Source organism: Enterobacter sp. B79-1 (assembly GCF_057444735.1).
The window spans coordinates 57,672-173,014 of sequence record NZ_JBYAZJ010000003.1 but is presented as its reverse complement, the minus strand read 5'-3'; the positions used below and the strand labels follow the sequence as shown (position 1 = coordinate 173,014).

Sequence of the window (115,343 nt, the reverse complement as noted above, 5' to 3'; positions counted from 1 at the left end):
GCGTTGTGACGCCGGTCGTTAACTGGTTAGCGGACGCTATACGGTCGAGACCGCCATAGGTACGGTCGCGGAACAGGCCGCTGTAGTCAGACTGCAGGAAAGAGGAGTCGTAGTTCTGAATTTTGCTCTGATCGCGATAAGGGACGTAGAGATACTGCATACGCGGTTCAAGCGTCTGGGTATACCCATCAGACAGCAGGCCCATATCACGTTCGAAAATCAGCTTCCCGTCCATCTTGAACTGAGGAAGCGTTCGGTTTACCGATTCGTCAAGATCGGTGCCATAGCGATTGTTGTACCAGTCGACATTTTTCTGCTGGTAATGCGTCGCCATCAGTTTGGCTTCGGTGTTCAGGCTTGCCCAGTCGTTCGACAAAGGTAAGTTAATGGTTGGTTCGAGGTGAAGACGCGTAGCCTCTGGCATATCCGAGTTGGTGTTGACGAAGTGCACCGCCTGGGCGTAGACGCGGGTGTCGAAAGGCCCGACATCGTTCTGATACCAGTTGACGTCCAGCTGCGGTTCAGCACCATAGGTACTGGCCGTTTGGGTGTTAAAGACCTGGAACTGCTTGGTCGACACCGTGGCGTTAAAGTTCTCAATGGCGTAGCCCACGCTGAATTTCTGCGTGGCGTAGCCGTCCGTACTGGAACCGTATTTTGAGTCAAAGTCGTTGAAATAATACGGATCGCTAACTTTGGTATAGTCGACGTTGAAGCGCCAGACCTGATCCATCACCCCGGCATGCTGCCAGTAATACATCCAACGGTGTTTATCACCTTCGCTTGGGTGCTCGTCCTGGAAGACTTTGTCCGATGGCAGATAATCAAACTCCATCAAACCGGCACCCGCTTTGGTCAGATAGCGGAACTCGTTTTCCCACATGATGTTACCGCGCTTATGGATATAGTGCGGCGTGATCGTCGCATCCATGTTTGGCGCGATATTCCAGTAATACGGCAGGTAGAACTCAAAGTAGTTCGAGGTGCTGTATTTGGCATTCGGGATCAGGAAACCGGAACGTCGTTTGTCGCCTACGGGAAGCTGCAGGTAAGGGCTGTAGAAAACAGGGACCGGGCCGAGCTTAAAGCGGGCGTTCCAGATCTCCGCGACCTGTTCTTCACGATCGTGAATAACTTCACTGCCCACCACGCTCCAGGTATTCGAGCCCGGCAGACAGGAGGTGAAGGAACCGTTTTCCAGAATCGTATAACGGTTTTCACCGCGCTGTTTCATCAGGTCAGCTTTACCGCGCCCCTGACGACCCACCATCTGGTAATCACCTTCCCAGACGTTGGTATCTTTTGTATTCAGATTTGACCAGGCTTTCGGACCTTTCAGGATGACCTGGTTGTCGTCATAGTGCACATTACCCAGCGCATCCACCGTACGTACTGGCGCAGCCGCACCTTCTGGTTGCTTCTGATGCAATTGCACTTCATCTGCCTGCAGACGGCTATTGCCCTGGTTAATATCGACATTGCCCGTAAAGGTGGCATTGTCAGGATAATTACCTTTTGCATTGTCGGCATTGATGGTAACCGGCAAGTCATTCGTATCGCCCTCAACCAGTGGACGATCGTAACTTGGGACGCCAAGCATACATTGCGAGGCGAGATCGGCTGCCAGCCCCTGTTGGCTGTACAGAGCGGCGCCAATCATTGTGGCCAGGAGGGTGGGGATACGTTTTTTCATACGTTGTATTTTATTGTTCCGTCATCAGTGGCTACGGCTTACAAACGCTCAGAGACTATCTTACTCATCAGCGCAGTACCAGCGTTAATCCTGCCCGTTTGCGTGCCAGAGTGTTAGGCTCGCTATCGAATGACGAGTATGATAATGCAAATTATAGGCGATGTCCCTCAATTGACCGTGGCGCGACCACTGTAATGATGGCGTTGCGTCGAACCAGGAACATGACTATTCGGGGAGTATATGCAGTATTGGGGTAAAATCATCGGCGTTGCGTTCGCATTAATCATGGGCGCTGGCTTTTGGGGCGTGGTACTGGGCCTTATTATCGGCCATATGTTTGATAAGGCACGCAGCCGCAAAATGGCCTGGTTCGCCAACCAGCGCGAGCGTCAGTCGCTCTTTTTCTCCACCACCTTTGAGGTGATGGGGCATTTAACCAAATCAAAAGGGCGCGTCACCGAAGCCGATATTCAGATTGCCAGCGTATTCATGGATCGCATGAATCTGCACGGTGAATCTCGCGTGGCGGCGCAAAATGCGTTTCGTATCGGTAAAGCGGATAACTATCCGCTGCGTGAAAAAATGCGTCAGTTCCGCAGCATCTGCTTCGGACGTTTTGATTTAATTCGGATGTTTCTGGAGATCCAAATTCAGGCGGCCTTCGCCGATGGCTCCCTTCATCCCAACGAGCGGGACGTTTTATACGTCATTGCTGAAGAACTGGGGATCTCCCGCATGCAGTTCGACCAGTTCCTGCGCATGATGCAGGGTGGCGCGCAGTTTGGCGGGGGTTACCAGCAGCAATCTTCCGGCGGCGGCTGGCAGCAGACGCAGCGTGGCCCGACGCTGGAAGATGCCTGCAACGTGCTTGGCGTAAAGCCTTCTGACGATCAGACCACGATCAAGCGTGCCTATCGTAAGCTCATGAGCGAGCATCATCCGGACAAGCTGGTCGCGAAAGGTTTACCGCCAGAGATGATGGAGATGGCGAAGCAGAAAGCGCAGGAAATTCAGAAAGCCTACGAGCTGATAAAAGAGCAAAAAGGTTTTAAATAAAAAATGGCCCGATGATATCGGGCCATTTTTTTTAGAAGTCCACGGGAGCCTTAAAGGTCATCGCATTGCCAAAAACCGGATGGGTAATGGTGAGGGTCTGCGCATGCAGCAGCAGGCGCGGAGCCAGCGCCAGCGCTTCTGGCGGCGCGTAAAACCGGTCTCCCAGAATCGGGTGGCCCAGGGCGAGCATATGCACGCGCAGCTGGTGAGAGCGCCCGGTAATCGGCTTAAGCAGGACGCGCGCGGTGTTATCTGGCGCGTACTCCAGCACTTCATACTCGGTTTGCGCCGCCTTGCCGGTTTCATAGCACACCTTCTGCTTTGGCCGGTTCGGCCAGTCGCAGATCAGCGGTAGATCCACCAGACCTTCCGCCGTCGCCGGATGGCCCCAGACGCGCGCGACGTACTGCTTTTTCGGTTCGCGCTCGCGGAACTGGCGTTTCAGCTCGCGTTCCGCTTCTTTATGCAGAGCCACCACAATCACGCCGCTGGTGGCCATGTCGAGGCGATGGACGGACTCCGCCTGCGGATAATCGCGCTGAATACGCGTCATCACGCTGTCTTTGTGCTCGTCCAGACGCCCCGGCACGGACAACAGGCCGCTTGGCTTGTTGACCACCATAATGTGCTCATCCTGATAAAGGATGACCAGCCAGGGATCCTGAGGGGGATTGTAGGGCTCCATCACCATCTTGCGCTCCGTTTACTGATGCGTCACAACGATGAGACGCAGGGCGTCAAGGCGCCAGCTTGCCTGATCCAGGCTCTCCAGCACCTGCTGACGATTGCTTTCAATCGCCGCCAGTTCATCGTCACGAATGTTCGGGTTAACCGCTTTTAACGCTTCCAGTCGAGAAAGCTCTGCTGAGAGCTTCTCGTCGGCTTCGCTGCGTGCCGCATCAATCAATTCACGAGCCGCTTTTTCAACCTGGGTTTCACCCAGTTGCAGAATGGCGTGCACGTCCTGCTGAACGGCGTTGACCAGCTTGCTGCCGGTGTGACGGTTAGCCGCGCTCAGCTGACGGTTGAAGCTCTCGAATTCGACCTGCGCGGCCAGGTTAGTACCGTTTTTATCCAGCAGCAGACGCACCGGCGTCGGCGGCAGGAAGCGGGTGAGCTGCAGCTGTTTTGGCGCCTGCGCTTCCACAACGTAGATCAGTTCAACCAGCAGGGTGCCCACTGGCAGCGCCTTGTTTTTCAACAGGGAGATGGTGCTGCTGCCGGTATCGCCGGAGAGGATCAGATCCAGGCCGTTGCGGATCAGCGGGTGCTCCCAGGTAATGAACTGGGCGTCTTCGCGAGACAGCGCCACATCACGTTCGAAGGTGATCGTGCAGCCATCCTCCGGCAGACCCGGGAAATCCGGAACCAGCATATGATCCGACGGCGTGAGGACGATCATGTTCTCGCCGCGATCGTCCTGGTTGATCCCGACGATGTCGAACAGGTTCATGGAGAAGCTGATTAAACTGGTGTCGTCATCCTGCTCTTCGATGCTTTCCGCCAGCGCCTGCGCTTTTTCGCCGCCGTTGGAATGGATCTCCAGCAGGCGGTCGCGGCCTTGCTCCAGCTGCGCTTTCAGCGCATCGTGCTTCTCACGACAGGACTTGATCAGCTCATCAAACCCTTCCGCGTTTTCCGGCGCGGCCAGGTAGCCGATCAGATCGCCATGTACCTGATCGTAAATCGTGCGGCCCGTCGGGCAGGTATGTTCAAACGCATCCAGACCTTCGTGGAACCAGCGTACCAGCACGGACTGCGCGGTTTTTTCCAGGTAAGGAACGTGGATCTGAATATCATGTGCCTGACCGATACGATCCAGACGCCCGATACGCTGCTCCAGCAGATCCGGGTTAAACGGCAGATCGAACATCACTAGGTTGCTGGCGAACTGGAAGTTACGGCCTTCAGAGCCGATCTCCGAGCACAGCAGCACCTGCGCACCGCTGTCCTCTTCCCCGAACCACGCTGCCGCACGGTCGCGCTCGACGATGGACATGCCTTCGTGGAACACGGCAGCGCGAATACCTTCACGCTCGCGCAGGACCTGCTCCAGCTGCAGCGCGGTGGCCGCTTTGGCGCAGATCACCAGCACCTTCTGGGAGCGGTGGGCGGTCAGATAGCCCATCAGCCACTCCACGCGCGGGTCAAAGTTCCACCAGGTGCCGGTATCACCTTCAAATTCCTGGTAGATTTGTTCCGGATAAAGCATGTCGCGGGCGCGCTCTTCCTGGGTTTTGCGGGCGCCCATAATGCCGGAGACTTTAATTGCCGTCTGATACTGCGTCGGCAGCGGCAGTTTAATCGTATGCAGTTCGCGTTTCGGGAAACCTTTGACGCCGTTGCGGGTGTTGCGGAACAGCACGCGGCTGGTGCCGTGGCGATCCATCAGCATGTCGATCAGCTCTTTGCGTGCGGATTCCGCGTTGTCGCTGTCACTGTTGGCAGCCTGCAGAAGCGGCTCGATATCCTGCTCGCCAATCAGATCGCTCAGGGTGTTCAGCTCATCGTTAGAGAGGCGATTGCCCGCCAGCAGCAGGGCGACGGCATCGGCAACTGGGCGGTAGTTCTTCTGCTCTTCGACAAACTGCTCGAAATCGTGAAAACGGTTTGGATCGAGCAGGCGCAGACGGGCGAAGTGACTCTCAAGACCCAGCTGCTCCGGCGTTGCGGTCAGCAGCAGAACGCCAGGCACGCGCTCGGCAAGCTGCTCGATAGCCATATATTCGCGGCTCGGCGCATCTTCGCTCCAGACCAGGTGGTGCGCTTCGTCGACCACCATAATGTCCCACTCGGCGTCGCACAGGTGCTCCAGGCGCTGCTTGCTGCGGCGCACGAAGTCCAGCGAACAGATGACCAGCTGTTCGGTTTCAAACGGGTTGTCGGCGTCGTGCTGCGCTTCGGCATAACGTTCGTCGTCGAACAGGGAGAAGCGCAGGTTGAAGCGGCGCAGCATCTCAACCAGCCACTGGTGCTGCAGGGTTTCTGGCACCACAATCAGCACGCGCTCGGCAGCGCCGGAAAGCAGCTGTTGGTGCAGGATCATGCCCGCTTCGATGGTTTTACCCAGGCCCACTTCGTCGGCCAGCAGCACGCGAGGCGCGTGGCGACGGCCCACGTCATGGGCGATGTTCAGCTGGTGAGGGATCAGGCTGGTGCGCTGGCCGCGCAGGCCGCTCCACGGCATGCGGTACTGTTCGCTCTGGAACTTACGCGCGCGATAGCGCAGAGAGAAGCGATCCATACGGTCAATTTGCCCGGCAAACAGGCGGTCCTGCGGCTTACTGAACACCAGTTTGCTGTCGAGCAGCACTTCACGCAGGATGACATTGGCCTCATCCGTATCAAGACGGGTACCAATGTAGGCGAGCAGTCCATTCTCTTCTTTTACGTCTTCAATCTTGAGCTGCCAGCCGTCATGGCTGGTCACGGTGTCGCCCGGATTGAACATCACGCGGGTAACAGGGGAGTCATTGCGAGCGTACAGACGGTTTTCACCGGTGGCAGGGAAGAGGAGGGTAACCATGCGCGCATCGACGGCAACGACGGTTCCCAATCCAAGTTCGCTTTCTGTATCGCTGATCCAGCGTTGACCAAGTGTAAAAGGCATAGTTGTTCGGCTCTAATCTTTAATTGCAGGCAATAGTTCAACCACCGTCAAAAAGACGGTCATCGAAAAATGGGTCCGGGAATGGAAAGGGCGCTATGGTACTGGATGGCAGCCATTTCGTCACGCGTCAAAATAGGCCAAGTTGCCCTGTCACTAGTGTAGCAAAATCATCGTTGATGAAGGGCAAAATTCCCTCCGCGACCGGCTGAAGCTGGCGCGTCAGATAATGATCGTAATCGAGCGGCGATTGCTGGTAATCAACCGGTTCCGGGCCGCTGGTGGTCCAGACATATTTGATTGTGCCACGGTTTTGATACTGCGGCGCGCGGCCCCGCCGCACGTTCTCTTCATCCGCCAGTCGCGCGGCGCGCACATGGGGCGGCACATTACGCTGGTACTCCGCCAGCGGGCGGCGCAGGCGCTTGCGATACACCAGCTGCGCGTCAAGTTCGCCCGCCATCAGGCTGGCGATGGTTTCGCGGATGTAGTCCTGATACGGCTCATTGCGGAACACCCGCAGGTAGAGCGTCTGCTGGAACTGCTGCGCCAGCGGCGTCCAGTCGGTGCGCACCGTCTCCAGCCCTTTAAAGACCATCCGCTGCGCGTCGCCCTCCTGAATCAGCCCGGCGTAGCGCTTCTTGCTGCCCTGATCGGTGCCGCGAATGGTGGGCATTAAAAAGCGGGCAAAATGGGTTTCAAACTCCAGCTCCAGCGCGCTGGTTAACCGCTCTTTTTGCAAATGTTTCTGCCACCAGTCGTTCACGAAGGCCACAAGCGCTTTACCGATGCGGGCGGCGTCGTCTTCTGAATGCGTGCCCTTAAGCCACACAAAGGTGGAGTCCGTGTCGCCGTAAATAACGTCATAGCCCCGGGACTCAATCAGCGCTTTGGTCTGGCGCATAATCTCGTGTCCGCGCATTGTGATGGAGGAGGCCAGCCGCGGGTCGAAGAAGCGGCAGGCGCTGGTGCCCAGCACGCCGTAAAAGGCGTTCATGATGATTTTCAGCGCCTGAGAAAGGGGCTTATTGCCGTGGCGCTTGGCCTCATCGCGGCCGTGCCAGATGTTGCCCACGATTTCAGGCAGACAGTGTTTTTCCCGCGAGAAGCGTGCGCCGAGGAAGCCTTCGGTGCTGCGTTCATCGTCCGGCTGCGCCATGCCCTCAACCAGCCCGACGGGATCGATCAGGAAGGTGCGGATAATCGACGGGTAGAGGCTTTTGTAATCCAGCACCAGCACCGAGTCATACAATCCTGGCCGGGAGTCCATCACGTACCCGCCGGGACTGGCCTGCGGCGGCACGTCCCCGAGGTTGGGGGCAACGTACCCTGCCCGGTGCATTCGCGGAAAATAGAGGTGGCTAAAGGCGGCCACGGAGCCGCCGTGTCTGTCCGCCGCGAGTCCGTTCACCGTCGCGCGCTCCAGCAGGAACGGCATGATCTCGGTTTTGTGGAAAATCTGCGTCACCAGTTCGCAGTCTTTCAGGTTATAGGTGGCGAGCGCCGGTTTATCTTCGTTAAAGCGCCGGTCGATCTCGTCCATTCGGTCCCAGGGGTTGTCGATGGATTTGCCTTCGCCAAGCAACTCCTGCGCGACCGCTTCAAGGGAGAATGAAGAGAAGTTCCAGAAGGCGGACTTAAGCGCCTCGATGCCGTCAATAATCAGGCGACCGTTAGCCTGTGCAAAGAAAACACCGTTCTTAAAACCGTGCTCGCGCCATTCCAGCTCGCTGTTTCCGCGCCCCAGCATCAGCGGGATGCGGTAGCGCTCGGCGTGTTTTTGCAGCACGCGCAGGTCAAACTGCACCACGTTCCAGCCGATCAGAACATCGGGATCATAGTCGGCAAACCACTGGTTAAGCTTCTCCAGCAGCTGCGGGCGGCTGTTGACGTACTCAAGCCGGAAATCCAGCGCGGACGCATCGCCATTCGGAGGCCCGAGCATATAGACAACCCGATCGCCGCAGCCTTCCAGGCCAATGCAGTAAAGCTCGCCGTGACGGGTGGTTTCGATATCCAGGGAGACCCACCTCAGCGGCGGGCGATAATGTGGGTTAGGTTTCAGGCGAGCATTCACGACGCTGCCGTTTTGTTCGATGCCATCAACCCAGACGGGGGCGGTAATAAACCGCTCCATCAGAAAGCGTTCCGGTGGGCGAATATCCGCTTCGTAGAGCGTCACGCCCGCTTCGCGGAGCAGCTTTTCGTAGCGCATTAATTGACGATGGGCGCGGCAGTAAAGGCCGTAAACCGGCTGGCGGTGGAAATCCTTCAACTCAAGCGGAGTGATGCGCCAGCCGTTTTCACCGCGCAGCAGCTGCTTTACCTTCTCGACGTGGGCTTCAGGAATAAAGGCCACGGATTCCTGCGGCGGCAGCGTAACGTGCAGCGGACCGTTGTCGGTTGCCAGCCAGAACGCGACCTCGGTGCCCTGAGGGGTATCCCGCCAGTGTCGGGTCAGTAAAAAGCCTTCTTGCGCCTGCGCCACGCCGTTATCCCAGAAAACAAAACCAGGCCTGATTATAGCCTGGTTGAGGTGGGTTTGCTGGGGTTTTATACAGTGTCTGTTTTGCCGGATGGCGCTGCGCTTATCCGGCCTACAAGCTACTGCCCGTAATACGCTTTCGCGCCGTGCTTGCGCATATAATGCTTGTCCAGAAGGGTTTGCTGCATATCCGGGAGCTGCGGTGCCAGCTGGCGACAGAAGATCCCCATATAGGCGACCTCTTCGAGCACGATGGCGTTATGCACCGCGTCTTCCGCGTTTTTACCCCAGGCAAACGGGCCGTGGGAGTGCACCAGCACGCCGGGCATTTGCGCCGCGTCGATCCCCTGTTTTTCGAAGGTTTCAACAATCACGTTCCCCGTTTCCCACTCGTACTCACCGTTAATCTCCGCATCGGTCATCAGACGCGTGCAGGGAATGGTGCCGTAGAAGTAGTCCGCGTGGGTGGTGCCGGTCGCCGGGATGGACTGGCCCGCCTGCGCCCAGATGGTTGCATGGCGCGAATGGGTATGCACAATGCCGCCGATGGTCGGGAATGCCTGATACAGCAGGCGGTGGGTGGGCGTGTCGGAGGAGGGCTTTTTGCTGCCTTCCACCACTTCACCCGTTTCGATGCTGACCACCACCATGTCTTCTGCGGTCATTACCGCGTAATCCACGCCGGAAGGCTTGATCACGAACACGCCTTTTTCCCGGTCAACGGCGCTAACGTTGCCCCAGGTCAGGGTCACCAGGTTATGTTTCGGCAGCGCCAGGTTGGCTTCGAGCACCTGACGTTTGAGATCGTCTAACATTATTGTCTCCTGCCGGATGGCGCTTCGCTTATCCGGCCTACGGAACCGTAGGCCCGGTAAACTCAGTGCCACCGGGCATTCAGGGCTTAGCGTTTTGAACCGTAATAGACTTCGTTCCAGCGCAGCGCGTCCTTGAAGGCGGGCAGGCGGGTATCGTTATCAATGACGGTCAGTTCGATATCGTGCAGTTCCGCGAACTGACGCATATCGTTCAGATCCAGCGCGTGGCTGAACACCGTATGGTGCGCGCCGCCGGCCAGGATCCAGGCCTCTGAGGCGGTTGGCAGGTCAGGCTGTGCTTTCCACAGGGCGTTGGCGACCGGCAGTTTCGGCAGAGAATGTGGGGTTTCAACCGCATCGACGCAGTTCACCAGCAGGCGGAAACGATCGCCGAGGTCGATCAGGCTGGCGTTGATGGCCGGGCCGGTGCGGGTGTTGAAGATCAGACGCGCCGGATCGGCTTTACCACCGATGCCGAGATACTGTACGTCGAGGATCGGTTTCTCTTCGACGGCGATTGTCGGACACACTTCCAGCATGTGGGAGCCGAGCACCAGGTCGTTGCCGTTCTCGAAGTGATAGGTGTAGTCCTCCATAAAGGAGGTGCCGCCCTGCAGACCGGTCGACATCACCTTCATGATGCGAAGCAGAGCGGCAGTTTTCCAGTCGCCTTCGCCCGCAAAGCCGTAGCCCTGCTGCATCAGACGTTGTACCGCCAGACCCGGCAGCTGTTTCAGACCGTGGAGGTCTTCAAAGGTGGTGGTAAAAGCGTGGAAGCCGCCCTGTTCCAGGAAGCGCTTCATGCCCAGCTCGATGCGCGCCGCGTCCAGCACGTTCTGGCGCTTGTCGCCGTTGATTTGTGCCGCAGGTGTCAGGCGGTAGCTGCTTTCGTACTCGTCCACCAGCGCGCTTACGTCGCCATCGCTGATTTCATTCACCACCTGCACCAGGTCGCCCACGGCCCAGGTATTCACGGAGAAGCCGAACTTGATCTGCGCGGCGACTTTATCGCCGTCGGTGACCGCAACTTCACGCATGTTGTCACCAAAACGCACCACTTTCAGGTGGCGGGTGTCCTGCTTTGAGACCGCCTGACGCATCCAGGAGCCGATACGTTGTTGCGCCTTGCCATCCTGCCAGTGGCCGGTGACCACCGCGTGCTGCTGACGCATACGCGCGCCGATGAAGCCAAACTCGCGGCCGCCGTGCGCGGTCTGGTTCAGGTTCATAAAGTCCATGTCGATGCTGTCCCACGGCAGGGAGGCGTTGAACTGGGTATGGAACTGCAGCAGCGGTTTATTGAGGATAGACAGACCGTTGATCCACATTTTTGCTGGCGAGAAGGTGTGCAGCCACACCACCAGACCGGCGCATTTATCGTCGTAGTTGGCGTCGCGGCAGATGTGAGTGATTTCGTCCGGCGTGGTGCCCAGCGGTTTCAGCACCAGTTTGCACGGCAGTTTAGCTTCCGCGTTCAGCGCGTTAACCACGTGCTCCGCGTGTTTCGTCACCTGCTGCAGCGCTTCCGGTCCGTACAGATGCTGGCTGCCAATCACAAACCACACTTCATAGTTATTAAAAATGGTCATCATCGTGTCCTTAATGTGTCAGGGTTACCGTAGTGTCCGCGGTGCTTTTAGCCGGGGCGGCGACAGGGAGATAGTGAAGTTCGGCGCTTTTTGCCCATTGCTGGTAGCGCTGATAAAGCTGTTCGAAGCGTTGCGCCTGCTGGGCACGCGGCTGAAGGGTGTTTTCGACGGCACTCGCCATATGCTGCTGCGCGGTCGGGATGTCGGCATGGACGCCTGCGGCCACGGCGGCAAAAATCGCCGCGCCCAGGGCACAGCACTGATCGGAGGCTACAATCTGCAGCGGACGGTTCAGCACGTCGCAGCAGGCCTGCATGATCACCGGGTTTTTACGGGCGATGCCGCCCAGCGCCATCACGTTGTTCACGTCGATGCCCTGCTCGGTGAAGCACTCCATAATGGCGCGGGCACCGAAGGCCGTTGCGGCAATCAGGCCGCCGAACAGCGCAGGCGCGTCGGTTGCCAGGTTGAGATCGGTTATCACCCCTTTCAGACGCTGGTTGGCGAACGGCGTGCGACGACCGTTAAACCAGTCCAGCACCACCGGGAGGTGATCGAGCGAGGGATTTTTCGCCCAGGCTTCGGTGAGCTGCGGCAGAAGCTGCTTTTTGCTGTCGGCTATCTGGGTTTTCAGTTCAGGATGCGCCGCCGCCAGCTGGTCCAGCGGCCAGCCCAGCACGCGGCCAAACCAGGCGTAGATATCGCCAAACGCGGACTGACCGGCTTCGAGGCCGATAAAGTCCGGCACCACGCTGCCGTCAACCTGGCCGCAGATGCCCTTCACCGCGCGGTCGCCGACGGTGGCTTTATCCGCCGTCAGAATGTCGCAGGTGGACGTGCCGATGACTTTCACCAGCGTATTGGGCTGTGCACCTGCGCCTACGGCGCCCATATGGCAGTCAAAGGCGCCGCCGGAGATCGCCACGTTCTGCGGCAGGCCCAGACGTTTCGCCCACTCTTCGCAGAGCGTGCCGACCGGAATATCGGCGGTAAAGGTGTCGGTAAACAGCGGATATGTCAGGCTCTTGTTGATAATCGGGTCAAGCTCATCGAAGAACGCGGCTGGAGGCAGGCCGCCCCAGCTTTCATGCCATAACGATTTATGCCCGGCGCTGCAGCGGCCGCGGCGGATATCCTGTGGACGCGTGGTGCCGGAGAGCAGGGCAGGCACCCAGTCGCACAGCTCAATCCACGAGGCGGCTGCCTGCGCAACGGAGGCGTCGGCGCGGGTAACGTGGAGGATCTTGGCCCAGAACCATTCACTGGAATAAATCCCGCCGATGTAGCGCGAGTAGTCGGTTTTGCCTGGCTGATGGCACAGACGGGTGATGGCTTCAGCCTCCTCCACGGCGGTGTGGTCTTTCCACAGCACGAACATGGCGTTCGGGTTGTCGGCGAACTCCGGGCGCAGCGCCAGCACGCGGCCTTCGGCATCCACCGGGGCAGGCGTTGAGCCGGTGCTATCGACGCCAATCCCGACAATCTCCGCCCGCTGGGCGTCCGTCAGTTCAGCCAGGACGGTTTTGATCGCCGCTTCCATCGACTCGATATAGTCACGCGGGTGGTGGCGGAACTGGTTGTTTGGCGCATCGCAGTAGCGCCCCTCTTGCCAGCGCGGGTACCACTCAACGCTGGTTGCTATCTCCTGGCCGGACGTACAGTCCACTGCCAGCGCGCGAACCGAATCGCTGCCAAAATCGAGGCCAATCGCAATTGCCATGGTGTTGCTCCATCAAAAAACAGGTATGGAAGAACATTAGAGACTGGGGGCGAAAATCGTCAGGCAGGATCCGCTAATCTTATGGACTAAATTGCTGTTACGATTGAAAGTGTGACGCCGTGCAAATATTCAATGTGGACATTTCTGCCGCGCTTATAGACACTTTTGTTACTGCTTATCTGCTCATACTGGCGGAGAAATCAGAGAGAAAGGCTGAAACATGGCGGACGTAAAAGAGACATAATGCTTTTTGGATCTTTTTGCGGGCCATTTTTATACTGCTTTTAACGATATGGACAATTGGTTTCCTTCAGGACCGTTGGGAGTATTGAAATTATGGCTGAACCGCAAAATGATCCCCTGCTGCCGGGCTACTCGTTTAATGCTCACCTGGTGGCAGGGTTGACGCCCATTGAGGCTGAGGGCTATCTCGATTTCTATGTCGACCGACCGCTCGGAATGAAAGGGTATATTTTGAACCTCACCGTGCGCGGTGAAGGGGTCATCAAAAACGGCGATCAGCAGTTTATCTGCCGCCCCGGCGATATGCTGCTGTTCCCGCCTGGGGAGATCCACCACTACGGCCGCCACCCGGATGCCAAAGAGTGGTATCACCAGTGGGTCTACTTCCGCCCGCGCGCCTACTGGCAGGAGTGGCTTTCGTGGCCCGCCATTTTTGCGCATACCGGCTTTTATCGCCCGGATGAGGCGCATCTGTCGCAGTTTCGCGAGCTGTTTGCCCAGATTATTGAGGCGGGACAGGCGGGCGGACGCTACGCCGAACTGCTGGCGATTAACCTGCTTGAACAGGTGCTGCTGCGCCGGATGGAAGCGATCAATGAATCGCTTAACCCGCCGCTGGATAACCGCGTCCGCGACGCCTGCCAGTACATCAGCGATCATCTGGCCGACAGCCAGTTTGATATTGCCAGCGTCGCCCAGCACGTTTGCCTGTCGCCTTCGCGCCTGTCGCATCTGTTCCGCCAGCAGCTTGGCGTGAGCGTGCTGAGCTGGCGCGAAGATCAGCGCATCAGCCAGGCGAAGCTGCTACTCAGCACCACCCGAATGCCTATTGCCACCGTGGGGCGCAACGTGGGCTTCGAAGATCAGCTCTATTTCTCTCGCGTATTTAAAAAATGCACCGGGGCCAGCCCGAGCGAATTCCGTGCGGGATGTGAATAAACGGTAAACATTCAGGTGAACTTCAGGAGCATCTTGTAAACTATTCAGACAATTGATGCCTTGACGCGGTGCGGGGCGCTAAGCAGAATCGCTGATTCGTTTTCTGACCGGAATAGTTATGCAGGCATTGCTGGAACACTTTATTACCCAGTCCGTTATGTACTCGCTCATCGCCGTGGCGCTGGTGGCGTTTCTGGAATCGCTGGCGCTGGTTGGGCTGATCCTGCCCGGCACCGTGATGATGGCGGGGCTTGGCGCACTTATCGGCAGCGGTGAGGTTAATTTCTGGCAGGCATGGATGGCCGGTATCGTCGGCTGTTTGCTGGGCGACTGGATCTCCTTCTGGCTGGGCTGGCGCTTTAAAAAGCCGCTGCACCGTTGGTCATTTATGAAAAAGAACAAGGCGCTGCTGGATAAAACCGAGCACGCGCTGCATCAGCACAGCATGTTCACCATCCTCGTCGGCCGCTTTGTCGGGCCAACGCGTCCGCTGGTGCCAATGGTGGCGGGGATGCTGGATCTGCCCGTTGCGAAATTCGTGGTGCCGAACATTATCGGCTGTGTCTTCTGGCCGCCGTTTTACTTCCTGCCCGGCATCCTGGCCGGAGCGGCAATTGATATTCCTGACGGAATGCAAAGCGGCGAGTTTAAGTGGCTGCTGCTGGGCACGGCGGTACTGCTGTGGCTGGCGGTCTGGCTCTGCTGGCGGCTATGGCGCAGCGCGAAAGCCAACGTCGATCGCCTGACGCGTTATCTCCCGCGCACTCGCCTGCTCTGGCTGGCCCCGCTGACGCTGGGTGTGGCTGTCGTGGCGCTGGTGGCGCTGATCCGCCACCCGCTGATGCCGGTGTATGGCGAGATTTTATTAAAAGTGGTGAGCCGTTAAGGTGTTTTCCCTCTCCCGGTGGGAGAGGGCCAGGGTGAGGGCATCAGACCGCACGAATACCCAAAAGTGAAGACGCCCCCGCTTTACCACTCAGCAGTTCTTCTGTTTTCCCATCCCACAAAATACGCCCTTCGGCAATGACCACCGATCGCGGCGCAATCCGCGCGGCATCCTCAATACTGTGCGACACCATCAGCATCGTCAGCTGCTGGCGCTGGCAGACGTCCTGCACCAGGGCGAGCATCTCCTGACGCAGCGCAGGATCGAGCGCAGAGAAGGGTTCATCCAGCAGCAGCACCGGCTGCGCGCGCACCAGACAGCGTGCCAGCGCCACGCGCTGACGCTGGCCGCCGGAAAGCTCACCCGGCAGCCTGTCGATGAACTCGGTGATCCCCATTTGCGCGGCAATACTCTCCAGCTTTTGGCGCTGGGCGTCGGTCAGCTTGAGTCCCGGATGCATCCCCAGCGCGATGTTTTGTCGCACCGTCAGATGGTTAAAGAGATTGTTTTCCTGAAACAGCATTGAGACCGGACGCTTTGCCGGCGGGGTTCGGGTATGGTCCCGGTTTTCAATCACTATCGATCCGCTCGCCGGTTGCAGAAAACCGGCAATCAAATTAAGCAGCGTACTTTTCCCCGCGCCGCTTGGGCCAAGTACGGCGATCATCTCCCCCTGACGCACGGAGAGCGTGAAGCGCATCGGCAGATGCTGATAAAGCCAGGTTACATCAGTCAGTTCTAACATCGCGCCCCGGAAGTTTTTCGATAACGGTGAATAACGCAAAGCACAGCAGCAGCAGTAAGAGTGCCGTGACGGCCCCATCCTGGCTGCGGTAGGAGCCAATTTGCTGGTAAAGCCAGAACGGCAGGGTGCGGAAGTCTTCATTACCGAAGAGCGCCACCACGCCAAAATCCCCAATCGACAGTACGCAGGCAAAGGCCAGCGCCTGGGCGAGCGGACGTTTCAGGGCGCGGAGTTCCACCACTTTCAGCCGCTGCCAGCCCTGCATGCCCAGCGACTGACACAGCAAACCGTAGCGGCTGTTCACGTCGCGCATCGGGTTTTCCAGCACTTTGAGCGCGTAAGGAATAGCCATCAGTGCGTTGGTGAAAATCACAATGCCGTCGGCGCTTTCCGGCAGGCCGATGGTGCTGTTGAACAGCAGGAAGAAGCCCGTCGCGAGCACGATGCCCGGCATCGCCAGAATCAACATACCCGTCAGCTCCAGCATTTGCCCGGCCTTACGGGCCTGACGCGCGTAGAGTTCGCGGCTGCTCCACAGCAGCATCATGGTCAGTATGACGCACAACAGCCCGGCAGCCAGCGCTATGCGTACCGAGGTCCAGGTTGCCTGCCAGAGCACGGGCTGTTGCAACACGGACACAAGATTGAGGTTCAGTCCGTCAACGATAACGGCCAGAAGCGGCGGCAGCAATAGCAGGAGCGCCAACGCAATCAGGATAAAATCGATGACGCGGCTGTGCAGGCTATCCTGCGGATCGCGCCAGCCTGCTATCTGATTACTGCCGGGAGGAAGGGCTTTACTCAGCCGCTGGCTGAGCAGCACCAGCGCGAGGCAGCAAATCATCTGCACCATCGCCAGCAGCGCGGCGCGGCCCGGATCGTAGTCGTAACTCAGCGCCTGGTAGATCGCCAGCTCGATGGTGGTGGCCTGCGGCCCGCCGCCGAGTGACAGCACGGTGGCAAAGCTGGCGAAGCAGAGCATGAAGATTAATGCCGCCACGGGTGGGATCTGGCGGCGCAGCCACGGCCATTCCACGAAGCGGAAGAAAGACGCGCCGCGCATACCTAGCTGGGCGGCAATCTGGCGCTGTTCGCCGGGTATGTTTTCCAGCGCCTGTAAAAAGAGGCGCGTCGCCATCGGCATATTGAAAAAGACGTGCGCGAGCAGAATACCCTTCAGCCCGTAGGGGGAGAAGGTCCACTCTAGCCCTGACAACGCAAAGAGCGAGGCCAGCCAGCCCTGGCGGCCGTACACGCTCAGGATGCCAAATACGGCTACCAGCACCGGCAGGATCAGCGTCATGGCGCATAGGCGCAGCAGCGCCTGCCTGCCGGGAAAACGCCGCCGATACAGTGCTCGCGCAAGAAAAATGGCCGGGATCACCGAGAGCAGGGCAGAAAGAAACGCCTGCCAGAAGGAGAACCGGATCACGTGCCAGAGGTAGCTGTCGTGCCAGAGGGCGAGCAGGTCACTCTCCGGCGCGTTAAACCACAGTGCAAGGAATGCCCCCAGGCTGACCGCCACCATCAGCAGGGCGGCGAGCAGACCGGGGATTAACCAGCCGGGAATCAACGGCTGACGGCGCGTTGCCATTCACTTACCCATGCGGCACGCTGCGCGGCGACCTGCTGCGGCGTAAATTCCAGCGAGGTTGTTGGTTTGGTCAACCGATCGAAACCTGCTGGCAGCGCAACGTTAGTGACCGGATACATCCAGTTGCCTGCGGGAATCGCATTCTGGAACGCCGGTGAAACCATGAACTTCAGGAACTTCTCTGCCAGCTCCGGCTGCTTGCTGGCGGCGGTACGCGCGGCGACTTCCACCTGCAGATAGTGCCCTTCAGCAAAATCAGCGGCAGCATAGTTATCTTTCTTCTCGGCGATAATGTGGTAGGCCGGAGAGGTGGTGTAGCTCAGCACCAGATCGCTTTCGCCTTTCAGGAACAGGCCATAGGCTTCGCTCCAGCCTTTGGTCACGGTGACGGTTTTGGCGGCCAGTTTCTGCCACGCTTCCGGCGCGTTATCCCCGTAGACTTTTTGCATCCACAGCAGCAGGCCCAGGCCCGGCGTGCTGGTGCGCGGATCTTCATAAATCACGCGCCATTTCTGGTCACTTTCCACCAGCTCTTTCAGGCTCGTCGGCGGGTTTTTCAGCTTATTTTTGTCGTAAACAAAAGCAAAGTAGCCGTAATCGAACGGCACAAAGGTGTCGTTTTTCCAGCCGCCCGGCACGTTAACGGCATCTGCCGCGACGCCGCTTTTGGCAAACAGTTTGGTTTGCGAGGCGGCGTCCAGCAGGTTGTTATCCAGCCCGAGCACCACGTCGGCCTTACTGTTTTTCCCTTCCATGCGCAGACGGTTGAGCAGCGACACGCCATCTTCCAGCGCCACGAACTTCAGCTCGCAGTTGCAGTCGGCTTCAAAGGCTTTTTTGACTACCGGGCCAGGGCCCCAGTCGGCAGAGAAGGAGTCATAGGTGTAGACCGTCAGGACGGGCTTCGCAAAAGCAGGCAGCGCAAACAGCGCCAGCAGGGGGAGAACTTTTTTTAACACTTTGCACCTCAAAGTTGAGTGGCAAAGGATTTTGAGCGACAGCCTCAAATCCCTTCGCCGGCGTTATCCGGATCAGGTTCGACGGGTATTATCTCAGCGCACATCAGTGATGCAGCACCCCGTTGAGAACGGCGCTATTGTAATGATTTGGTGAATATTACGAAAGCGTTATGGCTCCGGCGGTGCAAACCAGGCGGATTTAAAATCAAACCAGCCCAGGGTATTCATCCGCAGGCCGCGCATGCTGCGCTGTCCCTGGATCATCAGCCAGTGGTGGATCAGCGGCACGATCGCCTGTTCGGCAAGTAACGCCTGGCACCACGTGGCTAAATTCATCTCGCCCGCGCGCCACAAGGCGGCGTCCTGCTGCCAGTCTCGATCGATGCAGTGCTGGATCAGCGGGACTTCATACAGGTGCGAGAAGAGCGAGAAATCGAGCGGCAGGGTGAAGTTGGCGCTGTTCAGCCAGATATCACTGGTGATATCTCCCTGGTGCCATTCGTCATAGTCAACTTCTTTGACCTCCAGCGTTACCCCTTCGGCCGCCAGCAGTCGGGCCATGATTCTTGCGATAAAACGATGCTCCACATGCTCGCGGTAGTAGGTCAGGGTGATGGACTCCAGCCCTGCAGGCTTTTCGCTACGCGCTGGACGAGCGTGGTGCCAGCGTGGAAGCAGGCCGTAGGCCGGGAACCACCAGGCCTGATACTGAACGTCGGCATGATAAATCAGATTCGCGGGGGCCAGAATGTGGCTGATCCACTCACGCACCTGAGGATTTGCGCCGCGATGGGTGCGGCGGTCAAACAGCAGATAATAACAGCCCTCTTCAAGGCGGCTCTCGACGGCCTTTTCGCCTGTCGTCGGCCCTTCCAGCGTTAGCCCGCAGCTCAGGTCTTCGTTGAGATCCGGTAATACCCACACGTTCACTTCGTCGATCAGCGCCCGATAGCCAAAATAGTCATCAAAGGCGCGGATCTTCAGCTGGTTGCTGTTGTTTCGGGAGACGGCATAAGGGCCGGTACCAATTGGCTGGCTGGCGAAATTATTCAGCGATTCCCACTCGCCGGGCAAAATCATCGACGGCACATAGCCCAGCAGCCAGGGGAGCCACTTATCCTGCTGCGACAGTTCAATATCCAGCGTCCACGCCGTAGGGGAGTGGACGCGCGAAATATGTGAGTAGAGGGGGAGCTTGCGGGCGCGTTCCAGAGAAGAGATGACGTCGCTCATTTCCAGCTCGCGGCCATGATGAAAATGGATGCCGGGGCGTAAAAAGAAGCGCCAGTGGAGTGAAGAGAGTTGCTGCCAGTGGTGCGCGATATCGGCTTCCAGTTCCCCGTTTTCCTCATTTATCCGCGTCAGCCCGCTGAAGATTTGCCGGGCCATATGGGTTTCAGATCGCCGTAACGCCGTGCCGGGCAATAGATTTTTCATTGGACGGTAGTAAAGCACCCGCAGAATATGGCGGCCCTGACGAAAGCTGCGCCCCAGATGGGAAACCAGCATCTGGCGCACGGCGGCTTTGTCGCCCACCAGCTGTACCAGCTGCTCGATGCGGTCCTGCTCCAGAAGATCTTCCGCCCGCTGCTGCTGCAGCGCCAGGCCGGTATAGAGGAACGTCAGGCGCGAGCGCTTGCCGCGTCCCGCTTCGGCTTCCCAGTTTAGCCAGCCCTGCTGCTGCATGGTGTTGAGCAGCGTGCGCATGTGTCGGCGCGAACAGTTGAGCAGGTCAGCCAGCTCGTTCAGCGTGGTCTCCTGCGATTGCCCCTCGCAGCATTGCCAGAGGCGGATAAATTGTTGTTGCAGACGACCAGAAGGCATAAAAGGGGAACTCCTGACAAAAAACCAGCAATTTATTAATCCCTATATTAGGACAATAATCCTTCCCGATGAAGTGAGGAGGTAAATTATGAAGAGGTCTACCGCACGTCAGTTTTATCAGCAGTACTTTTCAGCGACAAAAGGATTGTCCTGGCTGGCCCGCCAGTGCGCAGAGCAACGGCTGAAAACGTTAGAAGAATTGATGCAGTGGGACGTTACGAAACCGACCTCTTCTCGCTAACTCGCCTCGATCATGTGTGACTGAGTATTGGTGCTAATCACCCGCCAGCAAAATGTTTTTGCTGGCTTTTTTCGTTTACTATTTCACCCAATTTCGATTTGCTTTCACAAGGACTTGCGCATGCTGTGGTTGATGACGATGGGGCGACGCCTGAACGGCGTGTATGCCGCTTTTATGCTGGTCGCCTTTATGATGGGCGTGGCGGGGGCACTTCAGGCACCGACGCTGAGCCTGTTTCTCAGCCGCGAGGTGGGGGCGCAGCCGTTTTGGGTGGGGCTGTTTTATACCGTCAACGCCATTGCCGGGATCCTGGTCAGCCTGTGGCTGGCAAAACGATCCGACAGTCAGGGTGACAGGCGCAAGCTGATCCTCTTTTGCTGTGTGATGGCCGTAGGCAACGCGCTGCTGTTTGCCTTTAACCGTCATTATTTGACCCTCATTACCTGCGGCGTGCTGCTGGCGTCACTGGCGAACACTGCCATGCCGCAGCTGTTCGCGCTGGCCCGCGAATACGCCGATAGCTCGGCGCGGGAAGTGGTGATGTTCAGCTCGGTGATGCGCGCGCAGCTCTCGCTGGCGTGGGTCATCGGACCGCCGCTGGCCTTCATGCTGGCATTGAACTACGGCTTCACCACCATGTTCTCCATTGCCGCCGGGATTTTTGTCATCAGTCTGGCATTGATTGCCTTCGCGCTTCCGTCTGTGGCGCGTGTCGAACAGACGACGGATACACCTGTCACCCAGGTGAGCGGCTGGCAGGACAAAAACGTCCGCATGCTGTTTATTGCCTCCACGCTGATGTGGACCTGCAACACCATGTATATCATTGATATGCCGCTGTGGATCAGCAGCGATTTGGGTTTACCGGACAAGCTCGCGGGGATCCTCATGGGGACCGCCGCCGGGCTGGAGATTCCGGCAATGATTCTGGCGGGATACTACGTTAAGCGCTTCGGAAAGCGTCGGATGATGATTGTCGCCGTGGCGGCCGGGGTGCTGTTCTACGCGGGGCTGATTCTTTTCCATTCACGTGAAGCGTTGCTGGCGCTGCAGCTGTTTAACGCCGTGTTTATTGGGATTGTTGCCGGGATCGGCATGCTCTGGTTCCAGGATTTAATGCCGGGCCGCGCCGGGTCGGCGACCACGCTTTTTACCAACAGTATTTCGACCGGAGTGATCCTGGCGGGGGTGATTCAGGGGGCGCTGGCGCAAAGTTACGGGCATGGCTCAGTTTACTGGATGATTGCCGCGATTTCGGTGGTTACGCTTGGGCTGACCTGCCGGGTTAAGGATGTCTGATTCTGGAAGGCGGCTTCACGAAATGAAACGACTTTCTGACAGGTACCTGGAAGGAGAATAGAGTGCGTGGCGGGTGCTTGAGGCTGTTTGCCTCAGGCTTTCGCAAGAGGCAAACAGTGGAGAGTCCCACATCAAAAAAACTGATGGGGAGACAAACTTCACAACCATCATTGCGAGGTTAGTCTCTTCATTGCCGAAAAGCAATAAGGAGGCTGGAATGCCAAAACGTACTCTGCTGTTAGGTTTGTTTCTGATCTGTACGACGCTGTTGATCTTCACCTGGATGGTGCGCGACTCACTGTGCGAGCTGCACTTCAGACAGGAGAAAACAGAGCTGGCGGCAGTGTTGGCTTACGAAGCAAAACGTTAGCGGTATTGGCGGGGAAGTTTCCCCGCCTCTCCAGAGTGGTTGAGCCTCAACGCACCCTTATCAATGGCCCGCGCCCTGCGGGCCATTGCCTTTAGCCCATAAACGCAGGCTGTTTTTTCTCGTACGCTGAGATAGCGTCTTCGTGCTGGAGAGTTAAACCAATGCTGTCGAGACCGTTCAGCATGCAGTGACGGCGGAACGCATCAATGCTGAAGCTGTAGGTCTTATCCCCGGCTTTCACCACTTCCGCTTCCAGATCCACTTCAAACGATATGCCCGGATTTGCCTGCACCAGCGCAAACAGCTCATCGACCTGTTCATCGCTCAGCGTGACCGGCAGCAGCTGGTTGTTGAAGCTGTTGCCGTAGAAGATATCCGCGAAGCTCGGGGCGATAACCACCTTAAAGCCGTAGTCGGTCAATGCCCATGGCGCGTGTTCGCGCGACGATCCGCAGCCAAAGTTTTCCCGCGCCAGCAAAATGGAGGCGCCTTTGTATTCCGGAAAGTTCAGGACGAATTCCGGGTTAGACACTTCACCTTTGTCGTCCAGAAAACGCCAGTCGTTAAACAGGTGCGCACCAAAACCGGTACGCGTTACTTTCTGTAAAAACTGCTTAGGAATGATCGCATCAGTATCGACGTTAGCGGCGTCCAGCGGGACAACCCGGCCCGTATGTTGGGTAAATTTCTCTGCCATGATTGTCTCCTTATTTGAGGCTGCGAATATCGGCGAAATGACCGGTAACTGCTGCAGCGGCGGCCATTGCCGGGCTGACCAGATGGGTGCGCCCACCTCGGCCCTGTCGGCCTTCAAAGTTACGGTTGCTGGTGGATGCGCAGCGCTCGCCCGGATTCAGGCGGTCGTTGTTCATCGCCAGACACATGGAGCAGCCAGGCAGACGCCATTCGAAGCCTGCTTCAATGAAGATCTTATCCAGACCTTCTGCTTCCGCCTGTGCCTTCACCGGACCGGAGCCTGGAACCACCAGCGCCTGCACGCCTGGTGCCACTTTGCGGCCTTTGGCAATCTCGGCGGCGGCACGCAAATCTTCGATACGGGAGTTGGTGCAGGAACCGATAAAGACTTTATCAATGGTTACGTCGGTCAACGGAACGCCAGGTTTCAGCCCCATATAGGCCAGCGCTTTTTCCGCACTGGCGCGCTCGACCGGATCGGCGAAAGACGCCGGATCGGGGATGCTGTCGTTGACGGAAATCACCTGACCCGGGTTGGTGCCCCAGGTCACCTGCGGCGCAATCTCTTCTGCCTGCAGCGTGACAACGGTATCAAAGCTCGCACCGTCGTCGGTTTTCAGGGTTTTCCAGTATTCGACGGCATCGACATAATTCTGCTCTTTTGGCGCATGCAGACGGCCCTTGACGTAGTTGAATGTGGTTTCGTCCGGCGCAACCAGACCGGCTTTGGCGCCCATTTCAATGGCCATATTGCACAGGGTCATACGCCCTTCCATGCTCAGCGCCTGAATGGCTTCTCCGCAGAACTCAACAACGTGGCCGGTACCGCCCGCGCTGCCGGTTTTGCCGATGATCGCCAGCACGATGTCTTTCGCGGTGATGCCCGGCGCGGCTTTACCTTTTACCTCAATCTTCATGGTTTTGGCGCGACCCTGCTTCAGGGTCTGCGTTGCCAGAACATGTTCCACCTCGGAAGTACCAATCCCGAACGCCAGCGCGCCAAACGCGCCGTGGGTCGCGGTATGGGAGTCGCCGCACACAATGGTCATGCCTGGCAGGGTGATACCCTGCTCTGGCCCCATCACGTGGACGATGCCCTGATAGGGATGGTTCAGGTCGTACAGCTCAACGCCAAACTCGTTGCAGTTCTTAATGAGCTCCTGCATCTGAATGCGGGCCATCTCACCCGAGGCATTAATGTCTTTGGTCTGGGTGGACACGTTGTGATCCATCGTCGCGAAGGTTTTACCCGGCTGACGTACCGGGCGCTTGTGCGCGCGCAGGCCGTCAAATGCCTGAGGTGAGGTCACTTCGTGCACCAGGTGGCGGTCAATGTACAGCAGCGGGGTTTCGTTTGGCGCCTCGTAGACAACGTGCGCATCAAACAACTTTTCATATAACGTCTTAGCCATGATTACACCCCTTCAGCGACATAGCGGGCAATAATGTCGCCCATTTCATCGGTACTGACTGCTGCCGTACCGCGTGCCAAATCACCGGTACGGACGCCTTCTTCTAACGCCCGGTTAATGGCGTTTTCAATTGCGGTTGCTGCATCGCCTGCATCCAGACTGTAGCGCAACAGCAGGGCCAGGGAGAGGATCTGCGCAATCGGGTTGGCAATGTTTTTGCCTGCGATATCCGGTGCGGAGCCGCCCGCAGGCTCGTACAGGCCAAAGCCTTCTTCATTCAGGCTTGCGGATGGCAGCATCCCCATGGAGCCGGTGATCATCGCGCACTCGTCAGAGAGGATATCGCCGAACAGGTTGGAGCACAGCAGCACGTCAAACTGGGACGGATCCTTAATCAGCTGCATGGTCGCGTTGTCGATGTACATGTGCGACAGCGCGACGTCCGGGTACTGCTTAGCGACTTCGCTGACGATCTCGCGCCACAAAATGGAAGACTGCAGCACGTTCGCTTTGTCAATGGAGGTCACTTTATGGCGGCGTTTGCGCGCCGACTCAAACGCGATATGGGCGATACGTTCGATTTCGAAACGGTGATACACCTCGGTGTCGAACGCTTTCTCGTGTTGTCCGCTGCCTTCGCGTCCTTTAGGCTGACCGAAATAGATCCCGCCGGTCAGTTCACGCACGCACAGAATGTCGAAACCGTTGGCGGCGATATCCGCGCGCAGCGGGCAGAACTCTTCCAGACCCTGATACAGCTTCGCCGGACGCAGGTTGCTGAACAGCTTGAAATGTTTACGCAGCGGCAGCAGCGCGCCGCGCTCTGGCTGCTCTGCGGGCGGCAGGTGTTCCCATTTCGGGCCACCGACGGAACCAAACAGCACGGCATCGGCATTTTCGCAGCCTTCCACGGTCGCTTTCGGCAGTGGCGTACCGTGGTTATCAATCGCAATACCGCCCACGTCGTAGTGGCTGGTGGTAATTTTCATCGCAAAACGCGCGCGAACGGCTTCCAGTACTTTCAGCGCCTGTGCCATCACTTCCGGACCAATACCGTCGCCCGGTAACACAGCAATATGGTAATTCTTCGACATTACACGGTTTCCTTGTTGTTCTCTTTATTCTGAGCTTTGCGTTGCAACTCTTTTTCGACTTCGGCGGCGCGCCAGATGTTGTTCAGAACATGCACCATCGCTTTCGCGGAGGATTCAACGATATCGGTCGCCAGGCCCACGCCGTGGAAGCGTCGGCCGTTGTAATTCACCACGATGTCCACCTGACCCAGCGCGTCTTTACCGTGCCCTTTAGCCGTCAGGTCATATTTCACCAGCTCAACGTCGTACTCGGTGACGCGGTTAATCGCTTGGTAGATGGCATCGACGGGGCCGTTACCGTTAGCGGCCTCGGCTTTAATTTCATCACCGCAGGCCAGTTTGACCGAGGCGGTGGCGATGTCGCTGGAGCCGGACTGCACGTTGAAGTAATCCAGACGGAAGTGCTCAGGCTCTTCCTGCTGCTTGTTAATAAAAGCCAGCGCTTCCAGGTCATAGTCGAACACCTGACCTTTTTTGTCGGCCAGCTTCAGGAATGCGTCGTACAGCTGATCCATGTTGTAATCGCTGTCCTGATAACCCATCTCTTCCATGCGATGCTTAACCGCTGCACGGCCAGAGCGAGAGGTCAGGTTCAGCTGCACCTGGTTCAGGCCGATGGATTCCGGGGTCATGATTTCGTAGTTTTCACGGTTCTTCAGCACGCCATCCTGGTGAATACCAGAGGAGTGCGCGAAGGCTCCGGTGCCGACAATCGCTTTGTTGGCCGGAATCGGCATGTTGCAGATCTGGCTGACGGTCTGGCTGGTGCGCCAGATTTCATTGTGATTAATGCGCGTATTCACATTCATAATGTCTTTGCGCACCTTGATCGCCATGATCACTTCTTCCAGCGAACAGTTACCTGCACGTTCACCGATACCGTTCATCGCGCCTTCTACCTGACGCGCACCGGCGTGAACGGCCGCGATGGCATTCCCCACGGCCAGGCCCAAATCATCATGGGTGTGAACTGAGATAATCGCTTTATCAATATTTGGTACGCGGTCATACAGGCCGGTGATGATGTTGGAGAACTCAAACGGCATGGTGTAGCCGACGGTGTCCGGGATGTTGATGGTTTTTGCGCCCGCATCGATCGCGGCTTCGACGACGCGCGCCAAATCCTCAATTGGCGTACGGCCCGCATCTTCACAGGAGAATTCAACGTCATCCGTATAGTTACGTGCGCGCTTGACCATATACACCGCACGTTCGATAACCTCATCCAGCGTGCTGCGCAATTTGGTTGCGATGTGCATCGGCGAGGTCGCAATAAAGGTGTGGATACGGAAGGCTTCAGCCACTTTCAGCGACTCGGCAGCAACGTCAATGTCTTTCTCTACGCAGCGTGCCAGGCCACATACGCGGCTGTTTTTAATGGTGCGCGCAATGGTTTGTACAGATTCAAAATCACCCGGTGAAGAGACGGGGAAACCCACTTCCATCACGTCGACGCCCATACGTTCGAGAGCCAGCGCAATCTGCAGTTTCTCTTTAACACTCAGGCTCGCCTGTAATGCCTGTTCACCGTCACGTAAAGTGGTATCGAAAATAATGACTTGCTGGCTCATGGGTTAGGTCCTTGTCAGTCTTAGGGCGCCTTGCTACGAGCATAAAAAAACCCGCGCAGTGGCGCGGGTTTTTAGTCTTACTGGTGACGATTCAACGCTGAATTTCGCCCGCCAGTCTACCGCGCACAGTGGATGCGTTTAGTAGTAGTAGACCGGTGAAACGAATGATGCGTGTCATGAATCGTGCTCCGTTAAATTCAATATGCTTTTAGTGGTACTGGATACGACTGTTCATGTCAACCCTTGGTGACAAATTTACCCCTGCTGGCACGATCGCACTGATTATTGCATTTAGCTAATTGTGCTGGCTTTCTCGTTTGTGACCTCTTTAATTGTCTATTTTTGGACTTGAAATTTGTCACCGGAATGATTTCAATATATTTAGTATCAATTAAACATACTTTGTTTGTCATCGCTCCAGGGATTGAAATATGTGTTATTTCATTAATTTATGTGCGTGGTGAATGATTCGGACGCGAATGCGTTGGGCGTATTGATAAAAGTTTGTTAACTAACTTATCGATGCTGGCGTTAATAGTTTAATGAAACTTAAGTTATTATTAACCTGAGGGGTGATTGTTTATTCATATGAACTATGGTTTCATGCCAATCCTAATGTAATTGATATCAATTCACGTTGATTTTTATCCCTGCGTCAATGAGATGCATCTGCCCTCTATTGATGAGTTTGCCTTTATATTTTCCGAATTTTTAATAATTCTCTTTCGCTGGTCGTATATGCATGGTAAATCATATTTTTCGAACTTATTACAATGCTCTGGCAGAGGGAATTTAGCGTGACAGTGGAGTCAGGAATGCCATTAAATAATATTAATCAACCTCAGGTTTATGACGGGGTTAAACCTCAGTTACGCACTGTGGATCTCAATCTGTTAACCGTTTTTGACGCGGTAATGCAGGAGCAGAATATCACGCGAGCAGCTCAATCCCTTGGCATGTCTCAACCAGCGGTAAGTAATGCGGTGGCCAGACTTAAGTTGATGTTTAACGACGAATTATTTGTACGTTACGGGAGAGGGATCCAACCCACTTCCCGCGCATTTCAACTGTTTGGCTCTATTCGTCAGGCGCTGCAACTGGTACAAAATGAACTGCCTGGTTCAGGCTTTGAACCCTTAAGCAGCGAGCGAGTATTCCATTTATGCGTTTGCAGCCCGCTAGACAATTATTTGACCTCAATCATATATAATAAAGTTGAAACAATTGCGCCAAATATTCATCTGGTTTTTAAGTCTTCATTAAATCAGAACACTGAGCACCAGCTTCGTTATCAGGAAACGGAGTTTGTCTTAGGATACGAAGAGTTCCGTCGCCCGGAGTTTTCCTGCGTACCGTTATTTAAAGATGAAATGGTCCTGGTCGCCAGTAAAAAACACCCGAGAATGAATTCTCCGCTGCGTGAAAACGATGTCTATAATGAGCAACATGCCGTTGTCGCCCTCGACAGGTATGCTTCATTTAGCCTGCCGTGGTATGACACTGCGGATAAACAAGCGAGCGTTGCTTATCAGGGCATGGCAATGGTCAGCGTATTAAACGTCGTATCCCAGACGCACCTGGTCGCTATTGCCCCGCGTTGGCTGGCGGAAGAGTTCTCTGAACAGCTTAATCTGCAAATTTTGCCATTACCGCTCAAGCTTAATAGCCGTACTTGTTACCTTTCATGGCATGAAGCAGCTGGCCGGGATAAAGGACATCAGTGGATGGAAGAGTTGCTTATCAGCGTCTGCCGTCGATAAGCGCGTCAGGATAAATCGCATTAATGCATGCGGTTTATCCTGATATTTTTAATGTTAATGATATTTTGTTCTGAATGATTTTTTTCTGGCTGTTCTCATACCGTCAAAAATAGATGATTTCCTGAATCATCTCACTTTTAAGCGATGATTCATTATCCCAACCTCTGATTACAGATGAATTCACCATAACCTTCCTGACGGGCTCTCTTTTCTGCTCCGGAAGGCCTTTCCCCCGCCTTGTTTGCCAATTGCCTGCCTTATAACGAGCGGTTAAGGTAACGATCACTCTGCATTATATAAGATAGGTTAATCCCTATCGTAAGACGGGGCGGAAATGAATTCTGCTTTCTGTCTATAACAAAAAGCCTGGAGGCAAAGCATGGAAATGTTGTCTGGCGCGGAAATGGTCGTTCGATCGCTGATCGATCAGGGCGTGAAGCAAGTGTTTGGCTACCCGGGAGGCGCAGTCCTCGATATTTATGATGCGCTTCATACGGTAGGCGGCATTGACCATGTTCTGGTTCGTCACGAGCAGGCGGCAGTACATATGGCTGACGGGCTGGCCCGTGCGACGGGTGAAGTGGGTGTGGTATTAGTCACGTCTGGGCCTGGTGCGACCAACGCCATTACCGGTATCGCGACAGCGTATATGGACTCCATACCGCTGGTCATTCTTTCCGGTCAGGTTGCGACCTCCTTGATTGGCTACGATGCTTTTCAGGAATGCGACATGGTGGGGATTTCACGCCCCGTGGTGAAGCACAGCTTCCTGGTGAAGCAAACCGAAGACATTCCCGGCGTGCTGAAAAAAGCCTTCTGGCTGGCAGCAAGCGGGCGTCCAGGCCCGGTAGTGGTCGATCTGCCAAAAGATATTCTGAACCCGGCGAATAAGCTGCCTTATGTCTGGCCGGAATCGGTGAGCATGCGCTCCTACAACCCAACGACGCAAGGGCACAAAGGCCAAATTAAGCGCGCGCTGCAGACGCTTGTGGCAGCGAAAAAACCGGTGGTCTATGTGGGTGGGGGGGCCGTTAACTCCGCCTGTGAAACGCAGCTGCGTGAGTTGATTGAAAAGCTGAATCTTCCTGTCGCATCGTCGCTGATGGGGCTGGGGGCATTCCCGGCAACGCACCGTCAGGCGTTGGGGATGCTGGGTATGCATGGTACCTATGAAGCCAACATGACGATGCATAACTCGGATGTGATCTTTGCTGTTGGCGTTCGGTTTGACGATCGCACCACCAATAACCTGGCGAAATACTGTCCGAATGCGACCGTGTTGCACATTGATATCGATCCCACCTCTATTTCGAAAACGGTCCCGGCAGATGTGCCGATCGTCGGGGATGCGCGTCAGGTTCTGGAGCAAATGCTGGATCTGTTGGCGCAGGAAACGGTCTCGCAGCCGTTGGATGAGATCCGCGACTGGTGGCAGAAGATCGAACAATGGCGTGGGCGTCAGTGTCTGAAGTACGACACGCAAAGTGAGCAAATTAAGCCGCAGGCGGTGATCGAAACGATCTGGCGTCTGACCAAAGGCGAGGCGTATGTGACGTCTGACGTCGGCCAGCATCAGATGTTTGCTGCACTCTATTATCCGTTTGATAAGCCGCGCCACTGGATCAACTCCGGGGGCTTAGGCACGATGGGCTTCGGTTTGCCAGCCGCGCTGGGAGTGAAGCTGGCACTGCCAGATGAAACCGTGGTCTGTGTGACCGGTGATGGCAGCATTCAGATGAATATTCAGGAGCTGTCGACTGCGCTGCAATATGAGTTGCCGGTTCTGGTGCTGAACCTGAACAACGGCTATCTCGGGATGGTGAAGCAGTGGCAGGATATGATCTATTCCGGCCGCCACTCTCAATCCTATATGAAATCGCTTCCGGACTTTGTCCGTCTGGCGGAAGCCTATGGGCATATTGGCATGCGAGTGACCGATCCGGCAGAGCTGGAAACGAAACTCGGTGAAGCGCTTGAGCACGTGAAAAACAACCGCCTCGTGTTCATGGATGTCATTGTGGATGGCACCGAACACGTTTACCCGATGCATATTCGCGGTGGTGGTATGGACGAAATGTGGTTAAGTAAAACGGAGAGAACCTGATATGCGCCGGATATTATCTGTATTACTGGAAAACGAGTCTGGCGCACTGTCACGCGTCATCGGGCTATTCGCTCAGCGCGGTTACAACATCGAAAGTTTGACCGTTGCGCCGACGGACGATCCCACGCTGTCGCGCATGACGATCCAGACCGTCGGCGACGCCAAGGTGCTTGAGCAGATTGAGAAACAGCTACATAAGCTGGTTGATGTGCTGCGCGTGAGCGAGCTGGGGCAGGGCGCTTATGTTGAGCGTGAGGTGATGCTGGTAAAAATTCAGGCCAGCGGCTACGGACGTGAAGAGGTCAAACGCAATACGGATATTTTCCGTGGGCAGATTATTGACGTCACGCCTTCTATTTATACGGTTCAGCTGGCGGGGACGAGTGATAAGCTGGATGCTTTCCTGGCCTCCGTGCGGGATGTGGCAAAAATTGTAGAAGTTGCGCGCTCTGGCGTGGTTGGCCTTTCGCGCGGCGATAAAATCATGCGTTAGCTGTCAAAAAGGTTCGCCTCTTTCTGCCCGGTCACCAAAGCCGGGCTTTTTTTTGTGTAATCAGCCGACAACGCAGATAAAAGCGGTTGCCGCGAAGGCTTTTCTGCGTTTAGATGTTAAAAGATTTAACCATAACCTTGACAGGGCCATGGACTCTTTTCTTTTTTTAAGGGGCAATTGTGAAACTGGATGAAATCGCCCGGTTAGCCGGCGTGTCACGAACTACGGCCAGCTATGTGATTAACGGTAAGGCAAAGCAGTATCGTGTCAGCGATAAGACCGTTGAAAAAGTCATGGCGGTGGTTCGTGAGCATAACTACCATCCGAATGCTGTCGCAGCCGGTCTCCGCGCTGGACGCACCCGCTCGATTGGTCTGGTGATCCCAGACCTGGAAAATACCAGCTACACCCGTATCGCCAACTATCTCGAACGTCAGGCACGCCAGCGTGGCTATCAATTACTGATTGCCTGTTCTGAAGACCAGCCCGACAACGAGATGCGCTGTATTGAGCATCTGCTCCAGCGCCAGGTGGATGCCATCATCGTTTCAACCTCATTACCGCCAGAGCATCCTTTTTACCAGCGCTGGGCAAACGATCCGTTCCCGATTGTCGCACTCGACCGTGCCCTTGACCGGGAGCATTTCACCAGCGTCGTCGGCGCCGATCAGGATGATGCGGAAATGCTGGCGGCCGAGCTAAGAACCTTCCCGGCCGAAACCGTGCTGTATCTTGGCGCGTTGCCAGAGCTTTCGGTGAGCTTCTTGCGTGAGCAAGGTTTCAGGACCGCCTGGAAAGAGGATCCGCGCGAGGTTCACTATCTCTATGCCAACAGCTATGAACGCGAAGCCGCCGCACAATTGTTCGAAAAATGGCTCGAAACGCATCCGATGCCTCAGGCGTTGTTCACGACCTCATTTGCGCTGCTGCAGGGGGTGATGGATGTGACGCTGCGTCGTGACGGGAAGTTGCCATCGGATCTGGCCATCGCAACGTTTGGTGATAACGAACTGCTCGATTTCCTGCAGTGCCCGGTACTGGCCGTGGCTCAGCGCCACCGCGACGTGGCTGAACGCGTGCTGGAGATTGTGCTGGCGAGCCTGGATGAGCCCCGCAAACCGAAGCCTGGCCTTACCCGCATCAAACGTAATCTTTATCGTCGTGGCATTTTAAGCCGTCATTAATCATTTCCTGGGGGCGTGAAAACAGCCCCCCCTTTTACAGAATTAATGGTTACCTTAATTCCCGCATTAAAATTAGGATAATTCCTTAGGAATCATAGCCTGCTATTTTTCTTAATTCGTTTGAGCGTTTAAATTGCCTTTAAAAGAATACTGATACGTTTTTAAAAGGCTAATTTTGTATTGTTTTGTTACAAACCTGCTTCGGGTGATGAATATTCAAACGTTTTTTCTCTCTCCCTTCTGGCTAGCCTGCCCGGCGTTGAACGCTCAGGATGCCGCGATGAATCTGGCGCTGTTATCCCCTGGCAATATGTCTTAAAATGCTGCCCGCGTCGCAAACTGACACTTTATATTTCCTTGCGATGATATTGAGTGAGCTTTAACGCTAGTGTGCATATTCGGTTTTTTTCTTACAAATATTCATAACGTTAATTTTGCCTCGCCAGTTGTGCAGTTATTAACCAGGTCTGTTTATCTCTGTAAATAGAGGGCTTTCGGGTCCGTATAGAGAGAGTCCTGGCTTGACAAGCTTTTCCATCGCTCCGTAAACTCCTTTAGGTGGGAATTTGTGGGTTAAAGTGGTGAGGAGGGGTGAGGCTGGCATGTTCCGTGGAGCTACGTTAGTCAATCTCGACAGCAAAGGGCGCTTATCGGTACCAACCCGATACCGCGACCAGCTGATTGAGAACGCTTCAGGTCAAATGGTTTGCACCATTGACATCAACTCCCCCTGCCTGCTGCTTTACCCTTTACCCGAATGGGAAATTATTGAGCAAAAGCTGTCGCGACTGTCGAGCATGAATCCGCAAGAGCGCCGCGTACAGCGGTTGTTATTGGGACATGCCAGTGAGTGTCAGATGGACAACGCAGGACGACTACTGATTGCGCCTGTGTTGCGGCAACATGCGGGTCTGACAAAAGAAGTGATGCTGGTCGGGCAGTTCAATAAGTTTGAACTGTGGGACGAAACGACCTGGTATCAACAGGTCAAGGAAGATATCGACGCTGAGCAGTCCGATTCCGCAACATTGTCGGAACGGCTGCAGGACTTGTCTCTATAAATATGATGGAAAATTATAAACATACAACGGTGTTGCTGGATGAGGCCGTTAACGGTCTGAATATTCGTCCAGACGGCATCTACATTGATGGCACTTTTGGTCGCGGTGGCCACTCGCGTCTGATCCTCTCCCAGCTAGGAGCGGAAGGACGTCTGCTGGCAATCGATCGCGATCCGCAGGCGATTGCCGTTGCGCAAACCATCGATGACCCACGCTTTTCCATCGTGCATGGACCTTTTTCTGCGCTGGCGGATTACGTAGCTGAGCGCGGCCTGACGGGCAAGATCGACGGAATTCTTCTCGATCTTGGCGTCTCTTCACCTCAGCTTGATGATGCAGAGCGCGGATTCTCCTTCATGCGCGACGGTCCACTGGACATGCGCATGGATCCGACGCGTGGCCAGTCTGCCTCAGAGTGGTTACAAACTGCTGACGAAGCGGATATCGCCTGGGTCATCAAAACCTTCGGCGAAGAGCGTTTTGGTAAACGTATCGCGCGCGCCATCGTTGAACGAAACCGCATTGAGCCGATGACGCGTACCAAAGAGTTGGCCGAGGTGATTGCAGCTGCAACACCGGTGAAGGATAAGCACAAACATCCCGCGACCCGTACCTTCCAGGCGGTTCGTATCTGGGTAAACAGTGAACTGGAGGAAATAGAGCTGGCGCTAAAAAGCTCGCTCGACGTGCTGGCCCCGGGTGGGCGGTTATCCATCATCAGCTTCCATTCGCTGGAAGACCGCATTGTGAAGCGCTTTATGCGTGAACAGAGCCGCGGTCCTCAGGTGCCAGCGGGGCTGCCGATGACGGAAGAACAACTCAGGAAGCTGGGTGGCCGTCAGTTGCGAGCATTAGGCAAGTTGATGCCGGGCGAAGAAGAGGTGGCAGAGAATCCACGTGCCCGTAGTTCAGTGCTGCGAGTTGCAGAGAGGACGAACGCATGATCGGCAGAGTGACAGAGACCCTAAGCAAAGTTAAGGGATCGTTAGGAAGCAACGAGCGCCATGCCTTGCCTGGCGTGATCGGCGACGATCTTTTGCGGTTTGGGAAGCTGCCACTCTGCTTGTTCATTTGCATCATTGTGACGGCCGTAACGGTGGTGACAACAGCCCACCATACACGTTTATTGACTGCGCAACGCGAGCAGCTGGTGCTGGAACGCGATGCGCTGGATATTGAATGGCGAAATCTGATCCTTGAAGAAAACGCGCTCGGCGATCACAGCCGGGTTGAACGGATCGCAACGGAAAAGCTGCAGCTGCAGCATGTTGATCCATCGCAGGAAAATATCGTAGTACAAAAATAAGGGAAAACGCGACGCATGAAAGCAGCGGCAAAAACGCTAAAACCAAAACGTCAGGAAGAACAGGCCAACTTTGTCAGTTGGCGTTTTGCGTTGCTTTGCGGCTGCATTTTACTGGCGCTGGGTTTCCTGCTGGGACGCGTGGCGTGGTTGCAAATCATCGCCCCTGACATGCTGGTGCGTCAGGGTGATATGCGCTCTCTTCGCGTGCAGGAAGTGTCGACGTCTCGCGGGATGATCACCGATCGCTCCGGTCGCCCTCTGGCGGTGAGCGTCCCGGTGAAGGCAATCTGGGCCGATCCGAAAGAGCTGCATGATGCAGGTGGGATCACGCTTGATAACCGCTGGAAGGCCCTTGCGGACGCGCTGAAGATGCCGCTGGACCAGTTAGCTTCACGTGTGAATACGAACCCGAGAGGGCGCTTTATCTATCTGGCGCGTCAGGTGAACCCTGACATGGCGGATTACATCAAAAAATTGAAGCTGCCGGGGATCCATCTGCGTGAAGAATCCCGCCGGTACTATCCATCCGGCGAAGTGACTGCTCACCTCATTGGCTTTACTAACGTTGATAGCCAGGGGATTGAAGGCGTTGAAAAAAGCTTTGATAAATGGCTCACCGGTCAGCCCGGCGAGCGCATTGTGCGCAAAGACCGCTATGGTCGCGTGATCGAGGATATTTCTTCAACCGACAGCCAGGCCGCACACAACCTTGCACTTAGTATCGATGAGCGGCTACAGGCGCTGGTTTACCGCGAGCTGAACAATGCCGTGGCCTTTAACAAAGCGGAATCGGGCAGTGCCGTGTTAGTTGATGTCAGCACGGGTGAAGTGCTGGCGATGGCCAATAGCCCGTCCTACAACCCTAACAATCTTACCGGTACGCAGAAGGATGTTATGCGTAACCGTACCATCACCGACGTGTTCGAACCGGGTTCAACCGTCAAGCCGATGGTGGTCATGACGGCACTTCAGCGCGGCATCGTCAATGAAAACACCGTACTGAATACTATTCCTTACCGCATTAACGGTCACGAAATCAAAGACGTGGCGCGCTACAGCGAATTGACCCTGACCGGGGTATTACAGAAGTCGAGTAACGTCGGTGTTTCAAAGCTGGCGTTAGCGATGCCGTCCTCAGCGTTAGTAGAGACTTACTCACGTTTTGGGCTTGGAAAGGCGACCAATTTGGGGTTGGTCGGAGAACGCAGTGGCTTATATCCTCAAAAACAACGGTGGTCTGACATAGAGAGGGCCACCTTCTCTTTCGGCTACGGGCTAATGGTGACACCGTTACAGTTAGCGCGAGTCTACGCAACGATCGGCAGCTATGGTGTTTATCGCCCGCTGTCGATTACCAAAGTTGATCCACCGGTTCCCGGTGAGCGTATTTTCCCGGAATCGACCGTCCGTACTGTTGTTCATATGATGGAAAGCGTGGCGCTGCCCGGCGGCGGTGGTGTGAAGGCGGCGATTAAAGGCTATCGCATCGCCATTAAAACCGGTACAGCGAAAAAAGTGGGGCCAGACGGCCGCTACATCAACAAATACATTGCCTATACCGCAGGCGTAGCGCCTGCAAGCAATCCGCGTTTTGCGCTGGTGGTCGTCATTAACGATCCACAGGCGGGTAAATACTACGGCGGCGCCGTCTCCGCGCCTGTGTTCGGGGCCATCATGGGCGGCGTATTGCGCACCATGAACATTGAACCGGATGCGCTGGCGACGGGCGACAAAAGTGAATTTGTAATTAATCAAGGCGAGGGTACAGGTGGCAGATCGTAATTTGCGCGACCTTCTCGCTCCGTGGGTGCCAAATGCACCGGAGCGAGCACTGCGAGAGATGGTACTGGACAGCCGTGTGGCTGCTTCCGGCGATCTTTTTGTGGCGGTGGTCGGTCATCAGGCGGACGGGCGTCGTTATATCCCGCAGGCGATTGCGCAAGGTGTTGCTGCCATTATTGCTGAGGCCAAAGATGAGGCAACCGACGGTGAAATCCGTGAAATGCACGGTGTGCCGGTTATCTATCTCAGCCAGTTAAATGAGCGTCTTTCTGCGCTGGCAGGGCGTTTCTATCACGAACCTTCCGACCAGTTACGTCTGGTTGGCGTGACGGGCACCAACGGTAAAACCACCACCACGCAGCTGATGGCGCAATGGGCGCAACTGCTGGGTGAAACCGGTGCCGTCATGGGGACCGTGGGTAATGGCCTGCTGGGTAAAGTGAGCCCGACGGAAAATACCACCGGCTCGGCAGTTGATGTACAGCATGTGCTTGCCGGGCTGGCAGAGCAGGGTGCAACCTTTGCTGCGATGGAAGTCTCTTCACACGGTTTGGTACAGCACCGCGTGGCCGCGCTGAAATTTGCGGCTTCGGTGTTTACCAACCTGAGCCGCGATCATCTTGATTACCACGGTGATATGGAGCACTACGAAGCCGCGAAATGGCTGCTCTATTCCACCCACCATCACGGTCAGGCCATCATCAATGCCGACGATGAAGTCGGTCGCCGCTGGCTGGCGAAGCTGCCGGATGCGGTTGCGGTGTCGATGGAAGACCATATCAATCCGAACTGCCACGGCCGCTGGCTGAAGGCCGTTGAGGTGAATTACCACGACAGCGGGGCGACAATCCGCTTTGCCTCTTCCTGGGGTGAAGGCGAAATTGAAAGCCGCCTGATGGGCGCATTTAACGTCAGCAACCTGCTGCTGGCGCTAGCCACACTGCTGGCGCTCGGCTATCCAATGGCTGACCTGCTGAAAACCGCTGAGCGGCTGCAGCCTGTTTGCGGCCGTATGGAAGTGTTCAGCGCGCCGGGTAAACCGACGGTTGTGGTCGACTACGCCCATACGCCGGATGCGTTGGGAAAAGCGCTGGAAGCGGCTCGCCTGCACTGTGCCGGTAAGCTCTGGTGCGTGTTTGGCTGCGGTGGCGATCGCGACAAGGGCAAACGCCCGCTGATGGGCGCTATTGCCGAGCAGTTTGCGGATATTGCGGTAGTGACCGATGACAACCCGCGTACCGAAGAGCCGCGCGCCATCATTAACGACATTCTGGCGGGCATGCTGGATGCGGGTCGTGCTCGCGTGGTGGAAGGCCGCGCGGAAGCGGTGACCAACGCCATCATGCAGGCTAAGGAAAACGACGTGGTTCTGCTGGCCGGGAAAGGCCATGAAGATTATCAGATTGTCGGCAATCGTCGTCTGGATTACTCGGACCGTGTAACGGCAGCTCGTCTGCTGGGAGTCGTGGCATGATTAGCCTCACGCTAAGCCAGGCCGCTGCGGTACTGCACGGCGAATTGCTGGGTCAGGATCTGACCATTGACGCTGTGACCACGGATACCCGCAAAGTGACCGCGGGTTGTCTGTTTGTGGCGCTGAAAGGCGAGCGTTTTGATGCGCATGATTTTGCACAGCAGGCCAAAGAGCACGGCGCAGGTGCGCTGCTGGTCAGCCGCAGGCTGGATATCGATTTGCCGCAGCTAGTGGTGAACGATACCCGTCTGGCATTCGGTGAACTGGCGGCATGGGTCCGTCAGCAGGTTCCGGCTCGCGTTGTTGCGCTGACGGGGTCGTCCGGAAAAACGTCCGTAAAAGAGATGACGGCGGCGATTCTCGGCCAGTGCGGAAACACACTTTATACTGCGGGCAACCTAAATAATGACATCGGCGTGCCGATGACATTACTCCGCCTGACCAAAGAACATGAATTTGCGGTGATCGAGTTAGGGGCAAACCACCAGGGCGAAATCGCCTGGACTGTGAGCCTGACTCGTCCGGAGGCGGCGCTGGTGAATAACCTGGCAGCCGCGCATCTGGAAGGTTTCGGGTCGCTGGAAGGCGTGGCGAAAGCCAAAGGCGAGATCTACACCGGCCTGCCGGTTGACGGTATTGCCATTATGAATGCCGACAACAATGACTGGCTGAACTGGCAAAGCATTATTGGTTCCCGTAAGACCTGGCGCTTCTCACCGAATGCCGCCAACAGTGACTTTACGGCGACCAATATCCATGTAACGTCCCATGGCACGGAGTTCACCCTCAACACCCCAACGGGTGGCGTGGATGTGCTGCTGCCTCTGCCGGGTCGTCATAACATCGCCAATGCGCTTGCGGCGGCGGCGTTGTCCATGGCGGTTGGCGCGTCGCATGATGCGATCAAAGCTGGGCTGGCGAATCTGAAAGCCGTGCCGGGGCGTCTGTTCCCGATTCAGCTTTCGGAAAACAAACTGTTGCTGGATGACTCCTACAACGCGAACGTTGGCTCGATGACGGCGGCGGTGCAGGTGTTGTCAGAAATGCCGGGCTACCGCGTGATGGTGGTTGGCGATATGGCCGAGCTGGGTGATGAAAGCGAAGCCTGTCATACCCAGGTCGGTGACGCGGCGAAAGCGGCGGGCATTGATTGCGTGCTGAGCGCAGGAAAACTGAGCCAGGCAATTAGCCATGCCAGCGGTGTAGGTGAACACTTTGCCGAAAAAGCGGCGTTGATTGAGCGCCTTAAAGCATTAATTACAGAAAAACAAATTGTGACAGTGTTAGTGAAAGGTTCACGTAGTGCCGCCATGGAAGAGGTTGTGCACGCATTACAGGAGAACGGGACATGTTAGTTTGGCTGGCCGAACATTTGGTCAAATATTACTCAGGCTTTAACGTCTTTTCCTATCTGACGTTTCGCGCCATTGTCAGCCTGCTGACTGCGCTGTTCATCTCGTTGTGGATGGGCCCGCGCATGATTGCCCGTCTGCAAAAGCTCTCTTTCGGCCAGGTTGTGCGTAACGACGGTCCGGAATCTCACTTCAGCAAACGCGGCACCCCAACGATGGGCGGGATCATGATCCTGACCGCGATCGTTGTTTCCGTGCTGCTGTGGGCGTATCCGTCCAACCCGTATGTGTGGTGTGTACTGACGGTTCTGGTGGGTTACGGGATCATTGGCTTCGTCGATGACTATCGCAAAGTGGTACGCAAAGACACCAAGGGCCTGATCGCCCGCTGGAAGTATTTCTGGATGTCGGTCATCGCGCTGGGCGTGGCCTTTGCGCTGTATCTGGCAGGCAAAGACACGCCAGCTACCGAGCTGGTCGTGCCGTTCTTTAAAGACGTGATGCCGCAGTTGGGGCTGTTCTATATCCTGCTTGCGTACTTCGTGATTGTCGGCACCGGTAACGCGGTGAACCTGACTGATGGTCTGGATGGCCTGGCGATTATGCCGACCGTCTTCGTGGCGGGCGGTTTTGCGCTGGTGGCCTGGGCGACCGGTAACATGAACTTTGCCAACTATCTGCATATCCCTTACCTGCGCCACGCGGGTGAACTGGTGATCGTCTGTACGGCGATTGTCGGCGCGGGGCTGGGCTTCCTGTGGTTCAACACCTATCCGGCGCAGGTCTTTATGGGTGACGTTGGTTCTCTGGCTTTGGGCGGTGCGCTCGGCATTATCGCCGTACTGCTGCGCCAGGAGTTTCTGCTGGTGATCATGGGCGGTGTGTTTGTGGTTGAAACCCTGTCGGTGATTTTGCAGGTCGGTTCCTTCAAGCTGCGCGGTCAGCGTATCTTCCGTATGGCGCCGATTCACCACCACTATGAACTGAAAGGCTGGCCGGAACCGCGCGTGATTGTGCGCTTCTGGATTATTTCGCTGATGCTGGTGCTGATTGGCCTGGCAACGCTGAAGGTACGTTAATCATGGCAGATTACCAGGGTAAAAAAGTCGTTATCATCGGGTTGGGCCTCACGGGCCTTTCCTGCGTGGACTTTTTCCTTGCGCGCGGCGTCACGCCACGCGTGATGGATACGCGTGTCTCTCCGCCGGGTCTGGACAAGCTGCCGGAACAGGTTGAACGCCACCTTGGTGGTCTGAATGATGACTGGCTGCTGGCCGCCGATCTGATTGTTGCCAGTCCGGGTATGGCGCTGGCGCACCCATCACTCAGCGCCGCATCCGATGCGGGCGTAGAGATTGTCGGGGACATCGAACTGTTCTGTCGAGAAGCGCAGGCTCCGATTATCGCCATTACCGGCTCAAATGGTAAAAGCACGGTCACTACGCTTGTCGGCGAGATGGCAAAAGCGGCGGGTAAGAACGTCGGTGTTGGCGGCAATATTGGCCTGCCAGCCCTGATGCTGCTGGATAAAGGCTGTGAGCTGTACGTGCTGGAACTTTCCAGCTTCCAGCTTGAAACCACCTCCAGCCTGCACGCGGCTGCCGCGACGATCCTCAACGTGACTGAAGATCATATGGACCGGTATCCCTTTGGTTTGCAGCAGTACCGCGCGGCTAAGCTGCGCGTTTATGAAAATGCGAAAGTCTGCGTGGTTAATGCCGACGACGCGTTGACCATGCCGGTGCGCGGTGCAGATGACCGCTGCATCAGCTTTGGGATCACCATGGGTGATTACCACCTGAACCGTCAGCAGGGTGAAACCTGGCTGCGCGTGAAGGGCGAAAAAGTGCTGAACGTGAAAGAGATGACGCTTTGCGGTCAGCATAACTACACCAACGCGCTGGCAGCACTGGCGCTGGCGGATGCCGTTGGCCTGCCTCGTTCTTCCAGCCTGAAAGCGTTGACCACATTTACCGGTCTGGCGCACCGCTTCCAGTTAGCACTGGAACATAACGGCGTGCGCTGGATTAACGACTCCAAAGCCACCAACGTGGGAAGCACGGAGGCCGCGCTGAACGGTCTTCACGTTGAGGGTACGCTGCATTTGCTGCTGGGTGGTGATGGAAAATCTGCAGATTTCTCCTCTCTGAAACAGTATCTCTCCGGAGATAACATCCGCCTGTACTGCTTTGGTCGTGACGGCAGCGAGCTGGCTGAACTGCGCCCGGAGATCGCCGAGCAAACTGAGACCATGGAACAGGCGCTGCGCCTGATCGCGCCGCGCGTGAAGCCAGGCGACATGGTGCTGCTCTCTCCGGCTTGCGCCAGCCTCGATCAATTCAAGAATTTCGAACAGCGTGGTGATGTCTTTACCCGCCTGGCGAAGGAGTTAGGCTGATGCGTTTATCTCTCCCTCGCCTGAAAATGCCGCGCCTGCCAGGATTTGGAATTCTGGTGTGGCTGTTTGCGGCACTGAAAGGCTGGGTGATGGCTTCCCGGGATAAGGATTCCGATAGCCTGATCATGTATGACCGCATGCTCTTCTGGCTTACGCTGGGGCTGGCGGCGATCGGCTTTATCATGGTGACCTCGGCCTCTATGCCGGTCGGGCAGCGTCTGGCTAACGATCCCTTCCTGTTTGCCAAGCGTGACGGGCTGTACATCATTCTGGCGTTCTGCCTGGCGCTGGTGACCTTACGTCTGCCGATGTCGTTCTGGCAGCGGCACAGTACAGCCATGCTGATTGCGTCCATTATCATGCTGCTGATCGTACTTGTTGTCGGGAGCTCCGTTAACGGGGCATCGCGCTGGATCGCCTTTGGTCCACTGCGTATTCAGCCTGCGGAATTTACCAAGCTGTCCCTGTTCTGCTACCTGGCGAACTACCTGGTGCGTAAGGTTGATGAAGTTCGTAATAACCTTCGCGGCTTCTTAAAGCCGATGGGCGTAATTCTGGTGCTAGCGATCCTGCTGCTGGCGCAGCCTGACCTTGGTACCGTGGTGGTACTGTTTGTCACCACGCTGGCGATGCTGTTCCTGGCGGGTGCAAAGCTGTGGCAGTTCATCGCCATCATCGGGATGGGGATTTCGGCGGTTGTGCTGCTGATCCTCGCCGAGCCTTACCGTATCCGCCGCGTGACCTCGTTCTGGAACCCGTGGGAAGACCCGTTCGGCAGCGGTTATCAGCTGACGCAGTCGCTGATGGCGTTTGGCCGCGGTGAAGTCTGGGGGCAAGGCCTGGGCAACTCGGTGCAAAAACTGGAGTATTTGCCGGAGGCACACACCGACTTCATCTTCTCCATTATTGGGGAAGAACTGGGTTATATCGGTGTGGTATTAGCGCTATTAATGGTATTCTTCGTCGCTTTCCGCGCCATGTCGATTGGCCGAAAAGCGCTGGAGATCGATCACCGCTTCTCAGGTTTCTTAGCCTGTTCAATTGGTATCTGGTTTAGCTTCCAGGCATTGGTTAACGTCGGGGCCGCAGCGGGTATGCTGCCGACTAAGGGCCTGACGTTGCCGCTGATCAGTTATGGTGGTTCGAGTCTGTTGATCATGTCGACGGCCATCATGTTTTTGTTGCGCATAGATTATGAGACGCGTCTGGAGAAAGCCCAGGCGTTTACACGAGGTTCACGATGAATCAACCGAAGCGGTTAATGGTGATGGCAGGCGGTACCGGCGGACACGTGTTTCCGGGGCTGGCGGTTGCGCACCATTTAATGGATCAGGGCTGGCAGGTACGCTGGCTGGGAACCGCAGACCGCATGGAGGCCGATCTGGTACCGAAACACGGTATTGAGATCGACTTTATACGTATTTCTGGCCTGCGAGGCAAAGGTCTCAAGGCAATGCTGCTGGCACCGGTGCGTATTTTTAACGCCTGGCGTCAGGCCCGCACCATCATGAAGCAGTTTAAGCCTGATGTGGTGCTGGGAATGGGCGGGTACGTGTCTGGTCCTGGTGGGCTGGCGGCGTGGTCCCTGGGCATCCCGGTTGTGCTGCATGAGCAGAACGGTATCGCCGGTCTGACCAACAAGTGGCTGGCGAAAATTGCCACCAAAGTGATGCAGGCATTCCCCGGCGCATTCCCGAAAGCAGACGTCGTCGGAAACCCGGTGCGCGTCGATGTGCTGGCGCTGCCGCTGCCTGACGCTCGCCTCAATGGTCGTGAAGGTCCGGTACGCGTGCTGGTCGTCGGTGGTTCTCAGGGGGCACGCATCCTGAACCAGACGATGCCGCAGGTGGCCGCAAAGCTGGGCGATGCCGTGACCATCTGGCATCAGAGCGGTAAAGGTGCTCAGCAGACCGTTGAGCAGGCTTACGCCGAAGCGGGGCAACCGCAGCACAACGTAACGGAATTTATTGACGATATGGCCGCAGCTTATGCCTGGGCCGATGTCGTGGTCTGTCGTTCTGGCGCATTAACGGTGAGCGAAATCGCTGCCGCGGGTCTGCCAGCGCTGTTTGTGCCGTTCCAGCACAAAGACCGACAGCAGTACTGGAATGCGCTGCCGCTAGAGAAAGCCGGTGCCGCGAAGATTTTTGAGCAGCCACAATTTACCGCCGATGCGGTCGCCACCACTCTGGCGGGCTGGAACAGAGACGCATTGCTGGAAATGGCACAGCGCGCGCGCGCGGCGGCTATCCCGGATGCAACGGAACGAGTGGCAAAAGAAGTGAGCCTGGCAGCCCAGGCTTAACCCTCGCAGCGCGTGAAGCGCGGCACGAATTTTTAAGTAGTCGATGGCGTTTAGAGAATGAATACACAACAACTGGCAAAACTGCGTTCTATCGTGCCCGAGATGCGTCGCGTCCGGCACATTCACTTTGTTGGCATCGGTGGTGCTGGCATGGGCGGTATTGCCGAAGTGTTAGCTAACGAAGGTTATCAGATCAGCGGGTCTGACCTGGCGCCAAACCCTGTCACGCAGCAGCTGGCGTCGCTTGGGGCGACTATCTATTTCAACCATCGCCCGGAAAACGTGCGCGATGCGAGCGTGGTGGTGGTGTCGAGCGCCATCTCCTCTGACAACCCGGAAATCGTTGCCGCACATGAAGCGCGTATTCCGGTGATCCGCCGCGCTGAGATGCTGGCGGAACTGATGCGTTTTCGTCACGGTATCGCCGTTGCGGGCACGCACGGTAAAACCACAACCACGGCTATGGTATCCAGCATTTATGCGGAAGCGGGTCTGGACCCGACGTTCGTTAACGGTGGCCTGGTGAAAGCGGCAGGCGTCCATGCGCGTCTGGGCCACAGCCGTTACCTGATTGCGGAAGCGGATGAGAGCGATGCGTCGTTCCTGCACCTGCAGCCGATGGTGGCGATTGTCACCAATATCGAAGCTGACCATATGGATACTTACCAGGGCGACTTCGAAAACTTAAAGCAGACGTTTATTAACTTCCTGCACAACCTGCCGTTCTATGGCCGTGCGGTAATGTGCGTTGACGATCCGGTGATCCGCGAGCTGCTGCCGCGCGTCGGGCGTCAGATCACCACTTATGGCTTCAGCGAAGATGCTGATGTTCGTGTGGAAGAGTACAAACAGATTGGTGCGCAGGGGCATTTCACCCTGGCGCGTCAGGACAAAGAACTGCTGCACGTGACGTTGAATGCGCCAGGTCGCCACAACGCCCTGAATGCGGCGGCGGCAGTTGCGGTAGCGACGGAGGAAGGCATTGATGATGATGCGATCCTGCGCGCGCTGGAAAGCTTCCAGGGTACAGGCCGTCGCTTCGACTTCCTGGGTGAATTCCCGCTGGACGCAGTGAACGGTAAACCGGGTTCCGCGATGCTGGTAGACGATTACGGTCACCACCCAACGGAAGTGGACGCCACGATCAAAGCGGCTCGTGCGGGCTGGCCGGACAAAAATCTGGTGATGATTTTCCAGCCCCACCGCTACACCCGTACCCGCGATCTGTATGACGATTTCGCCAACGTGCTGTCGCAGGTGGATACGCTGCTGATGCTGGATGTTTATTCAGCGGGCGAAACTCCGATTCCGGGGGCAGACAGCCGTTCTTTGTGTCGTACCATTCGTGGACGCGGTAAAGTGGACCCTATTTTGGTTTCTGAACCCGCTCAGGTGGCTGAGATTCTGGCACCGGTATTGACGGGCAATGATTTGATTCTGATTCAGGGTGCGGGAAATATCGGCAAAATCGCCCGTACCTTAGCTGAAATCAAACTGAAGCCGCAAACTCCGGAGGACGAGTGTCATGGCTGATAAGATTGCTGTCCTGTTTGGCGGCACCTCCGCCGAGCGCGAAGTGTCCCTGAATTCTGGCACTGCCGTTCTGGCGGGCCTGCGTGAAGGTGGCGTCGATGCGCATCCGGTCGATCCGAAAGAGATTGATGTGACCCAGCTGAAAGCGATGGGCTTCGATAAAGTTTTCATTGCGCTGCACGGTCGTGGCGGTGAAGACGGTACATTGCAAGGGCTGCTGGAGTTAATCGGCCTGCCGTACACCGGCAGCGGCGTGATGGCGTCCGCCATTTCCATGGATAAACTGCGCAGCAAACTGCTGTGGCAGGGCGCGGGTCTCCCCGTTGCGCCATGGGTTGCTCTGACGCGTACTGAATTTGAATTGGGCCTCTCGGACAGCGTTAATACACGCATTGCCGCGCTGGGCTTACCGGTTATTGTTAAGCCGAGCCGTGAAGGGTCGAGCGTCGGGATGTCTAAAGTTGATAAAGCTGAGGATTTATCTGCCGCTTTAACATTGGCATTTCAACATGATGAAGAAGTTCTGATTGAAAAATGGCTCAGCGGGCCGGAATTTACTGTTGCGATGCTTGGCGAAGAAATTTTACCGTCAATTCGCATCCAACCCGCCGGAGTCTTCTATGATTATGAGGCGAAGTATCTCTCTGATGAGACGCAATATTTCTGTCCAAGTGGTCTTGAAGCAGAACGTGAAGCCGAATTACAGTCTCTGGTGCTCAAAGCCTGGAATGTTTTAGGCTGCCGCGGCTGGGGACGCATTGATGTCATGCTCGACGGTGACGGGCAATTTTACCTGCTGGAAGCCAACACCTCACCCGGTATGACGAGCCATAGCCTTGTACCGATGGCAGCGCGTCAGGCGGGGATGAGCTTCTCACAGTTAGTCGTACGTATTCTGGACCAGGCGGGCTGATATGTCTCAGGCTGCATTGAACACGCGCAACCGCGATGAAGAGGAAGAATATACGTCTTCACGCCGGAGTAATGGAACGCGTCTTGCAGGAATTATCTTCCTGCTCGGGGTGCTGTGCACCGTGTTTATCAGCGGCTGGATGGTGCTGGGCTGGATGGAAGATGCGCAGCGTTTACCGCTCTCTAAGCTGGTGGTGACCGGCGAGCGTCACTACACGCGTAACGATGATATTCGCCAGTCTATTCTGGCCCTGGGCTCACCTGGCACCTTTATGACCCAGGACGTCAATATTATCCAGAGCCAGATTGAACGTCTGCCGTGGATAAAACAGGCGAGTGTAAGAAAGCAATGGCCTGATGAATTGAAGATTCATCTGGTTGAATATGTGCCCATTGCGCGTTGGAATGATCAGCACATGGTAGACGTAGACGGAAATTCCTTCAGCGTCCCAAGCGATCGCGTCAACAAGCAAAATTTACCGATGTTGTATGGCCCTGAAGGCAGCGAAAACGAAGTGTTACAAGGTTTCCGCGAGATGGGGCAGGTGCTGGCTAAGGATCGCTTTACGTTAAAAGATGCCGCAATGACGGCGCGCCGCTCCTGGCAACTGACGTTAACGAACGGGATCAAGCTCAACCTTGGCCGCGGCGACACAATGAAACGTCTGGCGCGATTTGTAGAACTTTACCCGGTTTTACAGCAGCAGGCGCAGACGGACGGCAAACGGATAAGCTACGTTGATTTGCGCTATGACTCAGGCGCAGCAGTCGGTTGGGAGCCGGCTCCGGTCGAGGAACCTAATCAGCAACAGAATCAGGCACAGGTACAGGCAGAACAACAATGATCAAGGCGACGGACAGAAAACTGGTAGTTGGACTGGAGATTGGCACCGCGAAGGTTGCCGCTTTAGTAGGGGAAGTTCTGCCCGACGGTATGGTCAATATCATTGGCGTGGGGAGTTGCCCATCCCGTGGTATGGATAAAGGTGGGGTAAACGACCTTGAGTCGGTGGTGAAATGCGTTCAGCGCGCCATCGATCAGGCTGAATTAATGGCAGATTGCCAGATTTCTTCTGTCTATCTGGCCCTTTCTGGCAAGCACATCAGCTGCCAGAACGAAATCGGTATGGTGCCGATTTCAGAAGAAGAAGTGACGCAGGAAGATGTAGAGAATGTTGTGCATACGGCGAAGTCCGTGCGCGTGCGCGATGAGCATCGCGTACTGCACGTGATCCCGCAGGAATATGCGATCGACTACCAGGAAGGGATTAAGAATCCGGTGGGTCTTTCCGGCGTACGTATGCAGGCAAAAGTGCACCTGATCACATGTCACAACGATATGGCGAAGAACATCGTTAAAGCCGTTGAACGTTGTGGACTGAAAGTTGACCAACTTATTTTCGCCGGTCTGGCCGCGAGTTATTCCGTGCTGACCGAAGATGAACGTGAACTGGGCGTCTGTGTGGTCGATATTGGTGGTGGTACAATGGACATGGCTGTCTATACCGGCGGCGCGTTGCGCCACACCAAAGTGATCCCTTACGCAGGGAACGTTGTGACCAGCGATATTGCCTACGCCTTTGGTACGCCACCGAGCGATGCAGAGGCAATTAAAGTCCGCCACGGTTGCGCACTGGGTTCTATCGTGGGCAAAGATGAGAGCGTTGAAGTGCCGAGCGTAGGTGGTCGTCCACCGCGCAGCCTGCAGCGCCAGACGCTGGCAGAGGTAATTGAGCCGCGCTATACCGAGCTGCTCAACCTGGTCAACGAAGAGATTTTGCAGTTACAGGAACAGCTTCGTCAGCAGGGTGTTAAGCATCATCTTGCGGCGGGGATTGTATTAACCGGCGGGGCAGCGCAAATTGAAGGTCTTGCGGCCTGCGCTCAGCGCGTGTTCCATACGCAGGTGCGTATTGGTGCGCCGCTGAATATCACCGGTTTAACGGATTACGCTCAGGAGCCGTATTATTCAACGGCCGTGGGCCTGCTGCACTACGGGAAAGAATCCCATTTGAGTGGTGAGGCAGAAGTGGAAAAACGCGTCTCGGTGGGGTCGTGGGTCAAACGACTTAACACCTGGTTGCGAAAAGAGTTTTAATTTTTTTAAGAGACCGGAGAGAATTAGCGGTCTCGGGCGACAGGCACAACGGAGAGAGAGATTATGTTTGAACCTATGGAACTGACCAACGACGCGGTGATTAAAGTCATCGGCGTCGGTGGCGGCGGCGGTAACGCCGTAGAGCATATGGTGCGTGAACGCATTGAAGGTGTTGAATTCTTTGCAGTTAACACCGATGCGCAGGCACTGCGTAAGACGGCAGTTGGCCAGACTATCCAGATCGGCGGTGGCATCACCAAAGGGCTGGGCGCTGGGGCTAACCCGGAAGTCGGTCGCAACGCGGCTGAAGAAGATCGTGAAGCCCTGCGTGCTGCACTGGAAGGTGCGGATATGGTCTTCATCGCAGCGGGCATGGGCGGCGGTACCGGTACCGGTGCAGCACCTGTCGTGGCTGAAGTGGCAAAAGATTTAGGTATCCTGACCGTTGCTGTCGTGACCAAGCCTTTCAACTTCGAAGGCAAGAAGCGTATGGCCTTCGCGGAGCAGGGTATCACCGAGCTGTCCAAACATGTGGACTCTCTGATTACCATCCCGAACGACAAACTGCTGAAAGTTCTGGGTCGCGGTATTTCCCTGCTGGACGCCTTTGGCGCAGCAAACGACGTGCTGAAAGGCGCGGTTCAGGGTATCGCTGAACTGATTACCCGCCCTGGTCTGATGAACGTTGACTTTGCAGACGTTCGTACCGTGATGTCCGAAATGGGCTACGCGATGATGGGCTCTGGCGTGGCGAGCGGTGAAGACCGTGCAGAAGAAGCGGCTGAAATGGCTATCTCTTCTCCACTGCTGGAAGATATCGATCTGTCTGGTGCGCGCGGCGTGCTGGTCAACATTACCGCTGGCTTTGACCTGCGTTTGGATGAGTTCGAAACCGTGGGTAACACCATCCGTGCGTTCGCCTCTGACAACGCTACTGTGGTAATCGGTACCTCCCTTGACCCTGAAATGAACGACGAACTGCGCGTTACTGTTGTTGCCACCGGGATCGGTATGGACAAGCGTCCTGAGATCACGCTGGTCACCAACAAACAGACTCAGCAGCCGGTGATGGATCGTTACCAGCAGCACGGTATGTCTCCACTGACTCAGGAGCAGAAACCGGCCGCGAAAGTGGTAAACGACCCGACTCCACAAACGGCAAAAGAGCCAGATTATCTGGATATCCCGGCGTTCCTGCGTAAGCAAGCTGACTAGGAATTGGCTGGAATTTGGGGATTTTCGCTCTTTGTGCTAAACTGGCCCACCGTTAGTGATATACACTCTCGGTTGGATAGTTAATTTGGCGAGATTATACGATGATCAAACAAAGGACACTTAAACGTATCGTTCAGGCGACTGGTGTCGGTTTACATACCGGCAAGAAAGTCACCCTGACGCTGCGCCCTGCGCCGGCCAATACCGGGGTCATCTATCGTCGCACCGACTTGAATCCACCGGTAGATTTTCCGGCCGATGCCAAATCTGTGCGTGATACAATGCTCTGTACTTGCCTGGTGAACGAGCATGACGTGCGGATTTCTACCGTAGAGCACCTGAACGCCGCCCTGGCGGGTCTGGGTATCGACAACATTATTGTTGAAGTCGATGCACCAGAAATCCCGATCATGGATGGTAGTGCTGCACCGTTCGTCTATCTGTTGCTGGATGCCGGCATCGAAGAACTGAACTGCGCGAAGAAATTTGTTCGCATCAAAGAGACCGTTCGTGTCGAAGATGGCGACAAGTGGGCTGAATTCAAACCGTACAATGGTTTCTCGTTGGACTTTACCATCGACTTTAACCATCCGGCGATTGACTCCAGCACCCAGCGCTATGCTATGAACTTCTCTGCTGATGCGTTTATGCGTCAGATCAGCCGTGCTCGTACGTTCGGCTTTATGCGTGATATCGAATATCTGCAGTCCCGCGGCCTGTGCCTGGGCGGTAGCTTCGATTGTGCCATCGTTGTTGACGATTATCGCGTACTGAACGAAGACGGCCTGCGTTTTGAAGATGAATTCGTTCGTCACAAAATGCTGGATGCGATCGGCGACCTGTTTATGTGTGGTCACAACATCATTGGTGCATTTACCGCGTTTAAATCCGGTCATGCGCTGAACAACAAATTGTTGCAGGCCGTCCTGGCAAAACAGGAAGCCTGGGAATATGTGACCTTTGAAGACGAAGCTGAACTGCCGCTGGCCTTCAAAGCACCAAACATGGTTCTGGCGTAACGGTCTATACCGTTCGTAAAAAATCGACTGGTTAACCTGGTACTCTCTCCGACCAGGAAGGCCAGTCGTTTTTATTTTTACACTTCTTTGTTATCCCCGGTTTATCCTCACGCCCGTCTGGCGTAGAAAATCTTTGCGTTAGCTGCATTCTTGACCGTTTTTCCCTGCTGCATTACGTCATTCCTGCTGCTGCGCATTGGCTTTAGTGGTAATATCTGGGCGCTAAAAAGAATAACTGAACTCAGTCTCTGCAAGGCTGGCTTATTGGGTGGAGCAGGTGAGCGGAATACTGACGCGCTGGCGACAATTTGGCAGACGTTACTTCTGGCCGCATCTCTTATTGGGGATGGTCGCGGCGAGCCTCGGCTTGCCTGCGCTCAGCAACAGTGCTGAAGCGGCAACACCGACAAAAACCTCCACCACCAAGCACGATCTCACCACGCGGGTTAATTTTACCAGCCTCGCACTGCTTGAAGCGAATCGCCGCCCAAACTTCTCGGTTGATTACTGGCATCAACACGCTATCCGCACGGTTATCCGCCATCTGTCCTTCGCGATGGCACCGCAGACCATGCCTGTTGCTGAAGAGACGCTGCCGGTTCAGGCTCAGCACCTTGCTCTGCTGGACACGCTCAACGCGCTGCTCACGCAGGACAGCCAGCCGCCGGTCATGGTTCGTCAGACGGCGCAATTCGCATTCATTCCGCCTGCCACATTTTCTGTCTCGACATGGATAAGCCAGGTTCACGGCATCCGTGCCGGACCGCAACGCCTCAGCTAAATTAACCTTATTTCAATACCTTAATTTATCTGCCCATCTGGGGCGTTTGAGAATTTATTATGTTAATCAAATTATTAACCAAAGTTTTTGGTAGTCGTAACGATCGTACCCTGCGCCGTATGCGTAAAGCTGTTGCCGTCATCAACGGTATGGAACCGGCGATGGAAAAGCTGTCAGATGACGAGCTGAAGGCGAAAACGGCGGAGTTCCGCGCGCGTCTGGAAAAAGGCGAAACCCTGGAAAGCCTGATCCCGGAAGCGTTCGCTGTCGTGCGTGAAGCGAGTAAACGCGTTTTCGGTATGCGTCACTTCGACGTGCAGCTGCTGGGTGGTATGGTGCTCAACGAGCGCTGCATCGCGGAAATGCGTACCGGTGAAGGTAAAACCCTGACCGCGACGCTGCCCGCTTACCTGAACGCACTGACCGGTAAAGGCGTTCACGTCGTCACCGTCAACGACTATCTGGCACAGCGTGACGCCGAAAACAACCGTCCGCTGTTTGAATTCTTAGGCTTGACCGTGGGCATCAACATGTCCGGTCTGCCTGCACCCGCCAAGCGTGAAGCCTATAACGCAGACATCACCTACGGCACCAACAACGAATACGGCTTCGACTACCTGCGCGACAACATGGCGTTCAGCCCTGAAGAGCGCGTACAGCGCAAGCTGCACTATGCGCTGGTGGATGAGGTGGATTCCATCCTGATCGATGAAGCGCGTACCCCGCTGATCATCTCCGGCCCGGCCGAAGACAGCTCTGAAATGTACCGTAAAGTCGACAAAATCATTCCGCACCTGCTGCGTCAGGAGAAAGAAGACTCCGATACCTTCCAGGGTGAAGGTCACTTCTCTGTTGATGAAAAAGCGCGCCAGGTTAACCTGACCGAACGTGGTCTGGTTCAGATTGAAGAACTGCTGGTGGCTCAGGGCATTATGGAAGAGGGTGAGTCTCTTTACTCTCCAACTAACATCATGTTGATGCACCACGTGACGGCCGCACTGCGCGCGCACGCGCTGTTCACTCGCGATGTTGATTACATCGTTAAAGACGGTGAAGTGATCATCGTTGATGAACATACCGGCCGTACTATGCAAGGGCGTCGCTGGTCTGACGGTCTGCACCAGGCGGTTGAAGCGAAAGAAGGCGTTGATATTCAAAACGAAAACCAGACGCTGGCGTCTATTACCTTCCAGAACTACTTCCGTCTGTACGAGAAGCTGGCAGGGATGACCGGTACTGCAGATACCGAAGCGTTTGAATTCAGCTCTATCTACAAGCTGGATACCGTGGTTGTTCCTACCAACCGTCCGATGATCCGTAAGGATATGCCGGATCTGGTGTACATGACCGAAGCGGAAAAAATTCAGGCGATCATCGAAGATATTCGCGATCGTACCGCGGCGGGCCAGCCGGTGCTGGTGGGGACCATCTCCATTGAGAAATCCGAAGTGGTTTCCAACGAGCTGACTAAAGCGGGCATTAAGCACAACGTTCTTAACGCCAAATTCCACGCCAAAGAAGCAGATATCGTTGCGCAGGCGGGTTATCCGGGAGCCGTGACCATCGCCACCAACATGGCGGGTCGTGGTACGGATATTATGCTCGGCGGTAGCTGGCAGGCCGAAGTGGCGGAGCTGGAAAACCCAACACCAGAACAAATTGCGCAGATCAAAGCCGACTGGCAGGTGCGTCACGATGCCGTGCTGGCATCGGGTGGTCTGCACATCATTGGTACCGAGCGTCACGAATCTCGTCGTATCGATAACCAGCTGCGTGGCCGTGCGGGCCGTCAGGGTGATGCCGGTTCTTCTCGCTTCTACCTGTCTATGGAAGATGCGCTGATGCGTATTTTTGCCTCCGACCGCGTGTCCGGCATGATGCGTAAACTGGGTATGAAGCCTGGCGAAGCGATTGAGCACCCATGGGTCACCAAAGCGATTGCTAACGCACAGCGTAAAGTGGAAAGCCGTAACTTCGATATTCGTAAGCAGCTGCTGGAATATGATGATGTTGCCAACGATCAGCGTCGTGCAATCTATACCCAGCGTAACGAACTGCTGGACGTGTCCGACGTGAGTGAAACCATCAACAGTATCCGTGAAGACGTGTTCAAAGCGACGATCGATGCGCATATTCCTCCGCAGTCTCTGGAGGAAATGTGGGATATCGAAGGTCTGCAGGAACGTCTGAAAAATGATTTCGACCTTGAACTGCCAATCAAAGAGTGGCTGGACAAAGAGCCTGAGCTGCACGAAGAGACGCTGCGTGAACGTATCTTCGAAACTGCTCTGGACGTGTACAAGCGTAAGGAAGAGGTCGTTGGCGAAGAGATGATGCGTCACTTCGAAAAAGGCGTGATGCTGCAGACGCTCGACTCCCTGTGGAAAGAGCACCTGGCGGCGATGGACTACCTGCGCCAGGGTATCCACCTGCGCGGCTATGCGCAGAAAGATCCGAAGCAGGAGTACAAGCGTGAATCCTTCTCCATGTTTGCTGCTATGCTGGAATCGCTGAAGTATGAAGTCATCAGCACCCTGAGCAAAGTTCAGGTGCGTATGCCGGAAGAAGTAGAAGCGATGGAGCAGCAGCGTCGTGAAGAAGCTGAGCGTCTGGCACAGATGCAACAGCTGAGTCACCAGACTGACGAAAGCGAAGCCGCAGCGGCGATCGCAGCGCAGACTGGCGATCGTAAAGTGGGCCGTAACGATCCGTGCCCATGTGGTTCCGGTAAAAAGTACAAGGCGTGCCACGGCCGTCTGAGCTAAGACGTTAACAACCCGAAAAGGCGCAGATTACTGCGCCTTTTTTATGGAAGTCACAATATGAAAACACTGCAAATTGCCGTCGGGATTATTCGCAACCCGCAAAACCAAATTTTCATCACCCAGCGCGCTGCCGACGCCCATATGGCGAACAAGTGGGAGTTTCCTGGCGGAAAAATCGAGTCGGGTGAAACGCCGGAACAGGCGCTGGTTCGGGAGCTTCAGGAAGAGGTGGGGATCACCCCGCTTGGCGCAACGCTGTTTGATAAGCTCGAATACCAGTTCCCGGATAGGCACATCACGCTGTGGTTCTGGCTGGTGGAAAGCTGGGAAGGCGAGCCCTGGGGGAAAGAGGGACAGCCGGGTAACTGGGTTGAGCTTAAGGCAAGTGATGCCGACAAATTTCCTCCGGCAAATGCGCCCGTCATATCCCGCCTGACGGGCAACCTGTAGGCCTGCTAAGCGAAGCGCCAGCAGGCATTAAAGGCTATCGCTGCTCTTCGCTCCAGTCATCACTGTCAGAGAGATCGCCTTCGCTTGGAATGCGTTTCTCTTCCGCGGCCCATTCGCCCAGGTCAATGAGCTGGCAGCGCTTGCAACAGAATGGGCGAAATGGGCTCACTTCGCCCCAGACAACGGTTTTGCCACAGGTCGGGCAGTTTACGGTGGTTACGTCAGACATCGGCACTCCTTAACAACAGGCCAGTTCAAAATCGAGGCGTTCCGGCACGGTGCCATTTTCACTGTCCAGCGGCATAAAGCGAATCGCAAAACGACTCTTATGCCCCGAAATTTGCGGGTAAAGCTGCTCACCCAGCGATAAATTCAGGCGTAACAGATCGGCATCATCCCCGTTATCCTGGTAGAAACCGTTCAGGCTGGTTTGCTTGCGGAACGGGGCTGAGTTACGGATAAGATCGAGGATCAGCGAGAGCGTTTGATTCATTGGCTCCAGGCTTGCCAGCCAGCTGTTCACCTGAGCGTCACGCTGTGCCTGCGGCATATGAAGCCACATGTGCAGGGTCGGCAGGTCGAAGCTGCAGCAACCGCCAGGGATGCTGAGACGCTGGCGCACCAGAGCGATCAGGCGATCTTCACGCAAAAACTGCCCGACGCGCGGTGCGGCCATCAAAATGGCACTGCTGCTTTTCAACTCCTGGCGGAGCGCGTCGATACGGCTCTGGTCTACGCCTGGCACTTCTGTCCATGCCTGTAATTTACGCTGCTGGCGCTCCAGCTCTTTGAGCAATTCTGTGCGGACATCGCCGCGTTCAATCACATCCAGCAGATCGCCAACGTTGCGGAAGAAATGCAGGGCGGTGGCATGATCGTTAACAGGCAGATGATGCGAAAGCTGTTGAATGAGAAATTCGATGCGCAGCCAGGTACGCATTTTTTCGTTAAGTGGGTGCTCAAAAAGGATGTGGGTCGACATTATGGTTTTTCCTGTGCAACGGCCTGCGCGGCGAACGTCAGATACTGCGCGTGCAGACGGGCAACATCCGATGCAATCGCATCTGGTGCGCCGTTATTATCAATAACATCATCCGCAACGGCAAGGCGCTGAGCGCGCGTGGCCTGTGCGGCAAGAATGTGTTCAGCATGTTCACGTGAGACCCGATCCCGCGCCACGGTTCGTAGGATTTGCGTTTCGGGGGAGACATCTATCACCAATACCCGATCGGCTTTATGTTGCAGCTGATTTTCTACCAACAGTGGAACGACCCAGAGCACATAAGGCGAACGTGCTGCGGCAATCTGACGCTGGGTTTCCTGGTGGATAATGGGATGCAGCAGGGCATTAAGCCAGGCTTTTTCTGCAGAATCAGAAAAAATGCATTCACGAAGCTGGCGGCGATTGAGCGTGCCATCCGCATTGAGGATGACGGGGCCAAAGTGTGCCTTGATGGCCTTGAGTGCGGGTGTATTTGGCTCTACCACCTGACGGGCAATGATATCGGCATCAATAATCGTGATACCCAGACGAGAAAACGCGTCCGCAACGGTACTTTTTCCACTACCGATGCCGCCGGTTAATGCGACGATATACCCCATTAAATCGAATCCTGGGAATTATTCATTATTAAAATCAATTGGTTGAAATTCAAACTTTCTACCGCGAGTGTTTAGCTCTCGTTACCTGCTTTTTATCAGGTAAATTTATAGGATTGTAGCGTAAAAAAAGAGAATTTCGCAGTCTTGCGGAGCAGGTATTAGTGCGTATGATAACGTCACTGGAGTTGTGCTTTTAACATATTTGCCTCTAACCCCAGGAATCCGCACATGCGTATTGAAGAAGATCTGAAGTTAGGTTTTAAAGACGTTCTTATCCGCCCTAAACGCTCTACACTGAAAAGTCGCTCAGACGTTGAACTCGAACGTCAATTCACCTTTAAACATTCCGGTCAGACCTGGTCTGGCGTGCCGATTATCGCTGCCAATATGGATACGGTCGGTACCTTTGAGATGGCAACGGCCCTGGCACAGTTCGATATTCTTACCGCGGTTCACAAACACTACAGTACCGAAGAGTGGAATGCGTTTGTCGCCTCTGCATCCGCGGATGTGGTGAAGCATGTGATGGTCTCTACCGGCACCTCAGACGCGGATTTCGAAAAAACCAAACATATCCTGAACGCTAACCCGGCGCTTAACTTTGTGTGCATTGATGTGGCGAATGGTTATTCCGAACACTTCGTCCAGTTTGTCAGCAAAGCGCGTGAAGCCTGGCCGACTAAGACCATCATTGCGGGCAACGTGGTGACCGGTGAAATGTGTGAAGAACTGATCCTCTCCGGTGCAGATATTGTAAAAGTAGGCATTGGTCCGGGTTCCGTATGTACTACGCGCGTGAAAACCGGTGTCGGTTATCCGCAGCTGTCTGCCGTGATTGAATGCGCTGACGCCGCGCACGGCCTGGGCGGTCAGATCATCAGCGATGGTGGTTGCACCATGCCGGGTGATGTTGCGAAAGCCTTTGGCGGCGGTGCGGACTTCGTGATGCTCGGCGGTATGCTGGCAGGTCATGAAGAGAGTGGTGGTACCGTCGTTGAAGAAGATGGCGAGAAATTCATGCTGTTCTACGGTATGAGCTCTGAATCCGCGATGACCCGTCACGTCGGTGGCGTGGCAAAATACCGTGCGGCGGAAGGCAAAACCGTGAAGCTGCCATTGCGCGGCCCGGTTGAATATACCGCGCGCGATATCCTCGGCGGCCTGCGCTCGGCCTGTACCTACGTGGGAGCATCCCGCCTGAAAGAGCTGACGAAACGCACAACGTTTATTCGCGTTCAGGAACAGGAAAACCGCGTTTTCAATAGCCTGTAATACCGCTGGCTGGCGCATGTCCGTGCGCCAGCACTCTTCTGTACTATCCCGCACTCATGGCATCCCCCAGATGGAATATCGGCAGATACATTGCGACCACCAGCGTGCCGATAATCAACCCTGTCACAATCAACAGCAGCGGCTCCAGAAGCGCAGCCAGATTGTCTGCTTGTTGAAATGTCTGTTCCGTATGGTGGCGGGCAAGGTTCGCCAGCATCACATCAAGCGCACCCGCGATTTCACCGGTTCGAATCAGCTGTATGCACAGCGGTGTAAAGACAGATGCCTGCTGAAAGGCTGACCACACGGGCATTCCTTGCTCGATATGTTCGCGTACCTCCCGCATTTTGGTTTGCCAGTACCCGCTTTCAACCGTCTCTTCCACACTTTCCAGCCCCTGCAAAAAGGCGATCCCGGCTTGCTGGGTTAATGACAGTACGGTAAATATCTGCCCCAATTTTTGCCCACGCGCCAGTACGCCCATCACGGGCAGATGCAGCAGCATGCGCTGCCAGCGCGAATGCCGTCGTAGCTTACAGGCGGCAACAACCAAAATAAGAAGCAGGGCAAAAAGCGTGACAATGTGCCCCTGAATAGCGGCGGCTAACCCCATGACCGCCTGCGTGAGCCAGGGCAGGGGAGTATTAAACGTTTTATAGATTGCGGCGAACTCGGGCAGCACCAGCGTCACCATCGCCAGCACCACCAGCGCTGCAAGGGTCAGAATGATCGTGGGATAGCGCAGCGCCTTTTTGACTTTTGCACCGAGCTGCTCCTGGGCTTTTTGTTGCTGTGCGAGCTGGCGACAGCACTCCTCCAGCTTCCCCGTTAGCTCGCCTGTCTTTACCATGGAGACATAAAGCGGGCTAAACACCTCCGGCCATTTATTCATTGACGCAGAAAAGGAACAGCCTCCACTGAGATCGTCAGCAAGGCTGTGAAGCAGAGCCTGCCAATGCTTTAACGGATGCTGTTCCGCCAGCATTTGCAGGCTGTGAGACAACGTCAGGCCAGCCTGCAGCAGCGTCGCGAGCTGGCGAAAGATATCGTAGCAGTGAAGACGCTGCCATCGAGGACGCAGCAATGACCGATTGAGCGCCAGCGGATGAAGACGCCGTTGTTCTAAGCTGCTGCAAGCAGCTTCTCGACTGATAGCCCAAAGCGTGCCCGTGCGGATTTCACCCTCCGCAGTAAGCGCCCGCCATCGCCAGAGTTGATTAACAGCCATCGGGCATTCCCATGACGCGGACGACCTCTTCGATCGTGGTGAGCCCTTCTTCTACAGCCATACAGCCATGCTCAAACAGCGATGTCATTCCCGCCTGACGGGCGCTGCCCTCTATCACCTCTATGCTTGCTCCGCTGGCAATCGCCTGCCGAAGCGTGCTGTCGATGGACAGCACTTCAAAAATCGCCACGCGGCCATAAAAACCGTGATAACAGCGATCGCAGCCTGTAGGTTGCCAGCGCGGAAGCGGCCTGGGCCAAAGAGCGCGAGGTAATTCTTCACGGCCGCTGGCTTCATGGCGACAGTGGGGACACAGGCGGCGAACCAGCCGCTGGGCAATCACCAGCGAAAGCGCTGAGGAGAGCATCCACCGGGCGACTCCCATTTGTTGAAGACGAATAAGCGTCTCCGCTGTTGAATTGGTATGGAGCGTAGACAGCACCAGATGCCCGGTTTGCGCGGCCTTGATGGCGATCTCTGCGGTGTCGCCGTCACGGATTTCGCCCACCATGATGATGTCGGGATCCTGACGAAGCAGCGCCCGCAGCACACTCTGGAAGGTTAATCCTGCTCGGGGATTAATCTGCGTCTGGTTCAACCCGGCAAGCGGTATCTCAATCGGATCTTCCACGCTGCAGATGTTGACGTCCTGAGTGTTACGCGCCTGCAACGCGCTGTAAAGCGATACGGTTTTCCCGCTGCCGGTGGGGCCCGTCACCAGGATCAAGCCTTGCGGACGATGAAGGGCCTCGTTAAAGCAGGCCAGCTGTTCGGCATTCATTCCCAGCTTAGCGGGTTCCAGCGCCTGTTGAACCTGATGCAGCAGGCGCAGCACAATTTTCTCACCACCGCTACAGGGGAGCGTAGAGATACGGAAGGAGACCGGCTCGTTGGCTACCTCAACCGTAAACTGACCATCCTGAGGCAAACGGCGCTCCGCAATATCCAGATTGCCCAACACCTTTAAGCGAGCGATGAGCATGGTCGCCAGCGCCGCGGAAAGCGGTGGCTGCGGGCAAAGCACGCCGTCGATGCGTAAACGGATCTGGCAGGCGTGCTCCATCGGTTCAATATGAATGTCGGATGCGCGTTGGCTTATCGCCTGCTGCAGCGTGTGGTTGAGGATATCTACCGCGGAGTGCGGTGCTGATACGACGGGGAGATGAGATTGTGATGCCATCTGCCGGTGCTTTTCCATGCGTTCAACGCTCCAGCATTCGATATCAATCCGTTTTTGCGTCGCGAAACGCAATGCTTCCATCAGTTCATTGCCGGGATTTCCCGCTACGGCAATGCTGATCGTGTCGGTATCGCTGGTCAGTAGCACGGCGTGATGACGCAGGCATAGTGCGACGAGTTGCTCGGTATTCATCATCCGCTCCCGTTAGTGAGTGTCGAAGCGGAAAACGTCTTCACAGGCCTGCTTGAGCGCGCTGTCAGAGTCGATCTTGCAGTCACGTGTCCAGCCCGTCATGCCATTGCCGTCGCTCCAGAGCGGCGTCATGAGAACCTCCAGCCCGTTCAGGCTCTCCTGCCCCGTTAACGACACGACGCCTTTCGCCACGCTCATCGCTGAAACATAACGTGTCGTCGTCGGAGAGGGGATGCCGTTCGTTCCCGCATCACAACCCTCCACGCCACCGTGGTCCAGCGCGCAAAGCTCGATAGCCGTGCGATAAGGGACAAACGTTTGCAGCATATCGGTGAGTGCGGCTTTTCGCAGGTAGTTCTGGTACGCGGGTATGCCGATGGCGCTCAGGATGGCAATAATGCCAATCACCACCATTAGCTCAATGAGCGTGAATCCTTTTTGTCTGTTCATGTCTGCTCCTTAGGTTAAGTGCCGCTACTCTGGCAGTGAGAGGGCGCAGAAACGAGGGGCAAAAAAGGAAACGTGAATGGGCTTTCAGGGATTTAACGTAGCGTTACAGGGAAGGGCAAAAGATTTGCGATGAAGGCTGTATTTCCCCCTTCGCGTGAAGGGGGATAACGGGATTACTTAAAGCGCATGGAGAGATCGAGAGCCCGCACATGCTTGGTGAGGGCACCTACGGAGATAAAATCAACGCCGGTTTCCGCGAATTCACGGAGGGTATCGAACGTCACGTTGCCGGATACCTCAAGCTGCGCTTGTCCGTTCGTCAGTTTTACCGCCTCACGCATCTGCTCGGTTTCAAAGTTATCCAGCATGATGATGTCAGCCCCGGCCTTAATCGCCTGCTCAAGCTCTTCCAGATTTTCCACTTCCACTTCAACCGGCACGTCCGGGTGGAGCCAGAAGGCTTTTTCCACCGCCTGGCGCACGGAGCCAGAGGCAATAATGTGGTTCTCTTTAATCAGGAAGGCATCTGACAACCCCAGACGATGGTTTGCGCCGCCGCCGCACAGCACCGCGTATTTCAGCGCGGTACGCAGGCCCGGCAGGGTTTTACGGGTATCCAGCAGCTGCGTGCGGGTACCGGCCAGCAGGTCAACGTAGCGACGTACTTCGCTTGCTACCCCGGACAAGGTCTGGACGAAGTTCAGCGCGGTGCGTTCGCCGGTGAGCAGCACGCGGGACGGGCCATCGAGCTCAAATAGCGGCTGGTTCGCCGTGACGGTGTCGCCGTCTTCCACGTGCCAGGTTACCTGCACATCATCACCTGCCAGCTGGGTAAAGACCTCTTCAACCCAACGCTTGCCGCAAAAAACGCCGTCTTCACGCGTGATGATGACCGCGTGGGAGCGTGTCTCTTTTGGCAACAACTGTGCGGTAATATCGTTTTCGGCGCTGACGTCACCGCCCAGGTCTTCTTTCAACGCATGGGCAACGCTTGCCGGGATATCCATGTTAATACGTTCCAGAAGCGCTTCACGTCGGTGGTCGGGGTTGTAGCGGCGAGGCGGCATGATAAAACTCCAAATTGGTAACGAATCATAATATTGAAACATGCTACTCTGAACCGAGTCATTGCACCATACAGAAGGAGTTCCAGCATGTTGTTAGAAGACGGATGGCTGGTGGATGCGCGGCACGTGCCCTCGCCGCACCACGATTGCCGCCCGGAGGATGAAAAGCCCACACTGCTGGTGGTTCATAATATTAGTCTTCCGCCGGGTGAGTTTGGCGGTCCGTGGATCGATGCGTTATTCACGGGAACGATTGATCCCGATGCTCATCCCTTTTTTGCTGAAATTGCTCATCTGCGCGTATCGGCACATTGTCTGATCCGTCGCGACGGAGAAGTGGTTCAATATGTTCCTTTTGATAAGCGCGCCTGGCATGCTGGGGTGTCGATGTATCACGGGCGCGAACGGTGCAATGATTTCTCCATTGGGATCGAACTGGAAGGCACGGATACCACGCCCTACACCGATTCACAGTATCAACAGCTAGCGGCCGTGACCCGAACGCTTATCGGGCTCTATCCGGCAATCGCTGAAAATATTACCGGACACAGTGATATCGCCCCGGTGAGAAAAACCGATCCCGGTCCGGCTTTTGACTGGTCCCGGTTTCGCACCATGCTCGCCGCGTCGTCAGAATAAGGAGATACCATGACGTTGTTTACCATGCTGCTGGTAATGATTGCTGAACGCCTGTTTAAACTTGGCGAGCACTGGCATCTGGATCACCGGCTGGAGGTGATTTTCCGCCGGATCAAACATTTTTCCATGCTGCGTACGCTGTTGATGATGGCGGGCGTCATGCTTATTACCTTCCTCCTCCTGCGCTCGCTGTACGGGCTGTTTTTCAACGTGCCGCTGCTGGTGGTGTGGATCCTGCTTGGGGTGCTGTGCATTGGTGCGGGCAAAGTGCGTATGCACTATCACGCTTATCTTAAAGCCGCCTCCCGTGACGATGCCCATGCGCGCGGAGCCATGGCGAGCGAGCTGACGATGATCCACGGCGTGCCGCCGGACTGCGACGAGCGCGAGTTTCTGCGCGAGCTGCAAAATGCGCTGCTGTGGATCAACTTCCGCTACTATCTGGCACCGCTGTTCTGGTTCGTGGTGGGCGGTCCGTGGGGGCCGGTACTGCTGATGGGGTATGCATTCCTGCGCGCCTGGCAGACCTGGCTGGCCCGTTACCTGACGCCGCATGAACGCTTGCTGTCAGGCATTGATGCCATCCTGCACGTGCTCGACTGGCTCCCGGTTCGTCTGGTGGGCGTGGTGTACGCGTTAATTGGTCACGGTGAAAAAGCGCTGCCTGCATGGTTCGCCTCGCTTGCCGACCGCCATACGTCGCAGTACCAGGTGTTAACGCGTCTGGCGCAGTTCTCGCTGGCGCGTGAGCCGCACACCGACAAGATTGAAACGCCGAAAGCCGCTGTCTCCATGGCGAAGAAAACGTCGTTCGTGGTGGTTGTGGTCGTGGCGTTGCTGACTATCTACGGCACGCTGGTGTAAGCCAGCGCGCCGCAAAGACTAAAGCGTATCCGCGGGCGGGATGCCGAAATCAGGCATCCCGTTTTCGTCCCAGCGGACAAGCTTCAGGCGAGTATGGCGGTTCGGATCGTACAGCGGGTCGCCCTCAATTTCAGTGTAATTACGCGCGTGATACACCAGCACATCTTCCCCTTCCGGCGTTAGCGTAAAGCTGTTGTGTCCCGGACCGTACTGGCGGTTTTCGTAACTGGTGACGAACACCGGGCGCGAGGATTTTTGCCAGTTTGCCGGGTTTTTCGGATCGGCATTCAGGTCTATCCACAGTAGCCCCATGCAGTAGTTCTCGTCGGTGGCGCTGGCGGAATAGCTGATAAACAGCTTATCGTCGTGAACCAGCACCGCCGGACCTTCGTTGACCCAAAACCCGCGACGCTCCCAGTCATACTCCGGCTTGCTGAGCATCAGTGGCTCGCCTTTCACTGTCCAGGGGTTTTCCATTTCGCACAGATAAAGATTGGAGTTCCCGGAGATGTCCGGCGCTTTTTGCGCCCACAGATACCAGCGTTTTCCCTGATGAACAAAGGTGGTGGCGTCCAGCGCGAAGGTGTCGAACTGCGTTTTTATCTGACCTTTTTCCGTCCACGTACCGGTGAGCGGATCGCCGTCGGCACACTCCAGCGCAAACATCCGGTGCTGGAACATCCCAAGTTCGTCGAGCGCCTGGGTGTGCGTCGCGGCAAAGTAGATGTACCACTTGCCGTCAATGTGGTGCAGTTCCGGCGCCCAGATCAACTGGCTCATCGGGCCGGTCTCGGGTTTGCGCCAGACCACAACTTCTTCAGCTTTACGTAAGCCTTCCAGCGACGCTGCGCGGCGGATCGCCAGCCTGTCGTACTGCGGCACGGAGGCGATAAAATAGTACTGCCCCTCATGGCGTAAAATGTACGGGTCGGCACGTTGTTCGATAAACGGGTTTGGCCACTGATGCATTTGGATCTCCTTATTTTGTCTCTGCGGCTTTCAGTTCCTGATAGTCGCTCAGTTCACGGTAATTGGTGCGACGTTTTTCCAGGTCTTCCTGAATGCGTTTCATCGTTTCACGGTCTACCTTCAGCAGGCGTACTACGCCCGCGGTAATTAAGTATCCAATGCCGGGAATGACGGTAAAGAGCAGCACGATCCCGTTAATGGCGTCCGCGCTCTGCGCTTTTGCGCCCGAGTCATAACCGTACCAGGAGAGCAGGAAGCCGACCATCGCTCCGGCAATCGCCAGCCCCAGCTTCAGGAAGAAGATGTTGCCGGAGAAGCTGATCCCGGTAATGCGTTTCCCGGTCTTCCACTCGCCGTAGTCGTCCACGTCGGCCATCAGCGACCAGTGCAGCGGTGACGGGATCTGGTGCAGGATGTTCAGCAGGAAGTAGAGCACCACGATGGTGACGGTGGCTTTCGGGTCAAAGAAGTAGAAGGCGCAGGAGAAAATCGCCAGCACGATGTTGGTCCAGAAGAAGACCTTCAGCTTACACCAGCGGTCGGTCAGCACTTTAGCCAGCACGCTGCCGAGCATCATGCCCACGACGCCAAGGCTAATAAACAGCGTGGCGAAGTGGGTGCTCTGGCCCATCACCCAGGTGACGTAATACATGGTGGCCGCCATGCGGATAAAGCCCGGGCAGACGTTGCACAGGGTCAGGAGTAGAATGCGTACCCACTGGTCGTTCTTCCACACGTCTTTCAGATCGTTTTTCAGCTCATCGTTGGTTTGCACCGCCGGGCGCACGCGCTCGCGCACGGTAGAGAAGCTGAACAGGAACATACAGGTCCCAATCAGGGCCAGGACGGTCATTGCCATCTGGTAGCCCTTGGCCTTGTTGTCCCCGCCAAACCAGTCGGCCATCGGCAGCAGCGTTAATGAGAGCAGCAGCGTGGCGATACCGACCATCACAAAACGATACGACTGGCAGGCGACGCGCTCTTTCGGATCGTTAGTGATCACGCCACCCAGCGAGCAGTAAGGAATATTGATTGCCGTGTAGGTCAAAGAGAGCAGGAAGTAGGTGACAAACGCATAGATAACTTTGCTGTTATAGCTCCAGTCTGGCGTGGTGAACATCAGGATGCTGAACAGCGCGTAGGGGAAGGCGATCCACAGCAGCCATGGACGAAATCGGCCATATTTACTGCGGGTACGGTCGGCAATCGCCCCCATGATCGGGTCCGTTACGGCGTCAATCACGCGGACGGACAGCAGCAGTACGCCGACCAGCGCAGGCGCCAGGCCAAAAATATCCGTATAAAAATAGTTAACAAACAACATGATGGCGCCGAAGATGATGTTGCATCCCGCGTCGCCCATCCCATAGCCGATCTTTTCTTTTACTGACAGTTTGTTGTTATCCATCGACAGCTCTCCGGTTTACGGTATGGAGAGAATTATTCGCTGGCTCATGAATATATGCGTTGCAGGATAAAGGCGGTGATATGGATGAAACGGCTGAAGGCCTGAATTTGTGAGGAAGGTAACAACACGCTGTACCCGCAAAAAACGGGTACAGCGCAGAGAGGCTTAGTGCGCTTTCACGGCTTTCTGGTTCTTCTGTTTCACCAGGTAGCCCACGCCGAGGATCGCAATCCAGACCGGGATCAGGTAAACGGAAATCGCCATCCCCGGGGTGATCAGCATGATCACCAGCACGGCCGCCATAAACACCAGGCACACCCAGTTACCCAGCGGGTAAAGCAGGGCAGGGAAGCGCGTGGTGACGCCTTGCTGCTGCTTGGCGCGGCGGAACTTGATGTGCGCCAGGCTGATCATCGCCCAGTTAATCACCAGAGCAGAGACCACCAGCGCCATCAGCAGGCCGAAGGCTGACTCCGGCGCCAGGTAGTTGATCAGCACGCACAGCGCCGTGACAACTGCAGACACAATAATGGTGTTCACCGGCACGCCGCGCTTATCAACGTTGAGCAGCGCTTTCGGGGCGTTGCCCTGCTGAGCCAGACCGAACAGCATGCGGCTGTTGCAGTAGACGCAGCTGTTATAAACAGACAGCGCCGCGGTCAGAACAACCACGTTGAGTGCGTTTGCCACAAAGGTATCGCCCAGCTCGTGGAAGATCAGCACAAACGGGCTGGTGTCAGCGGTTACGCGGGTCCACGGCAGCAGGGAAAGCAGCACGGCCAGCGAGCCCACATAGAAGATCAGGATGCGGTAGATAACCTGGTTGGTGGCTTTTGGAATGCTCTGCTCCGGGTTGTCGGCTTCCGCGGCGGTGATGCCCACCAGCTCAAGACCGCCAAAGGAGAACATAATGATAGCCATCATCATTACCAGGCCGGTCATGCCGTGAGGCAGGAAGCCACCCTGTTCCCAGAGGTTGCGCACTGTCGCCTGCGGGCCGCCATTGCCGCTGAACAGCAGCCAGCCGCCGAAGATGATCATCGCCACTACGGCAATCACCTTAATAATGGCAAACCAGAACTCCATTTCACCGAACACTTTTACGTTGGTCAGGTTAATGGCGTTAATAATGACGAAGAAAGCCGCTGCGGAGGCCCAGGTTGGGATCTCCGGATACCAGAACTGAATGTATTTCCCGACGGCGGTAAGCTCAGCCATGGCAACCAGGACGTACAGCACCCAGTAGTTCCAGCCAGAGGCGAAACCGGCAAAGCTGCCCCAGTATTTGTAGGCAAAGTGGCTGAACGAGCCTGCAACCGGCTCTTCAACGACCATCTCACCCAACTGACGCATAATCAGAAAGGCAATAAAGCCTGCGATTGCATACCCCAAAATAATGCCCGGACCGGCTGACTGGATAACGGACGCGCTGCCGAGAAACAGGCCAGTACCGATAGCACCACCCAGTGCAATGAGCTGTATGTGGCGGTTCTTAAGCCCGCGCTTTAGCTGATCGCCGTGCTGTTGAGCTTCCATTTGAAACCTCGTGTGTGGTTGTTATGTTCACGCTGTGCGTGTGTAATTATGAAAATCCATATTCTGTATTTATTTCTTTACGGTTAACGAGACCGAAAAAAGCGGAGATGACTTCCGTAAGCGCAAGAATAGTGGTAAGCGCCTGTGAATGCACCTGCTTTATGAAGGGCTGATGACGACTTGAATAAAAAGAAAGCATTTGTAAATCGGCCCGCTCAGTCTTCCTAACCCAACCTATAGAATAGAAATGCGCCAGAAGTGGGCGAATTTTCGTTATTTGCCTTGTTGAATCGCTTCAGATTGCAAAAACCCTCGTTTCATTAAGGTTAAAACTGCCTCTTTGGGAGTAATCAACTCATTTGTGCAAAGTTACATTTCTGAAACGTTATTTCTGTAAGGTTGTTAAAATGTGCAGGGTTTACTGATTTCAATCAAAACCAATATGGACAGAAGGTGAATACTTTGTTACTTTAGCGATACGAACTTGAAATTGGTAAGACCAATTGACTCCGGGCAAAAAGGCGTAAGACAGGGAATATGGCCTACAGCAAAATTCGCCAACCAAAACTATCTGATGTGATTGAGCAGCAGCTGGAGTTTTTAATCCTCGAAGGGACTCTGCGCCCGGGTGAGAAACTTCCGCCAGAACGCGAGCTGGCAAAACAGTTCGACGTTTCACGTCCCTCTCTGCGTGAGGCGATTCAACGTCTCGAAGCAAAGGGCTTGCTGCTTCGTCGCCAGGGCGGCGGAACCTTTGTGCAAAACAGCCTGTGGCAGAGCTTCAGCGATCCGCTGGTAGAACTTCTCTCTGACCACCCAGAATCCCAGTTTGATCTGCTTGAGACCCGTCACGCGCTTGAAGGTATTGCGGCCTATTACGCCGCCCTTCGCAGCACTGATGAAGATCGCGTGCGTATCCGCGAACTGCATCAGGCCATTGAACGGGCACAGCAGTCCGGCGATTTAGACGCCGAGTCCAGCGCCGTTGTCCAGTATCAAATCGCCGTCACCGAAGCGGCCCACAACGTGGTGCTCCTCCATCTGCTACGCTGCATGGAGCCGATGCTGGCCCAGAACGTTCGTCAGAATTTTGAATTGTTGTATGCCCGTCGGGAGATGCTCCCACTGGTAAGCAACCATCGCACCCGAGTATTCGAGGCGATAATGGCCGGGGAACCGGAGCAGGCGCGTGAAGCGTCGCACCGCCATCTGGCTTTCATTGAGGAAATCTTGCTGGACCGCAGCCGTGAACAATCGCGTCGCGAACGTTCATTACGCCGCATACAGCAACGAAAGGATTAAGCGCCAGGTACTTTTAGAGCGCGGCAACTAAACGCAGAACCTGTCTTATTGTGTTCTTGCCCAAGAGCACAATGGGACAGGTTCCAGACAAATCAACGTATTAGATAGATAAGGAATACCCCCATGTCAGAACGTCTCCAAAATGACGTGGATCCGATCGAAACTCGCGACTGGCTACAGGCGATCGAATCGGTCATCCGTGAAGAAGGTGTTGAGCGCGCTCAGTATCTGATTGATCAGCTGCTTTCTGAAGCCCGCAAAGGCGGTGTGAAGGTTGCTTCAGGTGCAGGGGCTAGCAACTACGTAAACACGATTGCCGTCGAAGACGAACCGGAATACCCGGGCAATCTGGATCTGGAACGTCGTATCCGTTCTGCAATCCGCTGGAACGCCATCATGACCGTTCTGCGCGCATCCAAGAAAGACCTGGAGCTGGGTGGCCACATGGCGTCCTTCCAGTCTTCTGCCACCGTTTACGAAGTGTGCTTCAACCACTTCTTCCGTGCAGCGAACGAGAAAGACGGCGGCGATCTGGTGTACTTCCAGGGCCACATCTCTCCGGGCATCTATGCACGTGCATTCCTGGAAGGTCGTCTGACTGAAGAGCAGATGAACAACTTCCGTCAGGAAGTTCACGGTAAAGGTCTGTCTTCTTACCCGCACCCTAAACTGATGCCTGAATTCTGGCAGTTCCCGACCGTATCTATGGGTCTGGGCCCAATCGGTGCGATCTACCAGGCTAAATTCCTGAAATACCTGGAACACCGTGGTCTGAAAGACACCTCCGAGCAGACCGTTTACGCCTTCCTGGGCGACGGCGAAATGGATGAGCCAGAATCTAAAGGTGCGATCACCATCGCAACCCGTGAGAAGCTGGACAACCTGTGCTTCATCATCAACTGTAACCTGCAGCGTCTGGATGGTCCGGTAACCGGTAACGGCAAGATCATCAACGAACTGGAAGGCATCTTCGCAGGTGCTGGCTGGAACGTGATCAAAGTCATGTGGGGCGGTCGCTGGGATGAGCTGCTGCGTAAAGACACCAGCGGTAAACTGATCCAGCTGATGAACGAAACCGTTGACGGTGACTACCAGACCTTCAAATCCAAAGACGGTGCCTACGTTCGTGAGCACTTCTTCGGCAAATACCCTGAAACCGCAGCACTGGTTGCAGACTGGACTGATGAGCAGATCTGGGCCCTGAACCGCGGTGGTCACGATCCGAAGAAAGTCTACGCTGCACTGAAAAAAGCGCAGGAAACCAAAGGTAAAGCGACTGTAATCCTGGCCCATACCATCAAAGGTTACGGCATGGGTGATACCGCAGAAGGTAAAAACATCGCTCACCAGGTTAAGAAAATGAACATGGACGGCGTGCGTTATATCCGCGACCGTTTCAACGTTCCTGTGACCGATGAGCAGGTAGAAAACCTGTCTTACATCACCTTCCCGGAAGGGTCTGAAGAGCACAAGTACCTGCACGAACGTCGTCAGGCGCTGAAAGGCTACCTGCCAGCTCGCCAGCCTAACTTCACCGAGAAGCTGGAACTGCCAGCGCTGGAAGACTTCTCTCAGCTGCTGGAAGAGCAGAACAAAGAGATCTCTACCACTATCGCTTTCGTTCGTGCCCTGAACGTGATGCTGAAGAACAAGTCGATCAAAGATCGTCTGGTTCCAATCATCGCTGACGAAGCGCGTACTTTCGGTATGGAAGGTCTGTTCCGTCAGATCGGTATCTACAGCCCGAACGGCCAGCAGTACACCCCGCAGGACCGTGAGCAGGTTGCATACTACAAAGAAGACGAGAAAGGTCAGATCCTGCAGGAAGGTATCAACGAGCTGGGCGCAGGCGCATCCTGGCTGGCTGCTGCGACCTCTTACAGCACCAACAACCTGCCGATGATCCCGTTCTACATTTACTACTCCATGTTCGGGTTCCAGCGTATCGGTGACCTGTGCTGGCAGGCTGGCGACCAGCAGGCTCGCGGCTTCCTGGTAGGCGGTACCTCCGGTCGTACGACTCTGAACGGTGAAGGTCTGCAGCACGAAGATGGCCACAGCCACATTCAGTCTCTGACTATCCCTAACTGTATCTCTTACGACCCGTCTTACGCGTACGAAGTGGCAGTCATCATGCATGACGGTCTGACCCGCATGTACGGTGAAGCGCAAGAGAACATTTACTACTACATCACCACCCTGAACGAAAACTACCACATGCCGGCAATGCCAGCAGGTGCCGAGGAAGGTATCCGTAAAGGTATCTACAAACTCGAAACCCTCGAAGGTAGCAAAGGTAAAGTTCAGCTGCTGGGCTCCGGTTCTATCCTGCGTCACGTACGTGAAGCAGCACAGATCCTGGCGAAAGACTACGGTGTGGGTTCCGACGTGTACTCTGTGACCTCCTTCACTGAGCTGGCGCGTGATGGCCAGGATTGTGAGCGCTGGAACATGCTGCACCCAATGGAAACTCCACGCGTTCCGTACATCGCTCAGGTGATGAACGATGCACCAGCGGTGGCGTCTACTGACTATATGAAACTGTTCGCAGAGCAGGTTCGTACTTACGTTCCAGCTGATGATTATCGCGTTCTGGGTACTGACGGCTTCGGTCGTTCTGACAGCCGCGAAAACCTGCGCCACCACTTCGAAGTTGATGCTTCTTACGTGGTTGTAGCAGCACTGGGCGAACTGGCTAAACGTGGCGAAATCGATAAGAAAGTGGTTGCGGACGCAATCACCAAATTCAACATCGATGCAGAAAAAGTTAACCCGCGTCTGGCGTAAGAGGTAAAAGAATAATGGCTATCGAAATCAATGTACCGGACATCGGGGCTGATGAAGTTGAAATCACCGAGATCCTGGTCAAAGTAGGCGACAAAGTTGAAGCTGAACAGTCGCTGATCACCGTAGAAGGCGATAAAGCCTCTATGGAAGTCCCGTCTCCTCAGGCTGGCATCGTTAAAGAGATCAAAGTCTCTGTTGGCGATAAAACCGAGACTGGCAAACTGATCATGATTTTCGATTCCGCCGACGGTGCAGCAGCTGCTGCACCTGCGCAGGAAGAGAAGAAAGCCGCTCCGGCCGCCGCTGCTCCAGCAGCTGCCGCGAGCGCGAAAGAAGTGAACGTGCCTGACATCGGCGGTGACGAAGTAGAAGTCACTGAAATCCTGGTGAAAGTGGGCGACACCGTTGCGGCCGAGCAGTCACTGATCACCGTAGAAGGCGACAAAGCCTCTATGGAAGTGCCCGCTCCGTTCGCCGGTACCGTTAAAGAGATCAAGATCAACACCGGTGACAAAGTGTCTACCGGGTCGCTGATCATGATCTTCGAAGTGGCGGGTGCTGCACCTGCTGCTGCGCCAGCACAGGCCGCTGCTCCGGCTCCGGCCGCTGCACCAGCAGCTGCTGGCGGCGCGAAAGACGTTAACGTACCGGACATCGGCGGTGACGAAGTTGAAGTAACCGAAGTGATGGTGAAAGTGGGCGACAAAGTTGCCGCTGAACAGTCACTGATCACCGTTGAAGGCGACAAGGCTTCTATGGAAGTCCCAGCGCCGTTCGCGGGTACCGTTAAAGAGATCAAAATCAGCACCGGCGACAAAGTGTCTACCGGCTCTCTGATCATGGTCTTCGAAGTGGAAGGCGCTGCGCCTGCCGCAGCTCCGGCTGCCGCGGCTGCACCGGCACCTGCTGCTGCACCGGCTCAGGCGGCTAAACCTGCTGCAAAAGCGGAAGGCAAATCTGAGTTCGCTGAAAACGACGCTTACGTCCACGCTACCCCGCTGATTCGTCGCCTGGCGCGCGAATTCGGTGTGAACCTGGCGAAAGTGAAAGGGACCGGCCGTAAGGGTCGTATCCTGCGCGAAGACGTTCAGACCTACGTGAAAGACGCGGTGAAACGCGCCGAAGCTGCACCTGCTGCAGCCGCCGGTGGCGGTATCCCGGGCATGCTGCCATGGCCAAAAGTGGACTTCAGCAAGTTCGGCGAAATCGAAGAAGTGGAGCTGGGCCGCATCCAGAAAATCTCTGGTGCTAACCTGAGCCGTAACTGGGTGATGATCCCGCACGTTACGCACTTCGATAAGACCGATATCACCGATCTGGAAGCGTTCCGTAAACAGCAGAACGCCGAAGCTGAGAAGCGTAAGCTGGACGTGAAATTCACCCCAGTGGTCTTCATCATGAAAGCTGTTGCCGCTGCCCTTGAGCAGATGCCACGCTTCAACAGCTCCCTGTCCGAAGACGGTCAGAAGCTGACGCTGAAGAAATACATCAACATCGGTGTTGCGGTTGATACGCCAAATGGTCTGGTTGTTCCGGTCTTCAAAGACGTGAACAAGAAGAGCATTACCGAGCTGTCCCGTGAACTGACCACCATCTCCAAGAAAGCGCGTGATGGTAAGCTGACTGCCGGCGAAATGCAGGGCGGCTGCTTCACTATCTCCAGCATCGGCGGCCTGGGTACCACCCACTTCGCGCCGATTGTGAACGCGCCGGAAGTGGCTATCCTCGGTGTGTCCAAGTCCGCGATGGAGCCGGTGTGGAATGGCAAAGAGTTCGTGCCGCGTCTGATGATGCCAATCTCTCTGTCCTTCGACCACCGCGTGATCGACGGTGCTGATGGTGCGCGCTTCATCACCATCATCAACAACACCCTGAGCGACATTCGCCGCCTGGTGATGTAATCGAAAAGCCGGCCAGTCGGCCGGCTTTTTTCTGATAATCTCACGGTGTTTGTGAGGTTATTGGCGAAAGCGACAATTCGTGAGCCGTTTGTTGTTTCAAAATTGTTAACAATTTTGTAAACTGCGGGCGGATAGAACGACCCGGTGGACGACGGGTATAAATTAAGAGGTCATGATGAGCACAGAAATCAAAACTCAGGTCGTAGTACTTGGGGCAGGCCCGGCAGGTTACTCCGCAGCATTCCGCGCCGCGGATTTAGGTCTGGAAACCGTCATCGTAGAACGTTACAGCACCCTCGGCGGTGTTTGTCTGAACGTCGGCTGTATCCCTTCTAAAGCGCTGCTGCACGTAGCGAAAGTTATCGAAGAAGCCAAAGCGCTGGCTGAACACGGTATCGTCTTCGGCGAGCCGAAAACCGATATCGACAAAATTCGTACCTGGAAAGAGAAAGTTATCACTCAGCTGACCGGCGGTCTGGCGGGTATGGCCAAAGGCCGTAAAGTGAAAGTGGTAAACGGTCTGGGTAAATTCACCGGTGCGAACACCCTGGAAGTGGAAGGCGAAAACGGCAAAACCGTGATCAACTTCGACAACGCGATCATCGCGGCAGGCTCTCGCCCAATCGAACTGCCATTCATTCCGCATGAAGATCCACGCGTGTGGGATTCCACCGATGCCCTGGAGCTGAAAACCGTTCCTAAGCGTCTGCTGGTCATGGGCGGCGGTATCATCGGTCTGGAAATGGGTACCGTGTACCATGCGCTGGGTTCAGAGATCGACGTGGTTGAAATGTTCGACCAGGTTATCCCGGCAGCCGACAAAGACATCGTTAAAGTCTTCACCAAACGCATCAGCAAGAAATTCAACCTGATGCTGGAAACCAAAGTGACTGCCGTTGAAGCGAAAGAAGACGGCATTTACGTTTCCATGGAAGGCAAAAAAGCCCCTGCAGAAGCGCAGCGTTACGACGCCGTGCTGGTGGCGATCGGCCGCGTGCCGAACGGTAAAAACCTCAATGCTGGCGCAGCTGGCGTGGAAGTGGACGACCGTGGCTTTATCCGCGTTGATAAGCAGCTGCGCACCAACGTGCCGCACATCTTTGCTATCGGCGACATCGTCGGTCAGCCAATGCTGGCGCACAAAGGTGTTCACGAAGGTCACGTTGCCGCTGAAGTTATCGCTGGCATGAAACACTACTTCGATCCGAAAGTGATCCCATCTATCGCGTACACCGAGCCAGAAGTTGCCTGGGTGGGTCTGACCGAGAAAGAAGCGAAAGAGAAAGGCATCAGCTACGAAACCGCCACCTTCCCGTGGGCTGCTTCTGGCCGTGCTATTGCTTCCGATTGCGCAGATGGCGTGACCAAACTGATCTTCGACAAAGAGACTCACCGCGTGATCGGTGGTGCGATTGTCGGCACCAACGGCGGCGAGCTGCTGGGTGAAATCGGTCTGGCTATCGAAATGGGTTGCGACGCGGAAGACATCGCGCTGACCATCCACGCGCACCCGACTCTGCACGAGTCCGTGGGCCTGGCGGCAGAAGTGTTCGAAGGTAGCATTACGGACCTGCCAAACGCGAAAGCGAAGAAGAAATAAGTTTCTCTGCGCTTGATAAACGCCTCTCCGGAGGCGTTTTTTTTTGCCTGTAACTACCTGATTTAGTAGTCATCCTGTTGATACTTCCGCTAAAAATTTCCCTTCATCTGCCGATACTTTTTTCACCATTGTGTGGCTACTGGCCACGCGGTTTAGGGGTTCTGGACTCTTTTATTACACGAAAAAAGGAAAATACATGTCTTTGAAGAAAGTTGCGGTAATTGGCTTAGTGGCGGCAGCGCTGACGCTGACAGGGTGCGGTGCGGTAACGACGGCGGTGAAGAAACGCAACCTGGAAGTGAAAACCCAGATGAGTGAAACCGTCTGGCTTGAGCCATCCAACGAGAAAACGGTCTACATTCAGGTTAAAAACACCTCCGATAAAGACATGAGCAACCTGCAGACCCTGCTGGCGAACGACCTGATTGCCAAGGGCTATAAAGTGACCAGCTCCCCTGACGGCGCATACTACTGGGTGCAGGCAAACGTCCTGAAAGCCGACAAAATGGACCTGCGTGAAGCTCAGGGCTACCTGAAAACCGGGTACGAAGGTGCGGCTGTGGGCGCTGCACTGGGTGCCGGGATCACCGCTTATAACAGTAACTCTTCCGGCGCAGCGCTGGGCGTGGGTCTGGCGGCGGGCCTGATCGGCATGGCGGCAGACGCCATGGTGGAAGATGTAAACTACACCATGGTGACTGACCTGCAGATCTCTGAGCGCAGCAAAGCAAAAGTCACAACCGATAATATCGCTGCCCTGCGTCAGGGTACCTCTGGCGTGAAACTGCAGACCAGCACCGAGCAGGGCGATCGTGCGAAGTATCAGACCCGCGTGGTGTCTAACGCCAACAAGGTGAACCTGAAGTTCGAAGAGGCGAAGCCGGTTCTGGAAGCGCAGCTGGCGAAATCGGTCGCCAATATTCTGTAGGAAAACAGCCGGGTGGCGACGTCGCCTTACCCGGCCTGCCTGCATTACGGGGCGACGGGTTGCCAGGTTTTATCCAGAGGGTATGCGGTCAGGGCATTTGCTTTCTTCGCGGAATCACTGCCGAGATCGCTCTGGTACACCTTGTCGTCCTGATTGATGGTGAAGCTCATCACCCCCGTCTGACCGTAAGTGACTGGCCAGGCGATCATTGCGAAACCGTTATTATACGGCAAAATGCGAAAACGATAGCCGTGATAGCCTGCTCCTGGCTCTTTCGGACTGAAGGCCGGACCCAGCGGGCTTGGCGCTTCGCCTGGCGAGACGGGCCAGTACAGACCGTCCTTTTTCCCCTCAGAACTGACAATTTTCTGCGCATACTTCTGATTCAACCCAAAATAGCTCTGCTGAGCATCGACATAGGCATGCAGCGCCTCGATGGCACCGAGTTCGTTACGCCCAATCTCGCGCGTGAGGATCGCTTCGGCGCCTGCTTTAATGTCAAACTGCCAGCCGGTAGCGGTTTTCATCACCGGGATCGGCAACTGCCAGTCGCTCTCTCCAACAACCAGATGCGCCACATCGCCCTCGATGGCGGTATCATGGCGAACTTTCCAGTCTCTCAGGAAACGATCGACGGCATCCGGGTCGACCCCTTCAGGCGGCAGGAAGTCGCGCCAGTTCTCCCCAAGCAGGTCGCTCATTGCACGTTCATCATGCTTACTGATGGCGCTCACCAGCGCGTCGGTTGCCTGGCCTGGCGTGCTGAATGATTGCTGTGCCATCGCGGTGGCCGAAAGCATGAATAACGCCATTCCACAAAGAAGTTTACTTTTCATGTCGGCTCCCTTAACGGTGACGGAATTCACGGTGTTCTGCGCGTCCGGCTGAGGCCTGACGGGGCTGCTGATGGCGGGCAGCGACTTGCCTGCTCTGCTCGCCCCGACGCTGCTGGGCTTGCCAGTTGCCGGACCGGCTGTCGTTGCCGCTCAGCGCATTTGCGCGATGCTGGCTGGTTCGCTGCTGAACATTTCTCTGCTGGGTCGTGCGCTGCTGTGAGGGTTGCGAAACCCGTTTTTCCTGTCGTTGTGTGGCCGCACGGTTGTTCTCAGTTCGCTTCGCGATGTGCGGTTTGGTGTCGTAGCCGCGGTAGTTATTGCGCTGTGAAATCTGCTTCAGCTGTTGGCTGGAAGCCTGACGCTGTGCATCTCGGGTTGTCGGGCGCGTTGCCTGAGGGAACGTTTTTCCTGTCGATTTTTCCATTTGGCTCAATGCGGCCTGACGCTGGCTGTCTCGATTGACCGGTTTTTGCTGCGTCGCACTGAGCCCTGTCGCCGCTTTCGTGGAGTGGAAACGGGTATTGAGCTGGTTGGTCGGGTACGGCACCCCTTCACGATAGGCCGGGTTGTGCTGCCAGGTGCGGTTGGCGTCCGTCAGCCGCTGTCCGCTGATTTTATTGAAGTTATCAACGTTGATATTGATGTTGTTATCGCCGTTGCGGTTATAGCCGCCATGATTATCCCAGTCATCATCGTGATGGTGGTGGTCCCAGTCATCGTCGTCATCCCAGTCGATATTGCTGAAGATGGCATAGGTTGTGGCCACCCCCAGACTGAAGCCGAGACCCTTGACCAGACTGTCGGTAAATTGCTCCCCGGGTGAGGGCGGTAAATAGGTGGGCGGGTAGGCCGCGTTTGGCCAGGTACCGTAAACCGTATTGGGGTTATAGGTCGGAACGTAAACCACCTGCGGATCGGCGGATTCAATTTTGATCACCGTCGGGCTTGTGGTGGTGGCGTTTGTTGACTCGCTGGTGGTGGTTTTTGCAGGGGCAGGTTTCGTCACGGTCGTGACCGTTTGCTGTGGCGTTGATTGCAATGCACCGGTTTGTTGCGCCAGCAAGCGCAGGCGTTGAACGGAATCCATTACGTCTTTCGGTTGGGCGAGGAAGGCATCGCCCAGATTTTGGACCCAGGGCGGATTTTCACCCATCAGCGACATCAACTGAGGAAACGCCACCAGCGACTTTACGCTCGGATCCCACGGCTGACCAGCAACGGCCTGAATGGCGGCATCGCCCTGCATTTTGGGATTATCTTTTGACCACTGTGCCGCCTGGATAACGTTTGACGGGTAGGTCGAGGCCATTAAAATTTGCGACAGCAGGGCATCCGGGTAGAGCGCAACTGGGGCAACCCACTGATCGATCTGCGCGGCCGTGTACGTGGGTGCGACGACAGGGGCGGGCTGGGCTGCGGCAGGTGCTGCCGGTTGTTGTGCGACGGGGGCTGGTGCAACGGGCTCCGTTGCCCGGCTTTTGACAAACATAACGCCTGAGGCGGCAAACAGCCCGGCACTGCAGAGAAGGACAAGCAGGTGTGGCTTAAAGGGCAACTTCATAAAATGACTCCAACGAGACAAGCGCTGTGCCGTGAGGCGTTCTTGTTGCCGCGAGTATTATTCACCCGTGTATGACAGTTTTGACTTTTCTTGGGAAACCAGCGAAGCGTCCGGATAAAGAGTGTGTGCATTTATTACACAATTATATGCGATGCGGGAAAAGGCGCCGGGAATTCAGAAGGCCGCTCTTGCGAGCGGCCAGCAGCTAGTTGCCGAGGTTGACGACAAACAGCACCGTGATGTCGGATATGTTCCAGCCACCGTGCAGCGCGGTTAGCAGTAAACCGGTCACAACGATCAGCGCAGTGATTCGCATCTCCATTGCGTGCGTTCCTGTACAGGCTACGCGGGTTCATTCTTCACCGGGAAAGGCAGAACCAGGCAAATGAGTACATTGCCGCGTAGGTTACGGAACTGCTTCCGGGCCCGGTGACTGGTTGCTACACCAGCGAAGCAGGCCGGGCGCAACAGTATTACAGCCGAAATGGACTGAAAAGAGGTGAAATGCAGTTTCATCCTTTTTCATTCGAAACTGGATGTCGGCTCGTAAACACAAAATATGTGCTTGCGGATCTACATACTCAGGCGCATTATTCATGACGAGTGCATTGCCGCAAATCTGCCAACACGGTGTGCTACCACCGCAAGGCAACAAATAAACCGCTACCAGGCGGTTTTTTTGTACCCAAAATTCGTCTCGTCTCCCCGCTACACCATGCTTAACGATTCAGCAAATTTTTTAATGTTGCTTTTTTGTAAACGGATTAACACTGTGCAGAAATCCTGCTATGCTGCCCGACGCGGTATCGGGCATTTACCCTACAAACTGCTGTCTCACAGGAGCGTGAAGAGAACGCCCGCCGCATATGACAATGAGAGCGAGGAGAACCGTCGTGCTAGAAGAATACCGTAAGCACGTAGCAGAACGTGCCGCCGAGGGAATTGTACCCAAACCTTTAGATGCAACCCAAATGGCCGCGCTCGTCGAGCTGCTGAAGAACCCGCCTAAGGGCGAAGAAGAATTCCTGTTAGATCTGTTGATCAACCGCGTACCGCCTGGCGTAGATGAAGCTGCCTACGTAAAAGCCGGATTCCTTGCTGCTATCGCCAAAGGCGAAGCCACCTCCCCACTGGTTACTCCTGAAAAAGCCATTGAACTGCTCGGCACCATGCAGGGTGGTTACAACATTCATCCGCTGATTGACGCGCTGGATAACGACAAGCTGGCACCGATTGCCGCTAAAGCGCTCTCTTCCACGCTGCTGATGTTCGATAACTTCTACGATGTAGAAGAAAAAGCCAAAGCGGGCAACGTCTATGCGAAGCAGGTGATGCAGTCCTGGGCGGATGCCGAATGGTTCCTGAACCGTCCTGCTCTGGCAGAAAAAATCACCGTTACCGTCTTTAAAGTGACCGGTGAAACCAACACCGATGACCTGTCTCCGGCACCGGACGCGTGGTCTCGCCCGGATATCCCTCTGCATGCCCTGGCGATGCTGAAAAACGCCCGTGAAGGCATTGAGCCGGATCAGCCGGGCAGCGTCGGCCCGATCAAACAGATCGAAGCCCTGCAGGAGAAAGGTTTTCCGCTGGCTTACGTGGGTGACGTTGTGGGTACCGGCTCTTCTCGTAAATCCGCAACCAACTCCGTGCTGTGGTTTATGGGCGACGATATCCCTCACGTGCCTAACAAGCGCGGCGGTGGCCTGTGCCTGGGTGGCAAAATTGCGCCGATCTTCTTCAACACCATGGAAGATGCGGGCGCACTGCCGATTGAAGTGGATGTGTCCAACCTGAACATGGGCGATGTGATTGACGTTTACCCGTTCAAGGGCGAAGTGCGCAACCACGAAACCAACGAACTGCTGGCAAGCTTCGAGCTGAAAACCGACGTGCTGATCGACGAAGTGCGTGCAGGTGGCCGTATCCCGCTGATTATCGGTCGTGGCCTGACCACCAAAGCGCGTGAAGCGCTGGGTCTGCCGCACAGTGACGTGTTCCGTCAGGCGAAAGATGTGGCGGAGAGCAGCCGTGGTTACTCTCTGGCGCAGAAAATGGTGGGCCGTGCGTGCGGCGTAGCGGGTGTTCGTCCGGGCGCGTACTGCGAGCCTAAGATGACCTCCGTGGGCTCTCAGGACACCACCGGTCCAATGACCCGTGACGAACTGAAAGACCTGGCGTGCCTGGGCTTCTCTTCCGATCTGGTGATGCAGTCCTTCTGCCACACCGCGGCGTATCCGAAGCCGGTTGACGTGACCACGCACCACACGCTGCCAGACTTCATCATGAACCGCGGCGGCGTCTCTCTGCGTCCGGGCGACGGCGTCATCCACTCCTGGCTGAACCGCATGCTGCTGCCGGATACCGTGGGTACTGGCGGTGACTCTCACACCCGTTTCCCAATCGGTATCTCCTTCCCGGCGGGCTCTGGTCTGGTGGCGTTTGCTGCTGCGACCGGCGTGATGCCGCTGGATATGCCGGAATCGGTGCTGGTGCGCTTCAAAGGTAAAATGCAGCCGGGTATCACCCTGCGCGACCTGGTTCACGCGATCCCGCTGTATGCGATTAAACAGGGCCTGCTGACCGTTGAGAAGAAAGGGAAGAAAAACATCTTCTCTGGCCGCATTCTGGAAATTGAAGGTCTGCCGGATCTTAAAGTGGAGCAGGCGTTCGAGCTGACCGATGCCTCCGCCGAGCGTTCTGCTGCGGGCTGTACCATCAAGCTGAACCAGGCGCCAATCGAAGAGTACCTGACTTCCAACATCGTGCTGCTGAAGTGGATGATTGCGGAAGGCTACGGCGACCGTCGTACCCTGGAGCGTCGTATTCAGGGCATGGAAAAATGGCTGGCGGATCCACAGCTGCTGGAAGCCGATGCTGACGCAGAGTACGCAGCGGTGATCGACATCGATCTGGCGGATATTAAAGAGCCGATCCTCTGTGCACCGAACGATCCGGATGATGCGCGTCCGCTCTCTGAAGTTCAGGGCGAGAAAATCGACGAAGTGTTCATCGGTTCCTGCATGACCAACATCGGTCACTTCCGCGCTGCCGGTAAGCTGCTGGATACCCATAAAGGCCAGCTGCCGACCCGTCTGTGGGTGGCACCGCCAACCCGTATGGACGCGGCGCAGCTGACCGAAGAGGGTTACTACAGCGTGTTTGGTAAGAGCGGTGCGCGTATTGAAATCCCTGGCTGTTCCCTCTGTATGGGTAACCAGGCGCGCGTGGCTGACGGTGCGACGGTGGTTTCCACCTCTACCCGTAACTTCCCGAACCGTTTAGGTACTGGTGCGAACGTCTTCCTGGCCTCTGCGGAGCTGGCGGCGGTTGCGGCGCTGATTGGCAAACTGCCAACGCCGGAAGAGTACCAGACCTTTGTGGCTCAGGTAGATAAGACGGCGGTGGATACCTATCGCTATCTGAACTTCGACCAGCTCTCTCAGTACACCGAGAAGGCCGACGGGGTGATCTTCCAGACGGCAGTATAAACAGCAAAACCGTCTCATAGAGACGGTTTTTAGTGTTTGCACCCTCTCCCGTGGGAGAGGGACGGGGTGAGGGCATCAGGCCGCAGGGTCTTGCTCTCACCTTTTTATTTTCATTCCTCCCGCCTCTCCCGCTTTTTTTCTTCCTCGCTGCTGCGATAATTACCCTAATGGCTTTGCAGAGGAAAACACTATGGATTACGAATTTCTGCGCGACATCACCGGAGTGGTGAAAGTGCGTATGTCGATGGGCCACGAAGCCGTTGGACACTGGTTTAACGAAGAGGTGAAGGAGAATCTCGCACTTCTTGATGAAGTGGAAGAGGCGGCGAAGACGGTAAAAGGCAGTGAGCGCTCCTGGCAGCGCGCCGGGCATGAATACACCCTGTGGATGAATGGCGAAGAGGTGATGGTGCGCGCCAACCAGCTCGAGTTTTCAGGTGACGAGATGGAAGAGGGGATGAGCTACTACGATGAAGAGAGCCTGTCGATGTGCGGCGTCGAGGATTTCCTTCAGGTGGTAAATGCGTACCGCGACTTTATGAAACAGAAATAACAGACCGGAGCATCCCTGCTCCGGCTTGCTCTTACACGGCCGGAATATTGCGGCCGTAGTAGATCTCGCGCATCTCTTTCCAGAGCAGGTCAGTAATCGCCTTACGCTCTTCTTCGCTCAAATCTTCCGGTTTGGTATGGAACATGTAGTGCTTAAGGTCGAACTCCTTAAGTAACATCTTGGTATGGAAGATGTTCTCCTGATATACGTTCACGTCCATCATGTCGTACAGCGATTTCATGTCTTCAGACATAAAGTTCTGAATAGAGTTGATCTCATGGTCGATAAAGTGCTTCATACCGTTGATATCACGGGTAAAACCACGCACGCGATAATCAATCGTGACGATGTCCGATTCCAGCTGGTGGATTAAATAGTTCAGTGCGTTTAGCGGTGAGATCACGCCGCAGGTCGACACTTCGATATCGGCGCGGAAGGTGCATAGCCCGCCTTCAGGGTGGCTTTCCGGATAAGTGTGTACGCAGATGTGGCTCTTATCGAGATGCGCGACGACCACTTCCGGCAGCGGGCCCGGATGCTCGGTTTTGTCGATAAGCTTCGGGTCTACCGGCTCTTCGCTCACCAGAATGGTGACGCTCGCGCCCTGAGGTTCATAATCCTGACGCGCGATGTTCAGGATATTGGCGCCAATGATTGAGCAGGTTTCTGACAGGATCTCCGTCAGGCGGTTAGCGTTGTAGAGTTCATCGATATAGGCGATGTAGCCATCGCGTTCTTCTGCAGTTTTGACGTAGCAGATATCGTAAATACAAAAACTCAGGCTTTTGGTCAGGTTGTTAAAGCCATGCAGTTTCAGCTTTTTCAATTAGCTCACCCCCTTTGAGGACAGTGCGTCTTGCAGATATTGTGGCAAGGCAAACGCCGCGGTATGGACGGCCGGGTTGTAATAGCGACATTTAAGACCCGCCTGGTGGAAGCGCGCCTGAATGATTTCGGTAGAGAGATGACGCAGCACCTCGTTGTCGGTCGCCCACGCAAAGGTCATGATCCCGCCGTAATAGGTCGGGATCGCGGCCTGGTAGAAGCTGACATCGCTAAAGTAGGTGCTCAGCTTGCGGTGGCTGTCGAGGGCTTCATCCTGCTGCAGGAAGCAGACGCCGTTTTGCGCGACGAAGATACCGCCTGGGTTCAGGCAGCGCTTGCAGCCTTCATAGAACGAGGAGGTAAACAGCGACGCGCCAGGGCCGATCGGATCGGTGCAGTCAGAGATAATCACATCAAACGTTTGCGTGGTCTGGTTAACAAAATTGACGCCGTCGTCGATAACCAGATTAAAGCGCGGATCGTCGTAGCTGCCGGCATTATGGTTGGGCAGGTACTGACGGCAGAACGAAACCACACCCGCGTCAATTTCCACCATCGTGATGGTTTCGACGGACTGATGGCGGGACACTTCACGCAGCATAGCGCCGTCGCCGCCGCCAATAATCAGAACGTGCTTTGCGTGGCCGTGGGCCAGCAGCGGAACGTGGGTCATCATCTCATGATAAATAAACTCATCGCGCTCGGTGGTTTGCACCACGCCGTCCAGCGCCATGACGCGGCCAAAGGCAGCGTTCTCGAAGATGATCAGATCCTGATGATCGGTCTTCTCGTGATAAAGCACGTTATCAACGGCAAAGTACTGACCAAACTGATCGTGCAGCGTTTCTTGCCATACCGTTTTCTCGGTCATGGGCTGTCCTCTCCATCGTTTACATCCTGACAATCAGCAGAAGGGGCGCAACACATCACCGCCGTGAAGCGGTTAGCGAGTCAACAAGGGGCGTCGGGAAGGTTACTTCACGTAGGCGAGCAGGCTGAGTGAATCACGAGCCAGCGCTTTGCATTTTTTAGCAGTGGGAATACCGATACCGCTCAAATCGCGGTAGCTGTCTTCACCGAGCGCCTTCATGTCGAAGCTGTCGTAGTTGCTGAGATCCCATTGGTTCTGCTGGGCAAAAAAGACCAGTGCGCGACGAATCTGCCCGTTGGGTAAATTCTGGTAACCACAATCGTTTTTCAGAAACACAAACACCGCCGTGAGATCGGCCATATCTTCTGCTTCGTTTTCACTCAGCGCGTAACTGTTCGCACACATCGCCATCAGGCCACTGAACAAAATTGTTCTGAAAAACGTCTTCATTGCTTCTACCACTGCATCACGGAAAATTAACGTTAGCATACTTGATGCCAGGCCGACGACCTTTATTATTGCCGCTTTACTTGACCTTCCGGTAAGGGGAGGGTTTATGCTCAAAAGATCGCCGGCTGGAAATAAGGAAATGAACATGCAACGTCGTGATTTTTTAAAATATTCCGCTGCGCTGGGGGCTGCCAGCGCATTACCACTCTGGAGTCGCGCCGTTTTCGCGGCTGACAGACCCGCCTTACCCATTCCTGAATTGCTGACTGCGGATGCCCGCAGTCGTATCCAGCTTGTGGTGCAATCGGGCAAAACGACCTTTGGTGCGAATACCGCCACAACCTGGGGCTATAACGGAAATCTCCTCGGCCCGGCGCTCCAGTTACGCAAAGGAAAAACCGTCACCGTTGATATCCATAACACGCTGTCGGAAGAGACCACGCTGCACTGGCACGGGCTGGAAGTGCCGGGCGAAGTGGACGGGGGACCGCAGGGCGTTATCAAGGCTGGTGGCAAACGCAGCGTGACCTTTACACCTGACCAACGTGCGGCGACCTGCTGGTTCCACCCGCATCAGCACGGCAAAACGGGCCATCAGGTGGCGATGGGGCTGGCGGGGCTGGTGCTGATTGAAGACGACGAAAGCCGCCTGCTACGCCTGCCGAAACAGTGGGGCATCGACGACGTTCCGGTGATTGTGCAGGACAAGAAATTCAATGCTGACGGGCAAATTGACTACCAGCTGGACGTGATGAGTGCGGCGGTGGGCTGGTTTGGCGACACGCTGCTGACCAACGGCGCGATCTACCCTCAGCATGCCGCGCCGAAAGGCTGGCTGCGTTTACGTCTGCTTAACGGCTGTAACGCCCGTTCGCTGAACTTCGCCGCCAGCGATAAACGCCCGCTTTATGTAGTGGCAAGCGACGGTGGACTCCTGCCGGAACCGGTAAAAGTGAACGAGTTGCCGATGCTGATGGGCGAGCGCTTCGAGGTGCTGGTGGACATCAGCGACGGCAAGGCGTTTGACCTCGTAACCCTGCCAGTCAGCCAGATGGGGATGGCGGTTGCGCCATTTGATAAGCCGCATCCGGTGCTGCGTATTCAGCCTTTACTGGTGACCGCTTCCGGCACGTTGCCGGATACGTTAACCACCCTGCCAGCGCTCCCGTCGCTTGACGGGCTTACGCAGCGCAAGCTGCAGCTCTCCATGAGCCCGATGCTCGACATGATGGGCATGCAGGCGCTGATGGCGAAATATGGCGATCAGGCGATGGCGGGGATGCACCACGGGCAGATGATGGGTCATATGAATATGGACCACGGCAAAATGGGCAGCATGGGGAACATGAATCACGGCGACCACGGCTTTGATTTCCATAACGCCAATATGATCAACGGCAAAGCGTTCGACATGAACACGCCGATGTTTGCTGCGACAAAGGGTCAGTTTGAGCGCTGGGTGATTTCGGGCGAAGGGGACATGATGCTGCATCCGTTCCACATCCACGGCACCCAGTTCCGCATTCTCTCAGAAAACGGCAAAGCGCCGGATGCGCACCGCGCGGGCTGGAAAGATACGGTGAGGGTAGAAGGCGGCGTCAGCGAGGTGCTGGTGAAGTTTGACCACGATGCGCCGAAGGAGTTTGCCTATATGGCGCACTGCCATCTGCTGGAGCATGAAGATACGGGGATGATGCTCGGTTTTACCGTTTAAAACAGTGCGGCCTGATGCCCTCACCCTGGCCCTCTCCCACGGGGAGAGGGAACAAACACAAAAACGGCAACCGAGGTTGCCGTTTTGCATCTTTCCGTAGGCCGGGTAAGGCGTAGCCGCCACCCGGCTTTTTCAGTTACTTGTTTTCGTCCGGCAACGCATACGCGACAATATAGTCGCCCATCTTCGTGCCAAACGAACCGTGGCCACCTGCAGAGATGACAACGTACTGCTTGCCATTCACTTCATAGGTCATCGGCGTGGCCTGTCCACCGGCAGGCAGACGACCTTGCCACAGTTTCTCACCGTTGGTCATGTTGTACGCGCGCAGGTAGTTATCTGCAGTTGCCGCGATGAACAGCACGTTACCGGCGGTGGAAATTGGGCCACCCAGCATCGGCATACCCATATTGAACGGCACCGGAACCGGCATTGGGAACGGCATGCTGTCCTGTGGCGTACCAATACGTTTTTTCCATACGATCTGGTTGGTTTTCAGATCCAGACCGGAGATATAACCCCAGGCAGGCTGTTTACACGGCAGACCAAACGGAGACAGGAACGGGTTCAGCGTTACGCCAAACGGTACGCCGTACTGCGGCTGAATACCGGCTTCGGTACCGCTGCCTTTCGCGTCTTTCGGCTGCTCCATTGGGTTGCCCGGACCGCGCGGGATCAGACGGGAAACGAACGGCAGCGCCATTGGGTTGGCAATCGCCACCTGACGGTTCGGGTCGACGGAGATCCCGCCCCACTCGAACATCCCCAGGTTACCTGGGAAGACCAGCGTGCCCTGCTCAGACGGAGGCGTGAAGATGCCTTCGTAGCGCAGCTGATGGAACATCACGCGGCACACCAGCTGGTCAAACATGGTGGCACCCCACATGTCTGCACCGCTGAGGTCTTTCTTCGGACGGAAGCTCAGGTCAGAGAACGGCTGGGTTTTGCTGACGTAGTCTCCTTTTGCGGCGCCCTGCGGAACCGGTTTTTCCGGTGCAGGCACAACCAGCTTACCGTTGCTGCGATCCAGGACGAAGATGTTGCCCGTCTTGGCCGGAGCGTAAATCACCGGAACGGTTTTACCATCGACGGTAATGTCTGCCAGCGTCGGCTGGGACGGCATATCCATATCCCACAGATCGTGGTGAACGGTCTGATAGCTCCACGCCAGTTTACCGGTCGTTGCGTTCAGCGCCACGATAGCGCTCGCGTAACGTTCCTGCTCCGGCGTGCGGTTACCGCCCCAGATATCTGGCGTGGTGACGCCCATCGGCAGGTAGACCAGGTCCAGCTTCGCGTCATACGCCGCCGGGGCCCAGGAGTTTGGCGAGTTAAAGGTAAAGGTGTGCTCGTCCGACGGGATCGCGTTGGGATCTTTCGCACCCGGGTCGAAGGCCCACAGCAGTTTACCGGTGTTTACGTCAAAACCGCGGATGACGCCGGAGGTTTCACGCGTAGAGAAGTTATCCGTTACCGAACCGGCAATCACGATGGTTTTATCGGTGATGATTGGTGGTGACGTTGGCTCATACAGACCCGGCGTGGTGTCCGGCATGTTGGTCTGCAGGTTCAGGATACCTTTGTTGGCAAAGGTTTCGCACAGCTTGCCCGTTTCGGCGTTAATCGCGAACAGACGGCCATCGTTCACCGGCAGCATAATGCGACGCGGGCAGTCGGCGATGACTTCCGGGCTGGCATTATCGGCACGCGCTTCGTGGTAAGAGACGCCACGGCAGGTAACGTGCTGGAACGAAGGATTAGAGTTCAGCTGTGGATCGAAGTGCCATTTCTCTTTACCGGTGGCCGCGTCGAGCGCGAACAGACGCTGGTGCGCCGTACACAGGTAGAGCATGTTGCCCACTTTGATCGGGGTGACTTCGTTGGTCAGTTCACCCGGATCGTTCGGCATCTTCAGGTCACCGGTACGGAATACCCAGGCTTCCTTCAGGTTCTTCACGTTGTCCGCGTTGATCTGCTTCAGCGGAGAGTAGCGTTGACCTTCCTGGTTACGACCATACGCAGGCCAGTCACCGTCAGCGACCTGCGAGATAGCAGCCGCAGGTGTGGATTCCGCGTTCAGCGTACCGTTGATCTCCTGTGGGTCATTAAAACCGGCCCAGGTCAGAATGCCGCCGGTAATCAGCAGGGCAACAACCAGGCCCGCCACAGCACCGCTTGAAGGCACAATCAGGCGACGCCAGACGAACGGCAGGATCAGCCAGATACCAAAGAAGACCAGGATGTCGCTGCGCGGCGTCAGTGCCCAGAAGTCGAACCCGACTTCCCAGACGCCCCAGATCATGGTGGCAAGGAGGAGTGCGGCATACAGCCACAGTGCGGATTGTTTTCTACGCAAGAGCAGGACGGTTACGGCAACCATAACCAGACCCGCAATCGGGTAGTACCAGGAGCCGCCTAAAGCGACCAGCCAGACGCCACCGATTAACAGATACAGCGCGCAGAAGGCTGCGAACGCGGCTGTTAATGTCACCAGTAGACGCGGCTGTTTAGAGTTTGTTTCAGCCATAGAAAGTGTACTCGTCAGTTTTTGTTAATAATTTGCTAGCAACTAATTATAGGTATTAACAAGTGTGATCGGAATCACAATATTTGCTTTTTGTAACTCATACGCCAGGGTTATCCATTTGCTGGTATAATGGCGGGCTTGCGTATCGATGCCGGAAATAGATTCACCTGCATTGAGAGATTTTCATTAAAATCATATGGTTAGTAATATGAAACATACTGTTGAAGTGATGATCCCGGAAGCCGAGATCAAAGCGCGTATCGCCGAACTGGGTCGTCAAATCACCGAACATTACAAGGACAGCGGCAGCGAAATGGTGCTGGTCGGTCTTTTACGTGGCTCTTTCATGTTCATGGCAGACCTGTGCCGTGAAGTGCAGGTGTCCCATGAGGTCGATTTTATGACCGCCTCCAGCTACGGCAGCGGCATGTCCACAACCCGTGATGTGAAAATCCTGAAAGATCTGGATGAAGATATTCGTGGCAAAGATGTGTTGATCGTTGAGGACATTATTGACTCCGGTAACACGCTCTCTAAAGTGCGCGAGATCCTGAGCCTGCGTCAGCCTAAATCGCTGGCGATTTGTACGCTGCTGGATAAGCCAGATCGTCGTGAAGTACAGGTGCCGGTGGAGTTCGTTGGCTTCTCGATTCCGGACGAATTCGTCGTCGGTTACGGCATTGACTACGCGCAGCGTTATCGCCATCTGCCGTATGTCGGAAAAGTCGTGATTCTGGACGAGTAATTGCGGTTTGTTGCCCTCACCCCGTCCCTCTCCCACAGGGGAGAGGGAGAAAATCTCCGCGTTATTTATGGTTCACATGCTTAAGCTTGAGGTTGGCAATGCCCGAACGGTAACGCTGCTCCAGCGTTTCGCGGTTGGTGGCGGTCACTTCCAGATTGCGCAGCAGGCCATCGTGAATGCCGTACGCCCAGCCGTGGATGGAAACCTTCTGCCCACGTTTCCACGCGGACTGCATAATCGTTGAGTGGCCCAGGTTATAGACCTGCTCCATCACGTTCAGCTCGCAAAGGGTATCAAGTCGACGCTCCTGCGGCATTTCACCCAACAGTGAGCTATGTTTGAACCAGATATCGCGGATGTGCAGCAGCCAGTTATCGATTAACCCCAGCTCTGTATTTTCAACCGCCGCCTGTACGCCGCCGCAGCCGTAGTGGCCGCAAATAATGATGTGCTCAACTTCCAGCACGTCAACGGCATACTGAACGACAGAAAGGCAGTTGAGATCGGTATGAATAACAAGGTTGGCTACGTTGCGGTGAACAAAAAGTTCGCCAGGTTCGAGACCGGTCAGGCGTTCTGCCGGGACGCGGCTGTCGGAACATCCAATCCATAGAAAGCGTGGGTTTTGCGCTTGCGCCAGCTTCCCGAAAAATCCGGGGTCTTCTTCAACCAGCATCTTTGACCATAGTGCATTGTTGCTGATGAGTGTATCTATGTTATTCATGGACGTTAACGGCCTGTAACCTGGTAATTGCGTTGCGCTACTATAGGGTAACCCGACTTTTAATGAAACCACACAAGGTGTGTAAGAACTGAAGGTAAGTTTAATTCATGGCAATTGCACTGGAGCTTGAGCAGCTTAAAAAAACCTATCCGGGCGGCGTTCAGGCGCTGCGCGGGATAGATCTCAAAGTAGAGGCGGGGGATTTCTATGCGCTTCTTGGACCGAACGGGGCGGGGAAATCCACCACTATCGGCATTATCAGTTCGCTGGTGAACAAAACCTCAGGTCGCGTGAGCGTCTTTGGCTACGATCTGCAGAAAGATGTGGTCAACGCCAAGCGCCAACTGGGGCTGGTGCCGCAGGAGTTCAACTTCAACCCGTTCGAGACGGTACAGCAGATTGTCGTTCAGCAGGCGGGTTATTACGGCGTTGAGTTTAAAGAGGCGATTGAGCGTAGCGAAAAGTACCTAAAACAGCTCGATTTGTGGGAAAAGCGTAACGAACGTGCGCGCATGTTGTCCGGCGGGATGAAGCGCCGCCTGATGATTGCCCGCGCACTGATGCACGAGCCAAAGCTGCTTATCCTCGATGAACCGACTGCGGGCGTGGATATTGAACTGCGCCGTTCCATGTGGGGCTTCCTGAAGGATCTGAACGATAAAGGCACCACCATTATTCTGACCACCCACTATCTCGAAGAAGCTGAGATGCTGTGCCGCAACATCGGCATTATTCAGCACGGTGAGCTGGTGGAAAACACGTCGATGAAGGATCTGCTCTCTAAGCTGAAATCCGAAACCTTTATTCTCGATCTGGCGGCGAAAAGCGCGCTGCCGAAGCTCGAAGGGTATAACTACCGTCTGGTGGATACCTCGACGCTGGAAGTGGAAGTGCTGCGCGAGCAGGGCATCAACAGCGTCTTCTCACAGTTGAGCGCGCAGGGCATTCAGGTATTGAGTATGCGTAACAAAGCGAACCGACTGGAAGAGCTGTTTGTCTCTCTGGTGCATGAAAAACAAGGAGACAAGGCATGACGCATCTTTACTGGGTCGCGCTGAAAAGTATCTGGGCGAAAGAGATCAACCGCTTTATGCGAATCTGGGTGCAAACCCTGGTGCCGCCAGTCATCACCATGACGCTCTATTTCATCATTTTCGGCAACCTGATCGGTTCCCGGATTGGTGAGATGCACGGCTTTACCTATATGCAGTTTATCGTGCCGGGGCTGATCATGATGGCGGTGATCACCAACGCCTATGCCAACGTGGCATCCTCATTCTTTAGCGCTAAGTTCCAGCGCAACATTGAAGAGCTGCTGGTGGCACCAGTGCCAACGCACGTCATTATTGCTGGCTACGTGGGCGGCGGCGTGGCGCGCGGGCTGTGCGTGGGGATCCTGGTGACGGCCATTTCGCTGTTCTTTGTGCCGTTCCAGGTGCACTCGTGGCTGTTTGTCGCGCTGACGCTCCTGCTGACCGCGATCCTGTTCTCGCTGGCGGGCCTGCTGAACGCGGTGTTTGCCAAAACGTTCGACGACATCAGCCTGATCCCGACCTTCGTGCTGACGCCGCTGACCTATCTGGGTGGGGTGTTCTACTCCCTGACGCTGCTGCCACCATTCTGGCAGGCGCTGTCGCACCTGAACCCGATTGTCTACATGATCAGCGGCTTCCGCTTTGGCTTCCTCGGCATTACCGATGTGCCGCTGTTTACCACGGTGGCGGTGCTGGTGGTGTTCATCATCGCCTTCTACCTGCTGTGCTGGTATCTGATCCAGCGCGGACGCGGTCTGCGCAGCTAACCTTCTGCCCGGCGACATTCTGTTTGCCGGGCATTTTTCTTTGACAGTTATCACCGTAAGCAAACCTTCCCTACGCTAAACTACTCGCCTGCTAAGGAGAGACGCATGCTGGGATGGGTTATCACCTGCCACGATGAACACGCGCAGGATATGCTGGATAAGCTTGAAGCTAAATTTGGTCCGCTGGCACAATGCCGGGCGGTAAATTACTAGCGTGGGTTAAGCACCAATATGCTCAGCCGCATGATGTGCGATGCGCTGCATGAAACCGACACGGGCGATGGCGTGATCTTTCTGACCGATAAATCCGGCGCGGCGCCTTATCGTTCCGCCGCCCTGTTAAGCCACAAGCACGAAAACTGCGAAGTCATTTCCGGCATCAACTATGCGCTGCTGGAAGCGATGTACCCGCTGCGTGAGAGCCTGAGCAGCGCCGAATTTCGCAATACCCTCGTTAATATGCACGTTCCCGGCGTCAGCAGCCTGTGGCATCAGCAGCAGAAAAACCCGCCTTTCGTTCTGCTTCACGATCTGTATAAGCATTAAACGTTGGTATTGATGTCGCATTTGTTACAATGGCGAATGATTTCCCGTATCGATTTATATCCCATGTTAATGCGCGTTATTTTCCTGCTGCTGCTGGTTTCCGGCGGCACTTCTGCCAGTCTGATTAGCCAGCAAGGGCTTCCGGCCCGCTATATGCAAACCACCGAAGATGCAGCCATCTGGGCTCAGGTGGGAAGTAATGTGATCAACGTGGGAAACGTCAGGGCCGGACAAATTCTTGCCGTGGTGCCGACATCTGCTGACTATTACGAATTTCGTTTTGGTTTTGGCACGGGGTTTATTGATAAAGGGCATCTTGAAGAGGTGCAGGGCAAACAGCGCGTTGAGGACAGCCTTGGCGATTTGAACAAGCCGCTCAGCAATCAGAACCTGATCACCTGGAAAGACACGCCGGTGTATAACGCCCCCAATAGCGGGAGCGCGCCCTTCGGTACCATGAGCCCCAACCTCCGGTATCCCATCCTCAGTAAGTTGAAAGACCGCCTTAACCAGATCTGGTTCCAGATCCGCATCGGCAACCGTCTGGCGTGGGTCAGTAGTCTGGATGCACAGGAAGATAACGGCCTTCCGGTCCTGACTTACCATCATATTTTGCGTGATGAAGAGAACACGCGTTTTCGTCATACCTCCACGACCACCAGCGTGCGCGCGTTCAACAACCAGATGGCCTGGCTGCGCGATCAAGGCTATACCACCCTGACGATGTACCAGCTGGAAGGGTACGTGCGTAACAAGATGAACCTGCCCGCGAAGGCGGTGGTGATCACCTTTGATGATGGCCTGAAATCGGTCAGCCGCTATGCGTATCCCATTCTGAAAGAATACGGCTTTAACGCGACGGCGTTTATCATATCGTCACGTATTAAAGGCCATGCGCAGAAGTGGGACCCGAAATCGCTGCAGTTTATGAGCGTTCATGAGATTAAGGGCATTCAGGATGTGTTCGATATTCAGTCCCACACGCACTTCCTGCATCGCGTTGATGGGGATAAACACCCTATCTTACTGAGCCGCAGCTATCACGTGATCCTGTTTGATTTTGAACGCTCGCGGCGTGCGCTGGCGCAGTTCAACCCGCGTGTGCTTTACCTTTCGTATCCGTTTGGCGGCTACGACAATAAAGCGATAAAGGCGGCGAACGATGCCGGTTTTCATCTGGCGGTAACAACGGTGAAAGGGAAGGTGAAGCCGGGAGATAACCCGTTCTTGCTGAAGCGCCTGTATATATTAAGAACGGATTCGCTGGAGACGATGTCGCGGCTGATCAGCAATCAGCCGCAGGGGTAGGTTATTGGTAGGTAACCTGAAAGGTCACGGTGGTGCCAAAACCACCGACGGTTACCGGATCGCTGCCAATCCTGACCAGCCTGGCCCAGATTGATCTGTCTACAATATTTACGGGATCGCCAACTATTGCTCCAGCAGCAATGACGCGTTTGGAACTGTCGGCAGGGACTGGATAGTTATCACTATAATTATCGAAAATCTGTACGCCGACACCACCTGCCGCAGTGACACCACTATTACCCTCAACGGCATTGGTAAAATATTTTTTATCTGCGGTTGTATGGGTGGATGAGAGAGTGTACTCAACCAGTGTGGTATTTACACATGTTCCCGAAATATGAAACTCGACTTTGGGGGTATTATTGTTTTCGATTTCTCCAGGATACCAGTCACCCAGATCGACTGTCGCTGGTGCGCGTAATACGCAGGTTGGTCGATTCAACGGAATACTAAACGACATCTGGGACATATTTACCAGAGGGCGTGGGTGATCTTCTGTTGTCGTCCCATCCGGCTTGCCAAGAATGATTTGCCCGATAGGACCGCTGCTCGCGGTCAAAAAGTTCTCGTCAGTAGGAATACCGTTAAATCCGTTTGTTTGCCAGAACTCCATGCGAACATGCCAGGTTTTTCCATCTACGGCATCTTCGTTATCATGATCGTTGCCAGTGAGGTAAAATTCGTTTGCATTAGGGGGGAACCAGGCCGTTACACCGTTGCCATCAGGGTAAAACGCCAGCGTGTAGACAATCCCCGGGACGTTTGTCCGAAACGTGGCTTTGCCGTCAATCTCACCTTCCAGCATGGCATTGTTAGTCATCTGATAAACGTTTTCACCGTCGTTACCTACTTCACAACTTGATGACAATGACGGCGTCGTCTCCATAATGATGGTGTTGCTGATCTGCACGGGTGTCGTTACCGTGCCAACAGGTAGGGGAGTAATGACCGGCTGTATACCCGGAGACATAATGAGCAGCGTATCATTGCTGTTGAATTTACATTCTAATGCGGCATGTGATGCGCCGGAAATAACCAGCAGCATCGTCGTTAATATGAAAAGATTTTTTTTCACGTTAAATCCCTTTATTCGTAACTGACATTAACCAGAACACTACTCATGACCACACCGCTGGTGATCGTTCCAACGTTCTGGTAACGCGCGTAAAATCCATAATCCTTTATATAGCTCCCGCTACTTCCACTGACATCGTAAATAACGTTGGACGTCCCATCACTTTTCAACACGTTAGTTTTGTACTTTTTAGAAAAAATAACGATACCCACATTTTCAGCCGCGCCGGCTGTGGCATCGTTTTTAAATACCTGGTTTTGATTACTCCAGAAACCATTCTGCGGTGCAAAACTAAATTTAAGTTGGTTAATACTTGCACTTTCGCCACCGCTCGCGTAGCAGTTATCTACGTGAATCGTAAAAGGCGTTCCTGCTTCATCATCGGTTGGCGATAAACGATCGCTCTTATCATTGTTATAAAACCAGTCTTTTAAAACGGTAGGCAGATAAATCTCACCGCCATTTTCAACGCTTAACTGGCAAGTGTTATTAACAATATTTGCTGTCAGGTTGATATCCACACCCGAACCTGCCTGGCTTACGCCAGGCAGAGTGCTACCAGCCAGACCGATAAGCAACACAAGACCGGGCTGGCGTAAAGTAAACGGTGATTGTTGCATGATGGTTCCTGGCGTTATTGGTAGGAAACAGTAAAGGTTACCGGCGCGGTAACGGCACCTGTGCCAACGTCGGCAATGGTTCTGTCTTTCGCAATCACAATGCGTGAGTTCATCGGGAATTCCGCTGAACCGTCAGCAATGGTGACTTCCTGTGCCGCCGGAGGTCTTTTGCAGCTCAGCATTACGCCAGTATCGACAGACCCTGACCAAATTTCGAAACCCGTCGCTAACCCTGCGGAATAAGAATCTCCGTCCATCTTAGGACCTGAGCATCCCCCACCTGCGCCACTCGCCGCGGAAACCTTCGCCTTCGTTACCCCAGAACAGTTTGTAAAGGCAATTTTTAATGGCTCGACGCGGGTTTTATTCACCAGTTCGGATTTGTACACGTCGCCAAATGCAATTTCAGTGGATGCTGTACCTGCACCGTTAAGCACTTTTGCTGTACACGTACCCGATACTATTTTTGTTTTAATTGTTAATTCGACACTGCTGGTGCCTGTAATTTCTGCACTTGCCATTCCAGAGAACAGAAGTGCAGAAACGGACAGGGCGATAAAAGTTGATTTCATTTTCATAAGGTTGCTCCGTTTTCCTGCACCAATCACTCGTAGCTGAATTCAAAGGTTGCTACGGCTTGAAAATCGCCAATTGTCATGCTGTTCGCTTTGGTTTCACGTAATGTGGCCACCAAAGGAACCTCCTTATTCTCGATTTCTGTAGGAGTCCAGACCAGACGTTGAGTATCTGTGGTTGAGTTGATGGTAAATGGCGCTGTTGGTGTAGACTCTCGGGCGATTTCAACGGCAGCATAGTCAGAACCGCCATTGGGTCCGGTAATCTGGTTAGTAAGCCCGGTTGGTAAAATGCCCGATGCTGTTCCTTTTACCGTTGTCTTCAATGATGTCAGGAATGCTGGACATTCAACTATCACGATTTTGAAATTGGCATTTGCCGTACCGGCTTTGACATCATCAATACGCACCTGGCCATTGTTACCAATGGTCAGCGTTTGCTGTGTATCTGAACCTGTACCGCCAACCAGTTTCATATCACAGGTGGTTTCGCGGATATTGGCGGTGAAGTTAACATCCAAATTAGTGCCTTCAGCAAGCGCTGAACCTGATAACGCCAGCATCGTTGTGGCAACGATGGACAGGCTAAAAAGATTTTTTTTCATACTCACTCTCATCTATTTTCCTGAATAATTACATTTGGCACTGTTGGTTATTAAGTACCGTTGTAAGTCCTACTTTTTGAGCATTTGGTAAAACCTGATAGTGGACGTCACATTTACTGTCCTTACTATTTCCCCAGACCACGTGTAGAACTCCCTGATCTTCGACGCCTCGGACATAGGCTTGCCCTGCCTGCCCGACGGTCCCGACAGATTCATTCTTCTCGTTTAACACATCGGCACCCAGAGGAATAAATCCTTTATCCGTGCGCTGGAGTTCTAAAATAAGTGAACGACCTTCGTTCGTTTCAAAGTTAACTAGCACGACGGAACCGCTGCGAGGAACGGTAATTTCACTGGTATTTGTTATTTCGACGTCATTTTCAAGCGTGGTGATATCCAGATACACCCTGTTTTCACGATAAGCTGACATATAAGGCAAAATACCATAACCAGAATCACCAATTTCACTACTGCCGAAGCCAATACCCGCGCCTTTCGCGCCGCTGGCTTTTACCAGCGCCAGCGCATCGCTGTCGCCAATGCTGCCAGGTGCAAAGGCAATGCCTCCTGAATGCAATACCATTCCCCCGTTATAGGAAGCGGAATATTGCTTGCTGTTGTCGTCACCGAATGAAGCCGATAGTCCAAGAGGGCCGTAGGCGCTATTAAGTGAACCATAACCACTTATCTGATTCAGGTCGCCATAATTACCGCTATTTGATGAGGCGCTGACGGAGTAACTCACTTTATTATCTTCAGTGTTTCCACCCGCAGAGGTGTTAAAGTTAGTGCCACCTTTAAGATCGGAACGTATACCCATATTAATGTTATTAAAGCCACCTGAACGTGTACCCGCGTTGTTATGTGAAAACACGTTTAATGGAATGCTCATGCTTAAATAAACGCTGTCGTCTTTTTTACCATACTGGTCATAGGTTCGTTGTAATGACAGACTGTAACTGCCATAGGTGAAACTATTGTTATAGCCAATGTTATAGTTGGAGGTCGATCCTGTGGCGTTCCAGTAATCCTCCCAGGTGCCGCTGACATACAGGGATCCAAAATTATTTTCTCCCGAGGTTAGCGGCTGGTTAAGACTAATTTGCACCTGATTTTTGGTTCGCTGATAGTCAGCATACAGCGCTTCGTTTGAATCATAGCTGCGGTTCGAGTATTTCTGTCGCTTAATGCTGTCCTGGAGCTGCGCCGCGTCGTTAAGACTGAGGTAATCTTCCGTCGAGAAACGGTAGGCCGCAACGTTAAAGGACGTATCCGTAGCCTCAATCATTTTACTGTAGGTCAGGCGATAACTTTGACCGCTAAGCGTATCAAGACCCTCAATATCTGCATGGGATTGCGTGGCATCAAGCGCAAAAGCACCGATCCAAGTATTCATGGCCAGGCCTAAAATACCGGCGTAAAAATCCATGTCGCTATACTGCGCGCCAATATAGCCCGTAAAGGTGTTATTCAGGCCATAGTAAAGTGTGCCATAACCGACTTTAGGCGTATCAATCAGGGAATCATCATTTAATTCCCCTAATCCAACATCCCAACGAGTAGCACCTGGACGGAGCATTTGGGTGACGGATGAGAAAGGAACGGTAAAGGAGCGCTTGCTACCGTCCGCTTCTTCAATGGTTACCAGTAAATCATTACCATAACCTGTCGTGCTAAGGTCATTTATCTCAAATGAGCCTGGCGGTACGGTTGTTTCATAAATCTTATTACCGCTCTGCGTTACGCTGACTTTTGCGTTGCTGTTTGCTACGCCTCGGATCACCGGCGCATAGCCTGTTGAACCCATCGGCAGCATACGGTCATCACTGTACATACGCGTACCGCGCAGACTTAACGAGTCAAATGCTTCACCACGGGTATAAGAATCTCCGATCACGAACTGAGCACTGAGCGGGGTAACATCCCGCTGCAAATAGATATCCTGGCTGGAATACTTTGTGCCGTTATCTTTGTCCCAGTTGAGGTTTCCGCGTGAACGCAGGCGCCATGGACCCATGTTGAGCCCGTAGCGTAAACCCATATACGCGCTTTCCGATGTGCTGCCGTTGCTCTCGCTATGCCACGCGTTCATGTCATAAGAGAGCAGGGCGGCAGGAATACCATCTTCCCAAAGAGAAGGATCGACATAACCTGCCGGCCGTTTCAGGACATAGATCTGCGGGAAATTGAGATCCATAGCCTGTTTACCGCTGTCATAGCTTACCGTTGCACCGGGGAAGGTTTTTTTAATATCGATGCACGTCGCATCATCTTCCGATTCTTCAGTTAGCGCGCTGGTGTCGATGCCAGCTTGTGCCAACAGCAGTTTTGTTATGCAAGGTGTCGCACGCGGTGTCCCGTTATCTTTAAACGTAACCTCGACAGTAGATTTGAGTTTACCGTTCAGGTTTATCTTTGTGCGATACGTACCCGGCAAGACCGGGTTGCCATGTGCAAAACGATTGATATCAATATTTGTGCTGCCACTTAAAAGAAACTGATCGTTAAACTCAATTGCTTCTTCATTTTCAGGCTGGTCATTTGCAGACGTAGTGCTTTCTGCACAAACATAGAAAGGAAATGTTGCGCTTATAGCAAGGCATAAAAGAGAACGTTTAAATAACATGGCACATCCACTTAATCAGTGCAGAGAGAATACTCTCTGCAGAGTTAATGCTATCAATTATTATATGAATGAAAGGGGGCTCAATTTATTTAAGCTCAACCTTGTGATGGTCTGTGCCACCATAGTCATTAATGGTGTCAAACTCTACACTGCCATTTACTGCTGAAGATAAACCTTTCACTACCATAGCGGCATCGCTGAACGGCTGAACGGCCTGGTGAACAACGTCGTATGTTTTTTGGCTGGTTTTAATAGTTACCGTCGAAACGGCGACGTTATAAGGTGAATTATTGTGAGCAACAAGCTTAACCTCATTCCCTTCTTTCTTCTGCGTCCAGGTCAAATGTTCGGCTGCTTCACCTGCCGTGCCTTTTAATCCATCAGGGCGGAAAAAGAATTTAATACGTGTTCTGAATGCCAGTTGAAGCTGGTTAAGGTTCTCTTTGCCCGCAGCTTTTGATTTTGGCGGAATTTCCAGGACGTTGAACCAGAAAAGCGATTCACGATCCTGTGGTAAAGGGGTACCCATGTAAGTAATGCGTACAGATTGGCCTTTTTTCGGGTCAATGCGCGATACCGGGGGGGTAATGATAAAAGGGAGTTTCAGCTCTTGCGGGTTTACACCATCGCGGCCGTCATCAAGCCATGTTTGAACCAAAAGGGGTTTAGTCCCATGGTTATCGAGATTAACAACGACATCTTTTGATGATTGCGGATATACGATACGCGTGCCGGAAATAACAATATCCGCATTTGCATTCGATGCGGACAAAAAAGCAGTAACGAGCAATGCGGCTTTAAAGCCTTTAATGAATACTGAATTAGACATTTTTCCACTTCCTTTTGGAATTATACAAGCAATCCTTCATTTACAATGAAGGATTGCTTAGATTTAAAATTTACGAATCTCTTATTCGTAAATCATGGTGAAGGCAACCTGTGCCTGCACAGTACCCGCAGATACTGGGTTAGCGGCTGCATCCCAACCCTGAGCCTGGGTGTATGCTACGCGGTAGTACAGGTTACCTGCGCCGGTAGCTGCGTCGATATCCGCTTTCTGGGTGTTATTGGTCTGGTCAACTTTGATCTGGTCGGTTGCGGAGTTACCGTCGTTTGACAGCACCAGGTTAACGTTCTTAGCTGAACCCTGAGCATTGCTTGGTGGAACCAGCAGGCCGCCTTCGGTTGAAGAGGAACCCGCCCATGAAGAGAACTGTGCAGATGCTTTCTTCGCAGTCGCAGTATCACAACCAGTCAGTGAAAGGGAGAATTTCTTTTCACCCAGGGTGCTGGTGGTACCCAGTGAATTTGTGAAATCGCGTACAAATACAGTATCCAGAGTCACGTCAAAATCGTTACCGTCCTGATCGATTTTCTGGTCAAGGGAGACCTGGCAAGTATTGTTAGAAACCATGCCGTGGAAAGTAATAGTACCCGTGTCAGGATCTGCTGCTACCGCTGAACCCGCAGCCAGAATGCTTGCCATTGCAATTGCCAAACCATATTTTTTAGAAATCATTTCAATATCCATATTCGTTGTTTAAATAATAAATGCCAGTAAAGCCATTGTTTGAAATTAAATTTCGAAAAGGATTATATTGATATTTTTTATGAAAAATAGAGGCTGCTTCGTTATTAAATCTAAATGAATAATTTAGAATATTTAAAGCTATTAATAATCAATGGGGTGTATGTGCCAGGCTGGATTGTTTATATAAATGATATAAAGTATTTAATTTTTGAATGATTTTAAATGACCCATTCATATGAATAATATTCGGGAATGGGCCATATTATATAAATATCAGGCCACCTGAACCGGAATCGCCTTCGCGGTGCGTTTCATATCGTTGTCGCCGTCGAAATAAGCCACCTTCGGCTGCCAGCGACGCGCTTCTTCGTCAGACATCATGACAAAGCTGGCGATAATGACGATGTCGCCCACGTCCGCGCAATGTGCGGCAGCACCGTTCACGGAAATGATTTTAGACCCGCGCTCGGCAGCAATCGCGTAGGTTGAGAAACGTTTGCCGTTGTTCACATTCCAGATATCAATCGCTTCGTTTTCAAGGATGCCCGCAGCGTCGAGAAAATCCTGATCGATCGCGCAGGAGCCTTCATAGTGCAGATCGGCCTGGGTGACTTTCACACGGTGAAGTTTACCTTGCAGCATTTTGCGAATCATTACGTTTACCTTTAATTATCAAGGGTGAAGAACTACACCAGCTCAACCACTTTATTGTCGATTAGGCGAGCCTGACCGAGCCATGCCGCCACCAGAATCACCGCGCGTTTACTGGTCTCTGTCAGTTCAAGCAGGGTATCAGCATCGCGGATTTGAATATCGTCAGCGCGGAAGCCTTTGTCGTTCAGGGTCTGCTCTGCAAGGGCGACGATTTCTTCTGCATTTAGCTCTTTCGCCAGCAGCTGTTCCGCCATGGTGTTCATCACCTTGCTTAAGCCCGGCGCGATTTTGCGCTGGTCAGCGGTCAGGTAGCCGTTGCGGGAGCTGAGCGCCAGGCCGTCTTTCGCACGCACAATCGGTACGCCGACGATCTCAATATCGTAACCCATATCCGCCACCATCTTGCGGATCAGCGCCAGCTGCTGGAAATCTTTCTCACCGAAGCAGGCAACGTCTGGCTGCACCAGGTTAAAGAGCTTGCTGACGATGGTCGACACGCCGCGGAAATGACCCGGACGGCTCGCGCCTTCCAGCATGGTGGAAATGCCCGGTACGTCAACGTAAGTTGCTTCTTCCGTACCCTGCGGATACACGTCCGACGGCGCCGGAGAGAAGACAATATCCGCATGGCGTTTTTTGAGCTTCTCGCAATCTTCCTGCAGGGTGCGAGGATAGCGTGCCAGATCGTCGGCTCGGTCAAACTGCATGGGGTTAACGAAGATACTGACCACTACGATATCTGCCCGCGCTTTCGCTTCGTCGACCAGCTTCATATGGCCGTCATGCAGGTTGCCCATGGTCGGGACCAGTGCGATACGTTTACCTTCCTGACGCGCGCGACGGATATGCTGACGAAGCAGCGGCAGGGTTTCAATGATTAGCACAACGAGACTCCTTAATGGAAACTGTGTTCTTCACCCGGGTAAACACCGGATTCAACGTCGGCAATATACTGCCTGACCGCGGCGCGCATGTCGCCCGCTTCAGTGAGGAAATTTTTGGCAAACTTCGGGATATGCCCGCCGGTGATGCCAAAGGCGTCGTGCATCACCAGAATCTGGCCGTTGGTCACGTTGCCAGCACCAATGCCAATCACCGGAATCGACAGCGCGTCGGTGATGCGTTTCGCCAGTTCAACCGGAACGCACTCCAGCACCAGCAGCTGCGCGCCTGCGGCTTCCAGCGCCAGGGCATCATCAAACAGCGTCTGGGCAGCGTCACCGCGGCCCTGCACCTTATACCCGCCAAAGATGTTGACGGACTGCGGCGTCAGGCCCAAATGGCCGCACACCGGCACGGCGCGTTCAGTGAGCATCTTCACCGTATCCACCAGCCAGGCGCCGCCTTCGATTTTGACCATATTGGCCCCGGCGCGCATCACGACTGCCGCATTTTCAAAGGCCTGCTCTGGCGTGGCGTAGGCCATAAACGGCAGATCGGAAAGCAGCAGGCAGGCTGGGGCACCACGGCGCACGGCGCGGGTATGGTAAGCGATATCCTCAACCGTGACCGGCAGGGTGGAATCATGTCCTTGTACCGTCATCCCTAACGAATCTCCGACCAGCATGACGTTGATACCCTCTTCGGCAAAGAGTTTGGCGAAGCTGTAGTCATACGCGGTGATGGTGGCGAAGCGTTTTTTTTCCTGTTTGCATTTCTGCAGTAAGGAGATGGTGGTTGGTTTCATACTGTTTCCTGATAGCCCAAAAGCGAATCTTTGCGCATTCTAACAGTAACATTGGAGGTAACAATGATTTTAGGTAACCGATTAACCATAATTATTTAATGGTTAATCAGCAATGAAACAGGTTTACCAGCAGGCGGGTTTTTCCGCGCGGAGGCTTTCCAGCACGGCCTTCAGAGAGAGGCCGTCGGGGAAGATAAGGTCGGGGGCAACTTCAAACAGCGGCCAGAGCATAAAACCGCGGTTTTTCATGTCGTAATGCGGAACGGTGAGGCGTTCGGTATTGATTATCTCGTTGCCAAACAGCATCAGGTCGAGGTCGAGCGTGCGCGGCCCCCAGCGTTCGGCTTTGCGTACGCGACCCTGTTGTAGCTCAATACGCTGGGTATTATCCAGCAGCGTTTCGGCATCCAGAGCCGTGTCGAGCACGACGGCGGCGTTCAGATAATCAGGCTGATCCTGCGGGCCCAGCGGCGGCGTGCGATAAAAAGAGGAGACCGCAATAATCTGGCTTTGCGGGATCTCCCCGAGCGCCTGAACGGCAGCGTTAACCTGCTCCAGCGGAGAGGCCAGATTACTGCCGATGGCGATGTAGGCGAGGGTCACGCTGAGCCTTCGCGACGCGGTGCGCGTTTGCGCGGGCGACGGTGGCGACGACGCGGTTCTGGCTCTTCATCCAGATTGGTCAGCATCCCTTTTTGCTCGGGTGGTGCAGAGACCTGGAATTCGCCCCACCACTGCGCCAGACGCTGCAGCTCCTGGTTCTTTTCAATTTCAGCGCGCAGTGCCAGCAGGTCGAACGCGGCGCGGAATTTAGGATGCTCCATCAGCTTCCAGGCGCGTTTGCCCTGGCGACGGGACATGCGCAGCTGAAGTTGCCAGATGTCACGCACCAGCGTGGTGATACGTTTTGGGATCGCGAGCGTACGACAGGCTTCATCCAGCACGTCGTTTGCCGCCAGCGCAAAGGCATCGTAATAGGCCAGACCGCTTTCCTGCGCAATTCGCTGTGCTGCTTCCAGCAGGGGATACCAGAACATTGCGGCAAACAGGAATGCCGGGTTCACACGCATGTCATTCTGGATGCGGGTGTCGGTATTCTTCAGCACCTGCGCAATGATGCGTTCCATCGGGCTGTCACCGTTCTCAGTAAAGCAGCGCGTGATGGTTGGGAAGAGGGGCTGGAACAGGCTGTATTCGCGCAGCAGATTGTAGGTTTCATACCCGTAACCCGCCTGCAACAGCTTCAGCGCCTCTTCAAACAGACGCGCTGGCGGCACGTCGTTAATCAGCGTTGCCAGACGCGGGATCGGCTCACCGGTCTCAGGGCTGATGCGCATGTTTAATTTGGCCGCAAAACGCACGGCACGCAGCATACGCACGGGGTCTTCGCGGTAACGGGTTTCCGGCGTGCCGATCAGGCGAATCAGGCCTTCTTTCAGGTCCTGCATACCGCCAACGTAATCCCGTACGGTGAAATCCGCCACGCTGTAGTAAAGGCTGTTGATGGTGAAATCGCGGCGCTGGGCATCTTCTTCGATGGAACCGAAGATGTTATCACGCAGCAGCATGCCGTTCTGACCCTGCTGGGACGTCGTGCGATCCGATACGCCCGCTTCGTGATGGCCACGGAACGTCGCCACTTCGATGATTTCTGGACCAAACATGACGTGCGCAAGGCGGAAACGGCGGCCAACAAGACGGCAGTTACGGAATAATTTGCGCACCTGTTCTGGCGTGGCGCTGGTCGTCACGTCGAAATCTTTTGGTTTTTTGCCCAGCAGTAAATCCCGCACCCCACCGCCAACGAGATAGGCCTCGTAGCCTGCTTTATTCAGACGATAGAGCACCTTGAGGGCATTTTCACTGATATCTTTGCGGGAAATAGTGTGCTGCTCACGCGGAATAACCGACATGCGGTTTTGCGCAATAGCGTCGTTAGCCATGCTCTCTTCGCGGCTTAGCACTTTACGGCAAAAATTAGCGACTCGGGTAAAAATAGTACACCTCGTAGTGTGTTTTGTTATGAAAAAAGCGGCTAATCATAGCTCAGCGCAACGCATTTGAGAATGCTGGATTTTTGGCACGGCCTCGAGCGTCCAGTGGGCGACGGCCAGATCCAGCAGTTCGTCTATACGCAAATCCTGCCATTCGTTGGTTACATTTTGGTTGAGAAACCGCAGCGCGTCGATCAAAACAGGACGCGGATCGCCGCCTGGCAGGGCGGGCGCGTGGTTCTGCTTGGAGAGCTTAACGCCCCGCGCATTGACCGCCAGCGGCAGGTGGATGTAATCCGGCGCTGTCCAGCCAAACTGATGATAAAGCGATATTTGCCGCACCGTCGGCTCAACCAGATCCGCCCCGCGCACAATTTCCGTCACGCCCTGGAAATGATCGTCCACCACCACCGCCAGGTTATAGGCGAACAGGCCGTCGCGGCGATGGATGATGAAATCTTCACAGGCAAGACGTTTGTTGGCGTAGATTTCGCCGGAGAGTAAATCGGTAAAGTGCGTCACCGGGGAACGCTGCCGTATACGCACGGCGGCATTTTCAGGACCGTTGTTCAACGTGCGGCAGTGGCCGTCATAGACGCCACCCACGCTTTGAATACGCGCGCGGGTGCAGGTGCAGTAATAGGACAGCCCTTGTTCATAGAGCCACGCCAGACGTTCCCGATAGGCATCATGACGTTGTGACTGCCACAATACATCGTCGTCCCAGTGAAGACCGTAATGTTCCAGCTGACGCAGAATCGTTTCTGCTGCACCGGGAACTTCACGCGGAGGATCAATATCTTCAATGCGGACGAGCCATTTGCCCTGGCGGGCACGAGCTTGCAGGTAGCTGCCGAGCGCGGCAATTAATGAGCCGAAGTGTAATTCACCGGAAGGAGATGGCGCGAAGCGCCCAATATAGTGTGATTCAGACATATCAACAGTAACAAGGCGGGAGAGACTCCCGCCTTTGCAGTAGTTAGAGGGGTGGCATTAGCCAGCCATCTGTTTTTCGCGGATTTCGGCCAGCGTTTTACAGTCGATACACAGATCGGCGGTTGGACGCGCTTCCAGGCGACGAATGCCGATTTCAACACCGCAGGATTCGCAGTAGCCAAAATCTTCGTCTTCGACTTTTTTCAGCGTTTTCTCGATCTTTTTGATCAGTTTGCGTTCGCGGTCACGGTTACGCAGTTCGAGGCTGAACTCTTCTTCCTGAGCGGCACGGTCTACCGGATCCGGGAAGTTTGCAGCTTCATCCTGCATATGTGTAACGGTGCGATCGACTTCATCCCTGAGTTGATTACGCCATGCTTCAAGAATACGCCTGAAGTGCGACAGCTGGGCTTCGTTCATATACTCTTCGCCCGGTTTCTCTTGATACGGCTCCACCCCAGCGATGGCGAGAATACTCAGGGACGATGTTTTACGGTTTTGCCCTTCTTGCATGTTGCTTCTCCTTAACACGCACTATCGATCCCCGTGTTGGGGGAAAAATCAGGTCGCTATAAATAGCAGATGCTTTTCCGTATGGCAATTATCTAAACGTAACACTTGACAAGCCTGTGAGGAAAAGCGTATTTGCGCACGCGGCCAGAACACATAATAGTCAATCGTCTATTCCCTTATAAGACAATGGGAAGAGAGGATCTCAGAGTCATATTATCGGCAGAAAGTTCCGCTTTATAAGCGAAAACCTCCACCCCCTGCTTTTGTGCCTCATTCAACAATTGCGCGTATTTAGGATCGATATGGCGGGCGGGGGAGAATCGTTCAATGGCTGAATGCAAAACCGCAAACAGCAACACGGCGCGTTTGCCCGCCGCCGCTACACTCATTAGCTCTCGCAGATGCTTCTGGCCACGTAGCGTTACCGCATCCGGAAAGTAGCCATTTTCCTGTTCCGCTAACGTCACTGATTTCACTTCAATATAGCACTCAGGCCTGTCTTCCGCCTGTAACATGAAGTCAATTCTGCTGCTTTCATCGCCATATTTCACTTCGCTTTTTTGCGTGCCATATCCTACCAGTTCAGGAATTGTGCCATGGGTCAGCGCTTCCTTAACCAGTTGATTTGCGCGCAGGGTATTAACGCAAATAAATGCCCCATTTTGGGTTTCGGTCATTTCCCAGGTATGGGGATACTTGCGTTTAGTATTTTCTGATGTGGAATACCAGACCCTGTCACCCGGCGTCGCACAACCGGTCATCGCACCGGTGTTGGGGCAGTGCAGGGTGAGCTGTTCACCTTCGGGTGTGATCACGTCGGCGAGAAAGCGTTTGTAGCGCTGGATCAGCGTGGCGTGCTGTAGAGCAGGACTAAACTTCATCGGATTTCCTTAGTGCGTCACCCAACGTCCAGCGCTGTAGCGGCGTGTAGCGGGTGCGTCCTTGTGCAAAGACAGATTCATAAAGCGCAAATTCGGTCACCGGAAAGGCCCAGTGAAAGCCCGGTGCTGGAATGGCAACGGCCTGACCGGCATCGCGCAGCAACGTGATATGTGGATGAAACGGCTGCGGGCTTTGGTAACAGCCGCTGCGTGCTGCCTGGGCGCGCAGCATATTTGCCAGCTGTAACAATCCGCGCGGCGGCCGGCGCGTGCCCAGCCAGACCACGCGTGAGCGTAGCCACTGACCGGCATCGTCGAGGTGCAGCGTAAACCCCGGCTGGGAAATGCGTCCGGCCATCGCGGCTAACGCGCGCTGTTTATCCGCGCTTACCTCACCCAGAAAGGCCAGCGTCAGGTGCATATTCGCCGCCGCAACAGGACGACCCGCCTCCGAAGGGAAATGTTCCGCGCGCCAGCGGACGATTTGCCGCTGAAGCGTGGCGGGAAGTTCAATGGCGAAAAACAGTCGTTTCGACTCAGACATACGGAGGACTCGGTAATGATTTGCGCCGATGCTACAATGTACGCCGTCTAATGTTAACCCTCTGGAGCTGTTAGTGTCCTCATTGCCGGTCGCCGCCGTCCTTCCTGAGCTTCTCGCTACCCTAAACGATGCCCCGCAGGTTTTTCTGAATGCCCCAACGGGGGCGGGTAAATCCACCTGGTTGCCGCTGCAAATCCTCAAAGAGGGGAATATTCGCGGGAAAATAATCCTGCTGGAGCCGCGCAGGCTGGCGGCGCGTAACGTGGCGCAGCGCCTGGCCGAACTGCTTAATGAAAAACCGGGCGAGACGGTAGGTTACCGGATGCGTGCAGAAACCTGCGTCGGCCCCGCTACGCGTCTTGAAGTGGTGACCGAGGGTATCCTCACCCGTATGCTGCAAAACGATCCTGAGCTGACGGGGATCGGGCTGGTGATTCTGGATGAATTCCACGAGCGCAGCCTGCAGGCGGATTTAGCGCTGGCGCTGCTGCTGGACGTGCAGCAGGGGCTGCGCGACGATCTTCGGCTGCTGATTATGTCGGCGACACTCGATAACGAGCGCCTGCAGCAGGCTTTACCTTATGCCCCGGTTATCTCCTCAGAAGGACGGGCGTTCCCGGTTGAACGTCGCTATCAGGCGCTTCCCGCCCATCAGCGTTTTGATGAGGCCGTCGCTATTGCGACGGCAGAACTGCTGCGCCAGGAACCCGGTTCGCTGCTGCTGTTTTTACCGGGCGTCGGTGAAATCCAGCGCGTGCAGGAGCAGCTTTCCTCCCGCGTAGGCGCCGATGTGCTGCTTTGCCCGCTCTACGGCGCGTTGTCGCTACAGGATCAGCGTAAAGCCATTCTTCCGGCCCCGGCGGGGCAGCGCAAGGTGGTACTGGCAACCAACATTGCTGAAACCAGTTTGACCATTGAAGGCATTCGTCTGGTGGTGGATAGCGCGCAGGAGAGGGTGGCAAGTTTTGACCCGCGCACCGGGCTAACCAAACTGCTTACGCAGCGCATCAGCCAGGCATCGATGGTGCAGCGTGCGGGCCGTGCGGGGCGTCTTGAGCCGGGCATCTGCCTGCATTTGACGGGCACAGAGCAGGCGGAACGCGCGGCGCAGCAAAGCACGCCGGAAATTTTACAAAGTGATTTATCTGGCCTGGTCCTGGACCTGTTGCTGTGGGGCTGCCCGAACCCTGAACAGCTCACCTGGCTTAATCCTCCGCCTGTCGTAAACCTCACCGCTGCGCGCAACCTGCTGACGCAGCTTGGTGCGCTCGAAGGCGAGCGCCTGACGGCGCGCGGCCAGAAAATGGCGACACTGGGCAACGAGCCGCGTCTGGCCGCGATGCTGGTGGCCGCGCAAGGGGATGATGAAATTGCCACGGCGGCAAAACTGGCGGCTATTCTTGAGGAGCCGCCTCGCGGTGGCAGCAGCGATCTGGGGCAGGCGTTTTCGCGCAATCAGGGGAACTGGCAGCAGCGGGCGCAGCAGCTGTGCAAACGTCTGAACAGCCGCGGTGGTTCGCCTGACAGCGCGAGTATTGGCTTCCTGCTGACACAGGCCTTCCCGGACCGGATCGCCCGCCGTCGCGGGCTGGACGGACGTTATCAGCTGGCAAACGGCATGGGGGCGATGCTGGACAGCGATGACGCCCTGACGCGCCATGAATGGCTGATTGCACCGCTATTACTGCAGGGCAGCCATTCCCCGGACGCGCGTATTTTACAGGCAATTGCCGTTGATATTGACGCCCTGACGCGCTGTTGCCCGCAATTGCTCCAGCAATCCGATATCATTGAGTGGGATGATAACCAGGGCACGCTTAAGGCGTTTCGTCGTAGCCAGATCGGTAAGCTGACGTTAGGTACAAAGCCGCTGGCGAAGCCGTCGGAAGAAGAGCTCCATCAGGCCATGCTGAACGGCATTCGCGAAAAAGGGCTGAGCGTATTGAACTGGACGCCAGAGGCCGAGCAGTACCGTATTCGGCTGCACTGTGCCGCACGCTGGCTGCCGGAGTATGGCTGGCCGACGGTTGATGATGAGACGCTGCTGGCTTCCCTGGAAGATTGGCTGCTGCCGCAAATGAGCGGCGTACATTCGCTCAGAGCGCTGAAAGCGCTCGATGTTAAGGCCGCGTTACAGAATTTACTGGACTGGTCATTACGTCAACGTCTGGATAGTGAACTGCCTGGGCATTACACTGTGCCGACCGGAAGCCGGATTGCCATTCGCTATAACGAGGATAATCCTCCGGCGCTGGCGGTAAGGATGCAGGAGATGTTTGGGGAGGCTACCACGCCGTCCATCGCGGAAGGGCGCGTTTCTCTGGTGCTCGAACTGCTGTCCCCGGCGCATCGCCCGTTGCAGATCACTCGTGACCTGGGGGCGTTTTGGGCGGGAAGCTACCGTGAAGTGCAAAAAGAGATGAAGGGGCGGTATCCCAAACACGTCTGGCCGGACGACCCGGCAAATACGGCGCCGACGAGGCGGACGAAGAAGTATTCGTGAGTAAGGTGAAAGAGGGGAGTGCGGCCTGAATTGTGCGGCCTGATGCCCTCACCCCGGCCCTCTCCCACAGGGAGAGGGAGAAAACCAATTTTGAGAGATTTCTTCTTTCATAGACCTGTGAAAGATAAGAAAATCTGGCCTTTGCGCCTGAATGTTGCGGAGAAAAAGCATGGCGGGGAATGACCGCGAGCCAATAGGACGTAAGGGAAAGCCAACGCGTCCGGCGAAAGAAAAGGTGAGCCGTCGTCGCCTCAGAGATGAGGAGTATGACGATGACTACGAAGACGATTATGAGGATGATGAGCCAATGCCACGTAAAGGGAAAGGCAAAGGGCGGAAGCCTCGTGGTAAGCGCGGCTGGTTCTGGCTGCTGCTGAAGCTGTTTATTGTTTTTGTGGTGCTGATCGCGATCTACGGCGTGTATCTGGATCAGAAGATCCGCAGCCGTATTGACGGGAAAGTCTGGCAGTTACCTGCGGCAGTCTATGGCCGTATGGTGAACCTTGAGCCGGATATGTCCATCAGCAAGAACGAGATGGTCAAACTGCTGCAGGCGACACAGTATCGTCAGGTCACGAAAATGACCCGCCCAGGCGAGTTTACGGTGCAGGCGAAGAGCATTGAGATGATCCGTCGTCCGTTCGACTTCCCGGACAGCAAAGAAGGGCAGGTGCGCGCGCGTCTGACCTTCGACGGCGATCGCCTGGAAACGATCGAGAACATGGATAACGACCGCCAGTTCGGTTTCTTCCGTCTCGATCCGCGTTTGATCACCATGCTTTCGTCGGCCAACGGCGAGCAACGTCTGTTCGTGGCGCGTAACGGCTTCCCGGACCTGCTGGTGGATACCCTGCTGGCAACCGAAGACCGTCACTTCTACGAGCACGACGGTATTAGCCTTTACTCGATTGGTCGTGCGGTGCTGGCGAACCTGACCGCCGGACGTACCGTGCAGGGGGCAAGTACCCTGACCCAGCAGCTGGTGAAGAACCTGTTCCTCTCCAGCGAACGCTCCTACTGGCGTAAAGCCAACGAAGCGTATATGGCGGTGCTGATGGATGCCCGTTACAGCAAGGATCGTATCCTTGAGCTGTACATGAACGAGGTGTACCTCGGTCAGAGCGGTGATAACGAAATCCGCGGCTTCCCGCTGGCGAGTCTGTACTACTTTGGCCGTCCGGTGGAAGAGCTGAGCCTTGACCAGCAGGCGCTGCTGGTGGGCATGGTGAAAGGGGCGTCCATCTATAACCCGTGGCGTAACCCGAAACTGGCGCTGGAGCGTCGTAACCTGGTGCTGCGTCTGCTGCAACAACAGCAGGTGATCGATCAGGAACTGTACGACATGCTGAGCGCGCGTCCACTCGGCGTTCAGCCGCGCGGCGGCGTGATCTCCCCGCAGCCTGCGTTTATGCAGATGGTGCGTCAGGAGCTGCAGTCTAAGCTCGGTGATAAGGTGAAAGATCTCTCCGGCGTGAAGATCTTTACCACCTTCGACTCCGTGGCGCAGGACGCGGCAGAAAAAGCGGCCGTTGAGGGCATTCCAGCGCTGAAGAAACAGCGCAAGCTGAGCGATCTGGAAACCGCGATGGTGGTGGTTGACCGTAACACCGGTGAAGTTCGCGCCATGGTGGGCGGCGCTGAGCCGCAGTTTGCGGGTTATAACCGTGCAATGCAGGCGCGTCGTTCAATTGGTTCTCTGGCAAAACCGGCGACCTACCTTACCGCGCTGAGCCAGCCGAACCAGTATCGTCTGAATACCTGGATCGCCGATGCACCGATCTCCCTGCGTCAGCCAAACGGTCAGGTGTGGTCTCCGCAGAACGATGATAAACAGTTCAGCGGTCAGGTAATGTTGGTGGATGCGTTAACGCGTTCCATGAACGTACCAACCGTTAACCTTGGTATGGCGCTGGGCCTGCCTGCTATCACCGATACCTGGCAGAAGCTGGGCGTGCCGAAAGATCAGCTGCATCCGGTCCCGGCGATGATTCTGGGGGCGCTTAACCTGACGCCAATCGAAGTGGCGCAGGCGTTCCAGACCATCGCCAGCGGCGGTAACCGTGCACAGCTTTCTGCGCTGCGCTCGGTCATTGCCGAAGACGGTTCTGTGCTCTATCAAAGCTTCCCGCAGGCGGAGCGTGCTGTTCCGGCGCAGGCGGCATATATGACGCTGTGGACCATGCAGCAGGTTGTGCAGCGTGGTACCGGGCGTCAGCTGGGAGCGAAATACCCGGGTCTGCATCTGGCGGGTAAAACAGGTACCACTAACAACAACGTCGATACCTGGTTTGCCGGTATTGATGGCCGTGAAGTGGTGATCACCTGGGTAGGCCGCGACAACAACCAGCCGACCAAACTGTACGGGGCGAGCGGGGCGATGTCGATTTACCAGCGCTATCTGGCGAATCAGTCCCCGGTGCCGCTGAACCTTGTTGCGCCGGAAGATATCGTTGATATGGGCGTTGATGGATCCGGTAACTTTATCTGCGGTGGCGGTATGCGCACGCTGCCGGTCTGGACAACCAATCCAGACTCGCTGTGCCAGCAGAGCCAGCCAGAACAGCCGACGGGCAATCCGTTCGATCAGTCTTCTCAACCTCAGCAGCCGCAGCAACAACAGCCGCAGCAGCAGAATGAGAAGAAGGACAGTGATGGTGTAGCGGGCTGGATCAAGGACATGTTTGGCGGAAACTGATTAGTTTCCTGAATAAAAAGCCGCTTAGTGATAAGCGGCTTTTTTTTTGTGTTTACATTTGTTCTTATTTTAATTTTAGTAAAATTCTAATTAAGAATTATTAATGCATGAGTTTTCTTATTGCAATCAGTATGTTGGTGTTACTTTAAACTATTTCATTCGCCAGTCTGCTGGACACGATAAAGATTAATCTGATGTAATTAAGTTCGTGAGTTTCACTTTCCTCATGGGATGTTCTTATTAATGGTCTTCCGGGGGGAAGTGATACCTCATTTAAAAAAACATTCTGGCGAAAAGTATTTTTCCCAGGAATGGATTCCGTTGTAAGCATATATAAGGATGTTGTTATGGATAAGATATTTATTTCTTCTTTATTGGCCGGAAGCGTTATGGCGGCGTTGTCGCTGCCGGTCTTTGCGGCGAATGATTCAGGTACGGTAAATTTCGCCGGAAAAATTGTGGCGGATACCTGCGAAATCGATGTTGATGGTACGGGGACCAATACCTCCACCGTTACATTCGCAGATACTTATCCTTCAGATTTTGGCATCGACGGTCAGGTCGGGACGTCTAAAGCGTTTAATATTGAAGTGAAAAAATGTGACCCGCTGGTCGCCAACCTGAACCTCAAGTTCAGCGGCACAACAACAGACGCTGCGTACAAGCGTTTGAAGAACGATCTCTCCGGCGCAGGCAACGCCACTAACGTTGGCATCATTGTCAGCAATGATAATGGCTCTAAAGGCGATGTGGTCTTCGACGGTTCAGTACCGGATGCGGGCACCGACGTGGCTAACGATGCGACCGGCGCAGCGGCTTCTGTCTTTAACTACACCGCGAAAGTGATTCAGGTCGGTGATACCGCGCCAACCGCGGGTCATTACTCCTCCTCAGCCACATTTGAGGTTGTCTATCGCTAAACAATGACTGGCAGCCTGAACGGCTGCCTTCTGGAATGCTGTATGAAGACGTTATTTAAATTGTTATGTGGCTGTTTAATTATTTCTTGCTGTTCAGTGCAGGCAAGCGTTGTTCTCGGTGGTACGCGAATCATTTATCCATCGAATAAATCTGAAGTACAAATCGCACTTAAAAATAAAGATCCTCATACGCGTTATCTGGTGCAAAGCTGGGTCAGTTACCCCAATGATGCAAAGGCTCCCTTTATTATTACGCCGCCAGTCTATAAGTTGCAGGAAAATCGTCAGACGCTGTTACACGTTATTTTTACCGGTGATAAAAACAGCCTGCCGGCAGATCGCGAATCACTGTTTCTGGCGAATGTGAAATCTGTCTCTGCTCTGTCTCCCGACCTGAAAGAGAAGAATACCCTGCAGTTCGCTATGAAAACGCGCCTGAAGCTTTTCTGGCGTCCCGCTCAGTTGAAGGAAGCTGATGCCCTGGGAGCCTATGAAAAGATCACGTTCCATCGTCAGGGGGACACGCTAATCGCAAACAACCCTACGCCTTTTTACGTCTCTTTTGGCGAACTGTCCGTTGGCGGAAAAAGTGTACCGGTGAAAGAGACCAAAACCACGCCGGGTGCCATTTCAATGATGGTTGCACCGTTTAGCAAGCAGAGTTTCGCGCTACCAAAAGCGGCAAATGGCGCGGTGACCTGGACGGCTATTAATGATTTCGGCGCCCAGACTCCTCAACGCAAGCAGGCTCTTTGAATCGATCATGTTGGTAAGTTATGTCGTCATCTTTACTTCACAAACAGGTACTGTCCGGGATCGCGCTGGCGCTGCTCGCCGCGATCCAGCCTGCAAATGCGGATGACGAATTCAACCTGCGGATCCTTGAACTGGATACCCCTCTCGAAAATACCTCCACGCTCAAAAACTTCATCAATGATAACGGGTTACTTGCGGGGAGCTACCCCACGACGATTATGTGGGATCGGGACGTGCTGGATATCCGTACGCTCACCTATGTGATTTCTGACGATAAACAGCATCTGCTGCCGGAACTGACCAAAGCGGACCTGCGTGAATTTGGCGTGAAAGTCGACACGATCCCGGATTTGAAAGAACTGGACGACCAGGCTTACGTTCGGGACATCTCTCATTTCATTGAAAATGCACGCTACGATTACAATCAGGATAACCAGACCCTGAAGCTGGTCATTCCACAGGTCTATCGCGATCGCGCCGCCGCCGGGGCGATTAACCCGAAGTTCTGGGATGACGGTGCA

At 54.9% G+C, this 115,343-nt stretch carries 98 protein-coding genes, 1 pseudogene and 1 riboswitch (2 of these 100 cut by a window edge); of the genes and pseudogenes, 50 read left to right on the top strand and 49 right to left on the bottom strand.

Translation table 11 applies throughout. The features are described from left to right. Positions 1 to 1,693, bottom strand: partial view of an LPS assembly protein LptD gene (lptD, locus tag AC2T6E_RS11175; RefSeq protein WP_126815994.1) — the 5' portion only. 659 nt of this gene lie to the left of the window's left edge; the window shows 1,693 of its 2,352 coding nt (coding positions 1–1,693); the start codon lies at positions 1,691 to 1,693; the stop codon falls past the left edge of the window. A gap of 240 nt (positions 1,694 to 1,933) precedes the next feature. On the opposite strand from lptD, the gene djlA reads away from it, so the two are divergent. Continuing rightward, positions 1,934 to 2,749, top strand: a complete 816-nt coding sequence (gene djlA / locus AC2T6E_RS11170) for a co-chaperone DjlA (RefSeq protein ID WP_100165493.1) — start codon at positions 1,934 to 1,936, stop codon at positions 2,747 to 2,749. Between the two features lie 31 nt (positions 2,750 to 2,780). Here the strand turns inward: djlA and rluA are convergent, their stop codons facing one another. The 6 genes from rluA to araB all read right to left on the bottom strand — a co-directional run bounded on the left by rluA (position 2,781) and on the right by araB (position 12,965). Continuing rightward, complete coding sequence (gene rluA / locus AC2T6E_RS11165; protein WP_148401115.1) at positions 2,781 to 3,440, bottom strand: bifunctional tRNA pseudouridine(32) synthase/23S rRNA pseudouridine(746) synthase RluA; 660 nt, start codon at positions 3,438 to 3,440, stop codon at positions 2,781 to 2,783. Between the two features lie 12 nt (positions 3,441 to 3,452). Next, positions 3,453 to 6,359: an RNA polymerase-associated protein RapA gene (gene rapA, locus AC2T6E_RS11160; protein WP_486691726.1), complete on the bottom strand. Its 2,907-nt coding sequence runs from the start codon at positions 6,357 to 6,359 to the stop codon at positions 3,453 to 3,455. Between the two features lie 127 nt (positions 6,360 to 6,486). Beyond that, positions 6,487 to 8,844, bottom strand: coding sequence for a DNA polymerase II (gene polB, locus AC2T6E_RS11155; RefSeq protein ID WP_486691724.1), 2,358 nt, complete (start codon positions 8,842 to 8,844; stop codon positions 6,487 to 6,489). A gap of 116 nt (positions 8,845 to 8,960) precedes the next feature. Continuing rightward, a complete protein-coding gene (araD, locus tag AC2T6E_RS11150; RefSeq protein WP_486691722.1) occupies positions 8,961 to 9,656 on the bottom strand; it encodes an L-ribulose-5-phosphate 4-epimerase in 696 nt (231 codons plus the stop codon). An 86-nt stretch (positions 9,657 to 9,742) separates the two neighbouring features. Then, on the bottom strand, positions 9,743 to 11,245 hold the full coding sequence (araA, locus tag AC2T6E_RS11145; RefSeq protein WP_023310371.1) for an L-arabinose isomerase: 1,503 nt from the start codon (positions 11,243 to 11,245) through the stop codon (positions 9,743 to 9,745). A gap of 10 nt (positions 11,246 to 11,255) precedes the next feature. Next, on the bottom strand, positions 11,256 to 12,965 hold the full coding sequence (gene araB, locus AC2T6E_RS11140) for a ribulokinase (RefSeq protein ID WP_486691720.1): 1,710 nt from the start codon (positions 12,963 to 12,965) through the stop codon (positions 11,256 to 11,258). A 336-nt stretch (positions 12,966 to 13,301) separates the two neighbouring features. Here araB and araC point away from each other — a divergent pair, with 336 nt between their 5' ends. Together araC and AC2T6E_RS11130 are read left to right on the top strand one after the other, a co-directional pair. After that, positions 13,302 to 14,147, top strand: coding sequence for an arabinose operon transcriptional regulator AraC (gene araC, locus AC2T6E_RS11135; RefSeq protein WP_089599198.1), 846 nt, complete (start codon positions 13,302 to 13,304; stop codon positions 14,145 to 14,147). 118 nt (positions 14,148 to 14,265) lie between these two features. Beyond that, entirely contained in the window at positions 14,266 to 15,033 is a 768-nt protein-coding gene (locus AC2T6E_RS11130; protein ID WP_010427019.1) for a DedA family protein, read from the top strand. 43 nt (positions 15,034 to 15,076) lie between these two features. Here the strand turns inward: AC2T6E_RS11130 and thiQ are convergent, their stop codons facing one another. The 4 genes from thiQ to sgrR form a co-directional block, all read right to left on the bottom strand. After that, positions 15,077 to 15,778 carry a thiamine ABC transporter ATP-binding protein ThiQ gene (gene thiQ, locus AC2T6E_RS11125; protein ID WP_212474551.1) on the bottom strand — a complete coding sequence of 234 codons (702 nt, stop codon included), beginning with the start codon at positions 15,776 to 15,778 and terminating at the stop codon, positions 15,077 to 15,079. Next, positions 15,762 to 17,372: a thiamine/thiamine pyrophosphate ABC transporter permease ThiP gene (thiP, locus tag AC2T6E_RS11120; RefSeq protein WP_486691712.1), complete on the bottom strand. Its 1,611-nt coding sequence runs from the start codon at positions 17,370 to 17,372 to the stop codon at positions 15,762 to 15,764. The genes thiQ and thiP overlap by 17 nt, the downstream gene beginning before the upstream one ends. After that, complete coding sequence (thiB, locus tag AC2T6E_RS11115; RefSeq protein WP_486691710.1) at positions 17,348 to 18,331, bottom strand: thiamine ABC transporter substrate binding subunit; 984 nt, start codon at positions 18,329 to 18,331, stop codon at positions 17,348 to 17,350. Before thiB ends, thiP begins: the two co-directional genes overlap by 25 nt. Positions 18,332 to 18,362: 31 nt before the next feature. Then, positions 18,363 to 18,463: riboswitch (TPP riboswitch) on the bottom strand. A gap of 36 nt (positions 18,464 to 18,499) precedes the next feature. After that, positions 18,500 to 20,155, bottom strand: a complete 1,656-nt coding sequence (sgrR, locus tag AC2T6E_RS11110) for an HTH-type transcriptional regulator SgrR (protein ID WP_486691708.1) — start codon at positions 20,153 to 20,155, stop codon at positions 18,500 to 18,502. A gap of 88 nt (positions 20,156 to 20,243) precedes the next feature. Between sgrR and sgrT the strand changes: the two genes are divergently transcribed. The 3 genes from sgrT to AC2T6E_RS11095 all read left to right on the top strand — a co-directional run bounded on the left by sgrT (position 20,244) and on the right by AC2T6E_RS11095 (position 22,065). Next, the gene (gene sgrT / locus AC2T6E_RS11105) at positions 20,244 to 20,396 is read left to right on the top strand and encodes a glucose uptake inhibitor SgrT (RefSeq protein WP_010427011.1); all 153 of its coding nucleotides are present in this window, start codon (positions 20,244 to 20,246) and stop codon (positions 20,394 to 20,396) included. A 120-nt stretch (positions 20,397 to 20,516) separates the two neighbouring features. Further along, positions 20,517 to 21,695: a sugar efflux transporter gene (locus AC2T6E_RS11100; protein WP_120159209.1), complete on the top strand. Its 1,179-nt coding sequence runs from the start codon at positions 20,517 to 20,519 to the stop codon at positions 21,693 to 21,695. 217 nt (positions 21,696 to 21,912) lie between these two features. Continuing rightward, the gene (locus tag AC2T6E_RS11095) at positions 21,913 to 22,065 is read left to right on the top strand and encodes a Hok/Gef family protein (protein WP_010427008.1); all 153 of its coding nucleotides are present in this window, start codon (positions 21,913 to 21,915) and stop codon (positions 22,063 to 22,065) included. A 91-nt stretch (positions 22,066 to 22,156) separates the two neighbouring features. Here the strand turns inward: AC2T6E_RS11095 and leuD are convergent, their stop codons facing one another. From leuD to leuL, 5 genes are all read right to left on the bottom strand, one after another. Beyond that, positions 22,157 to 22,762, bottom strand: coding sequence for a 3-isopropylmalate dehydratase small subunit (gene leuD, locus AC2T6E_RS11090; protein WP_278435185.1), 606 nt, complete (start codon positions 22,760 to 22,762; stop codon positions 22,157 to 22,159). Between the two features lie 10 nt (positions 22,763 to 22,772). Continuing rightward, on the bottom strand, positions 22,773 to 24,173 hold the full coding sequence (gene leuC / locus AC2T6E_RS11085) for a 3-isopropylmalate dehydratase large subunit (protein WP_089599191.1): 1,401 nt from the start codon (positions 24,171 to 24,173) through the stop codon (positions 22,773 to 22,775). Between the two features lie 2 nt (positions 24,174 to 24,175). After that, a complete protein-coding gene (gene leuB / locus AC2T6E_RS11080) occupies positions 24,176 to 25,267 on the bottom strand; it encodes a 3-isopropylmalate dehydrogenase (RefSeq protein ID WP_023310385.1) in 1,092 nt (363 codons plus the stop codon). Continuing rightward, positions 25,267 to 26,838, bottom strand: coding sequence for a 2-isopropylmalate synthase (gene leuA / locus AC2T6E_RS11075; protein ID WP_108417099.1), 1,572 nt, complete (start codon positions 26,836 to 26,838; stop codon positions 25,267 to 25,269). Before leuA ends, leuB begins: the two co-directional genes overlap by 1 nt. 91 nt (positions 26,839 to 26,929) lie before the next feature. Beyond that, positions 26,930 to 27,016 (bottom strand): leu operon leader peptide, encoded by an 87-nt coding sequence (leuL, locus tag AC2T6E_RS11070; RefSeq protein ID WP_071985395.1) that lies wholly within the window; start codon positions 27,014 to 27,016, stop codon positions 26,930 to 26,932. A 637-nt stretch (positions 27,017 to 27,653) separates the two neighbouring features. On the opposite strand from leuL, the gene leuO reads away from it, so the two are divergent. From leuO to mutT, 23 genes are all read left to right on the top strand, one after another. After that, the gene (gene leuO, locus AC2T6E_RS11065) at positions 27,654 to 28,598 is read left to right on the top strand and encodes a transcriptional regulator LeuO (RefSeq protein WP_320743642.1); all 945 of its coding nucleotides are present in this window, start codon (positions 27,654 to 27,656) and stop codon (positions 28,596 to 28,598) included. Between the two features lie 379 nt (positions 28,599 to 28,977). Beyond that, on the top strand, positions 28,978 to 30,702 hold the full coding sequence (gene ilvI, locus AC2T6E_RS11060; RefSeq protein ID WP_454539798.1) for an acetolactate synthase 3 large subunit: 1,725 nt from the start codon (positions 28,978 to 28,980) through the stop codon (positions 30,700 to 30,702). 1 nt (position 30,703) lies between these two features. Then, complete coding sequence (ilvN, locus tag AC2T6E_RS11055; RefSeq protein WP_003856371.1) at positions 30,704 to 31,195, top strand: acetolactate synthase small subunit; 492 nt, start codon at positions 30,704 to 30,706, stop codon at positions 31,193 to 31,195. 179 nt (positions 31,196 to 31,374) lie between these two features. Further along, the gene (cra, locus tag AC2T6E_RS11050; RefSeq protein ID WP_010426996.1) at positions 31,375 to 32,379 is read left to right on the top strand and encodes a catabolite repressor/activator; all 1,005 of its coding nucleotides are present in this window, start codon (positions 31,375 to 31,377) and stop codon (positions 32,377 to 32,379) included. Positions 32,380 to 32,981: 602 nt separating this feature from the next. Next, complete coding sequence (gene mraZ, locus AC2T6E_RS11045) at positions 32,982 to 33,440, top strand: division/cell wall cluster transcriptional repressor MraZ (RefSeq protein ID WP_010426995.1); 459 nt, start codon at positions 32,982 to 32,984, stop codon at positions 33,438 to 33,440. Between the two features lie 2 nt (positions 33,441 to 33,442). Beyond that, positions 33,443 to 34,384: a 16S rRNA (cytosine(1402)-N(4))-methyltransferase RsmH gene (gene rsmH / locus AC2T6E_RS11040; protein ID WP_214594837.1), complete on the top strand. Its 942-nt coding sequence runs from the start codon at positions 33,443 to 33,445 to the stop codon at positions 34,382 to 34,384. Then, positions 34,381 to 34,746 carry a cell division protein FtsL gene (ftsL, locus tag AC2T6E_RS11035; RefSeq protein WP_006173860.1) on the top strand — a complete coding sequence of 122 codons (366 nt, stop codon included), beginning with the start codon at positions 34,381 to 34,383 and terminating at the stop codon, positions 34,744 to 34,746. The genes rsmH and ftsL overlap by 4 nt, the downstream gene beginning before the upstream one ends. A gap of 15 nt (positions 34,747 to 34,761) precedes the next feature. Then, positions 34,762 to 36,528 carry a peptidoglycan glycosyltransferase FtsI gene (locus AC2T6E_RS11030; RefSeq protein ID WP_010426990.1) on the top strand — a complete coding sequence of 589 codons (1,767 nt, stop codon included), beginning with the start codon at positions 34,762 to 34,764 and terminating at the stop codon, positions 36,526 to 36,528. Continuing rightward, positions 36,515 to 38,002, top strand: coding sequence for a UDP-N-acetylmuramoyl-L-alanyl-D-glutamate--2,6-diaminopimelate ligase (gene murE, locus AC2T6E_RS11025; protein WP_486691692.1), 1,488 nt, complete (start codon positions 36,515 to 36,517; stop codon positions 38,000 to 38,002). The genes AC2T6E_RS11030 and murE overlap by 14 nt, the downstream gene beginning before the upstream one ends. Then, positions 37,999 to 39,357, top strand: a complete 1,359-nt coding sequence (murF, locus tag AC2T6E_RS11020; protein WP_089599186.1) for a UDP-N-acetylmuramoyl-tripeptide--D-alanyl-D-alanine ligase — start codon at positions 37,999 to 38,001, stop codon at positions 39,355 to 39,357. Before murE ends, murF begins: the two co-directional genes overlap by 4 nt. Continuing rightward, on the top strand, positions 39,351 to 40,433 hold the full coding sequence (gene mraY, locus AC2T6E_RS11015) for a phospho-N-acetylmuramoyl-pentapeptide-transferase (protein ID WP_003856353.1): 1,083 nt from the start codon (positions 39,351 to 39,353) through the stop codon (positions 40,431 to 40,433). Before murF ends, mraY begins: the two co-directional genes overlap by 7 nt. A 2-nt stretch (positions 40,434 to 40,435) precedes the next feature. After that, positions 40,436 to 41,752 (top strand): UDP-N-acetylmuramoyl-L-alanine--D-glutamate ligase, encoded by a 1,317-nt coding sequence (gene murD, locus AC2T6E_RS11010; protein WP_042718665.1) that lies wholly within the window; start codon positions 40,436 to 40,438, stop codon positions 41,750 to 41,752. Next, positions 41,752 to 42,996 (top strand): cell division protein FtsW, encoded by a 1,245-nt coding sequence (ftsW, locus tag AC2T6E_RS11005; protein WP_042718662.1) that lies wholly within the window; start codon positions 41,752 to 41,754, stop codon positions 42,994 to 42,996. Before murD ends, ftsW begins: the two co-directional genes overlap by 1 nt. Continuing rightward, positions 42,993 to 44,057: an undecaprenyldiphospho-muramoylpentapeptide beta-N-acetylglucosaminyltransferase gene (murG, locus tag AC2T6E_RS11000; RefSeq protein WP_108417093.1), complete on the top strand. Its 1,065-nt coding sequence runs from the start codon at positions 42,993 to 42,995 to the stop codon at positions 44,055 to 44,057. Before ftsW ends, murG begins: the two co-directional genes overlap by 4 nt. Positions 44,058 to 44,114: 57 nt before the next feature. Next, positions 44,115 to 45,590: a UDP-N-acetylmuramate--L-alanine ligase gene (gene murC, locus AC2T6E_RS10995; protein WP_486691682.1), complete on the top strand. Its 1,476-nt coding sequence runs from the start codon at positions 44,115 to 44,117 to the stop codon at positions 45,588 to 45,590. Then, complete coding sequence (locus tag AC2T6E_RS10990) at positions 45,583 to 46,503, top strand: D-alanine--D-alanine ligase (protein WP_337256868.1); 921 nt, start codon at positions 45,583 to 45,585, stop codon at positions 46,501 to 46,503. The genes murC and AC2T6E_RS10990 overlap by 8 nt, the downstream gene beginning before the upstream one ends. A 1-nt stretch (position 46,504) precedes the next feature. Then, positions 46,505 to 47,347: a cell division protein FtsQ gene (gene ftsQ / locus AC2T6E_RS10985; protein ID WP_010426973.1), complete on the top strand. Its 843-nt coding sequence runs from the start codon at positions 46,505 to 46,507 to the stop codon at positions 47,345 to 47,347. After that, positions 47,344 to 48,600: a cell division protein FtsA gene (gene ftsA / locus AC2T6E_RS10980; RefSeq protein ID WP_010426970.1), complete on the top strand. Its 1,257-nt coding sequence runs from the start codon at positions 47,344 to 47,346 to the stop codon at positions 48,598 to 48,600. Before ftsQ ends, ftsA begins: the two co-directional genes overlap by 4 nt. 63 nt (positions 48,601 to 48,663) lie before the next feature. After that, on the top strand, positions 48,664 to 49,815 hold the full coding sequence (gene ftsZ, locus AC2T6E_RS10975; RefSeq protein ID WP_008501978.1) for a cell division protein FtsZ: 1,152 nt from the start codon (positions 48,664 to 48,666) through the stop codon (positions 49,813 to 49,815). Positions 49,816 to 49,916: 101 nt separating this feature from the next. After that, positions 49,917 to 50,834, top strand: a complete 918-nt coding sequence (gene lpxC / locus AC2T6E_RS10970) for a UDP-3-O-acyl-N-acetylglucosamine deacetylase (RefSeq protein WP_010426966.1) — start codon at positions 49,917 to 49,919, stop codon at positions 50,832 to 50,834. 277 nt (positions 50,835 to 51,111) lie between these two features. Next, on the top strand, positions 51,112 to 51,615 hold the full coding sequence (gene secM / locus AC2T6E_RS10965; RefSeq protein WP_320743636.1) for a secA translation cis-regulator SecM: 504 nt from the start codon (positions 51,112 to 51,114) through the stop codon (positions 51,613 to 51,615). 59 nt (positions 51,616 to 51,674) lie between these two features. Then, entirely contained in the window at positions 51,675 to 54,380 is a 2,706-nt protein-coding gene (secA, locus tag AC2T6E_RS10960) for a preprotein translocase subunit SecA (protein ID WP_108417090.1), read from the top strand. A 57-nt stretch (positions 54,381 to 54,437) separates the two neighbouring features. Continuing rightward, a complete protein-coding gene (mutT, locus tag AC2T6E_RS10955; RefSeq protein ID WP_325839366.1) occupies positions 54,438 to 54,830 on the top strand; it encodes an 8-oxo-dGTP diphosphatase MutT in 393 nt (130 codons plus the stop codon). A 34-nt stretch (positions 54,831 to 54,864) separates the two neighbouring features. Here mutT and yacG read toward each other — a convergent pair whose 3' ends face one another. From yacG to coaE, 3 genes are read right to left on the bottom strand one after another with little or no spacing between them, the layout of a single operon-like run. Next, a complete protein-coding gene (gene yacG, locus AC2T6E_RS10950) occupies positions 54,865 to 55,059 on the bottom strand; it encodes a DNA gyrase inhibitor YacG (protein ID WP_010426960.1) in 195 nt (64 codons plus the stop codon). A 9-nt stretch (positions 55,060 to 55,068) separates the two neighbouring features. After that, on the bottom strand, positions 55,069 to 55,812 hold the full coding sequence (gene zapD, locus AC2T6E_RS10945; protein WP_120159220.1) for a cell division protein ZapD: 744 nt from the start codon (positions 55,810 to 55,812) through the stop codon (positions 55,069 to 55,071). Further along, positions 55,812 to 56,432 (bottom strand): dephospho-CoA kinase, encoded by a 621-nt coding sequence (coaE, locus tag AC2T6E_RS10940; RefSeq protein ID WP_010426956.1) that lies wholly within the window; start codon positions 56,430 to 56,432, stop codon positions 55,812 to 55,814. Before coaE ends, zapD begins: the two co-directional genes overlap by 1 nt. A 228-nt stretch (positions 56,433 to 56,660) precedes the next feature. On the opposite strand from coaE, the gene AC2T6E_RS10935 reads away from it, so the two are divergent. Further along, a complete protein-coding gene (locus AC2T6E_RS10935) occupies positions 56,661 to 57,704 on the top strand; it encodes a GMP reductase (protein WP_486691674.1) in 1,044 nt (347 codons plus the stop codon). A 43-nt stretch (positions 57,705 to 57,747) separates the two neighbouring features. On the opposite strand, the gene hofC is transcribed toward AC2T6E_RS10935, so the two are convergent. The 4 genes from hofC to nadC all read right to left on the bottom strand — a co-directional run bounded on the left by hofC (position 57,748) and on the right by nadC (position 61,821). Next, positions 57,748 to 58,932, bottom strand: a complete 1,185-nt coding sequence (gene hofC, locus AC2T6E_RS10930; RefSeq protein WP_486691672.1) for a protein transport protein HofC — start codon at positions 58,930 to 58,932, stop codon at positions 57,748 to 57,750. Further along, positions 58,922 to 60,304 carry a type II secretion system protein GspE gene (gene gspE / locus AC2T6E_RS10925; RefSeq protein ID WP_486692055.1) on the bottom strand — a complete coding sequence of 461 codons (1,383 nt, stop codon included), beginning with the start codon at positions 60,302 to 60,304 and terminating at the stop codon, positions 58,922 to 58,924. Before gspE ends, hofC begins: the two co-directional genes overlap by 11 nt. Before the next feature lie 12 nt (positions 60,305 to 60,316). Further along, on the bottom strand, positions 60,317 to 60,754 hold the full coding sequence (gene ppdD, locus AC2T6E_RS10920; RefSeq protein WP_182402901.1) for a prepilin peptidase-dependent pilin: 438 nt from the start codon (positions 60,752 to 60,754) through the stop codon (positions 60,317 to 60,319). 173 nt (positions 60,755 to 60,927) lie between these two features. Then, positions 60,928 to 61,821, bottom strand: coding sequence for a carboxylating nicotinate-nucleotide diphosphorylase (nadC, locus tag AC2T6E_RS10915; RefSeq protein WP_454539805.1), 894 nt, complete (start codon positions 61,819 to 61,821; stop codon positions 60,928 to 60,930). Between the two features lie 87 nt (positions 61,822 to 61,908). Between nadC and ampD the strand changes: the two genes are divergently transcribed. Together ampD and ampE are read left to right on the top strand one after the other, a co-directional pair. Beyond that, positions 61,909 to 62,460 (top strand): 1,6-anhydro-N-acetylmuramyl-L-alanine amidase AmpD, encoded by a 552-nt coding sequence (ampD, locus tag AC2T6E_RS10910; protein ID WP_010426943.1) that lies wholly within the window; start codon positions 61,909 to 61,911, stop codon positions 62,458 to 62,460. 9 nt (positions 62,461 to 62,469) lie between these two features. Further along, a complete protein-coding gene (gene ampE, locus AC2T6E_RS10905; protein ID WP_042718216.1) occupies positions 62,470 to 63,324 on the top strand; it encodes a beta-lactamase regulator AmpE in 855 nt (284 codons plus the stop codon). Positions 63,325 to 63,342: 18 nt separating this feature from the next. Here the strand turns inward: ampE and AC2T6E_RS10900 are convergent, their stop codons facing one another. The 3 genes from AC2T6E_RS10900 to aroP all read right to left on the bottom strand — a co-directional run bounded on the left by AC2T6E_RS10900 (position 63,343) and on the right by aroP (position 67,237). Next, a complete protein-coding gene (locus AC2T6E_RS10900; protein ID WP_486691668.1) occupies positions 63,343 to 64,293 on the bottom strand; it encodes a glycoside hydrolase family 43 protein in 951 nt (316 codons plus the stop codon). A gap of 10 nt (positions 64,294 to 64,303) precedes the next feature. Next, the gene (locus AC2T6E_RS10895; RefSeq protein WP_486691666.1) at positions 64,304 to 65,701 is read right to left on the bottom strand and encodes a glycoside-pentoside-hexuronide (GPH):cation symporter; all 1,398 of its coding nucleotides are present in this window, start codon (positions 65,699 to 65,701) and stop codon (positions 64,304 to 64,306) included. A 165-nt stretch (positions 65,702 to 65,866) separates the two neighbouring features. Continuing rightward, positions 65,867 to 67,237: an aromatic amino acid transporter AroP gene (gene aroP / locus AC2T6E_RS10890; RefSeq protein ID WP_042718224.1), complete on the bottom strand. Its 1,371-nt coding sequence runs from the start codon at positions 67,235 to 67,237 to the stop codon at positions 65,867 to 65,869. Positions 67,238 to 67,774: 537 nt separating this feature from the next. On the opposite strand from aroP, the gene pdhR reads away from it, so the two are divergent. The 5 genes from pdhR to traT all read left to right on the top strand — a co-directional run bounded on the left by pdhR (position 67,775) and on the right by traT (position 75,755). Continuing rightward, entirely contained in the window at positions 67,775 to 68,539 is a 765-nt protein-coding gene (gene pdhR, locus AC2T6E_RS10885) for a pyruvate dehydrogenase complex transcriptional repressor PdhR (protein ID WP_006173806.1), read from the top strand. Between the two features lie 123 nt (positions 68,540 to 68,662). Continuing rightward, entirely contained in the window at positions 68,663 to 71,326 is a 2,664-nt protein-coding gene (gene aceE, locus AC2T6E_RS10880; RefSeq protein WP_089599170.1) for a pyruvate dehydrogenase (acetyl-transferring), homodimeric type, read from the top strand. A gap of 14 nt (positions 71,327 to 71,340) precedes the next feature. After that, entirely contained in the window at positions 71,341 to 73,227 is a 1,887-nt protein-coding gene (gene aceF, locus AC2T6E_RS10875) for a pyruvate dehydrogenase complex dihydrolipoyllysine-residue acetyltransferase (RefSeq protein ID WP_486691663.1), read from the top strand. Positions 73,228 to 73,402: 175 nt separating this feature from the next. Beyond that, complete coding sequence (lpdA, locus tag AC2T6E_RS10870; RefSeq protein ID WP_042718239.1) at positions 73,403 to 74,827, top strand: dihydrolipoyl dehydrogenase; 1,425 nt, start codon at positions 73,403 to 73,405, stop codon at positions 74,825 to 74,827. Between the two features lie 196 nt (positions 74,828 to 75,023). Next, positions 75,024 to 75,755 (top strand): conjugal transfer complement resistance protein TraT, encoded by a 732-nt coding sequence (gene traT / locus AC2T6E_RS10865; RefSeq protein WP_089599168.1) that lies wholly within the window; start codon positions 75,024 to 75,026, stop codon positions 75,753 to 75,755. A 44-nt stretch (positions 75,756 to 75,799) separates the two neighbouring features. On the opposite strand, the gene AC2T6E_RS10860 is transcribed toward traT, so the two are convergent. Both AC2T6E_RS10860 and AC2T6E_RS10855 read right to left on the bottom strand, forming a co-directional pair. Further along, entirely contained in the window at positions 75,800 to 76,591 is a 792-nt protein-coding gene (locus AC2T6E_RS10860) for a DUF2950 family protein (RefSeq protein WP_148401129.1), read from the bottom strand. A 10-nt stretch (positions 76,592 to 76,601) separates the two neighbouring features. Then, positions 76,602 to 78,152, bottom strand: coding sequence for a DUF3300 domain-containing protein (locus AC2T6E_RS10855; RefSeq protein ID WP_486691660.1), 1,551 nt, complete (start codon positions 78,150 to 78,152; stop codon positions 76,602 to 76,604). A gap of 893 nt (positions 78,153 to 79,045) precedes the next feature. Between AC2T6E_RS10855 and acnB the strand changes: the two genes are divergently transcribed. Both acnB and yacL read left to right on the top strand, forming a co-directional pair. Beyond that, positions 79,046 to 81,643, top strand: coding sequence for a bifunctional aconitate hydratase 2/2-methylisocitrate dehydratase (gene acnB, locus AC2T6E_RS10850; protein ID WP_089599165.1), 2,598 nt, complete (start codon positions 79,046 to 79,048; stop codon positions 81,641 to 81,643). Between the two features lie 190 nt (positions 81,644 to 81,833). Further along, positions 81,834 to 82,196, top strand: coding sequence for a protein YacL (yacL, locus tag AC2T6E_RS10845; RefSeq protein WP_486691657.1), 363 nt, complete (start codon positions 81,834 to 81,836; stop codon positions 82,194 to 82,196). 31 nt (positions 82,197 to 82,227) lie between these two features. Here yacL and speD read toward each other — a convergent pair whose 3' ends face one another. The 3 genes from speD to AC2T6E_RS10830 form a co-directional block, all read right to left on the bottom strand. Continuing rightward, positions 82,228 to 83,022, bottom strand: a complete 795-nt coding sequence (speD, locus tag AC2T6E_RS10840) for an adenosylmethionine decarboxylase (protein WP_042718234.1) — start codon at positions 83,020 to 83,022, stop codon at positions 82,228 to 82,230. Further along, complete coding sequence (gene speE / locus AC2T6E_RS10835) at positions 83,023 to 83,892, bottom strand: polyamine aminopropyltransferase (protein ID WP_010426914.1); 870 nt, start codon at positions 83,890 to 83,892, stop codon at positions 83,023 to 83,025. Positions 83,893 to 83,994: 102 nt separating this feature from the next. Continuing rightward, positions 83,995 to 84,342 carry a YacC family pilotin-like protein gene (locus AC2T6E_RS10830; protein ID WP_010426912.1) on the bottom strand — a complete coding sequence of 116 codons (348 nt, stop codon included), beginning with the start codon at positions 84,340 to 84,342 and terminating at the stop codon, positions 83,995 to 83,997. A gap of 145 nt (positions 84,343 to 84,487) precedes the next feature. Here AC2T6E_RS10830 and cueO point away from each other — a divergent pair, with 145 nt between their 5' ends. Beyond that, positions 84,488 to 86,056 carry a multicopper oxidase CueO gene (cueO, locus tag AC2T6E_RS10825; protein ID WP_486691654.1) on the top strand — a complete coding sequence of 523 codons (1,569 nt, stop codon included), beginning with the start codon at positions 84,488 to 84,490 and terminating at the stop codon, positions 86,054 to 86,056. 136 nt (positions 86,057 to 86,192) lie between these two features. On the opposite strand, the gene AC2T6E_RS10820 is transcribed toward cueO, so the two are convergent. Beyond that, positions 86,193 to 88,583 (bottom strand): glucose/quinate/shikimate family membrane-bound PQQ-dependent dehydrogenase, encoded by a 2,391-nt coding sequence (locus AC2T6E_RS10820; RefSeq protein WP_121425034.1) that lies wholly within the window; start codon positions 88,581 to 88,583, stop codon positions 86,193 to 86,195. A gap of 208 nt (positions 88,584 to 88,791) precedes the next feature. Here AC2T6E_RS10820 and hpt point away from each other — a divergent pair, with 208 nt between their 5' ends. After that, entirely contained in the window at positions 88,792 to 89,328 is a 537-nt protein-coding gene (gene hpt / locus AC2T6E_RS10815; RefSeq protein ID WP_010426909.1) for a hypoxanthine phosphoribosyltransferase, read from the top strand. 61 nt (positions 89,329 to 89,389) lie between these two features. Here hpt and can read toward each other — a convergent pair whose 3' ends face one another. After that, positions 89,390 to 90,052: a carbonate dehydratase gene (gene can, locus AC2T6E_RS10810; RefSeq protein ID WP_010426907.1), complete on the bottom strand. Its 663-nt coding sequence runs from the start codon at positions 90,050 to 90,052 to the stop codon at positions 89,390 to 89,392. Between the two features lie 107 nt (positions 90,053 to 90,159). Between can and AC2T6E_RS10805 the strand changes: the two genes are divergently transcribed. The 4 genes and pseudogenes from AC2T6E_RS10805 to AC2T6E_RS10790 all read left to right on the top strand — a co-directional run bounded on the left by AC2T6E_RS10805 (position 90,160) and on the right by AC2T6E_RS10790 (position 93,707). After that, the gene (locus AC2T6E_RS10805; protein ID WP_148400052.1) at positions 90,160 to 91,086 is read left to right on the top strand and encodes an ABC transporter ATP-binding protein; all 927 of its coding nucleotides are present in this window, start codon (positions 90,160 to 90,162) and stop codon (positions 91,084 to 91,086) included. Further along, positions 91,083 to 91,853: an ABC transporter permease gene (locus AC2T6E_RS10800; protein WP_023334536.1), complete on the top strand. Its 771-nt coding sequence runs from the start codon at positions 91,083 to 91,085 to the stop codon at positions 91,851 to 91,853. The genes AC2T6E_RS10805 and AC2T6E_RS10800 overlap by 4 nt, the downstream gene beginning before the upstream one ends. Before the next feature lie 105 nt (positions 91,854 to 91,958). Further along, a pseudogene (locus tag AC2T6E_RS10795) lies at positions 91,959 to 92,399 on the top strand (PTS sugar transporter subunit IIA). A 63-nt stretch (positions 92,400 to 92,462) separates the two neighbouring features. Then, entirely contained in the window at positions 92,463 to 93,707 is a 1,245-nt protein-coding gene (locus tag AC2T6E_RS10790) for a polysaccharide deacetylase family protein (RefSeq protein WP_486691650.1), read from the top strand. Between the two features lies 1 nt (position 93,708). On the opposite strand, the gene AC2T6E_RS10785 is transcribed toward AC2T6E_RS10790, so the two are convergent. The 16 genes from AC2T6E_RS10785 to thpR all read right to left on the bottom strand — a co-directional run bounded on the left by AC2T6E_RS10785 (position 93,709) and on the right by thpR (position 107,948). Beyond that, on the bottom strand, positions 93,709 to 94,782 hold the full coding sequence (locus AC2T6E_RS10785; RefSeq protein ID WP_447854490.1) for a fimbrial protein StkG: 1,074 nt from the start codon (positions 94,780 to 94,782) through the stop codon (positions 93,709 to 93,711). Positions 94,783 to 94,793: 11 nt separating this feature from the next. Continuing rightward, entirely contained in the window at positions 94,794 to 95,402 is a 609-nt protein-coding gene (locus AC2T6E_RS10780) for a fimbrial-like protein (RefSeq protein WP_148400053.1), read from the bottom strand. 14 nt (positions 95,403 to 95,416) lie between these two features. Beyond that, the gene (locus AC2T6E_RS10775) at positions 95,417 to 95,980 is read right to left on the bottom strand and encodes a fimbrial protein (protein WP_148400054.1); all 564 of its coding nucleotides are present in this window, start codon (positions 95,978 to 95,980) and stop codon (positions 95,417 to 95,419) included. A 26-nt stretch (positions 95,981 to 96,006) separates the two neighbouring features. Next, on the bottom strand, positions 96,007 to 96,582 hold the full coding sequence (locus AC2T6E_RS10770; RefSeq protein ID WP_486691647.1) for a fimbrial protein: 576 nt from the start codon (positions 96,580 to 96,582) through the stop codon (positions 96,007 to 96,009). Between the two features lie 28 nt (positions 96,583 to 96,610). Next, positions 96,611 to 99,208, bottom strand: coding sequence for an outer membrane usher protein (locus AC2T6E_RS10765; RefSeq protein ID WP_148400056.1), 2,598 nt, complete (start codon positions 99,206 to 99,208; stop codon positions 96,611 to 96,613). Positions 99,209 to 99,293: 85 nt separating this feature from the next. Then, positions 99,294 to 100,037, bottom strand: a complete 744-nt coding sequence (locus AC2T6E_RS10760; RefSeq protein ID WP_182402881.1) for a fimbrial chaperone — start codon at positions 100,035 to 100,037, stop codon at positions 99,294 to 99,296. 81 nt (positions 100,038 to 100,118) lie between these two features. Then, a complete protein-coding gene (locus tag AC2T6E_RS10755) occupies positions 100,119 to 100,727 on the bottom strand; it encodes a fimbrial protein (protein ID WP_126816886.1) in 609 nt (202 codons plus the stop codon). A gap of 285 nt (positions 100,728 to 101,012) precedes the next feature. Beyond that, positions 101,013 to 101,393, bottom strand: a complete 381-nt coding sequence (panD, locus tag AC2T6E_RS10750; RefSeq protein WP_023334546.1) for an aspartate 1-decarboxylase — start codon at positions 101,391 to 101,393, stop codon at positions 101,013 to 101,015. Between the two features lie 32 nt (positions 101,394 to 101,425). Next, positions 101,426 to 102,277, bottom strand: a complete 852-nt coding sequence (panC, locus tag AC2T6E_RS10745) for a pantoate--beta-alanine ligase (RefSeq protein ID WP_278435168.1) — start codon at positions 102,275 to 102,277, stop codon at positions 101,426 to 101,428. A gap of 11 nt (positions 102,278 to 102,288) precedes the next feature. Continuing rightward, a complete protein-coding gene (panB, locus tag AC2T6E_RS10740) occupies positions 102,289 to 103,080 on the bottom strand; it encodes a 3-methyl-2-oxobutanoate hydroxymethyltransferase (protein ID WP_214594848.1) in 792 nt (263 codons plus the stop codon). Between the two features lie 123 nt (positions 103,081 to 103,203). After that, on the bottom strand, positions 103,204 to 103,683 hold the full coding sequence (gene folK, locus AC2T6E_RS10735) for a 2-amino-4-hydroxy-6-hydroxymethyldihydropteridine diphosphokinase (RefSeq protein WP_174340805.1): 480 nt from the start codon (positions 103,681 to 103,683) through the stop codon (positions 103,204 to 103,206). Next, entirely contained in the window at positions 103,680 to 105,077 is a 1,398-nt protein-coding gene (gene pcnB, locus AC2T6E_RS10730) for a polynucleotide adenylyltransferase PcnB (protein ID WP_108417062.1), read from the bottom strand. The genes folK and pcnB overlap by 4 nt, the downstream gene beginning before the upstream one ends. Positions 105,078 to 105,119: 42 nt before the next feature. Beyond that, the gene (gene gluQRS, locus AC2T6E_RS10725; protein WP_042716982.1) at positions 105,120 to 106,010 is read right to left on the bottom strand and encodes a tRNA glutamyl-Q(34) synthetase GluQRS; all 891 of its coding nucleotides are present in this window, start codon (positions 106,008 to 106,010) and stop codon (positions 105,120 to 105,122) included. Positions 106,011 to 106,067: 57 nt separating this feature from the next. Beyond that, a complete protein-coding gene (dksA, locus tag AC2T6E_RS10720; RefSeq protein WP_003829221.1) occupies positions 106,068 to 106,523 on the bottom strand; it encodes an RNA polymerase-binding protein DksA in 456 nt (151 codons plus the stop codon). A 176-nt stretch (positions 106,524 to 106,699) separates the two neighbouring features. Continuing rightward, positions 106,700 to 107,404, bottom strand: coding sequence for a DNA/RNA nuclease SfsA (gene sfsA / locus AC2T6E_RS10715; protein WP_182402878.1), 705 nt, complete (start codon positions 107,402 to 107,404; stop codon positions 106,700 to 106,702). Next, positions 107,394 to 107,948, bottom strand: a complete 555-nt coding sequence (gene thpR / locus AC2T6E_RS10710; protein ID WP_312960694.1) for an RNA 2',3'-cyclic phosphodiesterase — start codon at positions 107,946 to 107,948, stop codon at positions 107,394 to 107,396. The genes sfsA and thpR overlap by 11 nt, the downstream gene beginning before the upstream one ends. Positions 107,949 to 108,021: 73 nt before the next feature. Between thpR and hrpB the strand changes: the two genes are divergently transcribed. From hrpB to AC2T6E_RS10685, 5 genes are all read left to right on the top strand, one after another. Beyond that, positions 108,022 to 110,451: an ATP-dependent helicase HrpB gene (gene hrpB, locus AC2T6E_RS10705; RefSeq protein WP_486691640.1), complete on the top strand. Its 2,430-nt coding sequence runs from the start codon at positions 108,022 to 108,024 to the stop codon at positions 110,449 to 110,451. Between the two features lie 169 nt (positions 110,452 to 110,620). Then, positions 110,621 to 113,146 carry a bifunctional glycosyl transferase/transpeptidase gene (gene mrcB / locus AC2T6E_RS10700; protein ID WP_089599149.1) on the top strand — a complete coding sequence of 842 codons (2,526 nt, stop codon included), beginning with the start codon at positions 110,621 to 110,623 and terminating at the stop codon, positions 113,144 to 113,146. 347 nt (positions 113,147 to 113,493) lie between these two features. After that, the gene (locus AC2T6E_RS10695; protein ID WP_486691638.1) at positions 113,494 to 114,066 is read left to right on the top strand and encodes a fimbrial protein; all 573 of its coding nucleotides are present in this window, start codon (positions 113,494 to 113,496) and stop codon (positions 114,064 to 114,066) included. Between the two features lie 42 nt (positions 114,067 to 114,108). Next, a complete protein-coding gene (locus AC2T6E_RS10690; RefSeq protein WP_108417055.1) occupies positions 114,109 to 114,822 on the top strand; it encodes a fimbrial biogenesis chaperone in 714 nt (237 codons plus the stop codon). A gap of 20 nt (positions 114,823 to 114,842) precedes the next feature. After that, positions 114,843 to 115,343, top strand: the start of a protein-coding gene (locus AC2T6E_RS10685) for a fimbria/pilus outer membrane usher protein (RefSeq protein ID WP_486691635.1). It continues 1,977 nt past the right edge of the window; 501 of the gene's 2,478 nt are visible here — the first part of the coding sequence; its start codon is at positions 114,843 to 114,845; the stop codon falls past the right edge of the window.

Excerpts from the sequence above, each read along its gene's own strand:
- djlA (WP_100165493.1), top strand. The coding sequence starts at position 1,934 with ATGCAGTATTGGGGTAAAATCATCGGCGTTGCGTTCGCATTAATCATG.
- rluA (WP_148401115.1), bottom strand. The coding sequence starts at position 3,440 with ATGGTGATGGAGCCCTACAATCCCCCTCAGGATCCCTGGCTGGTCATC.
- rapA (WP_486691726.1), bottom strand. The coding sequence starts at position 6,359 with ATGCCTTTTACACTTGGTCAACGCTGGATCAGCGATACAGAAAGCGAA.
- araD (WP_486691722.1), bottom strand. The coding sequence starts at position 9,656 with ATGTTAGACGATCTCAAACGTCAGGTGCTCGAAGCCAACCTGGCGCTG.
- araA (WP_023310371.1), bottom strand. The coding sequence starts at position 11,245 with ATGACCATTTTTAATAACTATGAAGTGTGGTTTGTGATTGGCAGCCAG.
- araB (WP_486691720.1), bottom strand. The coding sequence starts at position 12,965 with ATGGCAATTGCGATTGGCCTCGATTTTGGCAGCGATTCGGTTCGCGCG.
- araC (WP_089599198.1), top strand. The coding sequence starts at position 13,302 with ATGGCTGAACCGCAAAATGATCCCCTGCTGCCGGGCTACTCGTTTAAT.
- AC2T6E_RS11130 (WP_010427019.1), top strand. The coding sequence starts at position 14,266 with ATGCAGGCATTGCTGGAACACTTTATTACCCAGTCCGTTATGTACTCG.
- thiQ (WP_212474551.1), bottom strand. The coding sequence starts at position 15,778 with ATGTTAGAACTGACTGATGTAACCTGGCTTTATCAGCATCTGCCGATG.
- thiP (WP_486691712.1), bottom strand. The coding sequence starts at position 17,372 with ATGGCAACGCGCCGTCAGCCGTTGATTCCCGGCTGGTTAATCCCCGGT.
- sgrR (WP_486691708.1), bottom strand. The coding sequence starts at position 20,155 with ATGCCTTCTGGTCGTCTGCAACAACAATTTATCCGCCTCTGGCAATGC.
- sgrT (WP_010427011.1), top strand. The coding sequence starts at position 20,244 with ATGAAGAGGTCTACCGCACGTCAGTTTTATCAGCAGTACTTTTCAGCG.
- AC2T6E_RS11100 (WP_120159209.1), top strand. The coding sequence starts at position 20,517 with ATGCTGTGGTTGATGACGATGGGGCGACGCCTGAACGGCGTGTATGCC.
- AC2T6E_RS11095 (WP_010427008.1), top strand. The coding sequence starts at position 21,913 with ATGCCAAAACGTACTCTGCTGTTAGGTTTGTTTCTGATCTGTACGACG.
- leuD (WP_278435185.1), bottom strand. The coding sequence starts at position 22,762 with ATGGCAGAGAAATTTACCCAACATACGGGCCGGGTTGTCCCGCTGGAC.
- leuC (WP_089599191.1), bottom strand. The coding sequence starts at position 24,173 with ATGGCTAAGACGTTATATGAAAAGTTGTTTGATGCGCACGTTGTCTAC.
- leuB (WP_023310385.1), bottom strand. The coding sequence starts at position 25,267 with ATGTCGAAGAATTACCATATTGCTGTGTTACCGGGCGACGGTATTGGT.
- leuA (WP_108417099.1), bottom strand. The coding sequence starts at position 26,838 with ATGAGCCAGCAAGTCATTATTTTCGATACCACTTTACGTGACGGTGAA.
- leuL (WP_071985395.1), bottom strand. The coding sequence starts at position 27,016 with ATGACACGCATCATTCGTTTCACCGGTCTACTACTACTAAACGCATCC.
- leuO (WP_320743642.1), top strand. The coding sequence starts at position 27,654 with ATGCCATTAAATAATATTAATCAACCTCAGGTTTATGACGGGGTTAAA.
- ilvI (WP_454539798.1), top strand. The coding sequence starts at position 28,978 with ATGGAAATGTTGTCTGGCGCGGAAATGGTCGTTCGATCGCTGATCGAT.
- ilvN (WP_003856371.1), top strand. The coding sequence starts at position 30,704 with ATGCGCCGGATATTATCTGTATTACTGGAAAACGAGTCTGGCGCACTG.
- mraZ (WP_010426995.1), top strand. The coding sequence starts at position 32,982 with ATGTTCCGTGGAGCTACGTTAGTCAATCTCGACAGCAAAGGGCGCTTA.
- rsmH (WP_214594837.1), top strand. The coding sequence starts at position 33,443 with ATGATGGAAAATTATAAACATACAACGGTGTTGCTGGATGAGGCCGTT.
- ftsL (WP_006173860.1), top strand. The coding sequence starts at position 34,381 with ATGATCGGCAGAGTGACAGAGACCCTAAGCAAAGTTAAGGGATCGTTA.
- AC2T6E_RS11030 (WP_010426990.1), top strand. The coding sequence starts at position 34,762 with ATGAAAGCAGCGGCAAAAACGCTAAAACCAAAACGTCAGGAAGAACAG.
- murF (WP_089599186.1), top strand. The coding sequence starts at position 37,999 with ATGATTAGCCTCACGCTAAGCCAGGCCGCTGCGGTACTGCACGGCGAA.
- mraY (WP_003856353.1), top strand. The coding sequence starts at position 39,351 with ATGTTAGTTTGGCTGGCCGAACATTTGGTCAAATATTACTCAGGCTTT.
- murD (WP_042718665.1), top strand. The coding sequence starts at position 40,436 with ATGGCAGATTACCAGGGTAAAAAAGTCGTTATCATCGGGTTGGGCCTC.
- ftsW (WP_042718662.1), top strand. The coding sequence starts at position 41,752 with ATGCGTTTATCTCTCCCTCGCCTGAAAATGCCGCGCCTGCCAGGATTT.
- murG (WP_108417093.1), top strand. The coding sequence starts at position 42,993 with ATGAATCAACCGAAGCGGTTAATGGTGATGGCAGGCGGTACCGGCGGA.
- murC (WP_486691682.1), top strand. The coding sequence starts at position 44,115 with ATGAATACACAACAACTGGCAAAACTGCGTTCTATCGTGCCCGAGATG.
- AC2T6E_RS10990 (WP_337256868.1), top strand. The coding sequence starts at position 45,583 with ATGGCTGATAAGATTGCTGTCCTGTTTGGCGGCACCTCCGCCGAGCGC.
- ftsQ (WP_010426973.1), top strand. The coding sequence starts at position 46,505 with ATGTCTCAGGCTGCATTGAACACGCGCAACCGCGATGAAGAGGAAGAA.
- ftsA (WP_010426970.1), top strand. The coding sequence starts at position 47,344 with ATGATCAAGGCGACGGACAGAAAACTGGTAGTTGGACTGGAGATTGGC.
- ftsZ (WP_008501978.1), top strand. The coding sequence starts at position 48,664 with ATGTTTGAACCTATGGAACTGACCAACGACGCGGTGATTAAAGTCATC.
- lpxC (WP_010426966.1), top strand. The coding sequence starts at position 49,917 with ATGATCAAACAAAGGACACTTAAACGTATCGTTCAGGCGACTGGTGTC.
- secA (WP_108417090.1), top strand. The coding sequence starts at position 51,675 with ATGTTAATCAAATTATTAACCAAAGTTTTTGGTAGTCGTAACGATCGT.
- mutT (WP_325839366.1), top strand. The coding sequence starts at position 54,438 with ATGAAAACACTGCAAATTGCCGTCGGGATTATTCGCAACCCGCAAAAC.
- yacG (WP_010426960.1), bottom strand. The coding sequence starts at position 55,059 with ATGTCTGACGTAACCACCGTAAACTGCCCGACCTGTGGCAAAACCGTT.
- zapD (WP_120159220.1), bottom strand. The coding sequence starts at position 55,812 with ATGTCGACCCACATCCTTTTTGAGCACCCACTTAACGAAAAAATGCGT.
- coaE (WP_010426956.1), bottom strand. The coding sequence starts at position 56,432 with ATGGGGTATATCGTCGCATTAACCGGCGGCATCGGTAGTGGAAAAAGT.
- AC2T6E_RS10935 (WP_486691674.1), top strand. The coding sequence starts at position 56,661 with ATGCGTATTGAAGAAGATCTGAAGTTAGGTTTTAAAGACGTTCTTATC.
- hofC (WP_486691672.1), bottom strand. The coding sequence starts at position 58,932 with ATGGCTGTTAATCAACTCTGGCGATGGCGGGCGCTTACTGCGGAGGGT.
- gspE (WP_486692055.1), bottom strand. The coding sequence starts at position 60,304 with ATGAATACCGAGCAACTCGTCGCACTATGCCTGCGTCATCACGCCGTG.
- ppdD (WP_182402901.1), bottom strand. The coding sequence starts at position 60,754 with ATGAACAGACAAAAAGGATTCACGCTCATTGAGCTAATGGTGGTGATT.
- nadC (WP_454539805.1), bottom strand. The coding sequence starts at position 61,821 with ATGCCGCCTCGCCGCTACAACCCCGACCACCGACGTGAAGCGCTTCTG.
- ampD (WP_010426943.1), top strand. The coding sequence starts at position 61,909 with ATGTTGTTAGAAGACGGATGGCTGGTGGATGCGCGGCACGTGCCCTCG.
- ampE (WP_042718216.1), top strand. The coding sequence starts at position 62,470 with ATGACGTTGTTTACCATGCTGCTGGTAATGATTGCTGAACGCCTGTTT.
- AC2T6E_RS10900 (WP_486691668.1), bottom strand. The coding sequence starts at position 64,293 with ATGCATCAGTGGCCAAACCCGTTTATCGAACAACGTGCCGACCCGTAC.
- AC2T6E_RS10895 (WP_486691666.1), bottom strand. The coding sequence starts at position 65,701 with ATGGATAACAACAAACTGTCAGTAAAAGAAAAGATCGGCTATGGGATG.
- aroP (WP_042718224.1), bottom strand. The coding sequence starts at position 67,237 with ATGGAAGCTCAACAGCACGGCGATCAGCTAAAGCGCGGGCTTAAGAAC.
- pdhR (WP_006173806.1), top strand. The coding sequence starts at position 67,775 with ATGGCCTACAGCAAAATTCGCCAACCAAAACTATCTGATGTGATTGAG.
- aceE (WP_089599170.1), top strand. The coding sequence starts at position 68,663 with ATGTCAGAACGTCTCCAAAATGACGTGGATCCGATCGAAACTCGCGAC.
- aceF (WP_486691663.1), top strand. The coding sequence starts at position 71,341 with ATGGCTATCGAAATCAATGTACCGGACATCGGGGCTGATGAAGTTGAA.
- lpdA (WP_042718239.1), top strand. The coding sequence starts at position 73,403 with ATGAGCACAGAAATCAAAACTCAGGTCGTAGTACTTGGGGCAGGCCCG.
- traT (WP_089599168.1), top strand. The coding sequence starts at position 75,024 with ATGTCTTTGAAGAAAGTTGCGGTAATTGGCTTAGTGGCGGCAGCGCTG.
- AC2T6E_RS10860 (WP_148401129.1), bottom strand. The coding sequence starts at position 76,591 with ATGAAAAGTAAACTTCTTTGTGGAATGGCGTTATTCATGCTTTCGGCC.
- AC2T6E_RS10855 (WP_486691660.1), bottom strand. The coding sequence starts at position 78,152 with ATGAAGTTGCCCTTTAAGCCACACCTGCTTGTCCTTCTCTGCAGTGCC.
- yacL (WP_486691657.1), top strand. The coding sequence starts at position 81,834 with ATGGATTACGAATTTCTGCGCGACATCACCGGAGTGGTGAAAGTGCGT.
- speE (WP_010426914.1), bottom strand. The coding sequence starts at position 83,892 with ATGACCGAGAAAACGGTATGGCAAGAAACGCTGCACGATCAGTTTGGT.
- AC2T6E_RS10830 (WP_010426912.1), bottom strand. The coding sequence starts at position 84,342 with ATGAAGACGTTTTTCAGAACAATTTTGTTCAGTGGCCTGATGGCGATG.
- cueO (WP_486691654.1), top strand. The coding sequence starts at position 84,488 with ATGCAACGTCGTGATTTTTTAAAATATTCCGCTGCGCTGGGGGCTGCC.
- AC2T6E_RS10820 (WP_121425034.1), bottom strand. The coding sequence starts at position 88,583 with ATGGCTGAAACAAACTCTAAACAGCCGCGTCTACTGGTGACATTAACA.
- hpt (WP_010426909.1), top strand. The coding sequence starts at position 88,792 with ATGAAACATACTGTTGAAGTGATGATCCCGGAAGCCGAGATCAAAGCG.
- can (WP_010426907.1), bottom strand. The coding sequence starts at position 90,052 with ATGAATAACATAGATACACTCATCAGCAACAATGCACTATGGTCAAAG.
- AC2T6E_RS10805 (WP_148400052.1), top strand. The coding sequence starts at position 90,160 with ATGGCAATTGCACTGGAGCTTGAGCAGCTTAAAAAAACCTATCCGGGC.
- AC2T6E_RS10800 (WP_023334536.1), top strand. The coding sequence starts at position 91,083 with ATGACGCATCTTTACTGGGTCGCGCTGAAAAGTATCTGGGCGAAAGAG.
- AC2T6E_RS10790 (WP_486691650.1), top strand. The coding sequence starts at position 92,463 with ATGTTAATGCGCGTTATTTTCCTGCTGCTGCTGGTTTCCGGCGGCACT.
- AC2T6E_RS10780 (WP_148400053.1), bottom strand. The coding sequence starts at position 95,402 with ATGCAACAATCACCGTTTACTTTACGCCAGCCCGGTCTTGTGTTGCTT.
- AC2T6E_RS10775 (WP_148400054.1), bottom strand. The coding sequence starts at position 95,980 with ATGAAAATGAAATCAACTTTTATCGCCCTGTCCGTTTCTGCACTTCTG.
- AC2T6E_RS10770 (WP_486691647.1), bottom strand. The coding sequence starts at position 96,582 with ATGAAAAAAAATCTTTTTAGCCTGTCCATCGTTGCCACAACGATGCTG.
- AC2T6E_RS10765 (WP_148400056.1), bottom strand. The coding sequence starts at position 99,208 with ATGTTATTTAAACGTTCTCTTTTATGCCTTGCTATAAGCGCAACATTT.
- AC2T6E_RS10760 (WP_182402881.1), bottom strand. The coding sequence starts at position 100,037 with ATGTCTAATTCAGTATTCATTAAAGGCTTTAAAGCCGCATTGCTCGTT.
- AC2T6E_RS10755 (WP_126816886.1), bottom strand. The coding sequence starts at position 100,727 with ATGATTTCTAAAAAATATGGTTTGGCAATTGCAATGGCAAGCATTCTG.
- panD (WP_023334546.1), bottom strand. The coding sequence starts at position 101,393 with ATGATTCGCAAAATGCTGCAAGGTAAACTTCACCGTGTGAAAGTCACC.
- panB (WP_214594848.1), bottom strand. The coding sequence starts at position 103,080 with ATGAAACCAACCACCATCTCCTTACTGCAGAAATGCAAACAGGAAAAA.
- gluQRS (WP_042716982.1), bottom strand. The coding sequence starts at position 106,010 with ATGTCTGAATCACACTATATTGGGCGCTTCGCGCCATCTCCTTCCGGT.
- dksA (WP_003829221.1), bottom strand. The coding sequence starts at position 106,523 with ATGCAAGAAGGGCAAAACCGTAAAACATCGTCCCTGAGTATTCTCGCC.
- sfsA (WP_182402878.1), bottom strand. The coding sequence starts at position 107,404 with ATGAAGTTTAGTCCTGCTCTACAGCACGCCACGCTGATCCAGCGCTAC.
- thpR (WP_312960694.1), bottom strand. The coding sequence starts at position 107,948 with ATGTCTGAGTCGAAACGACTGTTTTTCGCCATTGAACTTCCCGCCACG.
- mrcB (WP_089599149.1), top strand. The coding sequence starts at position 110,621 with ATGGCGGGGAATGACCGCGAGCCAATAGGACGTAAGGGAAAGCCAACG.
- AC2T6E_RS10695 (WP_486691638.1), top strand. The coding sequence starts at position 113,494 with ATGGATAAGATATTTATTTCTTCTTTATTGGCCGGAAGCGTTATGGCG.
- AC2T6E_RS10690 (WP_108417055.1), top strand. The coding sequence starts at position 114,109 with ATGAAGACGTTATTTAAATTGTTATGTGGCTGTTTAATTATTTCTTGC.